Source organism: uncultured Lacinutrix sp. (assembly GCF_947500605.1).
Lineage (GTDB): Bacteria > Bacteroidota > Bacteroidia > Flavobacteriales > Flavobacteriaceae > Lacinutrix.
The window spans coordinates 57,672-173,014 of sequence record NZ_CANMSJ010000007.1 but is presented as its reverse complement, the minus strand read 5'-3'; the positions used below and the strand labels follow the sequence as shown (position 1 = coordinate 173,014).

General features: G+C 31.7%; 89 protein-coding genes (2 of these 89 cut by a window edge). 36 read left to right on the top strand and 53 right to left on the bottom strand.

What is annotated here, in order from left to right; all coding sequences use genetic code 11:
* From Q0935_RS11520 to Q0935_RS11485, 8 genes are all read right to left on the bottom strand, one after another.
* Nucleotides 1–572, bottom strand: partial view of a hypothetical protein gene (locus Q0935_RS11520; protein ID WP_299386044.1) — the 5' portion only. 193 nt of this gene lie to the left of the window's left edge; the window shows 572 of its 765 coding nt (coding positions 1–572); it begins with the start codon at nucleotides 570–572; its stop codon lies beyond the left edge, outside the window.
* 173 nt (nucleotides 573–745) lie between these two features.
* Nucleotides 746–2,167 (bottom strand): alpha-amylase family glycosyl hydrolase, encoded by a 1,422-nt coding sequence (locus tag Q0935_RS11515; protein WP_299386043.1) that lies wholly within the window; start codon nucleotides 2,165–2,167, stop codon nucleotides 746–748.
* A gap of 8 nt (nucleotides 2,168–2,175) precedes the next feature.
* Nucleotides 2,176–3,855 carry an alpha-amylase family glycosyl hydrolase gene (locus tag Q0935_RS11510; RefSeq protein WP_299386042.1) on the bottom strand — a complete coding sequence of 560 codons (1,680 nt, stop codon included), beginning with the start codon at nucleotides 3,853–3,855 and terminating at the stop codon, nucleotides 2,176–2,178.
* Nucleotides 3,856–3,861: 6 nt separating this feature from the next.
* The gene (locus tag Q0935_RS11505; RefSeq protein ID WP_299386040.1) at nucleotides 3,862–7,356 is read right to left on the bottom strand and encodes a TIM-barrel domain-containing protein; all 3,495 of its coding nucleotides are present in this window, start codon (nucleotides 7,354–7,356) and stop codon (nucleotides 3,862–3,864) included.
* 265 nt (nucleotides 7,357–7,621) lie between these two features.
* Nucleotides 7,622–9,928 (bottom strand): glycoside hydrolase family 65 protein, encoded by a 2,307-nt coding sequence (locus tag Q0935_RS11500; protein ID WP_299386038.1) that lies wholly within the window; start codon nucleotides 9,926–9,928, stop codon nucleotides 7,622–7,624.
* A 60-nt stretch (nucleotides 9,929–9,988) separates the two neighbouring features.
* Complete coding sequence (gene pgmB, locus Q0935_RS11495) at nucleotides 9,989–10,645, bottom strand: beta-phosphoglucomutase (RefSeq protein WP_299253842.1); 657 nt, start codon at nucleotides 10,643–10,645, stop codon at nucleotides 9,989–9,991.
* Between the two features lie 3 nt (nucleotides 10,646–10,648).
* The gene (locus tag Q0935_RS11490; protein WP_299386036.1) at nucleotides 10,649–12,022 is read right to left on the bottom strand and encodes an MFS transporter; all 1,374 of its coding nucleotides are present in this window, start codon (nucleotides 12,020–12,022) and stop codon (nucleotides 10,649–10,651) included.
* Between the two features lie 132 nt (nucleotides 12,023–12,154).
* A complete protein-coding gene (locus tag Q0935_RS11485) occupies nucleotides 12,155–13,195 on the bottom strand; it encodes a LacI family DNA-binding transcriptional regulator (protein WP_299386034.1) in 1,041 nt (346 codons plus the stop codon).
* A 270-nt stretch (nucleotides 13,196–13,465) separates the two neighbouring features.
* On the opposite strand from Q0935_RS11485, the gene Q0935_RS11480 reads away from it, so the two are divergent.
* The 4 genes from Q0935_RS11480 (at nucleotide 13,466) to Q0935_RS11465 (ending at nucleotide 22,299) form a co-directional block, all read left to right on the top strand.
* The gene (locus Q0935_RS11480) at nucleotides 13,466–16,375 is read left to right on the top strand and encodes a TonB-dependent receptor (protein ID WP_299386032.1); all 2,910 of its coding nucleotides are present in this window, start codon (nucleotides 13,466–13,468) and stop codon (nucleotides 16,373–16,375) included.
* Nucleotides 16,376–16,389: 14 nt separating this feature from the next.
* Nucleotides 16,390–18,288 carry a RagB/SusD family nutrient uptake outer membrane protein gene (locus tag Q0935_RS11475; protein ID WP_299386029.1) on the top strand — a complete coding sequence of 633 codons (1,899 nt, stop codon included), beginning with the start codon at nucleotides 16,390–16,392 and terminating at the stop codon, nucleotides 18,286–18,288.
* Nucleotides 18,289–18,299: 11 nt separating this feature from the next.
* The gene (locus Q0935_RS11470; protein WP_299386028.1) at nucleotides 18,300–19,331 is read left to right on the top strand and encodes a SusE domain-containing protein; all 1,032 of its coding nucleotides are present in this window, start codon (nucleotides 18,300–18,302) and stop codon (nucleotides 19,329–19,331) included.
* A gap of 109 nt (nucleotides 19,332–19,440) precedes the next feature.
* The gene (locus tag Q0935_RS11465; protein WP_299386025.1) at nucleotides 19,441–22,299 is read left to right on the top strand and encodes an alpha-amylase family glycosyl hydrolase; all 2,859 of its coding nucleotides are present in this window, start codon (nucleotides 19,441–19,443) and stop codon (nucleotides 22,297–22,299) included.
* Between the two features lie 300 nt (nucleotides 22,300–22,599).
* Here Q0935_RS11465 and Q0935_RS11460 read toward each other — a convergent pair whose 3' ends face one another.
* The 6 genes from Q0935_RS11460 to Q0935_RS11435 form a co-directional block, all read right to left on the bottom strand.
* The gene (locus Q0935_RS11460) at nucleotides 22,600–22,869 is read right to left on the bottom strand and encodes a hypothetical protein (protein WP_299253819.1); all 270 of its coding nucleotides are present in this window, start codon (nucleotides 22,867–22,869) and stop codon (nucleotides 22,600–22,602) included.
* A gap of 54 nt (nucleotides 22,870–22,923) precedes the next feature.
* Complete coding sequence (locus Q0935_RS11455) at nucleotides 22,924–23,283, bottom strand: hypothetical protein (protein ID WP_299386023.1); 360 nt, start codon at nucleotides 23,281–23,283, stop codon at nucleotides 22,924–22,926.
* 90 nt (nucleotides 23,284–23,373) lie between these two features.
* Nucleotides 23,374–23,784 (bottom strand): hypothetical protein, encoded by a 411-nt coding sequence (locus tag Q0935_RS11450; RefSeq protein WP_299386020.1) that lies wholly within the window; start codon nucleotides 23,782–23,784, stop codon nucleotides 23,374–23,376.
* A 4-nt stretch (nucleotides 23,785–23,788) separates the two neighbouring features.
* Nucleotides 23,789–24,082 carry a hypothetical protein gene (locus Q0935_RS11445; protein WP_299386017.1) on the bottom strand — a complete coding sequence of 98 codons (294 nt, stop codon included), beginning with the start codon at nucleotides 24,080–24,082 and terminating at the stop codon, nucleotides 23,789–23,791.
* On the bottom strand, nucleotides 24,079–25,503 hold the full coding sequence (locus Q0935_RS11440; protein ID WP_299386014.1) for a viperin family antiviral radical SAM protein: 1,425 nt from the start codon (nucleotides 25,501–25,503) through the stop codon (nucleotides 24,079–24,081). The genes Q0935_RS11445 and Q0935_RS11440 overlap by 4 nt, the downstream gene beginning before the upstream one ends.
* 63 nt (nucleotides 25,504–25,566) lie before the next feature.
* Nucleotides 25,567–25,707, bottom strand: coding sequence for a hypothetical protein (locus Q0935_RS11435; RefSeq protein ID WP_299386012.1), 141 nt, complete (start codon nucleotides 25,705–25,707; stop codon nucleotides 25,567–25,569).
* Nucleotides 25,708–25,922: 215 nt separating this feature from the next.
* Between Q0935_RS11435 and Q0935_RS11430 the strand changes: the two genes are divergently transcribed.
* Both Q0935_RS11430 and Q0935_RS11425 read left to right on the top strand, forming a co-directional pair.
* Nucleotides 25,923–26,942, top strand: a complete 1,020-nt coding sequence (locus Q0935_RS11430) for a hypothetical protein (RefSeq protein WP_299386009.1) — start codon at nucleotides 25,923–25,925, stop codon at nucleotides 26,940–26,942.
* Nucleotides 26,943–27,722 (top strand): LytTR family DNA-binding domain-containing protein, encoded by a 780-nt coding sequence (locus Q0935_RS11425; RefSeq protein WP_299386006.1) that lies wholly within the window; start codon nucleotides 26,943–26,945, stop codon nucleotides 27,720–27,722.
* Between the two features lie 16 nt (nucleotides 27,723–27,738).
* Here Q0935_RS11425 and Q0935_RS11420 read toward each other — a convergent pair whose 3' ends face one another.
* The 14 genes from Q0935_RS11420 to Q0935_RS11355 all read right to left on the bottom strand — a co-directional run bounded on the left by Q0935_RS11420 (nucleotide 27,739) and on the right by Q0935_RS11355 (nucleotide 43,226).
* Nucleotides 27,739–28,578 (bottom strand): GIY-YIG nuclease family protein, encoded by an 840-nt coding sequence (locus tag Q0935_RS11420; protein ID WP_299386003.1) that lies wholly within the window; start codon nucleotides 28,576–28,578, stop codon nucleotides 27,739–27,741.
* 15 nt (nucleotides 28,579–28,593) lie between these two features.
* Complete coding sequence (locus tag Q0935_RS11415) at nucleotides 28,594–29,436, bottom strand: hypothetical protein (protein WP_299386001.1); 843 nt, start codon at nucleotides 29,434–29,436, stop codon at nucleotides 28,594–28,596.
* Nucleotides 29,437–29,439: 3 nt separating this feature from the next.
* On the bottom strand, nucleotides 29,440–30,951 hold the full coding sequence (locus Q0935_RS11410; protein WP_299385998.1) for an AAA family ATPase: 1,512 nt from the start codon (nucleotides 30,949–30,951) through the stop codon (nucleotides 29,440–29,442).
* Between the two features lie 131 nt (nucleotides 30,952–31,082).
* Nucleotides 31,083–32,177, bottom strand: coding sequence for a PD-(D/E)XK nuclease family protein (locus Q0935_RS11405; RefSeq protein WP_299385996.1), 1,095 nt, complete (start codon nucleotides 32,175–32,177; stop codon nucleotides 31,083–31,085).
* Entirely contained in the window at nucleotides 32,174–32,422 is a 249-nt protein-coding gene (locus Q0935_RS11400) for a hypothetical protein (RefSeq protein ID WP_299385994.1), read from the bottom strand. The genes Q0935_RS11405 and Q0935_RS11400 overlap by 4 nt, the downstream gene beginning before the upstream one ends.
* 5 nt (nucleotides 32,423–32,427) lie before the next feature.
* The gene (locus tag Q0935_RS11395; RefSeq protein WP_299385991.1) at nucleotides 32,428–32,919 is read right to left on the bottom strand and encodes an N-carbamoyl-L-amino acid amidohydrolase; all 492 of its coding nucleotides are present in this window, start codon (nucleotides 32,917–32,919) and stop codon (nucleotides 32,428–32,430) included.
* A 58-nt stretch (nucleotides 32,920–32,977) separates the two neighbouring features.
* Complete coding sequence (locus Q0935_RS11390; RefSeq protein WP_299385988.1) at nucleotides 32,978–33,763, bottom strand: hypothetical protein; 786 nt, start codon at nucleotides 33,761–33,763, stop codon at nucleotides 32,978–32,980.
* Between the two features lie 20 nt (nucleotides 33,764–33,783).
* Nucleotides 33,784–34,200, bottom strand: a complete 417-nt coding sequence (locus Q0935_RS11385; RefSeq protein WP_299385986.1) for a hypothetical protein — start codon at nucleotides 34,198–34,200, stop codon at nucleotides 33,784–33,786.
* Nucleotides 34,197–35,915 carry a restriction endonuclease subunit S gene (locus Q0935_RS11380; RefSeq protein ID WP_299385983.1) on the bottom strand — a complete coding sequence of 573 codons (1,719 nt, stop codon included), beginning with the start codon at nucleotides 35,913–35,915 and terminating at the stop codon, nucleotides 34,197–34,199. The genes Q0935_RS11385 and Q0935_RS11380 overlap by 4 nt, the downstream gene beginning before the upstream one ends.
* A gap of 82 nt (nucleotides 35,916–35,997) precedes the next feature.
* Nucleotides 35,998–37,428: a class I SAM-dependent DNA methyltransferase gene (locus Q0935_RS11375; protein WP_299385980.1), complete on the bottom strand. Its 1,431-nt coding sequence runs from the start codon at nucleotides 37,426–37,428 to the stop codon at nucleotides 35,998–36,000.
* Entirely contained in the window at nucleotides 37,428–39,797 is a 2,370-nt protein-coding gene (gene hsdR / locus Q0935_RS11370) for an EcoAI/FtnUII family type I restriction enzme subunit R (RefSeq protein ID WP_299385977.1), read from the bottom strand. The genes Q0935_RS11375 and hsdR overlap by 1 nt, the downstream gene beginning before the upstream one ends.
* A gap of 587 nt (nucleotides 39,798–40,384) precedes the next feature.
* Nucleotides 40,385–40,768: an HU family DNA-binding protein gene (locus tag Q0935_RS11365; protein WP_299253784.1), complete on the bottom strand. Its 384-nt coding sequence runs from the start codon at nucleotides 40,766–40,768 to the stop codon at nucleotides 40,385–40,387.
* Nucleotides 40,769–41,191: 423 nt separating this feature from the next.
* Nucleotides 41,192–42,586: a tRNA uridine-5-carboxymethylaminomethyl(34) synthesis GTPase MnmE gene (mnmE, locus tag Q0935_RS11360; RefSeq protein ID WP_299385974.1), complete on the bottom strand. Its 1,395-nt coding sequence runs from the start codon at nucleotides 42,584–42,586 to the stop codon at nucleotides 41,192–41,194.
* Between the two features lie 4 nt (nucleotides 42,587–42,590).
* Nucleotides 42,591–43,226, bottom strand: a complete 636-nt coding sequence (locus Q0935_RS11355; RefSeq protein WP_299386046.1) for a rhomboid family intramembrane serine protease — start codon at nucleotides 43,224–43,226, stop codon at nucleotides 42,591–42,593.
* A 61-nt stretch (nucleotides 43,227–43,287) separates the two neighbouring features.
* On the opposite strand from Q0935_RS11355, the gene Q0935_RS11350 reads away from it, so the two are divergent.
* The gene (locus Q0935_RS11350; RefSeq protein ID WP_299385972.1) at nucleotides 43,288–44,178 is read left to right on the top strand and encodes a lysophospholipid acyltransferase family protein; all 891 of its coding nucleotides are present in this window, start codon (nucleotides 43,288–43,290) and stop codon (nucleotides 44,176–44,178) included.
* A gap of 696 nt (nucleotides 44,179–44,874) precedes the next feature.
* On the opposite strand, the gene Q0935_RS11345 is transcribed toward Q0935_RS11350, so the two are convergent.
* Nucleotides 44,875–46,374 (bottom strand): aminotransferase class V-fold PLP-dependent enzyme, encoded by a 1,500-nt coding sequence (locus Q0935_RS11345; RefSeq protein WP_299385969.1) that lies wholly within the window; start codon nucleotides 46,372–46,374, stop codon nucleotides 44,875–44,877.
* Nucleotides 46,375–46,398: 24 nt separating this feature from the next.
* Nucleotides 46,399–47,787, bottom strand: a complete 1,389-nt coding sequence (glmM, locus tag Q0935_RS11340) for a phosphoglucosamine mutase (protein ID WP_299385967.1) — start codon at nucleotides 47,785–47,787, stop codon at nucleotides 46,399–46,401.
* 80 nt (nucleotides 47,788–47,867) lie between these two features.
* Here glmM and Q0935_RS11335 point away from each other — a divergent pair, with 80 nt between their 5' ends.
* The 4 genes from Q0935_RS11335 to Q0935_RS11320 all read left to right on the top strand — a co-directional run bounded on the left by Q0935_RS11335 (nucleotide 47,868) and on the right by Q0935_RS11320 (nucleotide 51,667).
* Complete coding sequence (locus tag Q0935_RS11335) at nucleotides 47,868–48,461, top strand: acyl carrier protein phosphodiesterase (RefSeq protein ID WP_299385964.1); 594 nt, start codon at nucleotides 47,868–47,870, stop codon at nucleotides 48,459–48,461.
* A 58-nt stretch (nucleotides 48,462–48,519) separates the two neighbouring features.
* Complete coding sequence (ggt, locus tag Q0935_RS11330; RefSeq protein ID WP_299385962.1) at nucleotides 48,520–50,208, top strand: gamma-glutamyltransferase; 1,689 nt, start codon at nucleotides 48,520–48,522, stop codon at nucleotides 50,206–50,208.
* 330 nt (nucleotides 50,209–50,538) lie between these two features.
* Entirely contained in the window at nucleotides 50,539–51,276 is a 738-nt protein-coding gene (locus Q0935_RS11325; RefSeq protein ID WP_299385959.1) for a hypothetical protein, read from the top strand.
* 4 nt (nucleotides 51,277–51,280) lie between these two features.
* Nucleotides 51,281–51,667 carry a hypothetical protein gene (locus Q0935_RS11320; protein ID WP_299253757.1) on the top strand — a complete coding sequence of 129 codons (387 nt, stop codon included), beginning with the start codon at nucleotides 51,281–51,283 and terminating at the stop codon, nucleotides 51,665–51,667.
* A gap of 3 nt (nucleotides 51,668–51,670) precedes the next feature.
* Here the strand turns inward: Q0935_RS11320 and Q0935_RS11315 are convergent, their stop codons facing one another.
* Complete coding sequence (locus Q0935_RS11315; RefSeq protein ID WP_299385957.1) at nucleotides 51,671–52,195, bottom strand: hypothetical protein; 525 nt, start codon at nucleotides 52,193–52,195, stop codon at nucleotides 51,671–51,673.
* Nucleotides 52,196–52,559: 364 nt separating this feature from the next.
* On the opposite strand from Q0935_RS11315, the gene uvrA reads away from it, so the two are divergent.
* The 8 genes from uvrA (at nucleotide 52,560) to Q0935_RS11275 (ending at nucleotide 66,769) form a co-directional block, all read left to right on the top strand.
* Nucleotides 52,560–55,391, top strand: coding sequence for an excinuclease ABC subunit UvrA (gene uvrA / locus Q0935_RS11310; protein ID WP_299385955.1), 2,832 nt, complete (start codon nucleotides 52,560–52,562; stop codon nucleotides 55,389–55,391).
* A 102-nt stretch (nucleotides 55,392–55,493) separates the two neighbouring features.
* On the top strand, nucleotides 55,494–56,183 hold the full coding sequence (locus Q0935_RS11305; RefSeq protein WP_299253747.1) for a TIGR00730 family Rossman fold protein: 690 nt from the start codon (nucleotides 55,494–55,496) through the stop codon (nucleotides 56,181–56,183).
* Nucleotides 56,184–56,622: 439 nt separating this feature from the next.
* Nucleotides 56,623–59,460 carry a metalloprotease gene (locus Q0935_RS11300; RefSeq protein ID WP_299385953.1) on the top strand — a complete coding sequence of 946 codons (2,838 nt, stop codon included), beginning with the start codon at nucleotides 56,623–56,625 and terminating at the stop codon, nucleotides 59,458–59,460.
* A gap of 162 nt (nucleotides 59,461–59,622) precedes the next feature.
* Entirely contained in the window at nucleotides 59,623–62,034 is a 2,412-nt protein-coding gene (locus tag Q0935_RS11295; RefSeq protein WP_299385950.1) for a thiamine pyrophosphate-dependent enzyme, read from the top strand.
* 226 nt (nucleotides 62,035–62,260) lie between these two features.
* A complete protein-coding gene (locus tag Q0935_RS11290; RefSeq protein WP_299385948.1) occupies nucleotides 62,261–64,159 on the top strand; it encodes a DUF4365 domain-containing protein in 1,899 nt (632 codons plus the stop codon).
* A 168-nt stretch (nucleotides 64,160–64,327) separates the two neighbouring features.
* Nucleotides 64,328–65,926: a class I SAM-dependent methyltransferase gene (locus Q0935_RS11285; protein ID WP_299385946.1), complete on the top strand. Its 1,599-nt coding sequence runs from the start codon at nucleotides 64,328–64,330 to the stop codon at nucleotides 65,924–65,926.
* A gap of 3 nt (nucleotides 65,927–65,929) precedes the next feature.
* The gene (locus Q0935_RS11280) at nucleotides 65,930–66,193 is read left to right on the top strand and encodes a DUF202 domain-containing protein (protein ID WP_299253730.1); all 264 of its coding nucleotides are present in this window, start codon (nucleotides 65,930–65,932) and stop codon (nucleotides 66,191–66,193) included.
* Between the two features lie 105 nt (nucleotides 66,194–66,298).
* Complete coding sequence (locus Q0935_RS11275) at nucleotides 66,299–66,769, top strand: hypothetical protein (RefSeq protein WP_299385944.1); 471 nt, start codon at nucleotides 66,299–66,301, stop codon at nucleotides 66,767–66,769.
* 8 nt (nucleotides 66,770–66,777) lie between these two features.
* On the opposite strand, the gene Q0935_RS11270 is transcribed toward Q0935_RS11275, so the two are convergent.
* Nucleotides 66,778–67,140, bottom strand: a complete 363-nt coding sequence (locus Q0935_RS11270) for a cupin domain-containing protein (protein ID WP_299385942.1) — start codon at nucleotides 67,138–67,140, stop codon at nucleotides 66,778–66,780.
* A gap of 90 nt (nucleotides 67,141–67,230) precedes the next feature.
* Complete coding sequence (gene holA, locus Q0935_RS11265) at nucleotides 67,231–68,235, bottom strand: DNA polymerase III subunit delta (RefSeq protein WP_299385940.1); 1,005 nt, start codon at nucleotides 68,233–68,235, stop codon at nucleotides 67,231–67,233.
* Between the two features lie 118 nt (nucleotides 68,236–68,353).
* Between holA and Q0935_RS11260 the strand changes: the two genes are divergently transcribed.
* The 3 genes from Q0935_RS11260 (at nucleotide 68,354) to Q0935_RS11250 (ending at nucleotide 70,803) form a co-directional block, all read left to right on the top strand.
* Nucleotides 68,354–68,797 (top strand): type I restriction enzyme HsdR N-terminal domain-containing protein, encoded by a 444-nt coding sequence (locus tag Q0935_RS11260; RefSeq protein ID WP_299385937.1) that lies wholly within the window; start codon nucleotides 68,354–68,356, stop codon nucleotides 68,795–68,797.
* A gap of 62 nt (nucleotides 68,798–68,859) precedes the next feature.
* Nucleotides 68,860–69,849 (top strand): glycosyltransferase family 2 protein, encoded by a 990-nt coding sequence (locus Q0935_RS11255; RefSeq protein ID WP_299385935.1) that lies wholly within the window; start codon nucleotides 68,860–68,862, stop codon nucleotides 69,847–69,849.
* Nucleotides 69,850–69,942: 93 nt separating this feature from the next.
* Nucleotides 69,943–70,803, top strand: a complete 861-nt coding sequence (locus Q0935_RS11250) for an OmpA family protein (RefSeq protein ID WP_299253712.1) — start codon at nucleotides 69,943–69,945, stop codon at nucleotides 70,801–70,803.
* 67 nt (nucleotides 70,804–70,870) lie between these two features.
* On the opposite strand, the gene Q0935_RS11245 is transcribed toward Q0935_RS11250, so the two are convergent.
* The 5 genes from Q0935_RS11245 to Q0935_RS11225 all read right to left on the bottom strand — a co-directional run bounded on the left by Q0935_RS11245 (nucleotide 70,871) and on the right by Q0935_RS11225 (nucleotide 77,406).
* Nucleotides 70,871–71,227 carry a VOC family protein gene (locus Q0935_RS11245; RefSeq protein ID WP_299253709.1) on the bottom strand — a complete coding sequence of 119 codons (357 nt, stop codon included), beginning with the start codon at nucleotides 71,225–71,227 and terminating at the stop codon, nucleotides 70,871–70,873.
* Between the two features lies 1 nt (nucleotide 71,228).
* Nucleotides 71,229–71,849, bottom strand: coding sequence for an L-threonylcarbamoyladenylate synthase (locus tag Q0935_RS11240; protein WP_055436728.1), 621 nt, complete (start codon nucleotides 71,847–71,849; stop codon nucleotides 71,229–71,231).
* A 309-nt stretch (nucleotides 71,850–72,158) separates the two neighbouring features.
* On the bottom strand, nucleotides 72,159–73,211 hold the full coding sequence (locus Q0935_RS11235) for a WG repeat-containing protein (RefSeq protein ID WP_299385932.1): 1,053 nt from the start codon (nucleotides 73,209–73,211) through the stop codon (nucleotides 72,159–72,161).
* A gap of 158 nt (nucleotides 73,212–73,369) precedes the next feature.
* On the bottom strand, nucleotides 73,370–75,757 hold the full coding sequence (locus tag Q0935_RS11230) for an ATP-dependent helicase (RefSeq protein ID WP_299385930.1): 2,388 nt from the start codon (nucleotides 75,755–75,757) through the stop codon (nucleotides 73,370–73,372).
* Nucleotides 75,758–75,837: 80 nt separating this feature from the next.
* Nucleotides 75,838–77,406: a hypothetical protein gene (locus Q0935_RS11225; protein ID WP_299385927.1), complete on the bottom strand. Its 1,569-nt coding sequence runs from the start codon at nucleotides 77,404–77,406 to the stop codon at nucleotides 75,838–75,840.
* A 155-nt stretch (nucleotides 77,407–77,561) separates the two neighbouring features.
* Here Q0935_RS11225 and Q0935_RS11220 point away from each other — a divergent pair, with 155 nt between their 5' ends.
* Nucleotides 77,562–79,139: an FMN-binding glutamate synthase family protein gene (locus Q0935_RS11220; protein WP_299253694.1), complete on the top strand. Its 1,578-nt coding sequence runs from the start codon at nucleotides 77,562–77,564 to the stop codon at nucleotides 79,137–79,139.
* Nucleotides 79,140–79,219: 80 nt separating this feature from the next.
* Here Q0935_RS11220 and Q0935_RS11215 read toward each other — a convergent pair whose 3' ends face one another.
* From Q0935_RS11215 to Q0935_RS11175, 9 genes are all read right to left on the bottom strand, one after another.
* Complete coding sequence (locus tag Q0935_RS11215) at nucleotides 79,220–80,968, bottom strand: hypothetical protein (RefSeq protein ID WP_299385925.1); 1,749 nt, start codon at nucleotides 80,966–80,968, stop codon at nucleotides 79,220–79,222.
* Between the two features lie 97 nt (nucleotides 80,969–81,065).
* Nucleotides 81,066–81,803, bottom strand: a complete 738-nt coding sequence (locus tag Q0935_RS11210) for a LytTR family DNA-binding domain-containing protein (protein ID WP_299385922.1) — start codon at nucleotides 81,801–81,803, stop codon at nucleotides 81,066–81,068.
* A gap of 3 nt (nucleotides 81,804–81,806) precedes the next feature.
* Nucleotides 81,807–84,656: a sensor histidine kinase gene (locus Q0935_RS11205; RefSeq protein WP_299385919.1), complete on the bottom strand. Its 2,850-nt coding sequence runs from the start codon at nucleotides 84,654–84,656 to the stop codon at nucleotides 81,807–81,809.
* A 135-nt stretch (nucleotides 84,657–84,791) separates the two neighbouring features.
* Entirely contained in the window at nucleotides 84,792–85,103 is a 312-nt protein-coding gene (locus Q0935_RS11200; RefSeq protein ID WP_299385917.1) for a hypothetical protein, read from the bottom strand.
* 34 nt (nucleotides 85,104–85,137) lie between these two features.
* A complete protein-coding gene (locus Q0935_RS11195) occupies nucleotides 85,138–86,562 on the bottom strand; it encodes a hypothetical protein (protein WP_299385916.1) in 1,425 nt (474 codons plus the stop codon).
* 230 nt (nucleotides 86,563–86,792) lie between these two features.
* Entirely contained in the window at nucleotides 86,793–87,482 is a 690-nt protein-coding gene (locus tag Q0935_RS11190) for a hypothetical protein (RefSeq protein ID WP_299385915.1), read from the bottom strand.
* A 34-nt stretch (nucleotides 87,483–87,516) separates the two neighbouring features.
* Nucleotides 87,517–88,197 (bottom strand): hypothetical protein, encoded by a 681-nt coding sequence (locus Q0935_RS11185; protein WP_299385914.1) that lies wholly within the window; start codon nucleotides 88,195–88,197, stop codon nucleotides 87,517–87,519.
* Nucleotides 88,198–88,269: 72 nt separating this feature from the next.
* Nucleotides 88,270–90,027 (bottom strand): carboxypeptidase-like regulatory domain-containing protein, encoded by a 1,758-nt coding sequence (locus tag Q0935_RS11180; RefSeq protein ID WP_299385913.1) that lies wholly within the window; start codon nucleotides 90,025–90,027, stop codon nucleotides 88,270–88,272.
* Nucleotides 90,028–90,059: 32 nt separating this feature from the next.
* Nucleotides 90,060–90,656 carry a hypothetical protein gene (locus tag Q0935_RS11175; protein WP_299385912.1) on the bottom strand — a complete coding sequence of 199 codons (597 nt, stop codon included), beginning with the start codon at nucleotides 90,654–90,656 and terminating at the stop codon, nucleotides 90,060–90,062.
* Nucleotides 90,657–90,942: 286 nt separating this feature from the next.
* Here Q0935_RS11175 and Q0935_RS11170 point away from each other — a divergent pair, with 286 nt between their 5' ends.
* A complete protein-coding gene (locus Q0935_RS11170; RefSeq protein ID WP_299253664.1) occupies nucleotides 90,943–91,461 on the top strand; it encodes a hypothetical protein in 519 nt (172 codons plus the stop codon).
* A gap of 60 nt (nucleotides 91,462–91,521) precedes the next feature.
* Here the strand turns inward: Q0935_RS11170 and Q0935_RS11165 are convergent, their stop codons facing one another.
* Together Q0935_RS11165 and Q0935_RS11160 are read right to left on the bottom strand one after the other, a co-directional pair.
* Nucleotides 91,522–92,457: a patatin-like phospholipase family protein gene (locus Q0935_RS11165; protein WP_299253661.1), complete on the bottom strand. Its 936-nt coding sequence runs from the start codon at nucleotides 92,455–92,457 to the stop codon at nucleotides 91,522–91,524.
* Between the two features lie 55 nt (nucleotides 92,458–92,512).
* Nucleotides 92,513–94,573, bottom strand: a complete 2,061-nt coding sequence (locus Q0935_RS11160) for a M1 family metallopeptidase (RefSeq protein ID WP_299385910.1) — start codon at nucleotides 94,571–94,573, stop codon at nucleotides 92,513–92,515.
* A 224-nt stretch (nucleotides 94,574–94,797) separates the two neighbouring features.
* Here Q0935_RS11160 and recG point away from each other — a divergent pair, with 224 nt between their 5' ends.
* From recG to Q0935_RS11145, 3 genes are all read left to right on the top strand, one after another.
* A complete protein-coding gene (recG, locus tag Q0935_RS11155; RefSeq protein ID WP_299385908.1) occupies nucleotides 94,798–96,900 on the top strand; it encodes an ATP-dependent DNA helicase RecG in 2,103 nt (700 codons plus the stop codon).
* A gap of 451 nt (nucleotides 96,901–97,351) precedes the next feature.
* Entirely contained in the window at nucleotides 97,352–98,422 is a 1,071-nt protein-coding gene (locus Q0935_RS11150; RefSeq protein ID WP_299385905.1) for an FAD-dependent oxidoreductase, read from the top strand.
* Nucleotides 98,423–98,619: 197 nt separating this feature from the next.
* On the top strand, nucleotides 98,620–99,201 hold the full coding sequence (locus tag Q0935_RS11145; RefSeq protein ID WP_055446451.1) for a tRNA-(ms[2]io[6]A)-hydroxylase: 582 nt from the start codon (nucleotides 98,620–98,622) through the stop codon (nucleotides 99,199–99,201).
* A gap of 26 nt (nucleotides 99,202–99,227) precedes the next feature.
* On the opposite strand, the gene Q0935_RS11140 is transcribed toward Q0935_RS11145, so the two are convergent.
* A complete protein-coding gene (locus tag Q0935_RS11140; RefSeq protein WP_299385903.1) occupies nucleotides 99,228–100,271 on the bottom strand; it encodes an NAD(P)/FAD-dependent oxidoreductase in 1,044 nt (347 codons plus the stop codon).
* Nucleotides 100,272–100,492: 221 nt separating this feature from the next.
* On the opposite strand from Q0935_RS11140, the gene Q0935_RS11135 reads away from it, so the two are divergent.
* Nucleotides 100,493–101,608 carry an MBL fold metallo-hydrolase gene (locus tag Q0935_RS11135; protein WP_299385900.1) on the top strand — a complete coding sequence of 372 codons (1,116 nt, stop codon included), beginning with the start codon at nucleotides 100,493–100,495 and terminating at the stop codon, nucleotides 101,606–101,608.
* Here the strand turns inward: Q0935_RS11135 and Q0935_RS11130 are convergent, their stop codons facing one another.
* A complete protein-coding gene (locus Q0935_RS11130; protein WP_299385898.1) occupies nucleotides 101,609–102,820 on the bottom strand; it encodes a TlpA disulfide reductase family protein in 1,212 nt (403 codons plus the stop codon).
* 133 nt (nucleotides 102,821–102,953) lie between these two features.
* Complete coding sequence (locus Q0935_RS11125; protein WP_299385895.1) at nucleotides 102,954–103,241, bottom strand: hypothetical protein; 288 nt, start codon at nucleotides 103,239–103,241, stop codon at nucleotides 102,954–102,956.
* 187 nt (nucleotides 103,242–103,428) lie between these two features.
* Between Q0935_RS11125 and pheT the strand changes: the two genes are divergently transcribed.
* The 6 genes from pheT (at nucleotide 103,429) to Q0935_RS11095 (ending at nucleotide 111,806) form a co-directional block, all read left to right on the top strand.
* The gene (gene pheT / locus Q0935_RS11120; RefSeq protein WP_299385893.1) at nucleotides 103,429–105,855 is read left to right on the top strand and encodes a phenylalanine--tRNA ligase subunit beta; all 2,427 of its coding nucleotides are present in this window, start codon (nucleotides 103,429–103,431) and stop codon (nucleotides 105,853–105,855) included.
* Between the two features lie 3 nt (nucleotides 105,856–105,858).
* A complete protein-coding gene (locus Q0935_RS11115; RefSeq protein WP_299385890.1) occupies nucleotides 105,859–106,704 on the top strand; it encodes a phosphatase PAP2 family protein in 846 nt (281 codons plus the stop codon).
* A 211-nt stretch (nucleotides 106,705–106,915) separates the two neighbouring features.
* Entirely contained in the window at nucleotides 106,916–108,442 is a 1,527-nt protein-coding gene (locus Q0935_RS11110) for a trypsin-like peptidase domain-containing protein (RefSeq protein WP_299385888.1), read from the top strand.
* A gap of 130 nt (nucleotides 108,443–108,572) precedes the next feature.
* Nucleotides 108,573–109,613 carry a hypothetical protein gene (locus Q0935_RS11105; RefSeq protein WP_299385885.1) on the top strand — a complete coding sequence of 347 codons (1,041 nt, stop codon included), beginning with the start codon at nucleotides 108,573–108,575 and terminating at the stop codon, nucleotides 109,611–109,613.
* A gap of 49 nt (nucleotides 109,614–109,662) precedes the next feature.
* A complete protein-coding gene (locus tag Q0935_RS11100; protein WP_299385883.1) occupies nucleotides 109,663–110,427 on the top strand; it encodes a TIGR02757 family protein in 765 nt (254 codons plus the stop codon).
* Between the two features lie 176 nt (nucleotides 110,428–110,603).
* Nucleotides 110,604–111,806: a GAF domain-containing sensor histidine kinase gene (locus Q0935_RS11095; protein WP_299253618.1), complete on the top strand. Its 1,203-nt coding sequence runs from the start codon at nucleotides 110,604–110,606 to the stop codon at nucleotides 111,804–111,806.
* A gap of 95 nt (nucleotides 111,807–111,901) precedes the next feature.
* On the opposite strand, the gene Q0935_RS11090 is transcribed toward Q0935_RS11095, so the two are convergent.
* On the bottom strand, nucleotides 111,902–113,809 hold the full coding sequence (locus tag Q0935_RS11090) for a peptidase M61 (protein WP_299385880.1): 1,908 nt from the start codon (nucleotides 113,807–113,809) through the stop codon (nucleotides 111,902–111,904).
* Between the two features lie 128 nt (nucleotides 113,810–113,937).
* On the opposite strand from Q0935_RS11090, the gene Q0935_RS11085 reads away from it, so the two are divergent.
* Together Q0935_RS11085 and Q0935_RS11080 are read left to right on the top strand one after the other, a co-directional pair.
* Entirely contained in the window at nucleotides 113,938–114,945 is a 1,008-nt protein-coding gene (locus Q0935_RS11085) for a glycosyltransferase family 2 protein (protein ID WP_299385878.1), read from the top strand.
* Between the two features lie 51 nt (nucleotides 114,946–114,996).
* Nucleotides 114,997–115,343, top strand: the 5' end (the start) of a protein-coding gene (locus tag Q0935_RS11080) for a BatA domain-containing protein (protein ID WP_299253609.1). 1,582 nt of this gene lie beyond the right edge of the window; the window shows 347 of its 1,929 coding nt (coding positions 1–347); the start codon lies at nucleotides 114,997–114,999; its stop codon lies off the right edge, out of view.

Here is a 115,343-nt window from a genome sequence, read left to right as displayed (position 1 = left end):
ACCGTCATAACTTCTAACTTTTCTAAATACTCTTTAGTTTTGTTTTGCTTTTCGGTAAACTCTATAGCTAAATTTGCAGTTTCATAAAAAGCTGCTAAAGGTAATTTTGTTCTTGTTTTCCCTTTTTTGTGCATGTCTCCTAACAAACCTGCAAAAGTGTGCTTACGTGAGGCTTTTTCTTTAAGTAACTCGTCGCAAAGGTCTAAGATGTAGTATTCATCGCTATTTTCTCTTAGTTCTTTAGATCTTTCTTTTTTAGAGACCGTAACTATAGCTTCATTTTCGGTAAACTCAGCACCTTCTCTTACTAAATACCAGTACACAGCAGTTTCTGTTCTTTGTGCATGAACAGATGGTATTGTATCTAGTTTGTTTTCTTTATCTAAAGCTCTTAGTACTTTTCTAAGTGGTAAGCCTTTTTTATTATCTTTTGCAAAAATACCTGCCTCAATTAAAGCTGGCATAATGTCTTTTACTGGAATCCAATCCTTTTTTGTATTTGTATTAAAGTAATTTTCTACTACTTTATTTATTTGGGTGACTTTGTCTTCTTTACTTTCCCTTTTCTCCATAATTGTTACTTTTATATTAATTGTATTAACTACAACTAAAACGGCTGCAAGATAAGCCAATATTATTTTGGAATAATTATACTAATGTTTAATTATGATTAAAAATCATAAAAAAAGCCTCTATCAAATGACGAGGCTTTAAATTTTATGTGTTTTTTTATAGTATACAATAACTACTCTATTAATATCTTATACTCCCAAGGTCCTAATGCTATAGCGTCTCCATTAAGCTCTAATGTTGAATTTGACATATAATCTATATATTTTCCTTTTTGTGGTAATTTAGTTTTCAATTTTTCATTAGATAGGTTTGCAACATAAATTATCGTGCTTCCATTTTTACTACGTTTAAATGCCAAAACATTTTCATTACCTACTTCTATTTCTTCAAAAGATGCAGGATTTTTTCCTCCATTTAAAGCAGAACTAGTATTTTTAAGTTTAGCTAATTTTTCTAATAGTTTCCAGGTCTTTCCTTTAGTATGAGGAAAGCTATCTTTTTCAAAAAACAGTAATCTATGGTCTAAATCATACTCTTGACCAGAATAAATTAATGGCATGCCTGGTGTTAAATAACTTAAAGCAGTCATGGTTTCACTAGCATTATCCATACGTTCCTTTATTGTTCCATTCCAAGAGTTCTCATCATGGTTGGTTACAAAGTTCATAAGAATATTATTAGATTCATAAGTTTCATTTCGATCTTTCATATACGTTATAAAAGCTGTAGCTTTTTCTTCTCCTTGAGCTATTTTATTCATTGCATGATGTCCATCCCATGCATAACCCATATCAAATAAACCATCTTTTAATAATTCTGGTTCCCAAGCTTCCGCTAACATAAAAATGTCTTTTTTAGCTCGTAATTCTGGTATAGCTTGTTCCCAAAAATTGGCTGGTACAGAACCTGCAACATCACATCTAAAACCATCCACACCTTCGTTTGTTAACCAATAGGTCATATCTGCAATCATTTCTTTACGCATCTCTTGGTTGTCGTAATTTAAATCGGCAACATCTGTCCAATCGGTATCTTCAGGATGTACTACTTCTCCTTTATCGTTTTGTGTGTAATATTCTGGATTGGTTTTTAACCAAGTATGATCCCAACCTGTGTGATTAGGTACCCAATCTAAAATCACATAAATTCCGTTATCGTGTGCTGTATTTACCAAGCTTCTAAAATCTTCAATGCTTCCAAATTCTGGATTGATTTTAGTAAAATCGGACACTGCATAATAACTACCTAAATATTTACCTTGTTCTTCTTCTGGGAAATCGGTAGCGAACTTACTATCTTCTCCTCCTGTTGCTTTTCTTTTTGTTTCAGAAATGGGAAAAACTGGCATTAACCAAATCACTTTTACACCTAATTGTTTTAACTGTGGAATGTCTTTTGTGAATGCTTCAAAAGTTCCTTCAGGTGAATATTGACGAATATTTGCTTCATAAATTACAGCAGTTTCTAAATCGGAAGCCGAAATAGGTTTTAGTATTTCTTTTTCGTCTGAAACTGTATTAACTTCTTCTTGTTTTTTTTCTTCTTTACAAGCCAAAATGGTTATAAAAAAAACTAATGCGATTACTTTTTTCATGGTTGTATTTATTGTTGTTTTTCTATTAAAATAATGTTAGAATCTACGTTAATGGTAATGGTTCCGTTAGTAACTTTAAACGTTTCTCCGGAATAAAAATCTTTTACTTGTTGTCCGTCTTTAAAAACAGTCGACACATTAATGCTATGTTCTCCTTTTGGAATTTCTAAACCTATAATAACTTCATCTTTAAAATCATTATTAGTATAACTTCTGCTAAAAACATAAGGCGACTCACTTATCATTTTATGTTTTCCCGCTCCAACTGCTGGATGCTTACTTCTAAACTGACCAAGCTTTTGCCAATGGATTAGTAAATCTTGTTTTTGAGGCAGTTCTTCCCAATTCATGAAACTTCTTAATGTTGCGTCTCCAACAGTTCCTTCAATGGTTAAATCTCTAGCAGATTCGTCGCCATAATAGATTTGAGCTGCTCCAGGAGACAACAATAATCGTGTAGCAGTTTCGAATGTTTTTTCTCTATTTTTATCAAATGGTTGACCATCGTCATGCGATGTTAAATAGTTTAAAACGCCATAATCTTTTAAGTTGCTATTTAAAATACTATCGTAATTTTTAAATTGCTCCTCGTACGATTGTTGTGCAGCATTCCATTTAAATTCAAAATTGATTAAGCTATTAAAAGCATCATCAAAATAGTTGACTTTTTTATCGCCAAAATCGAATGCTTTTCCTGCTGAAATTCCGTAATTATAGACTTCTCCAACCATGTAAAAATTAGTATCGTCTAAAACTTTGTTTGGGTTTTGTTGCTTAAATTCCGTGAAAGCGTTATCACAAATATCTTTAAACTCTTGCCAAACAAAAGCTTCGGTATGTTTTACGGTATCTACTCTGTAACCATCAATCCCAAAATCTCTAACATAATCGCTCAACCATTTCATGATATAAAAACGTGGTGCACGAGGATAATCATTTGCTTCAAAAAAAGCATCTAGCTCTGCCATTTCCTCTTCATAACGGCCTTCTGCTTTCCATTTTTCTACCAATTGTGGTGGTAAATCGACTGCTTCGTTACTTTCAGTTTTAATGTCTGGTAAGTTTTTAACCAAAGTACAAGTGACTGTGTTTTCAAAGTTTTTGTAATCGCATTGCGGACCAATTCTTACCCAATCGTTTGGCCAAACAGGATCTTGATTTGTAACAGGTCCTGTGTGATTAATTACTGCATCTAACAACACACGAATGCCTTTTTTATGTGCAGCATCTACTAGATTTTGCAAATCTTCTTTGGTACCTAGATTGGCATCAATATTAGTCCAATCTTTAGTCCAATAGCCATGAAATCCATAAGTAATTCCAGTACCTTCGTCTGTTCCTCCATGAATTTGCTCTACAATTGGTGACATCCAAATAGCGTTTATACCTAAATTAGAGAAGTAACCTTCTTCAATTTTTTGCGTGATTCCTTTTAAATCGCCACCTTCAAAACCACGTAAAACAGCAGCTTCTTTGTTTCTATTGTAATTAACATCGTTGGTTTTGTCTCCATTATTAAAACGATCGGTTAATAGAAAATAGACGTTTGCAGCTTCCCAAACAAAAGGTGTTTTGGCTTCTTCTTTATGTTGGCTTTCGGCTAAATCTAAATTTGCTTTTTTATCTGTTTTACATCCTAAAAAGCAAAAAAGTAATACCGCTGATGTAAATTGATTTATGTATTTCATTTCAGATTATTTTTTTAATTTAATTCGGATTTCTTTTTCTTCAAAAATTTGCCATTTAACTAAAAGCTCAAGAATATGAGTCTTTTCATTCCAAGTGAAATTAACTTTACGATTGTTAATTTTCACATATTTAGGAGCTCTTGAAATATTATGGATTTTTAAATTTGGGCTAACAGTAGACCTTAAAAAGTTTTCTCCAATGTCTTCTTTTAGATTTATTTTAATTAACTGTTTATCTACTTCTGATTTAAATTTTAAGATTCTAAATCTTCCTTTATCAAAGTCGTCTACTCCTCCATTATCTGTATAATACGAATTCTCACTTTTACTAACAGATACATCATAGTAATAGTTCACATCTAGTTTTAAGGCATTATAGTCTTTTGAAGAATGACCAAAACCAGTAGCAATTGATATTGGAATAAAGCTTCCACCTCTTACAAATGTTGGTATTGAGTTTTCCCTAGTCTCAACAGATACTGTTTCTCCGCCAATAAACTTTTCATTGGTGTAGAAATCAAACCAATTTGATGTTTTTGGAAAATAAACTTCTTTAAATTTCTGTCCAGATTTTAATATAGGAGCGACCAATATATCTTTACCCCAAAGATATGCTGCTGAGTATGCCTTTAATTTGTTATTGTCTTCTTCTTCAAAAAATAATGGTCGCATTAAAGGTGCTCCTGTTTGATTGTTTTCGAATACTAAATTGTAATTGTATGGTAATAATTGGTAACGCAACTCGATAGCTTTTTTAGCTAAAGCTTTTGCTTTATCGCTTCTATACACTGGCTCTGGAGGCACATCTTCTTGCGCATGTGGTCTATAAATAGGTTGAAAAACGCCATATTGTAACCAACGCGCATACAACTCATCATCCAAATTATTACCAGCAAATCCACCTAAATCGCTATGCATATATGCCAAACCTTGCATTCCCATTTGCAGCGCAATTTCTGGTTGAGATTGTAATCCGCCCCAAGTTCTATTAACATCTCCAGACCAAGGCACCATACCATATCGTTGTGATCCAGAATAACCAGCTCTCATTAAAATAAACGGTCGCTTATTAGGGTTACTTTCCAAACTAGCTTCTTGAACTAATTTTGCCCAATCGTGACCATAAATATTATGAACTTCGTCTGCTGTACCTGTAGCATGTAATAAGTTTGAAGGATGTACTTCTGGCTCTCCTAAATCGCCCCAAAAACCATTTACACCTAGCTTAGATAGGTCCTTATAAATATTTTTAAACCACTTACTACCTTTATTACTATAAATATCTATTAAACCTGTATTACCAAAATAAAAATCATATTTAAAAGGATTTCCTATAGAATCCTTTGCTAAAACGTCTTCTTTTACGGCTTCTTCCCAACGCTTAGACGTTGTTAAAACAAAGGGCTCAGTAATCAAAATAGTTTCAACATTTTTTTCCTTTAAATCCTTAATCATCTGTTTTGGATTAGGAAATGAATCTCTATCAAAAGACAAATTTCCCATAGTACCTTGAACCGTTTTACCAAACCAAAACAAGTCTAAAATAATTGCATCAACAGGAATACCGTCTTCTCTAAACTTATCAATAGTCTCCATAACTTCTTTTTGCGAATGGTAACCAAATCGACTAGAAAAATTACCTAAAGCCCAACGCGGCAGCATAGGTTGCCTTCCTGTTAATTGCGTGTAGTTTTTAGTTACATCTAACCAAGAATCACCAACTACAACTTGATAGGTTTTTCTGCCTGAAATGGTTTCGTAAGTCAGTGTATTATCTGTTTTAGAATCTAAATCTAAAAAACCAATGGGCGCATTATCAAAATGAATTAAATACTTATTAGAAGACACCACAATTGGCATCGTGTAATTCATTAATTCACTTCTCTCTTCGTAACCATAATGTGCTTTGTTGTATAACTCTAAACGGTTTCCTCTTCGGTTCATGCCTAACGCTCTTGCGCCTCCACCATATAAAACTTCGTCTGGTTTTAAGTTGAAACTAATAGTTTCAAAGTCATCTGTTTTTTGATAGCCATTTTTTATTGAAGTGATTTCTTTTCCGTCTTTAAAATAGGAAATATGAAAAGGAGCTTTTGTGATTTTTACAGCTAATTGATTTGATTTAAAATTGATTTCGTTTTCTGACTCATTGAAATTCACCTCTGAAAAAGTATCCTTTAAAACCACAGCGTGGGATTTTTTAGTATCTACTGTTTCTCCTGTTGGAATAAAAGTAGTTTCTATAATTTCTGAAGAAAAAAATTGAATGTTAAACGTACCGTCAGAAACGTTTATTTGCAGTTGATTGTTGTTAAACTTCGCATCTACAAATTCTCTTTTTTGAAAAGCATCTTTAAATAACCACGTAATAGCTTCTTCAAAATTATTTCGCCATAATTCTTCATTGTGTTTTCCTTCTGGAACTACTTTAGATTGTATGTTTTTATCGGGAAAACCATTATTTTTTAAAACAGTTAACATGCTATTCATGTCTTTAACTGTTTGACTAATTTCGGTTCGTGACGTTTTTGTTCCTTCTTTTCCGCCAGCTAAAAAGTACATTTTAGTATCTTGGATATTGGCATGCGCTTTAGAAAAGTCAGTTACCGCTTTTGGAGCAAACCAATACGATGGTGAATACACACCAACTTTACCAAAAACCGTTGGATATTTTAAAGCAGCATAATGAGAAATTAATCCTCCCATAGAACTACCAAAAATGGCTGTATTAGTCTTGTCTTTTTTTGTATTGTAATTAGAGTCTATGTAAGGCTTTAATGTATTTACTATAAAATCTGTATAAGCATCGCCTTCACCTCCTCCATATTCTACGTGTTTCCATGGAGAATATTCATCTAAGCGTTTAGAATCACCGTGGTCTATACTAACCACAATAAGTTTAAGGTTGTCTTTAAATAACTTGTTTAAAGTTTCATCTACATTCCACTCGCCATAACCAGAAGTTTTAGCATCAAAAACATTTTGTCCATCGTGCATATAAACCACAGGATAATCTTGCTTTGATATGTTATAATCAGGTGGTAAATAAATAGAAACTCGACGTTTTCTGTTAAGTTGTGGTATATAAAACTCTTCAGAAATAATGGAGACATTTTTTGAAGCTGTAGAAACTTCTTCAACATCAAACAAATGTTTCCAACCTGCTATTTTTACTTGTATTGTATCGTTTGTTTTATTAAATTTATAAATACGATTATCTATTTTCTCACCTGAATTGCTGCTCTCTGAAGCATCCCAATTACCTAGAGTAAACTTATATAAAATACGTTGTTCTGTTTTAGGAAGCGTAATTTGATACTGTCCATTTATTTTTTCTAATTGGTAATCATTATGTCCTCCAGACCAACCTTCAAAATCGCCAGAAATAAATATAGAAGCGTCTTTTGGTGTATCTTCTGGAAGTGCTTCAACAATTAGTGTGACTTGTGCAAATGCTACTTGAAAAAGTAAAAATGATAGTATGTATATAAATTGTTTCATTCTTTAATTTTAAAAGATTCTTCACTTCGTTCTGAATGACAAATCGTTACAATTTTGTGGTTATTAGTATGCTTTCTTTCCAAAGTAAAAGAATCTCATCTTACACATCGGGTTTCACCAATTATGCTATTTTTTGATGTTTTTCCATTTAGAGCTGTTTATGAAACCACATCTTAAAATCTTGTTCAGACAAGAAAAACTAACACTAATTAAAACGACAAATGCAATAGGTGCTAATTTTAGCGTCTTAATTAGTGTGTTTAGTTTAAGCTTTCACCAAGTTATTTGGAGAAATAATTAAGGGTTTATTATTTATAATTATGTTTAAATCTGTATTCCCTTCTAACTCGAAAGTCGTTTCAGACTGTGACACATTTACTTTTAATATTTGATCTCTAAAGTTTACTTTAAACGAATACGCATCCCATTCTTTTGGTATACGAGGTTCAAAATTTAGCATATCATTTTTAATACGCATACCTCCAAAACCTTCTACAATACTCATCCAAGTTCCAGCCATAGAAGTAATGTGTAAACCTTCTTCTACCTCTTTATTATAATCGTCTAAATCTAAACGAGACGTACGTAAATAGAACGTATATGCTTGATCCATTTGGTCTAACTTGGCAGCTTGAATACTGTGCACACAAGGAGAAAGCGAACTTTCATGTACTGTAAATGGTTCGTAAAAATCGAAATGACGTTTTAATTCTTCAGTAGAAAATTGATCTTCAAAGAAGTAAAAACCTTGTAAAGTATCTGCTTGTTTGATGTAAGGCGAACGTAAGATTCTGTCCCAACTCCACTTTTGATTTATTGGTCTATCTACTTTAGGTAAATCTGCAACTGTAATTAATTCTTTATCTAAAAAGCCATCCTGTTGTAAGTACACTTGGTGTTTTTCAGAATATGGAAAATACATATTATCTGCTACTTTTTTCCAAGTATGTAACTCTTCGTGAGTGATTTTTGTTTTTCCTGTAATACGCAAATAATCGTCGTGATGTCCTTCTTTTACTTTGTCAATATTTTCTAACGCATAGTCAATACACCATTTTGCTAAATAGTTAGTGTACCAGTTGTTATTTATATTGTTTTCATATTCATTTGGTCCTGTAACACCTAAAATTACGTACTGGTTTTTATCTGTTGAAAACGTAGCACGTTGTTGCCAAAATCTAGCAATACCAATAAGGACTTCTAATCCCATCTCTGGAATATAACTGTAATCTCCTGTATAACGATAATAGTTAAAAATAGCGAAAGCGATAGCTCCATTTCTATGAATTTCTTCAAAAGTAATTTCCCATTCGTTATGGCATTCTTCACCATTCATGGTTACCATTGGATATAATGCAGCTCCATTTTTGAAGCCTAATTTCTCGGCATTTTCAATTGCTTTTTCTAGGTGATTGTATCTATATTGCAGTAAGCTTCTTGCTACTTTTTGGTCTTTAGTAGCCATGTAAAAAGGAATACAATACGCTTCAGTATCCCAATAGGTACTGCCACCATACTTTTCGCCTGTAAATCCTTTTGGGCCAATATTTAAAGTAGAATCTTTTCCTAAATAGGTTTGATTAAGTTGAAAGATATTAAAACGAATACCTTGTTGTGCTTTTACGTCACCATCGATAGTGATATCTGACATTTCCCAGATTTTAGACCAAGCCTCTTTTTGCTTATTTAAAAGCGCATTGAATCCTAAATCTGAAGCAGTATCTAACGCTTTTTTAGCTGCTGCTACTAATTGGTTTTTATCGTGATTTCTATCTACTGTATAACCTCCAAACTTGTGGATACTTGCAGTTTCTCCTGATTTTAAAGATACTTTGTAAGTAAAAGAAATAAAATTAGGTTGTTTATCTACTTCTGGTGTTTGCTCTTGTTTTATGCTATTTACAAAAACCGAAGACTGCATAAATGTACAGGTATTAAAACCCGTTTTCATGGTTTTTGCTTCAATAAATGCTTGTTCCTTTTCTGTAGTTACATTTAAAGTATCCCAAAACTGGTCGTCCCAATTGGTATCCTCATTAGTAATACCAGAATCTAAATACGGTTGAAATTGAATTGTAGCATCATTATTTAATGGTTTAACCTCATAATTAATAGCTCCAACTTCATCTAAATCTAAACTTAAAAAACGAAGCACCTTCACTTCTACCTCTAAATTATTTTGAAGCGTAGCTGTAAACGATCTAGACAACCAACCTTCTTTCATGTTAAGTTCTCTTCTAAAATTAGAAACCGAAACACAGGTGTTTAAATCTAATTGTTCGCCATTAATTTCTACATTAATACCTATCCAATTTGGTGCATTTAATACTTTTGCAAAATATTCTGGATATCCATTTTTCCACCAACCCACTCTAGTTTTATCTGGATAATAAACACCAGCAATGTAGCTTCCTTGAAAGGTTGGACCTGTGTATTGTTCTTCAAAATTAGCACGTTGTCCCATGGCGCCATTTCCGATACTAAATAAACTTTCTGACGACTTTACTCTTTCTTTATCAAAGCCTTCTTCAATTATAGACCAATTGTCTGGTTGTATATAATCTTGATTCATTTTTTATATTTTTTTGATAAAAATCACTTTGAATAAACTATGCGTGACTTTCAACATTTTTTATCTATTTATTAATTCTTCTATGAAGCTATTTTCAATTTCTGTGAAATCTGAAAAGATGTAATCTGCTTCATGTAATACGTGTTTTTCACCAATACCAATTGAAATCATATTTGCAGTATTAGCAGCTTGTACTCCTGCTACAGAATCTTCAAACACAATACAATCTTCTGGTTTCATGTTTAAATGCTGTGCTGCTATTAAAAACACCTCTGGATCTGGTTTAGCTTTGCTAACATCGTTACCATCTACAATAGCATCAAACTTTGAAAGCAAGTTGACTTTTTCTAAAATTGGTCGTGCGTTTTTACTTGCAGAACCTAAAGAAATTGGCTGTTTTTGAGCGATTAAATACTCTAAAATCTTTGGGACATCTGGTAAGATTTCTTCATCAGTCATTTTTGCAATGAAGCTTAAATACTCTTCATTTTTTTTACCCATTAATGAGGCGAATAATTCTTCTGAAATAGTTTTATTTCCCCATTCTAATATTTTTTCTAATGATTTTACGCGGCTAACACCTTTAAGTTGTTCGTTTTGCTCGTGTGTAAAATCTATATCTATACTTTTTGCAAGGTTTTGCCAAGCTAAAAAGTGATATTTTGCAGTGTCTACAATGACACCATCTAAATCGAATATGAATCCTTTTTTATTCATCTTTTAAATTTCTTCTGCTTGGTACGTAATTGCGTTTTTATTTGTAATTAATAAGTTGCAAAGTCCTGCAATTATTAAACTTATTCCTGCAACAGTCATTGCATTTATGGCGTCTTCGCCTAATAGTCCTGAGATAAAATTAATACCTCCAAGTGCTGCTATAATTTGTGGAATTACAATAAACATATTGAAGATTCCCATAATCACACCCATTTTTTTTGGATCTACAGAACTGGATAACATAGCATAAGGCATAGATAAAATACTTCCCCAAGCAAAACCAATAAGTATAAAACAATACTTTAAGTGCTCTGGTGAAGCATAATTCATTAACAAAAATCCTATACCACCTAACATTAGTGATACCATATGCACTAGTTTTCTGTTAATGCGTCTTTTTGCTGTATACAATACTAATAGTAAAGCAAAAGCCATAGACGATAATCCATAAATACCCATTGCTGAACCTACTAAATTTGATGATTTTTGAAAGGCTGTATTTTGCATATCAAATGCAGCTTTTTGTACTGTATCTGCCATATTAAAAGCACTTTCTATTGGAGCTGGTGTATTAAATACATGCTCTGTAAGTGCTGGATTAGCTAAACTCCACATAGTAAAAAAGGCAAACCAAGAAAAGAATTGGATCACTCCTAATTTTTTCATGGTTAATGGCATATTGCCAATGTTATTTAAAATGTCTGGAATGAAGTTATTTTTTTTGGCTTTCTCGCGCTCAAACTCTTCCATATCTTCTGGAGGATATTCTGTTGTAGTAAAAACAGTGTAAAGGATACTCGCTAAAAACACAAATGCACCAATGGCAAATGCTATTTTAACTGAATCTGGAATAACACCTAATCCTGCAGAATCACTGACACCTAACTCTGATACTAACCAAGGTAAATTACTAGCAACCCAAGTACCAATACCTATAATTAAAGTCTGAACGACAAAACCATAAGACCGTTGTGAATCTGGTAATTTATCTGCAACCAAAGCTCTAAAGGGTTCCATAGACACGTTTATAGATGCATCTAGAATCCATAAAAATCCTGCTGCTACCCATAGTGCTGGAGAAAATGGTACAAAAAATAATGCTAGCGAACTTAAGACTGCTCCAATAAGAAAAAACGGTCTACGTCTTCCCCATTTAATACTCCAAGTACGATCACTCATGTAACCAATTATTGGCTGAACCAATAAACCAGTTAAAGGTGCTGCGATCCATAATAATGGAATCTCATCTTTACTTGCTCCTAATGTTTGAAATATTCGAGACATAAAGCCTCCTTGTAATGCAAAACCAAATTGGATTCCTAAGAAACCGAAACTCATGTTCCAAATTTCCCAAAAACCAAGCGTGCGTTTTTTCATAATAGTATTTTATTAGTTGATACTATTTGATAAGCGAAAAAACCTATCAAAACTATATTACCTGAGAAGTAAAAATATAAGTTTTGAATGCTGTAAAGATATAAAAGTTTTTAAATGGTCAAGGTTATTTTTTTATTTTGTTGAATTTCGTTCTATTAATTCGGTTTCAATAATTACAGTTTCGTAAACATCTTCTTCGTCTTCGCGCTCCAAATTATTAATCAATAATTCGGCTGCTTTCTCTCCTATTTTTTGTCCATGCTGACTTACCGTAGTTAGCGAAGGCACAGCGTGCTTAGACAAAACGCCATCTGTAAAACCAATGATTTGAATATCTTCTGGAATTTTTAAATCTAACTTTCTAGCAACCTTCATTGCTGTTAAAGCATAGAGTTCATTAACAGCAAAAATGCCATCTAATTTTTTACTATTTTTAAATAAAACTTCTATTTCTTTTTCTAAAGAATCTAGGTGATCTTCTGATAATAACTGGTCATCAACCTTTAAAATTAGGTTAGATTTTGGATTTATTTTATGGTCTTCTAGTGCTTCTAAATAACCTTGCGTTCTTAACCTACCTACACTAACATAGTCTTTAGTTGTAATAATTGCAATATTTTTACAACCATTATCAATTAGTTTTCTTACTGCCTTTTTAGCACCTAAAAAATCGTCTACAATTACTTTATCGCAATTAATTTCGTTAACTACCCTATCGAACATAACAATAGGCATTCCTTGATTAATGGTTTCTGTAAAATGATGATAATCTTGCTGTTGTAGTGTTTCTTTAGCAATAGATAAAATAAAACCATCAATACTACCATTAGCTAACATTTCCATGTTAATGACTTCTTTTGAAAAAGACTCATTAGATAACCCAACAATAACATTGTAACCTCTTTTATTTGCCACTGCTTCAATACCACTAATAACCTTGGAGAAAAAATGATGTACAATTTCTGGAATAATTATTCCTATAGTTTTAGTCTTTCTATTTTTTAAACTTAGCGCTATATTATTTGGCCTATAATTATAAAACTTAGCAAAAGCTTGCACTTTTTGGCGTGTATCTTCACTAATTTCTATACTATTTCTTAATGCTTTAGAAACTGTTGATATAGAGACATCTAATTCTCTAGCAATTTGTTTTAATGTTATCTTTTTTTTCATAAATACAACTATGTCTGAAATTAATGTTTTAGGATTTAATAAAAATAGTAGGTTAAAAATATCTAATTAATCTAATTCCTACTAATTTAATATCGATATGTGGCAATTTATATAGTGTTTTTATAAAATTCGCAAAAAGTTGTCAACACGAAAACGTTTGCGTTGCTTTATATACGTGGCCTGACAAATATTTAACATAAAATTTACATAGATTTATCATCGAGAAGTAAAAATATACATTTAAAATTTAAACTAATTTAATATTATTGTATGAAAACAATTTTTAAAAGGCTTCTATTAGCTTTACTGTTTATACCTACGGTTTTACTTGCACAAAGTACAATTACTGGAACAGTTACAGAACAAGCTTCAGCCATTCCCATACCAAATGTAAATGTTGTTATAAAAAATACAACAAAAGGTACAACGACTGATTTTGATGGTAAATATTCCATTGAAATAAACAAAGGAGATATACTCGTTTTTTCTTACATAGGCTATTCTAGTACAGAAGTAACATACAATAACCAATCTCAAATTAATGCAGCTTTATTAGAAGATAGCTCATTATTAGAAGAAATAGTGATTATTGGTTATGGAGGAGTTAAAAAAGAAGATTTAACGGGTACAACAGACTTATTAACAAGCGAAGACTTTAATAAAGGACCAATTGTATCTGCACAATCACTTATTAGTGGTAAAGTTGCAGGTGTAAATGTAACCTCTGGTAGTGGAGCTCCAGGAGATGGGCAAAGTATAAACATACGTGGCGCAGGATCTTTATCTTTAACAACACAACCTTTATTTGTAGTGGATGGAATTCCATTAGACAATGGTGGTGTTGGAGGATCAAGAAACCCATTAAACTTTATTAACCCAAATGATATAGAAACATTTGTAGTTTTAAAAGATGCATCTTCTACTGCTATTTATGGTTCTAGAGGAGCAAATGGTGTGATTTTAATTACTACAAAAAAAGGAAAAAACAAGGACTTTAAATTTAGTATAAGTTCACAAACTACTGTTTACAGTCCTGCTGATGAAATTGAAGTTTTATCTTCAAACCAATTTAGATCCTTAATAAACGAAGTAGGTTCACCTGCGGAAATAGCTTTATTAGGTAATGCTAATACTAATTGGCAAGAAGAAATATACAGAACGGCATTTGGGCAAGACCATAACTTTAGTGCTTTAGGTAGTGCATATGGCATTCCAATGAGAGCTTCAATTGGTTATTCGGAACATGAAGGTGTATTAAAGACCGATAATTTAAAACGTACTACAGGTTCTTTAAGTTTAACACCTAGTTTATTAGACGACCATTTAAATGTTGAATTAAATGCAAGAGCAATGTATACTGAAAACACTTTTGCAGATAGAGGTGCAATTGGTAGTGCTGTAAGTTTTGACCCAACTCAATCAATATACGATCCTAGTTCTCAATACGCAGGCTATTTTGCTTGGTTAGACTCAGGAACAGGAAACCAAAACAACCTAGCTCCAAGTAATCCTTTAGCTTTATTAGATTTAAAAGACGATACTGCTGAAGTTAGAAGATTTGTAGGAAATGCTAAATTAGACTATAAAATACATGGTTTTGAAAACTTAACAGCTACCGTTAACGTAGGTTTTGACACTTCAAACAGTCATGGAAGAACAATTACTTCAGAATTTATTCCAACTTCAGATCCAACATTTAATGGAGCAAGAACAAATTATATTCAGAATTCTGACAATAAAATTTTTGACGCTTACCTTACCTATAAAAAATCTTTTAAAGATGTCCATAATTTAACTGTTGCAGCAGGTCATGCTTATCAATCTTTTGAATACGACAACTATAGTTATGATAGTGAAGCTGAAGAAGATGGTAATCAATTTGAATTTATTGATAAATCTAAAAGCGTTTTATTATCTTATTTTAGTAGAGCAAATTACGATTACGATGGTAAATACTATTTAACTGCTTCTGTAAGAGCAGATGCATCTTCAAAATTAAATCCAGACGACCGTTGGGGAATCTTTCCTTCTGTAGCTGCTGCATGGAGTATACATAAAGAAGATTTTATGCAAGAATCATTCTTTAACGAATTAAAATTACGTGTAGGTTATGGTGAAGTAGGAAACATTAATGGTTTAGGAGACTACCAATTTTTAACAAGATACCAAGGAAGTACAGATACAGCAAACTATCAATTTGGTAATAGCTTTTATCAAACTTATAGACCAGAACCTATTAATAAAGACTTACGTTGGGAAATTGGAAGAACCTTTAATATTGGTTTAGATTATGCATTTCTTAATAGACGCGTTTCAGGTTCTATAAATGCTTACAAAAAAGAAACAAACGATCTTATTGCTAGTTCGTTAGTAGATCCTTTTACAAACTTTGGTAATAGAATTAATGCAAACATTGGTAACATGGAAAACAAAGGTTTAGAATTTAACTTAAACCTAATACCTTTTAAAACTGATGATTTTGAATGGTCTGTTAATTACAATATTGCTTTAAATGATAATGAAATTACTAAATTATCTGTAGACCAGCCACAAGGTGGCATTTCAACAGGTGTTGGTAACAACGTTCAAGTACACAGAGAAGGAGAATCTGCAAACAGTTTTTATGTTTATGAGCAAGTTTATAGCGCATCAGGAGCACCATTAGAAGGCGTATTTGTAGATAGAAATGGAGATGATATTATAAATGAAGATGATAAGTATATTAAAGAAGATCCGTTTGGAGATATACTAATGGGTTTTAATACCAATGTAAGTTATAAAGATTGGGATTTCTCTTTACAATCTAGAGCTAGCTTAGGTAACTATATGTATAACGACGTTGAAGCTAGTGGAGGTATTTTAGCAAATGCAACTAACAATAGTATTCTGTCTAATATTCATTCAGATTATTATAATAGTGGTTTTACTGTAATTAACGATAGAACAGCATTAAGTGATCACTTTGTGCAAGAAGCATCTTTCTTTAAAATAGATAATATCACTATTGGTTATACTTTAAATAAAGTAAAAAACACAACATTTAGATTCTACGGATCTTTACAAAACGTGTTAACGATAACAGATTACGAAGGCTTAGATCCAGAAATAAATTTAGGAATAGATAATAATTTTTATCCAAGACCTAGATCATTTGTCATGGGAGTAAACATTGATTTTTAATTAATAAAAGAAAAATGAAAAAAGAACTTAAACATTTAATGGTAATCATGGCATTGTCTATAGGACTAGTATCTTGTCATGAAGACCTAGATCAATTACCAATTGATCCAGACAGTTTTACTGAGCAAGACGTTTTTGCAAACGCAACAGAAGCACAAGGCGCTTTAGCCAAATTATATGCCAGTTTAGCATTAACAGGGCAACAAGGACCATCTGGGCAGGCAGATATTGCAGATATAGACGAAGGTTTTTCGCAATATTCTAGAATGTTATTTAATTTAAATGAATTAACAACAGACCACGCAGTTGTTGGTTGGGGAGACGCAGGTTTGCCAGATTTACACGGTCAATATTGGTCTGGAAGTAACGATTTTACCGAAGCGATGTATTTTAGGTTAGCACAAGAGGTCTCTTTCTGTAATTCATTTATAGAAAACGCTAGTGCATTAGCAGATCCTGAAGTGCAATATTTTATTGCCGAAGCTCGTTTTTTAAGAGCATTTGCATACTATAACCTTATAGATTTATATGGTAATGTTCCTTTAGTAACATCTGTTTCTACAGACTTACCACAGCAAGCTTCAAGAATAGAGTTATTTAACTTTGTTGAGACAGAGCTATTAGAAATCCAAAACAGCTTAAAACCTAGTGGAGCTAATGCATATGGAAGAGTAGACGAAGTTGCAGCTTGGGCTTTATTATCTAAATTATATTTAAATGCTCAAGTTTGGACAGGAACAGCACGTTATACAGATTGTGTTACCTACTCAAACAATGTTATAAACTCTACATATTCTATTAATACAAATGATGCTAATGGAAACGGAACTGCATATGACGAATTATTCCTTGCAGATAATGATACCAATGGCGCTCAAAACGAGTTTATTTTTGCCTTAAATTTCGATGGTCTTAGATCTCAAACCTATGGTGGTTCTACATTTTTAGTACATGCTGCTATTGGTGGTTCTATGGATGCTACAGAGTTTGGTGTAAATGGTGGCTGGGCAGGCATAAGAACGACTAAAAGTTTAGTAGAGAAATTTCCAGAATTAAGCCTTAACGACTTAAATGTTGCTTCAGGTACACAATCAGATTGGGGAATTGTAGGAGATGGAACACCAAATGGATGGGGAGGACCAGATACAGAAATGTACGAAACAAGTACAAACCAATTTACATTATATACAACACTTACAGATGGCTTTTTAAAATTCAGATTTAATGAAGATTGGGGAAACAACTATGGTGATGATTTAGCAGATGGCTCATTAGAAGCTGGTGGAGAAAATATTGCTGTTACCGCTGGTACGTATCAAATTACTTTAAATTTAGATGCACTTACCTACTCTATCACTCCTTTTACTCCTACTAGCGATCAACGTGCAATGTTTTATGCAGATGGTCAGAATTTAGAAATTGAAGATATTTCAGAATTTACCGAAGGATATGCAGTTACAAAATTTAAAAACATAGATAGTAATGGTAACCAAGGTGTTGATGCTGCAGGTGATTTTGTAGACACAGATCTTCCATTAATTCGTTTAGCTGAAATTTACTTAAACTATGCTGAAGCTACTGTAAGAGGTGGTGCCGGTGGTGATTTAAGTTTCGCAACTACAAAAATTAATGAATTAATAGAAAGAGGAACTGGTGGAACTAGTGCTAACGTTTCTAGTGGAGATGTTACCCTAGATTTTATCCTTGACGAAAGATCAAAAGAATTGTATTGGGAAGGACAAAGACGTACAGATTTAATACGTTATAATTACTTTACTACAAATTCTTACTTATGGCCTTATAAAGGAAATGATCCTCTTGGAACTTCGGTAGCAGATTATAGAAACTTATTTCCTTTACCTACAAGTATTATAACAGTTAACCCTAACCTTTCTCAAAATGAAGGGTATTAATAACTATTAAAATGAAAAATATAATATATAAATCAATCCTTTCATTGTTTATTACAACACTTTTTGTGAGTTGTGATGATACTGAAATAACAGAAATAAACAGCAACGGAGTTCCAGAAATAACGCTTTCAGAAAACACAGTAGTTTTAACCGAAGCCAATTCTGAACTTGATGCACTTACAGTAACCTGGACAGATCCAGATTATGGTTTTGATGCAGCACCAATGTCTTATAAGATATTAATAGATACTATAGATGGTGATTTTTCGTCTCCAGAAAGTGCTACAGCAAATACACCTTTTCAAAAGGTTTTTACCGCTCAACAATTAAATGCACTTTTAATTGCATTAGAGCTAGCGCCTAACGAAGAAGCGCAAGTAAAAGTTAAAATTGAAGTTGTGTTAAGTACCGTTAATAGTATTTATTCTGAAGCAGTAAATTTAACAGTAACACCTTATCCTGCCCTGTCTGATATAAGTACTACTTGGGGCATTGTAGGTAGCGCAACACCTAATGCTTGGGATGGACTAGATGTTCCTTTTTACAAAACAGATATAGAAGATGTTTTTGCTACTTATGTACATTTAATCGATGGTGAAATTAAGTTTAGAGAAAATAACGATTGGACTGTTAATTATGGAGACACAGGAGTCGATGGTACTTTAGAAGGTGGCGGAGATAATATAGTTGTAACAGCAGGTACTTACTACATTACAATGGATTTAAACAATCTTACCTATACTCTTCAACCTTCAACCGAAGATATTTGGGGACTAGTTGGTGATGCCACTCCTAATGCTTGGGATGGACCAGATTGGCCATTCTATCCAGCAGGTAATGATGTTTATGTAACCTATGTAAACTTAATCAATGGTCAAATAAAATTTAGACTTAATAATGATTGGGGAGTAAATTACGGAGATACTGGAGTCGATGGTACTTTAGAATCAGGTGGTGATAACATAGATATTACTGTAGAAGGTATATATAAAATTACTATGGATTTGTTTAATCAAACCTACACATTAGAGTTAATTCCTTAAACAAATATTCTTATTGAAATAAAAAAAAAGCCTATTTATAATTAACAACTAGATAGGCTTTTTTGTTTCATAATTTATAAAACTTATTTCACGCTAAAAAAATATAAAAATGAAGAAAATACTATCTTTAGTCTTATTTCTAAGTGTCTTAAACACCTATGCTCAAATATCTTGGCAAGGAGGAACAGCACCAGAAGAAACAGACGCTGCTACTCTACTATTCGATAAAACAGGAACTGGTCTAGACTCCTATACCGGAACTATTTATGCACATACAGGAGTTACCATAGATGACGGTGCAGACTGGCAAAACGTTATTGGTAGTTGGGGAAACAATACTACACAACCAGCTTTAACTCTAGTCTCTGGAAACATATATAAACTAGATTTAACATCTACAATTAGAGATTTTTACAACTATAGTAATGCTGGCTCAATAACCGCTATTAATATTGTATTACGTAGTGCCGATGGCAGCCAACAAAGTACAGATTTACAAATAGCTGTAGGTTCGTTTCAAGTCACCATTATAAATCCAAGTCCTACAAATAGTACCGTAGTAATAGACTCTGGAAGTGGAACACAAATACTAGCTCAAAACACAAGCGGAAATGCTACTTACCAATTAAACGCAAACGGAATACCTATTAATACGGCAACAACTAATTTCTATAGTTATTTCTTTTCTAATATTACTGAAAATCAAAATTGCGAATTAATAGTAACGCAAGGAAGCACATCGGTTACAAAATATTTTAACATATTAGTAAACAATACACAAAGTCAAGCTTTACCTAGTGGTTTAGAAAACGGAATTAACTATACCAGTAATACAACGGCAACTCTTGTATTAGAAGCCCCAAATAAAGATTTTGTTTATGTAGCAGGTAGTTTTAACAACTGGAATCCAGACGCTACTTACGCCATGAAAAAAGATACCTCATCAGATAAATTTTGGTTAGAACTTACAGGTTTAACGCCTAACCAAATTGAAACGTATCAATATTGGGTTGTAGACCAATCGCCTATTGCAAATTCGCCTACAATGGTTAAAACCGCCGATCCATTTTCAACATTAGTACTTTCTCCTTACGACGATCCTTATATTCCTGCCACTACATATCCAAACCTACCTACCTATCCTGTAGGACAAGAACGTGAAGTAACCGTTTTACAAACAGGGCAAACAGATTATCCATGGGTAGTTACAAACTTCGATAAGCCTAAAAAAGAAGATTTAGTAATTTACGAGGTTTTAATTAGAGATTTTGATGCCGATAGAAACTTTCAAGACCTAATAGACAAAATAGATTATTTTAAAAATCTTAATGTTAACGCTATTCAGTTAATGCCAATAATGGAATTTGAAGGCAATGAGAGTTGGGGATATAACACCTCTTTTCACATGGCTTTAGATAAGTTTTACGGTACAGAAGCTAAATTAAAAGAGTTAATAGATTTATGTCATCAAAATAACATCGCCGTTATTTTAGACGTGGCACTAAACCATGCTTTTGGAAGAAATCCAATGAACAGAATGTGGATGAGTGATGCCGATGGTGATGGTTGGGGAGAACCAAGTACAGAGAACCCATATTTTAATACAACTGCAATGCACAGTTATAATGTTGGTTCAGATTTTAATCACCAATCTACACTCACACAGTATTATGTTGAACGCGTTGTTAAACATTGGGTAGAAGAATTTAAAATAGACGGATTACGTTGGGATTTAACAAAAGGTTTTACTCAAAATGCAGAAGGCAGCGATGCAAATACAAATGCTTATCAAGCAGATCGTGTTGCAATTCTTAAACAATATGCAGACTACTCATGGAACTTAGATCCAACGCATTATGTAATTTTCGAACATTTAGGCTTTGGTGGTAGTGCTACCGAAGAAATCGAATGGGCAAATTACAGACTTAATGAAAGTGTTTCAAAAGGAATTATGCTTTGGGGAAAATTAACAGATCCTTATAACCAATTAACAATGGGCTATAATTCAGATAACAATATTGAAGCAATGGGACATGTAAATAGAGGTTATAATGCGCCTAGATTAGTTGGCTATGCCGAAAGTCATGACGAAGAACGTTTAATGTACAAAAACCTTCAGTTTGGTAATGCTACTAATTCTTCTCATGATGTAACAAATTTAAATACAGCTTTATCAAGAATGTCTGCATTAGGTGCAGTAAGCTTAACTATTCCTGGTCCAAAAATGATTTGGCATTTGGGAGAGCTAGGTATGGAAAACTCAATATTTACATGTAATAACGGCACTGTAAACGATACTAGCGGTACAGATGGCGATTGTAAATTAGATACAAAACCTCAACCACAATGGACAGATAATTGGGAAGCAGATGCTAACAGAAATCAAATTTATAACGATTGGTCAAGGATAAATGACTTAAAAATAAACGAAGCTGTTTTTGAAGGTAATTATACTATAAACCAATCGGATAATAGTATCACTCCTAAAATATACATTTGGGATGATGCCTTACCTTCTACTCAACTTAAAAATGTAGTTATATTGGCAAATTTTGATGTTAATGCTCAAGACGTCGTTCCTAACTTTCCTTACACTGGTGCATGGCACGATTTAATGGATGTTACAGGAAACACCATTATTAACGTTACAAATACTTCTAGTACTATTACTATTCCTGCTGGAGGATTTAAAATCTTTGGAAATAAAGAGTCGACACTTTCTGTTAGTAATTTTGAAGCTTTTTTAAACGCTACGGTGTATCCAAATCCAGCTTCAAACTCTTTTCAGGTAAACACACCATTAGATAAAGTATTAGTTTACGATATTACAGGAAAACTGGTTAAAACATTCGAAGGCAGTTTTGATTCGAAATATAAATTTGACATCTCTAGTTTCTCTCAAGGTTTATATCTATTAAGATTAAGCAACCTCAACCAAACAGTTTCTAAACGCTTAATTATTAACTAAAACCTTTAAATGTTATTCATTAAAAAGGGTCTCTACATAATAAATGCAGAGCAAAATAATGGAACAACTTTTTTCCACTAAACTTTTAAAGTTGTAAAAAATAAGCTCTGAAACATTATTATGAGAATTTAAAAGCACTTCATTTTTTTGAAGTGCTTTTTTTGTTTTAGACCGTTATAAAATTGATAAAAGAAATACAAAAAACTTACTGTACTGGGAAGTGAAGAGTCGTTTACTATTGGAAACACTAAAAAAAAGCCCTTATAAATAAGAGCTTTAGTTTTAAAATTATAAAATAGTTTAAGATACTTTAATGGGTTCTTTTTGCTTCAATGTATTCAAAATAAAATAAGCTACAATAGCTGCTGTCACTAATGCTGGAATTATAACTACTAAAATAGAATCACTATCGATATCTAAGAATAAAAAAGCCATAACAACAATTAATATTTCTGTTGCAAACCAAGACACAACTGTTGCTATTATCCATTTCTTAGGTTCTATTCCTTTCTCTTCTGCAACTTTTCTAATTTGTTTTATAAAGTAACCTAAAGCTAATATTTCTAACATTGTTTCATTTTTTTTATAAATATAATAATACTTATTACAATTGAAAATTTCATTTTAATTAACTACTTCTTGTTGTAAACCTACTCTAAAACAACGCTCCTCACCTAAATATAATGGATTCCCGTGTTTCTCAGACCAAAAACCATCTAGAATATCTTTAGTAATACATTTATACACTACAACGCCTTTGTAAATAGTATCATCATCGCCTTTGTAATTAAAATTAATAACCAAAATGTTATCCTTAAAGAAACCTGTTCCTAATTGCTCTTGGTTATTGTTAATGGTCCACTTAGCGTTAATCCTATTGTTTTCGTCTAGCGTTAACTCTAGTGTGCCTTTGTAGGCTACTCCTGCTTCGTCTTGGTTGCTTCCTGTTATGTTGTAGATTCCTGGTAGTTGGGTTATTTGCATTTTGGATGTTAATTACAATGTATGTTTTTATATTAAGAATTAACAAAGCTATTTATACGTTATTACAATAACTAAATTTATAGTGATAATTTAATCCAATAGAAAATCTAAAACATTATTCCATTTTAAAAATGTATCAGTACCAAAATGAATATGTTGTCCTTCAAATTTATCTACGCCATGATTTTTAGTATCATCAATAATATAATCTCCTTTTACTAAGTTTTTATGATGTGTTAATATCAATCTTTTATTAGCTTCCAAACCCAAGTGCTTTTCAACCCATAAGCGTTTTTCCATCCAACAATGCGGATTACTCCAAACTGGTGTTGATACAATGTAGCAATCATACTTAGCGCTCAAAGCTTTAAAAGTATTTACAGCGCCTTCCATTGGTTTATTATTCAAGAAAAAACCTTCTTTATTTTTATTTTCGCTAAAAGGTCCGTCTCCTAATTCTACTAAAACACCATTCATGTCTATTAATACTATCTTTTTCATACTATTATATTTTACTAATTATTAAATAATTTTGTTCTCTGTTTCTTGTATAATACTCTTGTAGTTCACAATAAAAACAAGTAATTAAAGTGTTGTTATCTATTTTAATGAATAGCTCTTTGTTTACTTTAATATTTACCTTTTTTAATACTTTTCTACTCACTATAAGAAGTGTATTAGTTTTATTTGTGTCTACATTTTTTAAGATAGATCTCAATAGACTATCATTAACTGTTCTATCCCATTGACGATAAGTAAAATGTTCTGTTTTACAAAAACCTGCTATATAATTACTCATGATTTTAAGTCCTCCTTTCTTACATTTTGATTGCTATTACTCCACTCATAAATACCATCTCTTTCTAAAAACTTACCCAAATCATAATCCATTGTTTTAATAGCTTCTTCTACACCTACTTCTAAAATGGGTTTACTGTAATTATGTATGCCTTGTGCATTATCAAAAAAACGTCCTGCTGGATCTACCATTACATAACTTCCTTTAATTTCATCATTAGACTCTGGTACTATTGTTTTTACATCACTATGTGTAGTTAAAAAATAATTATACTCTGCTGCTGTTATTTTAAACTCGTCAATTTTAGCATCATTTTGCCCAACGATTGGCAATACTTGTAACACTTTCCAACGTTGTGGTTTAGCGTATTCAATAAACGCTGTTAAGTTGTCTATATAGTTTACTTTATTAACTACAGTATTAATCTTTAAGCCATAGCCATACTTTTTAATGTTATCCACTAAACCATAATAAAATGCTTTACTTAATGGTGTTTTTCCTGTAATTGCTCTTCCTATTTTAACATTGTTTTCGTCCTCTAAACTATCTACACTTACTGCAATCCAATCTAAGTAGGCGGTGTTCTCTTTTAAAAAAGCGTCTGTTAATTTACTCCCATTGGTTACAATCATAGTAGTCATACCTAATTGCTTTGCCTTTTTAATTAAACTTGGTAACCACTTACATAATAAAGGCTCTCCTCCTGCAAACGTTATTTTTTTAAAACCTGCTGCTGCAATATTTCCTACTACTTGTAAAGCCTCCGCTTCGGGCAAATGTCCTTTAGGTAAAATAGTCTGTTTAACATCTTGAAAAGTTGCAAAGCAAAACTTACAACGCATATTACACGGTTCCCATAAGTGAAAATTGATACTTGGTATTGCAATTACAGCACCGCGCTCTTGGTAATGTTTAATTATTTGTTGCGATACTTCTTTTGGTGTTAAATCATCAGTATTAATAACTAAATCATAATTAGTCTCGTTTGTAAAATCAACATTGTAGCGCTCTATAAAACGTGTTCTCATGGTTTCATTTCTCAACTTTATTCCTTCTGGACTCGTTACCTCATCTACTCTACTTCCTAAACTTATTCTTTTCGATGCCTTTTTATCAGATGTTTTTAATAACACATTAAAAGCGTTGTCTATAAAATGAAACCCAAGTCTATAATCAATAACTATATTGTCTTTACTATTGCATTCTGTTTTAAATTTATCGTCAATTAAATGGTCTAATTCTGGATGACTATTACAATGTTTTTGAAATTGATTAATAGTCATTCCATACGTTTCCATTGCAAATGTTCTAGTATAATTTCCAACAGATATAAATTCAAATTTTAATTGTCTTTCTATAAGTTTTCCTACTGTAGATTTTCCTGTTCCTGCAAATCCGCTTAATGTAATTTTGGTTTTCATTGGTTTAAGTTTAATGGTTAGTTAATCCTCGCCTTTCTAAAAAAGACGAGGTATTATTAATATTTACTTTTTAGAATTCTGGTTTGGATTTAATTGCTTACCTCTGTTACCATGCGCTTTACTATTTGCAGCATTAGTTCCAGATGTTCCTTTGTTTGAATTTGCTTGATTTGATTTGTGATTGTTTTGTTTTAAATTGCTCATAATATTATATCTTTAATTAGATTTTTAAGAGTTTAGCACTCTACTAAACTTCTTGTTATTACTGTAAAGATGCAGATGATTGGAATTAAATTTTCTAGTTTGTGACAGACCGACTATATTTGGGATATAGACCTCTTTTTTGGGGATATAAAAAAAATGAGCTTTAAAAAATTACGCTTTTAATCAACCAACCAACAAATACCTACACTAGTTCTATGGATTCATTTTCAGACTATCTCCAACAACTGGAACCCATCGAAATACTCCTTTTTATATTAATTCTAATAATTATTAGAAACTGGTATAACCTTTACAGAAAGCGTTCTTTTAGAAAAAAGAACCGACTATTAAAAGAACAATTAAAAGCCAGCCAATTAGCTGTTTCTAATTTTAATGAACAACTTAGAAAAACAGAATCTTTAGAAAGAAAACTAATTAAAAAGAATAATGAAACCTTTCATCTAGAACAGCAAATAGAAGATTATAAACAAAAATTCTTTTCTACTTTAAGCGAAAAAGAAAGGGAGATAGCACTACATAAAGAAGAAATTAATCATCAACAAAAAGCTTACGAACGTTATGTAAACTTTAAAAATGTTGAAGCAAACAATACCAGACTTGGTGCTCATTTTATTAAAAATGTAATCAGCCAAATTTATGACGACATGGAGCAAACCGATAATAGCTACAAGTCTTTTTTAGGGATTAATTATAAAATGGGACATAACAAAAGTAAAGTCCCACCAATAAAAGCCTTAAAAAACATCTTTAAATTACTAGACTATAACGTATCTGCTTTAAATAAAGAAAATACCTCTTTAGAAGAAGAGTTAGAACATATTACTATGTTTTTAGACCTTATAAAATATCTTAAACCAAATACCAACATACAGTTTGATAATAGTTTAAAACAAGAACAAAAAGAAAACATAAAAATTAAACCTACTTTGTTTTTCCCATTTGTTGAAAATGCTTTAAAACACGGTAGTTTAAATAGTACAGACTCGTTTATAAGTATTGTTTTAAAAGAAAACAAAAACAAGCAGCTAAGCTACTGTTTAGTTAATAGTGCAGAACAACGATTAGATTACGAAACCAAAGTTGTTGAATCCTCTAATTTTGGATTAAACGCTTTACAACAATTACTAACTGCATACTACCCAAACAGCAAATTAGAACACAAAACATTGCCCAATAATCAATATTTGTCTGAACTAACCTTAAGCTTAAATTAAATGATACGTTATATACTTGTGGATGACGATCCTAATACTTTGAGAAGTGTTAAAAACCAAATTGATAAACTCCCAAAAGAATACGAATTACAACATAAAAAGAGTTTTGATAGCTCTAAAAAAGCATATCAAGAAATAAACGAAGAAGATTTTGATTTGCTTATTGTGGATTTTGAAATGCCTGTTTACAATGGCATTGAGTTAGCACAAAAAGTTGCAACGAATAAAAAAATTATTTTTTTAACCTCAACTACCAATAATGAAAAAAAAGTAATCAATAGTCTGGATATCTCAGGTTATTTAAGCAAGCCTTTTGACATTGAAGAGTTTGAAGCTATTTTAAAAAATAAGGTAATTGGAAAAATAAATAATAAAAAAACGTATCAAAAAGGAGATTTGGTTATACTACCTATTTCTAAAAACAAAAATATGGGTATCTATCCAGAAGACATCTATTTTATTAGCTCTGCTTTAGTAAGTACTGGACATAAACTATTAAATGGAAAACAAGTAAAAATGGAAAAACCTGAAGGTAACCTTGTTCATTTTTATGGAAAAAATAGTGAAGCTATATTTGAGGATATAAGAATAACTATTAGTGATTTAGAATCTAAACTGAGTTATTTAGGGTTTAGAAAAATAAATCAAAGCTATTTAATCAATACCAATTATATTAGAGATATAGATAATCGTAATTTAAAATTATATCATTGTAAAGAACCTTTTGAAATTAGCGCAAAAGAAAAAACATCGTTTTTAAATAATCTTAATGATGCTTAGTTAACTTGTATTAAAATCAATTCCTTTTTAACTCATCTAAAGTTTTACCATCTTTATCTTTCCAAGATGTCCATCCATTTGACGACCTTCCTTTAATAGAAGCTGCAGCTGCACTTGGCGAATTAAAAATATAATCTTCTTGTAAAACAAGCATGCCATTTATTTCCTTTAAGACCGATTGATTTTTTAGATTATTTCTAAGTTGCATAATCCAAGGAGTAACCGATTTAGTTTCATTTAATACAAACTGACCACCTTTAAATACTAAAAAACCATCATCTACTAATTGGCCTTCAGCAATTGAGATTTTCCCTTTACATATAAATATATCTTTATTAACCTCCTTCTTTCTCTTTTCTTCAAATATTGGATAACCCAAAGTTGCTAATAATATTTTTGCTGTATCAAAATTGTCTAACAAATCATACTCTCTACTTTCGCTTATAGATGGCTTTTTAGAACCTGTATCGTTATCTGTAGCATATCTACCAATTTCTTTGGCTTTAGCCAAACAGTAATGCTCTAAATACTTCCCATCTGTTTTGGTGTACTCGTCTGTTTTGGTGGTGATGATTACACAATGTGTCCAAAAGTCTTTTTTACGGTTATGCGATTGTATACGTGTAAAACAATCTTCACCTTCTCCAATATAAACTATTGGTTTTGCACCATCTTCTGTACTACCAAATAAAAAGTAAACTCCTGTAAAATGTACCATGTCGCGTTTTGCCACTTCTTGTATTTTATTTCTAGGAAACAAAATCGCTTTTACCAATCTATTGGTAAGCTCTGCTTCACGAATACTAGTTGGTGAACCGTCTGGTAAAAATATTTGTATGGTTTGTGGTTTGGACATATTTTATCTTAATTATTATGGTTTAAAACCACCTTCTTGATACCAATTAGAATTATATAATGCTTCATAAGTAGCAGTTTGCCATGAATTTAAATTAGCATTGCTCATACTCAACCAACCATCTTTAAGAAAATTTCTAACAGATAATGCTCCACCAGACTCAAACATATTATTTATTCTAAAGTAATTCATAGCCAATTCCTCACCACTATGCGATGCATACAACTTTTCTAACTCAAACAATCTAAAATGATTTTGAATCCTTGCATACTTGATGTCGTCCCAATGATCTGGTTTAATAGTATAAAACCTTAAGGAAGCAGGTTTTAATTCAATAACTTCTGCTTTTAACCATAATTCATCTTCCACATCATCAAAATAGGGATGAATATGATCTGTTTCTGGAGTATCAGATACTGCATCTAATTTAATTTTATTACAAGAACTACAGGCAGGAAATATGTTAATTGGAACAACAGAGTAAATTGGGTAATGACCTTTTGGTAAATGGTGGTCTAAAGTGTCTGTTGTTCTTTGAGCACATAAAGGACAAATATTATTAGGAGCAGAAGCTCTCCATTTGTCATAAATATAACGACCAGGAGATTTAGCTCCTACCATTCTATCTGAATAGACTTTTTTCATTTCTTCTTTAGTAACATTCCCATTAATTGAATCGTGAGTTGCAATGGTGTGAAGCTCAATTCTTGGCGCTTTAGTTGTATAATCAGCTGCAGCAGTCACGATTGATGGCTTACAATTTTCTAGCCTCTCTTTTAAATCAGCATTTTGCACCTTACTTATACATAAATCAAATACATCTATCGCGTCCTCAATTGGCATATTAAGTTTTCTCATAGATTAATAAATTCTTGTATTTAATAAAGCACGAATAATGGATTGCGCTTCTAATCCTAACTCTCCATTAAATTTTTCGTACACTTCGTTATAACTATAACTATCATTTACAATATCAGATACTAACTTATGAAAACCTGAATCAGTTACTTCAAATCCAAAAACCTCTCTTGTTAACGTCCCTAAATTTTCTCCATAAGATTCAATGGATAATCTTTCTGCTTTAGAGTAGCTTCCTACTCGACTAAATTTCCAAACACAACTTTTAGGCACTTCTTGTAAAACTACTGGAGAATGCGTAGCTATTATAGCTACAGCATTTCTTTGCCTAAGTAAATTTGAAAGTGCTTTCATAAAAGCAGATAATAAAGGTGGATGTAAATGTGTTTCTGGTTCATCTAATAATACTAAACTTCTCTCTTCTACGGTATCAATAAGCCTAACCATTGTCAATAGTACTATTTTATGTCCAGAACTTAAAGTTCTAAATAAATCTCCTATTTCTTTGTTTATATTAACTTCAATTTTGGAGAAATTATAATTTTCTATTACTTCAATAAAATTAAATTGGCTAAAAACTGGATCTGATGATAAGATTAAAAGTGCCGATTTTAATCGTCTCCATTTTGCGCTTTTTAAGATAGACTCTAAACTCTTAATAAATTCATTTTTTAAGATTGTTGTGCTTTTAGGCGCTGAATTTTTATCAGAATTTACTCGTTTCAATCCTATATATGAATAATTAATACTTTTTGATTTATCTTTTCTTTCTTCAGGTGGATCTCTGTCATCAAAAGCACTAAAAGAAACAGAAACTAAATTAGCAAATATTTCATCCGACTCTGTTTCAGAAGTAAAATATCCATATTTAGAATTAGATTTAGAATTATTAAGTAAAGCATCTATCATATTATTTAAATGATAGGTTTTACCTACGCCATTACTTCCTATTAAAACATGTATGTTAGTTATCGGTAAATTATGAGGTACAACATTAAAAGTAATAGGAGGTCTTGGAGCAATACTCGATTTAGTATTTGGGAAATTATATTTAAACTTATATTCAGAAAGAATAGCATCTCCATTTGCTAAGTCTCTAAAATCACTAATAACATCTTCTACAGAAATACCTCTTAAAAGAGAAGTTGTTGTTACATTCCAATCAATAACTTCATCAAAAAGCTCTTCATTTAAAGCAATATCATTTAAAGCTGTTAGTAGAAAGTTTCTAGCTGTTTCGTTTAAATTACTTAAATTTTCATAATAAACCTTATCAACTCCTAGTGAGAAAAAATCTTCATTTAACTGCTCGAAACTATCAGGAACAATAGTTGAACCTCTAGATAATTTTTTATTAGCAATTTTAACTGAACCAATATTTTCAAACTCATTATTTTCATTATAATAATGTAAATCAAATAATGTTTTGTAATTCCAATCATCCCAACCATCCTTATCTAAGTAAAATTCATTAACATTATAAGAATCTTGCCCTTTATATAAATTGACTTTCATTAAATCTAAAAGTTTAAAAAATAATATTTAACTAACTTCTTTATCTCCTGTAAAAACCTCCCGCAAACAACTCTGCACTAACTGCTCGCTTTGCTCTTGGCTTTGTTGTACTTTTTGCTCTGAACCATCTTCTATTCATTAGAAATCATCTCCAAAATTCGTTCTACTTGGGATACAATTTCATCTACAATCTTCCCTTTATCAACACGTGAGAAATCTTTTTCATGTTCAAGATTTAGTAAATTGATTTTTTCATCAAATGCAGCATCTACTCCTTCTTCACAATAATTAAAAGGATGCAGGTTTATACCATCTTGAACAAGTTGTACAAATACTTTATTTCTTCCAATTACAATTGCATATTTACTGACGCGCTTTCGCTCATGATCAAAAGGTAACATAAACCTTAAAGCAACATTTTCAGGTGTGTTGAATTCTAGTTTATTCAATATTTCCGAGCACTGTTCGTGCTTATGAGATACATCTTGGAAAATACTTTCATAGGCAGATACCAAAGAAACTACTTCTGGTTTATTTTGGTAAATTAAATCTTTTAGTTCGCTTTTCATAGCGTTTGATTTTGTTCCTAAAAAACTATTTTTAAAATGCATTTTTAATTCATTAATAAAAAAAACAACTCTTGGTGCTTCGCATTCGATAGCCCAAGCATCTAATATTGGAATGATGTTTTTAGTATAACTAAGTATTTTTAATCGTTTTTCTTTTTTTAATTTATCAGTATGTGCTGTTTGCATACTTCCAATGGATGGACTATTCCCATATGGATTTAAATAAATTAAATGATAAGCACCTGGAAAATTAGTGTTTAAATAATGATTATAGTCCCGAAGCTGATTATATTGATCTGCAGCCCAAACTTTATTCTCTATGGCCAATGCATAATTTTTAAAGCGAATATAAATATCAAGGCGACGATTGTTTTCAATTGTTTTCTCACAACAGATTTCCAACACATCGGTTTCTGGATAATCAATTTTTAATCTCGCAAAAAAACTTCTAAGAAATAAATCTCCTTGTCCGTGGGATTCTTTTGGATTCAATAAAAAAGCTAATAATTGTGATATCTTATTTTCTCCTATTCTGAAAAAATCGAAAAGGTTGAAATCAAATGCTTCTACTTTATTTTGCTCTATATAAAGACTGCGATATGCCTCTTTTTTCGCTTTCACTTCAGCTAAAATGCTGGAAAAGTTTTCAATATTCATTTTTTTTCCTTTTTTATATTAACAGTGTCCTCCGCAGCCATCAAACACTCACTATCCTCGATTTTATAAACTTTACTCTCTTTGCTCGCAAAAACCTCCAGCAAACAACTCTTCATTAACATCTCACTATGTTCTTGACTTTGTTGTACTTCTTGCTCTAAGTTATCACACAAACCCATTAAAGCATTTACTTTCTTTACAATGGCTTTTTTTTCTGATTTATTTATACCAATCTCAATTTTCATTATGCTTAAATATTCCCCATAACTTTATTAGCTATAAAGGAAACTACTCCTGCAATCACACCAATTACTATTGGAATCCACCATCTGCTGTCTTGTTTTAGCTGTAATGCTCTTGAATGTAAACTAATAGCTGATTCTATAAGCATCGATATATCATTATTACTTAATGGGCTTCTTGAAATACGAGTTTTTTTTTCATCCGAAAGTGCCAGAAAATCTGCTTTAGTAATTTCATTTCTAGTATCAACATTGTAATTTTTTGGATGATTACGCCTCCACACTAAAGATGCTTTCTTTTTAGTTTGATCTATTCTAAAAAATTCTGGATGCTCAATAAATACTTTTCCCCATTTGTCTGCCTCATTCAAATCTCCACTTATTCTGTCTGCCCAATCAGAAAAATTAAGTTTGTAAAACTTATAACTTCCCATTACTTGAATGGCAGCAATTACGTCTGCCAAACGATTTTGATTACTTAGATATGGTGATGTTTTCATTTGACTATATTTAATTAACCTCAGTAGTTTTACTTTCTCCTCAAAACACGCTGCATCATCATTTCGTTTTGTTCTTGATTTTGTTATATTTTTTACAAGTTTCATAAAAGCCATTAATCTCATCTTTATATTTATAACCTTCTAATTCTTTAATTATATCCTCATAAAAAAGCGTCTCTATTACTATTTTTTTATGAACGGATTTAAATTTTGTTTCCAGCCATTCTTTTCTTTTTTCATAATCAGCTTCATTTTGATATTGACCAACTCTTTTTTCAACAGTATCCAAAACGTGTTCCTTTTCCAAAAAATTTGCAAAAGTCTTCTTCCTTTTATATTGATTTTTTGGAACCACTAAATAAAAACCTACAGATAAATCATTTAAAACTTCTAGTTTATTAGCTTTATCAATGGTTTCTGCTATACAGGCAACATACCTCGCTGCTTGGTTATAAAATGATGCATTCGTAACTTTTTTAGAAAATTCAGAATTAATTTTTGCCTCAAAAACATTTAATTTATCACCAACTAAATGTAGAGAACCTTTACTGTTGTCGCTTCCAACTTCAAAATTTCCAATTACACCATCAGCGTGGGTATGAGTTTCAGCAAGTGAATCTCCTTTAAATCTTTGTAAAAATGGAGAATACAGTAAGCCCTCACTAAAAAACTTCTCTTTTTCATTTACATATAGCGGATTTTCTTTTAAACCAAAATCTGTAATTGCATACACTAACACTTTTAACAACCATCCTTCATTATAAAATTCTGTTGGGTGTGTGTATGCGTTCCAATATTCAAAAAAATCAAATAATTTATTTAAGTCGTAACTTTTATCATCCATCGGTTTTAATTTTTACTCAATTAGGCTTTTTTATTCCAAATAGGAAGCTGTTTATTATCGTCATAATAAGCTTGTAGTAACTTTGCTTCTATGTATGCAGGTAAGTGTTTGATATTTTCATTAAATGTAACATACCATTCAACTTTTATTGCATCTATATTATCTTGTTTGATTTTCATTTCAAAAAAAACCTGTCTTCTGACACCTTCTTGTTTATTTTGTAATCGCTTTTTTAGTAATTGATCTTTAAAAATTCCATTTTGTTGCATTGTACCTGAAGAACCTATATAAACTAATTCTTCTATTTGGTTTTTAATTGTGTAGAACAAATAAACACCAGGTTCATTCTTTACACCCTTTGTAGCAACAGACAATTTATCACCTAACTCAAAAGTATAAGTCCCATTAATAACATATTCTTTTAATATATTTTTCATACCTCAACAGTTTTACGTTCTCCCTCAAAAACCTCACGCAAACAACTCTGCATTAGCTGCTCACTATATTGTTGGCTTTGTTGTACTTCTTGTTCTAAAGCATCACATAAACCCATTAAAGCATTTACTTTTTGCACAATAGTTTTTTGTTCATTAATTGATGGTAAAGGGACAAGAAATGACCTCATTGTTCTTAGGGATACATTTTTAATAGTCATTTGTGTAGCAGAAGAAAATGCATAGTCAAGAAAATATTTTGACTTAATTAATTGTCGTATATATTCCTTATCAATTTCAGATAGTAAATTGAAGTAACAAGCACTTTTACCTAACATTACTTTTTCATTATTATAAAATGCTGTATTACCAATAGTACCATTAATTGATACTAAAACTGTTCTATCATTTAAAATTCTTTTATGTTTTAAAAATTCTTCTTTTGAAACTGCTTTAGTGTTGGGTTTTATTTCGATAATACCATCGGATAAATTATTTCCATTTATAAAATGATATTCTCCATTTATCGTATATTCTGGTGTTCCGTGAATACCATCTCCCAATAAATATTCTAAATCTTGTAACCTACACCAACTCCAACCTTCAGGTAACTCATAAGGAATCTCCTCTTTAGTAATTTTTGGCAACGCTTTTTCCTTTTTTATCTTTTTATCTTTTATAAGTTGTGCTTTCTCTTCTTGAATACGTCTTAGTAAAACAGAAGCATCTTCTGTATCTGGATTATTAACTCTCCAATCTGCTGTTAACTTTCCTTGTACAGCTAATTGTAAAACTGTTTCTCTTAACTTTTTAATGTTGGTGGTTTCATTAAAGAAGCTTTTAAAATGGGCTTGTAAAAAAGTCCATTCTTGGTTAGCATTATTTGTGGTGAGTTGGTTTAATGCAGAAGCTACAAAATCTTCTTTTAAACTAATTCGTTCAACGGTTAATTGCTCTAATTGCTCTACTTCTTTAAAAAGGGTTTCTACTACTTTTACGATTACTTTTTGTTCTTCTAGTGGTGGGACAGAAAACAATAAAGGAGCAATATCTTTATTGTTTATCTGAGGAACGCTAGTTCCATTATTTAAAGACCATAAATCAATTGAATCAAACCAATATTTTAAATACATAAAACTAAATGTTTCTGGGCTGATAATAGCCATAGTATTTAAGTCAACAAGAATAGGCTCTTTTACAATTCTTTTCTTATTTGTAGCAATTGCTCCACCTCTTTTGGGAAATATTATACTCCGTATTGGTATTAACGATTTATCTATTTTATCATTAGAGTTAACAAATAGGTTAGAAGTTGTAATAATATTTTCATTCCCAGGTAAATTCATTGCTCCAACTTTAACATACATATAATCTCCAGAAGTTTCTTCCAAGGATTTATTAAAAGTTGTACCACTTTTTAATGTTACTATTTCGCCTAAACGTTTCCAAACCCAACTTTCAGGCAACAGACAAGGAATATCATCTTTAGTGATTGGCGATAATGGTTTTTCTTTTTTTATTTTTCTCTCCTTAATTAATTGAATTCTTTCCTTTTTTATTTTCTTTAATAATTCTGAAGCAGGTTCAATATCTAAATTTTCTGTTCTCCAAGTAGCAGTTAATTTTCCTTGTATTGCCAATTGTAGAATCAAGCCTTTTAATTCTTTGGCATTTTTAGGGCTAACCGTAAGTTCTTTAAAATGTTGTAGTAGTTTCATATATAATTATGAGATTGCTTCTATTGATGAGATTGCTTCGGTCATGCTTCCCTCGCAATGACGGATTCGAGGCAATGACAGTCTATTTTAAAGCTTCAGTTAATACATTTATAATTTCGTCTTGTATACTAGAAATTTTAGCTTCGGTAGTTCTAAACTTCTTTAATAAAATTTCTGGACTTGCTAATGTATCTACTTCTTGGTGTGGGTTTTTAATATCTAAATTGTAACCTCGCTTTTTTATTTCGTCAATAGAAACTTTCCAAGCTTGCGTGTTTTCCTCTCTGTTACTCCACCATGTTTTTTCTGTATCAAACTCTTTAATGTTGATAGGCTTGGTTTTGTTATAACTTTTTACACCCTCTGGATATGGATGTTCGTAATACCAAATCTCTTTAGTAGGCGTTCCTTTTTCAAAAAACAACAGGTTGGTTTTAATACTTGTATATGGATTAAAAACACCATTTGGTAAACGGACTATGGTATGTAGGTTACATCTCTCTAACAACTCTTCTTTTAGGCGTGTTTTCATACCTTCCCCAAACAAAGTTCCATCTGGTAATACAATAGCACAACGTCCTTTATCTTTTAATAGTTTAATGATTAAGGCTAGGAATAAATCGGCTGTTTCTTTGGTTCTAAACTTTTTAGGGAAGTTGGTTTCTGTACCATCTTCTTCTACACCTCCAAAAGGTGGATTAGAGAGTATAATATCTAACTTGTCCTTTGCTCCCCAATCTGCATAAGGTTTGCTTAGTAAATTGTCTCTGCGTACTGCTGGCAAATCGAAACCATGTAACATTAAATTGGTGGTACAAAGTAAATGTGGCAATGGTTTTTTCTCAATACCACGTATCGATTTTTGTAATACTTTACGCTCTTTATAATCTTTTACTTGATTTCTTACATGGTCTATTGTACAGGTTAAAAAACCTCCTGTACCACAAGCAGGATCTAAAACACTTTCTCCTAATTGTGGATTAATCATATCTACCATAAACTGCGTTACGGCTCTTGGTGTGTAATACTCACCGGAAGAACCTGCAGATTGTAGGTCTTTTAAAATAGTTTCGTAAATATCGTTAAACACATGACTGTCTTCCGAGCTATTAAAATTGATATCGTTAATCACATTTATGACTTGACGGAAGAGTGTTCCGTTTTTCATAAAGTTATACGTATCATCAAATACAGAACGGATAATTTTTGCTTGTGGACTTATCGTAATATCCAACTCTTTTAAAGCAGGAAACAACTCGTTTTCTATAAACTCCATTAAGGCATCACCTGTTAAGCCTTCATCGTCTGCTGCCCAGTTTTGCCATTTTAAGTTTTCAGGAATTGGGCTTTCGTAATTGTCTATCGTAATTTCCCATTCTTCTTCTTTATCGGCAAATATTTTCATAAAAAGCATCCAGACCATTTGCGAGATACGCTGTGCGTCTCCATCTACTCCTGTGTCTTTACGCATGATATCGCGTATACTTTTTATATTTCCTGTTATGTTACTCATTAGGCTATATTATATATTTCGTTTTCTAATTCTTTAATGGCTTGTTCAAAGTCTTTTTTCTTACCAAAAGCTCTCACTAATTCAACAGGAGAACCCATTTGGCTTAAAGGCTGTACTTTTAATACAGAACCTTGCTCTATGGACACAATGCCTTCTTTTTCGTATTTATCTAATAGACTATTTAAAACCTTTTGTGCGGTTTCGCTATACTTAGTAAAGTAATTACGCTTGCGTACATTGTTTGCACGATCTTTTCTTGTTAATGCAGGTTGGTCAAACGCAATATGACAAATTAAATCGAAAGCGTCTAAATCTTGACCGACATCTTCACGTAATGCTTCTAATAATACACCATGTTCTGCCAATTCTTTAATTAGTTCTTCTTTCTTTTCAGATGCATTCCATTTTTGAATAAAATCGTCTAATGATGCAAATTCTTTTTCTATATTTTTCTTAGAATAATCTTTTAAAGATTCTGTAATAAGCTTTCCATCTTTTCCATAATACTGCACACGTTCATGCACAATAGACACAGGTATTTGATTTACGTAATATTTTTTCACCTCTTCCTCTCCTCCATCAATAGAAATATCGGGATTGGTTGGTTTAAATATTTCTGGAGTGTTTGGATCTCCTGCTTCTGGTTCTGTAGGCTCTATAACATCTGGCGGCACAACAGGTTCTCCAGGTTCAGGTTCGTAAATTTGTACTGGATCTCCATCAAAATCTGGTCTCGCAAATATATTAGTAGCTTTTCTAAAATCCATAATCGTGAAATAGACTTTACCTTCTGCTTCACGTATTCGTGTTCCTCGACCAATAATTTGTTTAAACTCTGTAACCGATTGTATATTGGATTCTAAAACAATAAACTTTACCATTTTAGTATCTATTCCAGTTGTCAACATTTTTGAGGTTGTTGCTATTACAGGAAAACGCTCTTCGACGTCTGTAAAATTGTCTAACTCTTGCTTACCAACTTCGTCATCTCCTGTTATTTTTACACAATAGTTCCAATGTTTGGCTACTAAGTCTGCATTTTCATTTATTAATGCTTGACGCATTCTGTTAGCATGGTCAATGTCAGTACAAAACACGATTGTTTTAGCGTAACGGTCTGTGGCTTTTAAATATTCTGTGATTTTTTTTGCTACAATTTCTGTACGTTCATCAATTGCTAATGTTCTGTCATAATCTTTTAAATTATAGATACGGTCTTTTACTTCATTGCCATATTTATCTATTAAACCTGCGGTTGGTCTCCAACCTTCATCTACACTAGTTGTAATTCTAACAACTTTATAAGGTGCTAAAAAACCATCATCAATACCTTGTTTTAAAGAATACGTATAAACAGGTTCTCCAAAATATTCCATATTAGAAACATCTTTAGTTTCTTTTGGTGTTGCTGTTAACCCTATTTGTGTTGCTGAATTAAAATACGTTAAAACATCACGCCATGCAGAAGCTTCAGAAGCACTTCCTCGATGACACTCGTCAATAACTATTAAGTCGAAAAAATCTGGACTAAACTCTTTGTAAGCATTTTTATATTCGTCATTACTAGTTAATCCTTGGTATAATGCAAAATAAATTTGATAAGATTTATCAATTTTTCTGTTTTTAATAATGTGCATGATATCATTACCGAAAGGCGAAAAATCACCATTTTTGGTTTGCGTTAATAATGCGTTTCTATCTGCAAGAAATAAAATACGTTTCTTAACACCTGTTTTCCATAAACGCCAAATAATATTAAAAGCTGTATACGTTTTACCTGTTCCTGTTGCCATAACAAGGATAATTTTATCTTGTCCTTTAGCAACAGCTTCCAATGTTCTGTTAACCGCATTTTGTTGGTAATATCTTGGCGTCATTCCACTATCATCTGCATAATAATCTTTCTCGACTATTTCTTGAGCTTGTGGCGTTTCAATATTATTGTGCTTTAAATACTTTTTCCATAATGTTTCTGGTGATGGAAAATTATCTAAAGTAAGTTCTTGTTCTAAATTTCCAGACGTATTTGTTTTATCATGAAACACAAAAGAATCTCCATTAGAAGTAAATACAAAAGGTATTTGCAAAATTTCAGAATACTCTAATGCTTGTTGCATGCCATATCCTACTGCTTTTTTATTGTCTTTAGCTTCAATAATCGCAATTGGAATATTAGATTTATAATATAGTATATAATCGGCACGCTTATTTTTTCCTCGAGTATATAGATTTCCTTGAACAATGATTCTACCATCTGTAAAAGATACTTCTTCTCTTACTTGGGTTCTCAAGTTCCATCCTGCTTTTTGTATGGCTGGATTTATAAACTTGGAACAAATATCTCTTTCTGATAGGTCTTTTTTATTCATATAATAATACAATAGATGGTTCTAATTAAATAAATCTATTATTTCAATCAGCGTTTTAAAGGGAGACTTTAAATATAGAACCTTTTTAAAAATTGACCTTACGGGAATCCTCAAAAGGTGATTATTTTTTTAAACAACATTGCTTTTTTTATTTCACAATAGAAACAAACAAATGATTTACAATTATTTAACTACAAAAAACTAAGTGTAAAATAAATAACAAAAACTAAAACAAAAGATTAAAACAGAACACGCTTAGTATAAAAAGTGTATTTTTGTATTGTACAATCATGTACGCGAGTGGGTAAGAAACACTCAAGACCTTATTACAATTGCCTAAACACTGAGATTCTAGCTGGTATTTAGGCTTTTTTTTGCTCTAAACTGAAGGTTTTTACCTCGATTATTGCTTTAGTGCATTAGGTCGGCAGCTTTAATTGGGTTGTTAAGCAACTTTGTAATGGACGTTGAGCAACTTTAAAGTGTTTGTTGCGCAACTTATAAGCCTAAAATTAGGCATAAAAAAAAGGTCCTGAGTGGTAAGAAACACTCAAGACCTTATTACGACCTAAATGGTCACCGAGATTCTAGCTGGCTTTTTTGTAAGATAAAACTAATAATAACTGTTTTAAACGTTTTCCAGGTCTAAACAGTACTCGCGATTTGGTAATTAATGTGGCATTAACTTCCTCTGGCGTATCTACACCAGAAGAGCTGATTCCAATTTGAAAATTACCCAATCGCCCTAACTTAACAATACGTCCTTGATTAAGCGAATTAATAATGTTTCGCTCTAAGGATAAGAGTACTGCATAGCAATCGGACTCGGTTACGGTACACTCGTAAGCAATTTGCTCTGCAAGTATATCTAAATCTACTTCTCCATCTGCAACACTTGCTGCATAATATCGCTCAGGCAAAGTAATGTCCTGAGGATTTCTTTTGGCTTGCGCCTTAAACTTAACACTCATAATGATAATGTGTTTTAATTAAATAATAAAATTGTGTCTTAGTACACTTAATCGACTAGTATCTAAGCGTCTAACTGAACACTACAAGTTTACAACAAATTTATTTAACTATAAGTGAAAACTATCAAAAAATAATTAACAATCAATTTATAGTATTGTATTGTACAATTCTAAAAACAAAAAAAAGTGCGTAATCAGCTATAAATCACTAATTTAATTTAATAAACAGAAAAGTAAAATACTGTTTATCAGCACATTAACTATTAGTGAATTTATTTAATACGACATGTAAAATAGAGCGCAAACATGTCGATATGGGCTTAGAAAACTTAAAAAAAGATGCTAAAATTCTTATTCACAAGACTTTATTGCATAAAAAAAGCCACCCAAAAGGGATGGCTTATTGTTATTATGTGCTGTATTTTATTTACCAATACAGAAATTAGCGAAGATATTGCCCAACAAATCGTCGCTCGTTATCGTCCCAGTGATCTCACCAAAATGATATAACGCTTGCCTAACATCTATGGCTAATAAATCGCCCGAAATACCAGTTTCTAATCCCGATTTTACGCTATTAATTTCTTGAAATGCTTTTAAAAGCGAATCGTAATGGCGTGTATTGGTTACTATCGTTTCGTTATTTCTAAGCGCTCCAGTATTTACAAAACCTATTAGTTTTTCTTTAAGTTCTTCTACTCCAACACCAGTTTTTGCAGATAATAAATGAAGTTCTTCAAACTGCGATTTTAAGGTGCTTAATTCCGCTTCATTTAAAGTATCTACTTTGTTAGAGATAATTATTAATGGCTTTAATGGGAAACGGTTTTTTATCTTCTCTATTTCGACCTTTAATCGTTTACTTTCGGTTTTAAATTCTTCCGCAGAAAACAATAAAACAACCACTTGCGCTTGCTCCATTTTTTCGAAAGTTTTTTTAATCCCTATACTTTCTACAACATCTTCGGTCTCTCTAATTCCTGCAGTATCTATAAACCTAAAACCGATGCCTTCTATTACCAGCTCGTCTTCAATAGTATCTCTAGTAGTGCCTGCAATATCACTTACAATGGCGCGTTCTTCGTTTAAAAGCGCATTTAAAAGTGTCGATTTACCCACATTAGGCTCACCAACAATAGCCACAGGAATTCCGTTTTTAATAACGTTTCCTACAGCAAAACTGTCTATTAAACGCTTTAACACAAACTCTATGCGTACTATTAATTCTTTAAATTGGGTTCTGTCGGCAAATTCCACATCTTCCTCGGCAAAGTCCAATTCTAGTTCTATAAGTGAAGCAAAATTCATTAATTCTTCGCGTAATTTTGCGATTTCGCTAGAAAAACCACCACGCATTTGCTGCATGGCTATTTGGTGTGAAGCTTCGTTATCACTAGCAATTAAATCTGCCACAGCTTCTGCCTGACTTAAATCTAACTTGGCATTTAAAAAGGCACGTAAGGTAAACTCTCCTGCATTTGCCATTCGGCAACCGTTTCTAAGAAACAACTGAATAATTTCTTGCTGAATGTATATAGACCCATGACATGAAATTTCGACTACATTTTCTCCTGTGTAAGAGTTTGGGTTTTTAAAAACCGAAACCAAAACCTCGTCAATAGTACGTTTTCCATCCATTATATGTCCTAAATGGATGGTATGTGTTTTTTGTGTTGTTAGCGATTTATTCTTTTTAACAGACTGAAAATTGGCGTCTGCAATAGTAATAGCATCTTCACCAGATAATCTTATTATTGCGACTGCTCCAGCACCAGAGGCTGTTGCTAGTGCAACTATGGTATCGTTATTATAATTCATAAGACTATATTTTACCTAATTTTTTCATGACAAATAATACTACTATTGGTAAACCCATGAGTAACATCATCATTAAATCTTGTTGAAGTAAACTTGGTGCTAAAATTAGAGTCATTGCATAACCACCAACTGCACCTCCAAAATGAGCATCGTGACCAATGTTGTCTGTTTTGTTTTTCATACCGTAAATCGAGTATAACAAGTAACCTATCCCGAAAACGAAACCTGGTATAAAAAAGTTAATTTCCATCCAAGGATCAAATAATATAGAGGAGTATATTATACCCATTACTGCTCCACTTGCACCAACTGCCGAATATTGATATTCATTTTTATGAAAAAGGTAAGACAATAAGCTACCAGTAATTAAACTTGCAAAGTATATTATTACAAAACTTAATTCTCCAATACGGTAAATAACACCATTTGCGAAGAAAAAAAGTGTAAGCATATTAAACAATAAATGCTGCGGATTTACATGTAGGAATCCTGAACTCAACATTCTTATTTTCTCTCCTCGTTTTATAGCGCCAATATTGAATTTATATTTTTCGAAAAAACTAAAGTCATTAAATCCTTTAATAGAGAATAATACATTCGCTATTATTAATACAATTGTTACAACATTTAAATTACCCATTAAGTATTCTCTTTTTTTTAAATATAGCATATATTTGCTGTTACAAATTTAAAACTAATTCATGCAATTAATAGCGTACATTCTAATTTATCCGTTTTTTTGGTTGGTTTCTATTCTTCCCTTTAGATTATTGTATGCTTTTTCAGATTTTATCTACCTTTTTATCTACGGTATCTTTGGCTATAGAAAGACCGTTGTGCAAGAGAACCTAAGGTTGGTTTTTCCTGAGAAGTCTTCGGAAGAAATAAATACCATCACAAAAAAATTCTATCATCATTTATGTGATATGGTTGTAGAATCTATGAAATCTATGACGATTTCTGAAGCTGAAATGAAAAAACGCTATGCTTTTACTAACGTTGAAGTGTTACAAGAACTAGAAAAGCAAAACCGAAGCATTATTATTATGTGCGGGCATTATGCCAGTTGGGAGTGGATATTTATTTTACAAACTTACATTAGCCATAAAGGTTTTGGCGTCTATAAAAGGTTAAGCAATAAGTATTTCGACAGACTTATAAAACGCATTAGAGCAAGATATAACAGTCATTTAATCACCACAAAAGAGACTATTGTAACTTTAAAAGCGTCTCACGCAAAAAACGAATTAACCATTACTGGATTTGTTGCAGACCAGTCTCCAAAATTAGACAAAGCCCACCATTGGAATAATTTTATGGGTATTACAGTACCTATTCACACAGGTGCCGAAATGCTTGCCAAACAATTAGATATGGCGGTTGTATTTTTTGATGTTAGAAAAGTAAAACGTGGGTATTACGAAACGACTTTTAAAACCATTGCCGAACATCCAAACGATTTTAAAAATTACGAGATTACAGACATTTTTAAAGACTTTGTAGAGCAACAGATAAAAGAGCAGCCAGAATATTACTTATGGACTCACAAGCGCTGGAAACACCGTAACAATGTACCTGCCAAATTCCTTTGAAAAAAGGAATCTCTTACTATAAATTACTAATTGACTTGTTTACTACAAAACAAAGAATCGTTAGTAATAGAAAGTAATTTCCAAAACAAAGCCGCACTGCTACTCAGCTCCTGCCTTAATTTAAAGGAAGGTGGATTTTGTATGCGAAATTCGGAAGGTTTAAAGCGCAAAAGAGCAAAGCGAATTTTGAATACTTTGTTTTAAAAATCAACAAAAATACTTTCTAACATGAGATTCCTGCCTTCGCAGGAATGACAAATTAGAGATTCCTGCTTTCGCAGGAATTTAAAACTAAGCCAAAAAGAGAATCAGCTCCTTCCTTAATTCAAAGGAAGGTGGATTTCGTGTGAGAAATTCGGAAGGTTTAAAGCGCAAAAGAGCAAAGCGAATTTTGAATACTTTGTTTTAAAAATTAACAAAAGAACAAACTAACAGGAGATTCCTGCCTTCGCAGGAATGACAAATTAGAGATTCCTGCTTTCGTAGGAATTTAAAACAAAACAATAAAGAGAATCAGCTCCTTCCTTAATTCAAAGGATAGTGGATTTGGTGTGCGAAATTCGGAAGGTTTAAAGTACAAAAGAGCATAGCGAATTTTGAATACTTTGTTTTAAAAATTAACAAAAGAACAAACTAACAAGGGATTCCTGCCTTCGCAGGAATGACAAATTAGAGATTCCTGCCTTCGCAGGAATTTTACATATCAAACCAACCATCAACCCTCAATTCCTGAGTAGGCACATACGTTTTATGAATAAACTCGTTATTAGCTTTATTATACTCATAATCATTAGCCCATTCTTTATGATTCTCGGCTAAAGCGATTAAGCTTTCGCAAACGTAATCGATCTCATCGCAAGTAGTTGTTGGATGAATAGACATACGTATCCAACCTGGCTTACGTATTAAATCACCTAAAGAAATTTCATTTACTAAACTATGCGATTGCTCTTGATCTACGTGTAATAAATAATGTCCGTAAGTACCTGCACAACTGCAACCACCACGTGTTTGTATTCCGAATTTATCGTTTAATATTTTAACACCTAAATTAAAATGTAGCTCTTCTACATAAAAAGAAACCACACCCAAACGGTCTGTATGATCACCGGCTAGAATTTTAATATTATCAACACCATCTAAATTAGAAAACACTTGGTGTAATAATTCATGCTCACGATCAAGCATGTTTTTAACGCCCATTTTGTCTTTTAACTTAATACACAATGCCGTTTTTATAGTTTGCAGAAAACCTGGTGTACCACCATCTTCTCTATCTTCAATACTCTCAATATATTTGTGTTCTCCCCAAGGATTGGTCCATGATACCGTACCGCCACCTGGACAATCTGGAACCATGTTTTTATACAGCTTTTTATTAAAAACCAACACGCCAGAAGTTCCCGGTCCTCCTAAAAATTTATGAGGCGAAAAGAAAACAGCATCTAGTGCTTCGTCTTCATTTTCTGGATGCATATCGATATCTACATACGGTGCAGAACATGCAAAATCTACAAAACAAACACCACCATGTTTGTGCATCATTTTTGCAATTTTATGATGTGGCGTTTGGATACCTGTGACATTACTACCTGCTATTACCGAAGCGATTTTAAGTGTACAGTCTTTATATTTTTCTAATAGTGTTTCTAAGTTTTCTAAACTAAATAAACCATCGTCGCCAGCAGGAATAACTTCCACTTTAGCCATCGTCTCTAACCAAGAGGTATGGTTAGAATGGTGTTCCATATGCGTTACAAATACTACAGGACGAATTTCGTCTGGTATTTTAGCATATTTAGCAATATTCTCTGGTACTTTTAAACCTAAAATACGCTGAAACTTATTAACAACACTCGTCATTCCATTTCCAGAAACAATTAAAACATCGTCTGCATTTGTGTTTACATGACCTTTAATAATATTTCTTGCTTTATGGTAAGCATTCGTCATTGCAGTACCTGAAACAGTTGTTTCGGTATGCGTGTTTGCTACAAAAGGACCAAATTGATTGACTATTTTATCTTCTATTGGTCTGTATAAACGCCCAGAAGCTGTCCAATCTGTATAGATAATTTTTTGCTTTCCGTAAGGCGATTCAAATTCTTGATCTATACCAACAATATGTTTTCTAAATTGAGAAAAATAAGCTTCTAATTCAGACTGTCTTTCTCTTGGTGCTTTTGTAGTAATCATAATAATTGTATTATTCTATTAGTACTATATTTTAGCAATAGCTTTAATTTCAGCAATAATCTTATCGGCTAAATCATCTGCTATTTGCTGCGACTTTGCTTCAGTATAAATTCTAATAATTGGCTCTGTATTACTTTTTCTTAAGTGTACCCAGTTTTCAGCAAAATCAATTTTCACACCATCTACAATGTTTAAATTTTCATCTTTATACTTTGCTGCCATTTCCATTAAAATAGCATCAACATTAATTTGTGGTGTTAAGGCTATTTTCTTTTTACTCATAAAGTAACTCGTGTATGTTTTTTTAAGGTCACTTACACTCATTTTCTTTTCCGCTAAAAGCGTTAAAAATAAGGCCACACCAACTAAAGCATCACGTCCGTAATGAGACGCTGGATAAATAATACCTCCATTACCTTCGCCACCAATTACAGCGTTATTTTTTTTCATTAATGTTACTACATTCACTTCTCCAACAGCACTTGCTTCGTAAGTTCCACCATGTTTTTCGGTAATATCGCGCAACGCTCTTGTTGAGCTCATATTACTTACTGTGTTTCCTGGATTTCTACTTAATACATGATCGGCACAGGCTACTAATGTGTATTCTTCGCCAAACATTTCTCCGTTTTCATCCATAAAAGCTAATCTGTCTACATCTGGATCTACAACAATACCAAAATCGGCATGATGCTTTTGTACTTCCGCAGATAAATCTGTTAAATGTTCTTTTAACGGTTCTGGATTGTGAGGAAATTCTCCTGTTGGATCACAATATAACTTTACTGCCTCTACTCCTAAACGTTCTAATAATAAAGGAATAGCAATACCTCCTGTAGAATTTACACCATCGACTACAACTTTAAAATTTGCTGCTGCAATTGCTTTTTTATCTACATATTCTAATTCTAAAACTTCGTCGATATGAATATCGATATAAGCATCATTTCTGGTAATTTCTCCTAAACTATCTACATCTGCAAACTGCATAGCATCGCTTTCTGCAATCTCTAAAATCTTTGCACCTTCAGCGGCATCTAAAAACTCTCCTTTAGCATTTAATAATTTTAAAGCATTCCATTGTTTTGGGTTATGACTTGCAGTTAAAATAATACCTCCATCGGCATGTTCCATTGGCACAGCAATTTCAACCGTTGGTGTTGTAGACAAATCTAAATCTATAACATCAATACCTAAACCTACTAAGGTATTCATTACTAAATTCTGAATCATTGCTCCAGAAATTCTAGCATCTCTACCCACAACAACACGATAATTATCTTTTGTACGTTGCGTTTTTAACCAAGTACCGTAAGCCGATGCGAATTTTACAGCATCAATTGGTGTTAGGTTTTCTCCAACCTTTCCGCCAATAGTTCCTCGAATTCCTGAAATAGATTTTATAAGTGTCATTAATATAATTTTTAAAATTGAACTACAAATATACTATTTCAAAAGCGGATTTATCTATTCTGAATTCGTAAATTCGACCTATGAATTTTCTCGCACATATATATTTATCAGGAAATAACGAAGACATAACTATTGGTAATTTTATTGCCGATGGTATTCGTGGTAAAAAATACCAGAAATATCCAAAAGACATTCAAACTGGTATTTTACTGCATCGCCAAATCGATACGTTTACAGATGCACATAAAACAGTAAGAGTAAGTACCAAAAGGCTGCATAAAAATTACGGACATTATTCTGGTGTGATAGTCGATATTCTATACGATCATTTTTTGGCTAAAAACTGGAGTAATTATTCTGATGTGCCTTTAGCTGAATACATCGATAATTTCTATACTAGTTTACAAGATAACTTTGAAGTATTACCAGCAAGAATTCAAAAAATGATGCCTTATATGATTGCCGATAATTGGCTATTAAGCTATGCTACCATTGAAGGTATTGGGAAAGTGTTGGTTGGTATGAATAAAAGAACACAAAACCGTTCGCAAATGAATTTAGCCGTAAACGAACTGCAAGAATTCTATGATGAATTTGAAGATGAATTTACCCGCTTTTTTGATGAACTGATTCAGTTTTCAGCGAAGAAATTAAAAGAAATAGAAAACAGATAAACGTTACGTTTTGTCATTCAGAACGAAGTGAGGAATCTTTAAATAACAGATACTAAAAATGAAGCTAAAAAACACACTACTCGTAATTGCGACAATTACAATCTGTTTTTCTTGTAAAAAGAAAGCGCCCGTTCGTGGTTTAGTTACACAAAAAGCAATGGTTGTTTCGGCAAGAGTTGAAGCTTCTAACATTGCAAAACAAATTATGGAACAAGGCGGAAACGCTTTCGATGCTATGATGGCTACAGACCTTGCTTTAGCAGTCGCTTATCCCAACGCTGGAAATATTGGAGGTGGTGGTTTTATGGTTTACAGATTAAACGACGGTAAAATTGGCGCTTTAGACTATAGAGAAAAAGCACCATTAGCAGCGACAAAAGACATGTATTTGGATTCTATAGGCAATGTTATTCCCGATTTAAGTACACGTGGTGCAATGGCTGTTGGAATTCCTGGTACTATTGCAGGTGTTTTTGAAGTCCATAAAAAGTTTGGTTCGTTACCTATTGAAACCATTTTAAAACCTGTTATCGCTTTAGCAAAAAGAGGTGTTATTGTTACTAAAAAACAAGAAATTAGAATTGCAGAAAAGCAAACCGATTTTAAGCTTACCAATAAAGATTCTATTCAGTTTATTAAAAACTGGAAAGCAAATGACACTATTAAATATCCAGAATTAGCAGAAACACTAACACGAATAATGAAAAACGGTCGTGATGAGTTTTATAAAGGAAAAACGGCTAAAATATTAGCACAGTTTATTCAAGATAATGGTGGTATTATTACTGAAGAAGATTTAGCAAATTACCAAGCGAAATGGAGAACGCCTATTACTTTTAATTACGACGATTTACGTATTATTTCAATGTCTCCGCCTTCAAGTGGAGGTATTACCATGGCACAAGTATTAAAGTCGGTTGAAAGTTACGACTTAGATACATTTGGACACAACTCTACAAAAACAATTCAGGTTTTAGCTGAAGCTGAACGTCGCGCTTATGCAGATAGAAGCCATTATTTAGGTGATCCTGATTTTGTAGAAGTCCCACAAGACAAATTAGTAAGTGATGGGTATTTAAAAGACAGAATGTCAAGTTTTTCTTTTGAAAAAGCAACACCTTCTACCGAAATTTCTCATGGTACTGTTGATATTGTAGAAAGTGATGAAACAACGCACTACTCTATTGTCGATTCTTTTGGTAATGCTATTGCTGTAACAACCACTTTAAATTCTTATTATGGTTCTAAATTATATTGTCAAGAATTAGGCTTCTTTTTAAACAATGAAATGGACGATTTTTCTAGCAAACCTGGCATACCAAACGTATACGGACTTATTGGCGCTGAAGCCAATGCTATTTTACCAGAAAAACGCATGCTAAGTTCTATGACGCCAACTATTGTAGAAAAAGATGGAAAATTATTAATGAGCGTTGGAACACCTGGAGGTTCAACAATTATCACCTCGGTTTTACAGACTATTTTAAATGTACACGAGTTTAAAATGGGTATGCAAGAAGCTGTTAATGCACCGCGTTTTCATCACCAATGGTTACCAGATGAAATTAGAATGGAACCTAATCGCTTTAATACAAAAACTATTACCGCTTTAGAACAAAAAGGTTATACAATAAACGAAGAACGCTCGCCAGTTATTGGTGTTGTAGATGGTATTTTAGTATTACCAGATGGTTCTCTTGAAGGTGGTGCAGATTCTCGTGGTGATGATGCTGCTGCTGGGTTTTAACCAAATTCCTGTGAAAGCAGGAATCTCTAATTTGTCATTCCTGCAAAGGCAGGAATCTTAGTTTAGTTTAAGAAAACACCTTTACATAGAGGTTTACTAAGCATAAAAACACACTCATTGTCAGCTCCTCCCTTCAGACGAAGGAAGGTGGATTCTACTTTATTAGAATTCGGATGGTTTTACCTAAAAGAGCGAAGCTAATTTTTAAAATAATTCATCATTTAAAAGACAAAGAACGTGGCAATCTTTTAAATTTGTATTAAAATTAAAGAGATTGCCACGTCGTTCCTTCGTCTCTTCTCGCAATGACATAACTTATAAAATCTCCCAATGAGAAAAAGAAAAAAACTGACACCAAAAAGAATACTAAAAATAGTAGCTGGAGCAATTGTTTTTATAACACTACCTACACTTCTACTCTTTGGTTTTTTATATTTTAAATATAACGAAGAACTACCTGTTGGTAAAGAAACAGCTCAAGCAGATGTGTTCGCTAACAAAATGTTAGATGCACTAAACTACGATGCATACAAAGCTACAGATTACATAGAATTCACTTTTAAAAAGCGTCATCATTTTAAATGGAACAAGACCGAAAACACTTGCGAAGTCTATTGGAAAAACTATAAAGTAAATTTAGATTTCAATGATAATTCTAAAAATGAAGTGTTTCAAAATGAAACAAAAATTGAAGGCGAAAATAGTGCAGCATTAATAGAAAAAGCAATAAGCTATTTTAATAACGATACCTTTTGGGTTGTTGCGCCTTATAAGGTTTTCGATCCTGGAACAACAAGAAGCATCGTTACTTTAGAGAATAATGAAAAAGCTTTATTAGTGACTTATAGTTCTGGTGGCTCTACTCCTGGAGATTCGTATTTATGGCATTTAGACGACACTGGCAAGCCTAAAAGTTTTCAAATGTGGGTAGATATTTTACCAATTAACGGACTCGAAGCCACTTGGAGCGATTGGACAACTACAGCTACTGGCGCACAATTACCAACGTTTCATAAAATGATGGTTTTAGGTTTGGAGATTGAAGGGATTAAGACAAACAGAGAGTAATTAAATGAAAAAACTCTTCGAAATAACTTACGAAATTTTAATGTTCCTTTCCAGAACTACAGGTTTTAGTTATAAAGAGATTAATATTATCGTTTGGTTTATTTTAATACCGTTTTCTTGGGCGTTTTTAATAGATAAAATCTATAAATTCAATTACATTAAAATTATAAGTATTATTGTTATCTCCTTAACACTGCTTTTTATCAATGACTTTACAGTCTTTTCAAATTGGTTATTCGATATATCAGCAGATTTTTTAAGAAGCTTCGATAGTGTTGGTAGTAATTACACAGCATCATCCGTTATAATTTGTGTTTTTATTCCAATTGTTATCTACTTTCTTTTAATAAAAAAAGCATATTTTTTTAAACACCATAAAACAGAGCAGTAAATACTACTTACTCCTCTGCCCTACAAACTGCTGTTCCTTAGACTTAAACAACACATTAAAAGTCGTCAAGCTGCCATAAATACGTGTAATATATTGTTGTATATCTATTTTTTCTTGCTCTTCAAGAGTACTAGAATTCACCTTTTGTTCCATAACGCGAATACGATCACGAACCATTGTGATTTTATGAAAGAAATCATCAATCTTAATTTCCCTACTTTTTAAATTGGTATCTCCAGGTTCTAAAATTAGTTTTCCTCCTTTCCATTTATCACCAATGTGTACCACTTCGCTAACATCGCTATACTTTTTAAGTAAGCGCATAAAGCTTTGCTCGACATCAAAAAAACTAACAGTATCGACTTCGCTATCTGCAACTTCTATTATTTCTATCTCTTCATCAAACGCAATGGTTTCCAATCCGTTTTCTATAAACGTCACCCAATATTGCTGGTTATCGACGTTTGTAACAACTCCTTTTCCAAATTCGTTGTGGCTAATTCTTGAGCCTATTCCTAGTATTTTCATATTTTCTTGTCATTCCTGCGAAGGCAGGAATCTTGTTAATGTTAAACTTAATTTTAAAGTGGATTCCGTATCAAGTGCGGAATGACAAAACAATGTCACTTCGAGTGATTTTGAAGTATGAAAAATTATATCAAGAAGCTCATATTATATGTTCTCGATACAATTCTGATAAAAAAAATCAGAATCACTCGAACTGACAAAATTTCGAAAATCGAAGTTATAAATTAAATTTTAAAATCGTAAAATTCCTTTCATCAAAAGAAAGGCACTTTTAATAAAATCCTAACTATAGCTATTTTAAAAAGAAAGCGAAAAACCGTAACTTCGCAAATCTGCTTAAAAAGAGCAGAGTTATGCTTTTGCTATGACAAATTTTGAAGAAAATATTGAGGTACAAGGTGCCAGAGTTCATAATCTAAAAAATATAGATGTTACAATACCGCGAGAAAAACTAGTTGTTATTACTGGTTTATCTGGTAGTGGTAAGTCGTCTCTTGCTTTCGATACTATTTATGCCGAAGGACAACGCCGTTATATAGAAACGTTTTCGGCTTATGCCAGACAATTTTTAGGCGGTTTAGAAAGACCAGATGTCGATAAAATTGATGGCCTATCTCCTGTTATCGCGATAGAACAAAAAACGACTAGTAAATCGCCACGTTCTACCGTTGGAACCATTACAGAAATTTACGATTTCTTGCGTCTGTTTTACGCTCGTGCAAGTGATGCGTACAGTTACAATACTGGCGAAAAAATGGTAAGTTATAGCGATGAGCAAATAAAAACGCTAATTATTGAAAGCTACAAAGGCAAAAAAATAAACATTCTATCTCCTGTTATACGTTCTAGAAAAGGACATTACCGCGAACTTTTTGAGCAAATTGGTAAGCAAGGCTTTGTAAAAGTGAGAACCGATGGCGAGATTAAGGACATTGTTAAAGGCATGAAGTTGGATCGTTACAAGATGCACGACATCGAAATTGTAATCGATAGACTTAAAATTGACGATAGCATTGCAGACGATAAACGTTTAGACGAAAGTATAAACACAGCCATGTATCATGGTGAGGATGTTTTAATGGTTATTGATCACGATACGCAAGAAGCACGTTATTTTAGTAGAAATTTAATGTGTCCTAGTTCGGGAATATCTTATCCAAATCCAGAACCAAACAATTTCTCATTTAACTCACCAAAAGGTGCTTGCGATAATTGTAATGGTATTGGTGATTTATACCAAGTTAACGAAAATAAAATAGTACCAGACGCTAATTTATCTATTAAAGCAGGAGCTTTAGCGCCACACGGTCCTGAAAAGAAAAGTTGGATTTTTAAACAATTAGAATTAATTGCCGAACGCTTTAACTTTAAAATGACTGATGCTTACAAGGACATCCCAAAAGAAGCTAAGCAAATTATTTTATATGGTGGTAACGAAAAGTTTTCTGTCGATAGTAAAACGTTAGGTGTTAAAAGAGATTATAAAATAGATTTTGAAGGTGTTGCTAATTTTATAGACAGCCAGTATAAAAATGCTGAATCTACTTCTTTAAAACGTTGGGCAAAAGAATATATGGACAAAGTAAAATGTCCTGTTTGCGAAGGTTCTCGTTTAAGAAAAGAATCTTTATACTTTAAAGTTGCTGGAAAAAACATAGCCGAATTAGCAAATAAAGATATTGTAGATTTAGCTGAATGGTTTAAAACTTTAGAAGAAAATTTATCTGAAAAACAATTAATAATTGCCGAAGAAATAATTAAAGAAATTAAAGCGAGACTTCAGTTTTTACTAGATGTTGGTTTAACCTATTTATCCTTAAACCGAAGCTCTAAATCCCTTTCTGGTGGTGAGGCACAACGTATTCGTTTGGCAACACAAATAGGCTCGCAACTGGTTGGTGTACTTTATATTTTAGATGAACCAAGTATTGGTTTACACCAACGTGATAACGAAAAATTAATTAATTCTCTTGTTGCACTTCGCGACATTGGAAACTCTGTTATTGTTGTAGAACACGACAAAGACATGATAGAACGTGCAGATCACGTTATAGATATTGGACCAAGAGCAGGGAAATTTGGTGGTGAAATTATTAGTCAAGGCACACCAAAACAATTGCTAAAAGAAAAGACGTTAACTGCGGAATACCTAAACGGTAAAAAGCAAATTGAAATTCCTGCAAAACGAAGAGAAGGTAATGGCAAGTATATAGAGCTTAAAGGTTGTACAGGTAACAATCTTAAAAATGTATCTATAAAACTACCTTTAGGGAAGATGATTGGTATTACTGGTGTTTCAGGAAGTGGTAAATCTACTTTAATTAACGAAACGCTCTACCCTATTCTTAATGCTTACTATTTTAATGGTGTAAAAAAACCAATGCCTTATAAAAGTATTAAAGGTTTAGAACATTGTGATAAGGTTATAGACATTAACCAATCTCCAATTGGTAGAACACCAAGAAGTAATCCTGCTACTTATACAGGAACTTTTGGAGAGATTAGAAGCTTATTTGCTAAAATTCCAGAAGCGATGATTAGAGGTTACAAACCTGGTCGTTTCAGTTTTAATGTGGCTGGTGGACGTTGTGAAACGTGCAAAGGTGGTGGATTACGAGTTATAGAAATGAATTTCCTTCCAGATGTTTACGTAGAATGTGAAACCTGCCAAGGCAAACGTTTTAACCGTGAAACTTTAGAAATTAGATACAAAGGAAAAAGTATTAGTGATGTCTTGAACATGACTATTAATGAAAGTGTAGATTTCTTTGAAAACATACCTAAAATTCATAAAAAACTGAAAACCATTAAAGATGTTGGTTTGGGTTATATTACTTTAGGGCAACAAAGCACAACGCTTTCTGGTGGTGAAGCACAGCGTATTAAATTAGCAACAGAATTAAGTAAACGCGATACAGGAAATACCTTCTATATTTTAGACGAACCTACAACTGGATTGCATTTTGAAGACATTCGTGTATTAATGATTGTACTTAATAAACTTGCAGATAAAGGGAATACGGTACTAATTATAGAACATAATCTAGACGTTATTAAAACTGTAGATTATATTATAGATGTTGGTTACGAAGGTGGTAAAGGTGGCGGAGAAATAGTTGTTAAAGGTACTCCAGAAGAAGTTGCGAAACATAAAAAAAGTTATACCGCTAAATTTTTAAAAAAAGAACTAAATTAGCAAGCTTGATTTTTCAGAAAGAAAGCAATTAAAAATAATAACTGTTCTGTTACTGAAAATACATTCAGCTCAAATAATAGAAACAAAAACAAATAATATAAGATGAGAAAAGAACAACATCACAAAGGTTGGAATGAGAAAAAAACAAACGATTCGTGGGCAATCTTCAAAATTATGGGAGAATTTGTTAACGGATTCGAAAAAATGAGTCAAATTGGTCCTTGTGTATCTATTTTTGGATCTGCAAGAACAAAACCAGATCATAAATATTATAAATTAGCCGAAAGCGTAGCAAAAAGTATTTGCGAAGCCGGATACGGTGTTATTACAGGTGGTGGACCAGGTATTATGGAAGCTGGTAATAAAGGTGCACATTTAGCTGGAGGAACTTCGGTTGGATTAAACATAGAATTACCTTTTGAGCAGCACGATAATCCATATATCGACAGCGATAAAAGTTTAGATTTCGATTACTTTTTTGTACGTAAAGTAATGTTTGTTAAATACTCTCAAGGTTTTGTTGTAATGCCTGGAGGTTTTGGAACTTTAGATGAGTTATTTGAAGCCATCACTTTAATACAAACTAATAAAATAGGTAAATTCCCAATCATTTTAGTTGGTACAGATTTCTGGTCTGGATTAATGGATTGGATTAAAAGCACAATGTTAGACAAGTTTTCTAATGTGAGTCCTGGCGATTTAGATTTAATTCATTTAGTAGATACAGAAGATGAAGTTGTTACTATTCTTGATGCTTTCTATAAAGAATCTGGTTTAAGCCCTAACTTCTAAAAAAAAAAAAACAAAAAAATAGAGTCTATTAAGACTCTATTTTTTTTTGTTTTAAATTGTTTAAAACTAAGTTTATTCTCTAGTGTCTTTTTTCTTTACGAAGCCTTACATTACTTCTCTACTTCCATATATTAGAAATTATAAACACAATTTTAGTAACACTATTTCGTTACTAATATTACAACTACAATAAAACTTAATTAAGCATTAAGACTTTTAATAATATTTGGCACGAATATTATTTTAATTCGCTTATAATTATGGTAAATAAAAAACCGTTTTTTACTATTTACGTAAGTATATTTAATACATTAAGTCCTCAAATACAAACCGTTTATTATTAAATAAAATTTATAATTATTTATTTATATTTAACTAGAATGTATTAAGTTGCACTAATAGAATCTAATGTTAAACCTTTAAAGTTTTTTAAAATAAATTGAATCTAAATTTTACTTCCTTTTTATCTTGCCTATTTATATGTTTGTTTGCTTCAAGCCAAAACAAAATTGATATTTATGCTACTTTCGATATTGAAAACAAAAGCATAAATATTGAACAGACAATAGAATATTTTAACACATCTAATGTTACTTTAGACACTATATATTTAACAGACTGGAGTAATAGTTATTCGGAAAAAGACACACCTTTAGCTGAACGATTTGCAGAAGAATTTAAAAACACTTTTCATTTTGCTAAGGATGAAGATCGTGGTTTTACACTTATAAATTCAATTAAACAAAACAATACAAATACTAGCTTTTCATATTTAGATAAACATCCAGATATTTTAAAGGTTGTTTTAAACAGTCCATTAGCACCCAACAAAAGCTACACACTTAAACTTAGTTATACAGTACAAATTGCGAACGATAAATTTACACGCTATGGTATAACCGAAGAAGGCGATTATAATTTAAGATATTGGTACATTACTCCTGCCGTTTTTAATGGTGAATGGAAATACTTTAGTAACAAAAATTTAGACGATGCCTTTGTACCAAAAGCAGACATTAGCCTAGAGGTTAACTATCCTAATAATTACACTTTAATAAGTGAGTTGGACGAAGAATTTACTAAAGAGATAAATGAAAACAACACAAAATCTACACTACTAAAAGGTAAGGATAGAATTAATTCTAAATTATTTCTAAATAAAAAAGACACTTACAAAACTGTTGAAACCGATTTTTTTACGGTAGAATCTAATATAGACGAAGAAAACTTAGAACCTGAAGAAGTTGCGATTGTTACAGATAAAGTAGCAGGTTTTATAACTAAAAACTTAGGAAGCTATCCGCATAAAAAAGTACTATTAACAAAAATTGATTACAAGAAAAGTCCTATTTATGGCTTAAACTTGTTGCCAGATTTTGTACGTCCTTTTTCAGATACGTTTCAATACGAGTTAAAAATATTAAAGTCGACTTTACACAACTATCTAGAAAACACTTTACTAATTAACCCAAGAGAAGACCAGTGGTTAATAGATGGTATACAAACGTATTACTTAATGAAATACGTTGAAGAGTTTTATCCAGACATGAAAATTCTTGGAAAGTTAGCCAATGTTTGGGGTGTTAGAGCGTTTCATGCATCGGACTTAAAATTTAACGACCAATACAACTTTTTATACATGCATATGGCACGTTCTAACCTAGATCAGCCATTAGACATGCCTAAAGATTCGCTATTAAAATTTAATAAAAACATTGCTAACAAATACAAAGCAGGTGTAGGTTTAAAATACCTTGATGAGTATATGGATTTAAACTCCATGAATAAAATGCTTACACAATATTTAATAGAAAACAAGCTAGAAACAACAACGTCTGAAGCTTTTAAAGACTATTTAAAAACACATACAGATAAAAACATCAATTGGTTTTTTGATGACTATTTAGGTACTAGTAAAAAAATAGATTTTAAAATTAAATCTGTTGAAAAAACCGATGATTCTCTAACCATTACTATTAAAAATAAAAAAGACCATTTAATGCCTGTCTCTTTATTTACTATTAAAAACGACAGTGTAATATCTAAACAATGGATTGAAGGTTTTAAAGGTTATAAAACTATAACTATTGCAAATAATGATGCCGATAAGCTCGCATTAAATTACGATACCACCATTCCAGAGATGAATTTAAGAAATAACTGGAAATCCTTAGGTGGCTTTTTATCTAACAATAAGCCATTACAGTTTAGATTGTTTAAGGATATTGAAGACCCTAATTACAGTCAAGTATTCTTTATGCCAGAATTTGCTTATAATTTTTACGATGGCTTTTCTCCTGGATTAAAACTCTATAACAAAACACTTTTATCTAAGAACTTCTTGTACAAGTTAAGTCCTAAATACGCTATAAAAAGTAAACAAATTGTTGGTAGTGCTTCTGTAAGCTATGCCGATAGAAGAGAAAACAAAAGAAATTATTACACTAAATATGGTATTGGAGGCGAATACTACAACTACGCTCCTAACCTATCTTATACCTCTTACACTCCATATGTAGATTTTAGATTTAGAGATCCAGACAATTTAAGAGACAATAGAAAGAGTTCTTTAAGCTTTAGATATGTAAATATAGACAGAGAAGTAGATCCAACTGGAGAATTTGAAACCGATGGAGAACCTAAATACAGTGTTTTTAATGCAAGATACGGAGAGAGTGATCCAAATTTAAAAAACTTTAGTGCTTGGAATACAGATTTACAATTGGCTAAAAACTTTGGTAAAATTTCTGCCACTGCAGAGTTTAGAAAACTTACCGAAGGTAACAGACAGTATAATTTACGTCTCTATGCAGGTTCGTTTATATATAATAAGACGTATCAAGATACCGATTTCTTTAGTTTTGCTTTAGACAGACCAACAGATTACCTTTTCGATTACGACTATTTAGGGCGCTCTGAAGAAGCAGGATTATTAAGTCAGCAATTAGTAGTCTCAGAAGGTGGTTTTAAATCGCAATTAGAACCAGCCTTTGCAAACCAATGGATAACAACTGCAAATACAAGTACAACCATTTGGCGTTATATTATGGCTTACGGTGATCTTGGATTGGTTAAAAACCATGGTAAAAACCCTAAATTTGTTTACGATGCGGGAATTCGTTTAAACTTAGTCGAAGACTATTTTGAGCTCTATCTCCCAGTATATTCTAATTTAGGATGGGAAATAGCACAACCTAACTATGACCAAAGTATTCGTTTTATCGTTACTTTATCTCCACAAACATTGCTTAAATTATTCACCAGAAGATGGTACTAAAACATTAGGTAATTCTCAACGTCCTTTTCAATTATTGAATATTTTTTAACTATTCTTAGAGAAATCGTGTTTTTGTTAAAAATTTAGCAATTTTTTAAGACGTTTTCGTATTGCAAAAATCAGTTTTATTAACTAAATTTGTGTTTCAAAAAAACCATAACTATGAGCACAAATTCCGACTTAAAAAAAGAGCTATCCTTTAACGATTTTAAAGCACAGGTTTTAGAAGATTATAAGATTGCTGTTACAAGTCGAGAATGTAGTCTACTTGGTCGCCGTGAAGTTTTAACAGGAAAAGCCAAGTTTGGAATTTTTGGAGACGGAAAAGAAGTACCACAATTAGCATGGGCTAAAGCTTTTGCAAATGGTGATTTTAGATCTGGTTACTACAGAGACCAAACTTTTATGATGGCTATTGGAGCATTAGATATCCAAACCTTCTTCTCTGGTTTATATGCCAACACAGACATCTCTTTAGAGCCAATGTCTGGTGGTCGCCAAATGGGTGGACACTTCTCTACTTTTAGTTTAGACGAAAACGGCCAATGGAATAACCTTACAAAACAAAAAAATTCAAGCTCAGATATATCACCTACTGCAGGCCAAATGCCAAGACTTTTAGGTTTGGCGCAAGCCTCTAAAATTTATAGAAATGTAGAAGGGATTGACGATACTAAGTTTTCTAAAAAAGGAAATGAGATTGCTTGGGGAACTATAGGTAATGCAAGTACAAGTGAAGGTTTATTTTTCGAAACTATTAATGCTGCTGGTGTTTTACAAGTACCAATGGTAATTAGTGTTTGGGACGATGAATACGGTATCTCTGTGCATGCAAGACACCAAACTACAAAAGAAAATATTTCTGAAATTTTAAGCGGATTCCAACGCGATAACGAAGCGAAAGGCTACGAAATACTTCGTGTTAAAGGATGGGATTACGTTGCACTTATTGAAACGTACCAAGAAGCAGCTAAAATTGCAAGGACAGAACATGTACCTGTTTTAATACATGTAAACGAATTAACGCAACCACAAGGACACTCTACTTCTGGTTCTCACGAACGTTATAAAGATAAAGAGCGTTTAGCTTGGGAAGCAAAAACGGATTGTAATGTACAATTACGTAAGTGGATGATAGAAACTGGGATTTCTACAGATGAAGAGTTAATTACAATAGAAAAAGGAATTAAAAAAGCAGTTCGTGAAGGTAAAAAAGCTGCATGGAATGCTTACTTAAATCCTATTTTAAATGAAAGAACTACTATTTCTGAAATATTAACACAAGTAGCCGCTTCAAGTGCAAATAGAGTGTTTATTGAAAAAATAAATAACGAATTACTTGCAATTGCAGAGCCTGCTCGTAAAGATTTAGCTGTAGCAGCAAGACGTGTTTTAAGATATTTAGTATCTGAAGACTCTTCAGCTAAAACTCAATTAACACAATGGATAGATTCTTATTTCGAAGCTATTCAGCCAAAATACAGTTCTCATTTACATAATGAAACTGCATCGGCAGCAGAAAACATAAAAGAAATTAAACCTATTTACGATGGCAGCAACGAAGAAGTTGATGGTCGTGTGGTTTTAAGAGATAATTTTGACGCCATTTTTACTAAATATCCACAATCTCTAATTTTTGGTGAAGATGCTGGAGCTATTGGAGATGTAAATCAAGGTTTAGAAGGTTTACAAGAAAAATACGGAGAGCTACGTGTCGCAGATGCTGGTATTCGCGAAGCAACTATTATAGGTCAAGGTATTGGAATGGCAATGCGTGGTTTAAGACCAATTGCAGAGATTCAATATTTAGATTACATTATGTATGCGCTACAAATAATGAGCGACGATCTTGCAACAGTACACTACAGAACTAAAGGACGCCAAAAAGCACCTTTAATTGTGCGTACTCGTGGACACCGTTTAGAAGGTATATGGCACTCTGGTTCACAAATGGGAGGTGTTTTAAACCTAATTCGTGGTATTCATGTTTTAGTACCAAGAAACATGACTAAAGCTGCTGGTTTTTATAACACGTTGTTAGAAAGTGACGAACCTGCTTTAGTTGTAGAATGTTTAAACGGTTACAGACTTAAAGAGAAAAAACCAACCAATTTTGGAGAATTTAAAACACCAATAGGTGTAGTAGAAACTGTAAAAGAAGGAAACGATATTACAGTACTTTCTTATGGTTCTACACTAAGAATTGTACAAGAAGTTGCAAAAGAATTATTGCAAGTAGGTATAGATGTTGAAGTTATTGATGCACAGTCATTATTACCTTTCGATATAAACCATGATGTTGTTAAGAGTTTAGCAAAAACAAATCGTTTAATGATTATTGATGAAGATGTTCCTGGAGGCGCTTCAGCTTATTTATTAGATAAAATTTTAAACGAACAAAATGGTTACCAACATTTAGATAGTCAGCCAAAAACACTTGCAGCAAAAGCACATAGACCTGCTTATGGTACAGATGGAGATTATTTCTCTAAGCCATCAGCTGAAGATATTTACGAAGCTATTTATGCTGTAATGCATGAAAACAATCCTAATGACTATCCTAAATTGAGATAATATTTCAACATAAAAATAATAAAACAGAGCGTTTACTTTTAGTAAGCGCTTTTTTTATGCTTTAAATTATGATGTATTTTGAAGCCTTTGTTTTAGTTGACTTTGTAAAGAAAATAAGTTAACTTCGTTTACGAACGTTATAGTGCGTTGGAAGGGAACAGTATCTTGAGCATTGTATGCAATTTAAACTCAGCTATAATAATTAACATCTATCAGATAAAGAATATTGAGAAGTCGAACACATATACTAGAAGAAGAAAGTTTATTTGAACTTAAAAGAGCAATTCCGAATGAATGGGTTATTCGAGAAAAACCAAAAGATTATGGAATTGATGTGGAAATTGAAATTTTTACTTCAAAAGGAGAATATACAGGTATAGTATTTTGGGTTCAGTTAAAAGCAACTGATAGTGAGAAAATAAAAGACTATAAATCTATAAGAATGCCAATTGCTAAAATAAGACAATTAGCAACATATGATTTACCAGTAGCTCTTTTTAGATATAATTCAAATAATAGAACTTTTTATTTTGATTGGATTAAACGTTATGCTTATCTTTCTTCTAGTTCAGAAAAGAAAAGTTTTAACATTGAATTTCAAGATTATCATTTATGGTCTAAAGACTCAGCTAATCAAATAATTTTATTTCTGAAAAGTAAAATTAGATTTAGTAATAATTCATTTTCTTTTCCAATTAAAGGTTTTTTAAATAACCTCAATGCACCTGATAAAACCGCTAGAAAACTATCATCAAAGATTTCAAAAAACATTGCATTAATTGAAATCACAAGGGATAGAAACTCGGCTAATCTTGAAATAAATTTATTAGAAAACCGAATTGTTTTAAATCTTTTGGGTTCTTTTGGTGGTTCAATTGGTTATGAAAAAGGAAACCTCAGTAATGAAGATTTAATATTTAAAGCCTTTAAAGATTGCCTAATACTTATACTATTTCAAACAGACAAAGACATTGACTTATTTAAGTTCATAAATGACCATAAGCTTCTTGATGAAGTAATAAATCATCCTGGAATGCTACATTATTTAATGCCAAAATTAATAGCAAGTCAAAGTGGTAATCATTTTACAAAAGAAATAGTTGAACACGTTTTTAAATCTGGAAATCCAATTTCAGCTACAATCATCCAAACTATAATATTTCTGTCAAGCAAAAATATCATTTCTCAAGAAAGAGTTGAATCATACTTTGAACAAGTAATAAAACTTAGTTTAGAATCAGAAAATGAGACATCATTAGCTACTTCTTATTATAATTTTGGAGGATATTACAGAGGCATAAATGTATTTGATAAAGCCATCCATTTTTACAATAAAGCTTATAAAACAGAAAATAATTATTTAAAAAGAGGATATTTCTGTCGTGAATTAGCAGGGATTTTATTTGAACTAGATTTTTTCAGATTAAGTGTTAAATTCTATACAAAAGCAAGTGCATTAGAACCAGACAATATTTTTCTTTTAGCAACTCTTGGAGATGCGGAATTCTATTCTGGAAACTATGAAAAAGCTTTAAATCATTTTGACGATTTTCTAATTAAAAATGCAAATCAAAATCACGATAAATATGAGTTCTCATTAAAATATACAATTTGTAAAGCATTGATTGAAATTTTGGAATTAAAACAACAAAAACGAAATATAAATAAACCTTATGAAATTTTAAAATTACTTACAGAAAAGGAACTAAAAGAATCAAGTAAACTTGATGAACTAATTAAAATTGATGTGCTTAATCCAATTATCTGGAGTTATTTCTCAACTGTATTTCTAAAAGATGAAGATTTGACGATGTTATTTATCTCTTCTTTAATTCAGGCTATACTAATAAAAGGAGATTCTAAAATTTGGGCATATGTAGCAATATTGACTACTTATGAAGGTTCACCTTCAGGATTGTTAAATGATATCGTTAACACAGCATATTTCTACTGTAGAGAAGACTTTATTTCAGAATTACAAGATATGATAGAGTTGGAAGAATATGACAATTTTAAAGGAGATAAATTTTTGAATTATGTAGAGGAATTAATAAAAACACCTAAAGAACACCCAATGGAATTAAGATTTTGGGATGAAGATAAAGTAAAAATAATTGAACTATAAAAAAACCACATACAACACTGTATACAATTTATTGCTGGCTTCTTGCCTGTTTACGAAAGCCCTCGCGAACTTTCTTTGTCGGTAATTATTTATTAAATTAGGTGCTTAAACACTCAAAAACACAATCCTAAAACTAACATTTCATTTTAAGTTCTAAAACATCAAAAAATGCTAACAAAAAAAGATAAAGTTCAACTAAGAGGAAGTATTTTCAGACATCTTGATGGCATTGCAACCGCAACCACAATGTTTTCGTTACACAAAAAAGGTGTTTTAGCTTTTCTGTTGAAAAACAAAACAATAGAACTCTCTAAACTAGTGTCTCATTTTGAAGCTAACGAAGGTTATTTAAATGTTGCACTTCGTGTACTCTGTTCGCAAGGTTGGCTAGCACAAGAATTAGATAATAAAAACAATACAGTTACCTATTCTACTAATAAAAACAGCGAAACTGCTTTTGCACTTGCACACCTTTACGAAGATGCTGTAACTATTTTAAACTATGCTGTACACTTTCCTGTAGAACATATAAGAAGTGATGCCTTTATTGTTTTAGAACGTGTTTTTAAAAAATACAGTGATAACTACGGATTAAACACTCCGGAAGAAAATACAATAGAACATCAAGTTTTAAAACATATTGAAGGTTGTATTGTTGCGCCAATTACTGTAATGCTAGGCGTTAACGGCTTGTTTCATAAATATTTTATGGAAGCTTCTTTTGCTGCCGAAGAATACCATAAAGATCCAGAAAGTTTCAAAAAAATATTAGATTTCTTAAGTCATTTAGGATGGTTTAAAAAGAAAAACGGAAACTACCAGTTTACAGATCAAGGTTTGTTTTTTGCCAAACGTGCTTCCGCCTACGGTGTAACTGTTTCTTATTTACCAACATTTTTACAATTAGACGAGTTGCTTTTTGGTAATCCATTGGTATTAAAATCTGAAGATGGCGAAACCGAAAAACACGTACACAGAGAAATGAATGTTTGGGGATCTGGAGGTGCACATTCTACTTATTTTAAGGTGATAGATCAAGTTATTATAAAGCTTTTTAATAAACCAATAGACGAGCAGCCAAAAGGTATTTTAGATATGGGTTGTGGTAATGGTGCTTTTATTCAGCATATATTCGATGTTATCGAACACCAAACGCTACGTGGTAAAATGCTTGAAGAATATCCGTTACTACTTGTTGGAGCCGATTTTAATAAGGCAGCATTAAAAGTAACACGCGCCAATTTAATTAAAGCCGATATTTGGGCTAAAGTAATTTGGGGAGACATTGGCAGGCCCGATTTATTAGCAAACGATTTACGAGAAGATTATAATATTGAACTTAAAGATTTACTAAACGTACGTACCTTTTTAGATCATAATCGTATTTGGGAAGTACCTAAAAACCCAACGGATCGCGTAAGTAATTCGTCTGGAGCATTTGCTTATAAAGGCAAGCGTATTAGTAATAATCTAGTTGAAGATTCTTTATTAGAGCATTTACAAAAATGGAAACCTTATGTAGAGCAATTTGGTTTGCTAATAATAGAGTTACATACAATAAACCCAAAATTAACAGCTAAAAACATAAGTAAAACTGCAGCAACGGCATACGATGCTACACATGGTTATAGCGATCAATATATTTTGGAAGTCGCTGTTTTTAAGAAAATTGCAGAAGAAGCAGGATTAAAACCAGATGCAAATCATTTTTCTAGATTTTCAGATAGCGATTTAGCAACAGTAAGTGTAAATTTGCTTAAAGGATAATTTATGCTAAAAGAAAACGATTTAACCACAAGAGATTGGCTTGCTATAGAACGTACCAAGTTAGCCAACGAACGTACTTTTCTAGCCTATTTTAGAACATTTATTGTATTTCTGGGCTCTGGTTTTACCATATTGAAGCTAGAATTTTTAACCGAGCTTAAAAGCCTTGGAATAGCCTTATTAATAATAGCTCCAATAATTTTAATTATTGGTTTAGCACGCTTGTTTAGAGTAAAAAGCACCATTAAAAAACATTATAAAGTATAATTTCTCATTCCTGCGAAGTCAGGAATCTATTATATTTGAAATCGTGAATCGAGGATTTTAAAGGAAAAACGAATTTAAAGATCCCTTTTTTCAAAGAGAATACATATGAAAGCAGTTTCAGTAGTTACTATAAGAAAAGAATTAAAACATAAGTCTAGCGAAGAACTTGCCGAACTGTGCTTACGTCTCTCTCGTTTTAAAAAGGAAAACAAAGAACTCCTTACCTATTTGCTTTTTGAAGCAGATAGCGAAGCTGGTTATATAGAAACTGTAAAACAAGAAATCGACGAGCAGTTCGAAATTATAAACACAGACAGCTTTTTCTACATTAAAAAGAGTGTTCGTAAAATTCTACGAAACACAAAAAAATACATTCGCTATTCGCTTAACAAGGAAACAGAAGTAGAACTCCTACTCTACTTTTGTAAAAAGTTAAAAGCTATGAAACCTTCAATTTCTAGAAATACAACCTTAACAAATATCTACGATCGTAATATTGAAGCAATTGCTAAAAAAGTCTTGGCTTTACATGAAGATTTACAGTACGATTACACATCGGCTCTAGAGGATATGTAATATCTTAACTATTTAGATTCTATAATTAAGTAAACAGATGTACTATCGCCAACATTAAGCACTTCGTGTTCGCTTAACTCACTTTTAGACCAAGTAACACCGGTTGCAACCGGAATAGTACGTGTTCCTTTTGCATCTGTTATTTGAAAAGTACCTCCTGCTAAGGTGTAACCAAAATGTGGTCTATGGTAATGTTTTTGGTGTCCTACATTTGGAGGAAATGTACATTTTAAAATACGTTGCTTTTTAGTTTCGTTTAAAACTTCACATACCTTTTTACCTTCCCAACCTGCCTCTAAAGGATCTGGAAGTGTTTGTACAGATTTGCAAGAAACCATTAGTATTATTAATAAAAATATAGATTTTTTCATAGGACAAAACACGTCGCAAAGCTAAGTGCGCTATTAAGTTTTACAAGTAAATTAGTCTTAGTTTTATTAAAGACTGTTTTTCTTTTGTAATTAATTTAAAATTCTAACTAGTAGTTCTTTCAATAAATCTTTTTGTGGTACAGCATTAGAGTTAACACCTTTACTTTTTAAATCGAATTCACGAATAGTAGCAATAATACCACTTACTTTTCGCATTGGAAACTTACGTGCAGCATCTAAAAATTCGTTAACAAAATATGGGTTTACTCGCAATGCAGAAGCTACACTTCTTGGCGATTTATCTGTCATACCATGCAACTGTAACAATTGTGAAAAGAAATTAAATAGTAACGCAACAGTAACTACCATTGGGTTATCTTTTGGGTTATCTCCAAAGTAGTTAATAATTTTAAATGCTTTCGCATCGTTACGAGCGCCAATGGCTTTTCGTAATTCGAAATTATTATAGTCTTTACTAATCCCAATATTTTCTTCAATATGCAAAGGCGTAATTTCTGTGCCTTGTGGTAAAATAATCTGAAGTTTTTCTAATTCATTATTAATTTTACCTAAATCTGTACCCAAAAACTCAACTAACATTTGTGACGCTTTTGGATCTATTTTATAGCCTTTTGTAGACAATGTACGTCTTATCCAATCCGGCACTTGGTTGTCGTAAAACTTTTTACTCTCGAATACAACACCAACTTTTTTTATTGTTTTATAAACAGCCTTACGTTTATCTACACTCTTATATTTATAACAAATAACCAAAACTGTAGACGGTTGCGGGTTTTTAGCATAATCTGCTAATTTATCGATAGTACGTGATAAATCTTGAGCTTCTTTTACAATAACAACTTGCTTATCTGCCATCATTGGAAAACGCTTAGCATTACCAACAATATCTTCTATGGTAACATCTCTACCATACAAAACCATTTGGTTAAAGCCTTTCTCCTCTTCTGCCAACACATTGTCTTGAATAAAATCTGAAATTTTATCAATGTAATATGCCTCTTCTCCCATTAGTAAATAAATAGGTGCAAGATTCTTATTCTTTATGTCTGTAACTAGTTTTTTAACCTCGTCCAAAGTAGTATAAATTCCAAATTAAATAATTCCAAATTCCAAAATTGAACGAATAAATAGTCCTTGTTATTTGGTTTTTGATTGTTGAAGCTTAACTTTGAAAAAACTATAAATTGCTTTGATGCAAGTACTCAATTTTCCGAAGTTTACGTTTCGTTTCAAAAATAGCGAAAATAAAGTATCTATATTCGATGCTATTCGTAAAAAGTTTGTGATTCTACAACCCGAAGAATGGGTAAGACAGCACTGTGTTCAATATTTAATGGATGTAAAGGGTTACCCTAAATCACTTATAAACGTAGAAAAAGAGCTTAAAGTCAACGATTTAAAAAAGCGTTACGACATTGTAATTTTTAATCCTGATGGTAGTATTCACTTAATTGTAGAGTGCAAAGCACCAAAAATAAAAATTAAACAAGATACTTTTGACCAGGTGGCTCGCTATAACCTAGCGCTAAACGCAACATACCTTATGGTAACAAATGGATTAAACCATTATTATTGTGTTATGGATTTTGAAGCTGAAAAATATGGTTTTCTAGAGGATATTCCGGATTACAGTTAGAAGTTGGAAGTTGGAAGTTGGAAGTAAAAAAAACAAATTAACAGATTAAACAAATATTTTTTTTGAAAATAGCAGTAGTCATATTAAATTGGAACGGAAAAGCGCTTTTACAAAAGTTCCTTCCTTCTATTATCGAACATTCTCAAGAAGCAACTATTTATGTCGCTGATAATGCATCTACAGATGATTCTATCGCTTTTGTAACTTCTAATTTTCCTGAAATAAAAATTATTAGAAACAAAGAAAACGGAGGTTATGCTAAAGGTTATAATGATACTTTAAAGCATTTAGAAGAAGACGTTTTTTGTTTAGTTAATAGCGATATAGAAGTTAGCAAAAACTGGTTAAGCCCAATATTAAACGCTTTTAAAACTGAAACTAATACTGCCATTATTCAGCCTAAAATATTAGACTTTAAAAACAAAACACATTTTGAATATGCTGGTGCTGCTGGTGGTTTTATAGACAAATTTGGCTATCCTTATTGTCGCGGACGCATTTTTGATACTATTGAAGAAGACAAAGGACAATACAATACTAATTCTGAAATATTCTGGGCTTCTGGAGCTTGTTTTTTTATTAGAAAAGACGTTTTTAATACTTTAAATGGTTTCGACGAATCGTTTTTTGCACACATGGAAGAAATTGATTTGTGCTGGAGAGCATTTAATTTAGGTTACACTACTAAATATATATCAGAATCTACAGTCTATCATGTTGGAGGTGCCACTTTAAGTACAACCAATCCTAAAAAAACATATCTAAATTTTAGAAACAGCCTTGCTACACTTACTAAAAATGCTTCAGGTAATATTTTTATACTACTTTTTACTAGATTGACCTTAGATGGTTTAGCAGCCTTTAAATTTTTAATAGAATTTAAATTCGTTCACATACTAGCAATTTTAAAAGCACATTTTAGCTTCTATAGTCGTTTACCTAAATTATTAAAACAAAGAAAACAATTGCAAAAGAAAACTAATTATTACAACGTAAAATCTGTGGTATGGTCATATTTTGCAACTAAACACAAACGCTTTACCAATTTGTAGTTCATTTAGCAAAAATTTTGTTAATACTTCTTTTAACATTTTAAAATTATCTACTTTTGACCTGTTTAAATTTAATTTTATTCTATAATGATTATGAAAAAACTAATGATATTTAGTGCAGTAGCACTATTAACTTTAAGTTCTTGTGTCTCTAAAAAAGACTTTATGGCACTTGAAACAAAGCAAAAAGAAACTCAAGACCTTTTAAATACAGCAACTGTTAAACTAAATAGCTGTTTAGCAGACGAGGCAGCCTCGGCTGCACGTATTAAAGAGCTTCGTGAGCGCTTAGCAGACATGAAATCTAATAATTTAGCTTTAATTGAAAGTACTAAAGACATGACGGTTTTAACAACGCAAGGTGCTAAAAACGTTGAGAAGTCTTTAGAAAGCTTAAAAGAAAAAGATTTACGTATTACAAGATTACAAGATGCGTTAACTAAAAAAGATAGTGTAACACTAGCTTTAGTAACTAGCTTAAAGAAAGAAGTTGGTTTAAATGACGAAGACATTGAAATTAATGTTGAAAAGAGCGTTGTTTTTATCTCTTTATCTGACAAGTTATTATTTAAAACAGGAAGCTATAACATTAGCGATAGAGCAAACACTATTCTTGGAAAAGTAGCTACTGTAATTAACGGTAAGCCAAATTTTGAAGCAATGGTAGAAGGCCATACAGATAATGTACCTTATAACAGAGGTGGTGTTTTATTAGACAACTGGGATTTAAGTGTTAAACGTAGTACTTCTATTGTAAGAGCTTTACAAGAGTTAGGTGTTAAACCAGAACAATTAATTGCTGCAGGTCGTGGAGATCATTTACCTTTAGTAGCTAACGACTCTCCTACAAATAGAGCAATAAACAGAAGAACTAAAATTTACATTTTACCAAAAATTGATCAGTTCTATGAAATGATTGAAACGGAAATGAAAAGCTTATCTGAAGGGAACTAAACTCTTTAATAGTTATAATAAAAAAGCCCAATCTTGCGATTGGGCTTTTTCTTTTTTACTAATATATTTAATTATATGTCCATACCGCAAGTTCGTTACCTGATGGATCTAAAAATTGAAATCGACTACCGCCAGGAAACATAAAAATATCGACTTTAATTTTTCCTCCAGCATCTATAACATTTTGCTTTGCTTCTATTAAATTCTCATGATAAAGTACGACTAATGCTCCATTAACAATTGCATCTTCCGTTTTTTCGAAACCTCCATCTATTCCAGATTCATTTTTAGAAAATGAAGTATAGTGCTCTCCATAATCTGTAAATTTCCAACCAAAGACTTTAATATAAAATGCTTTAGTAGCTTCAAGATTGCTTGCTTTTAATTCTATGTAGTTTACTGTATTGTTTGCGGGTGTCTTCATCTTAAAAAATTTCTAAACTGCCTTTACCTTCCCTTACAACTACTGGTTCTTCATTAGATAAATCTACAATTGTAGAACCTTCGTTTCCTCCATAACCACCATCTATAACAAGGTCTACTAGCTTATCCCATTTTTCAAGAATTAGCTCTGGATCTGTAGTATATTCTAAAATTTCATCGTCATCTCTAATAGATGTAGACACTAACGGATTACCTAAAGCTTTTACAATCTCTAAGGTTATATTATTATTAGGAATACGTATACCAACCTCTTTTTTCTTTTTAAAAACAGATGGTAAAGACTTAGAACCTGGCAATATAAAGGTATAAGGACCTGGTAATGCTCGTTTTAAAATTTTAAAAGTAGAAGTGTCAATCTGCTTTACATGATCGCTTAAATTGCTTAAATCGTGACAAATAAAAGATAGTTTTGCTTTTTCTAGCTTAACACCTTTAATTCGTGCAATACGCTCTAAGGCTTTATTGTTATTAATATCGCAACCTAAAGCATAAACAGTATCTGTAGGAAAAATTATTAATCCTCCTCTTTTTAAAACGTTTATTACTTTTTTAATCTCCTTAGGATTAGGGTTTTCTTCGTAAATTCTTATAAAATCGGCCATAATATGTAACTTACATTAATGTTTACTAAAGTAAATACTTATTTGTTTATGAAAAAAATATCTGTTCATTATTTATTTGTTTTATTACTAGTTAGTTGTGTTGTTTCATGTTACTAAACAACAGTCACAAAGTGAATAACGATAATACTAAAATGATTTAGAGTATTGTTGGCTTAATAAGTTTGATAGACACCAATAGATCAATTAATACTTTACTTTCTATCTCAACGAAGAATACCGTTGGGTTGGACCACACTTATTTAATACATGAACCAAACTGAAGTCTTTTTTTTAAGTTCAATAAAAAAACTAAAAATCTTTTAATTCTTCTTTCGAAAATTCAAGTGCTTTTAAAATTTTATTTTGCCCATTTACAATACCATAATTTTGCTTTTTTCTAACCATAAATATTTCATCATTATTATGGTTTAAGCCTTTATAATTGATACTTAAATACTGAAAAGGAACAAGGATTTTATTTTGTGCATTAATAACACCATATTTCCCGTTTTTACTAACTATAAATTTTCCTTTTTTAATATCGTCTTCATCTAAATTAGACTCGCAATACAGTATAGAATCGTACACGTTTGGGACTACCATCTCTTGAGTATAATTCATAACACCATATTTACCATCTAATTTAAAGCCAAAGAAATCTTTATTATAGAGTAATTTATGTTCTCCAAAATGGTCGCTATAAGTAGGATATTTTAAACCAATATCTTCAAATTTTGGCTCTATGGTTAGCGTATTAGTAATCATGCCAACCTTATTATTATCGTAAATTAAATATGAGATTGTATCATTTCTGTATTTTGATAATGAATCGAATAAATCTAAAACATAATCATACTTAATTGGTACAATAGTTTCGTAGTTTTTATTCATAACACCACGCTTACCATTATATACAATTGGAAAACGTCTCCATCCATAATTGTACATCTCAATATAATCTTTATCTAATTCTTTTTTAATTAGACCTGATGAAGGCTCGCTTTCTGTTATTTTATGTTTCTTATCGAAAGCTATAGGTTGCCATTTATTATCTCTTTTAATAATATAGCTTACTATACCTGAAGATTTGTAGGAAGTTAATACAGAATCTATTTCGTATGGAATAATTAGCTTGTTTTTATTAGTATTGACTAAAGCCCATTTGTTTCCTTTTTTCTGAAATTCGATACCTACATTTTTAAGTCCAAAAAATTTACTCGAATATGCTGGTATCTTAGAAGAATCACCAAAAGCTACACTATGTTCTTTATGCGCTTGTAAAGCTTCTTTAGTAAAAACTTGAGCTTTGATAGTTATAAATGAAAATAAAAAAAATGAGAATATTAATAGTGTCTTATCCATTTTCATAACCTACATAACAGTTTTTAAGCCAATAAGTTTATTATTATAAACATATTGGCTTAAATATTTTAAACATTAATACCGTTTATTAATTCAATTTAAACTTTTAATCTGAGAAAAATAAGCCTTAACAAGTGGCTTAATAATTAAAAATCTAATTAACGCGTACGTGTACGTATGCGTTCTAACTTAGCAAAACGAAGTAATAATTTCTTTTTACCGCCAAACTCAAAGTCAATTTCAGCTTTAACATCTGCACCTTTTCCTTCAATGCTTAATACTTCTCCTCTACCAAACTTTAAATGCTTTACATTCATTCCTACAACAAGGTCTTCCGTTTTTATGCTTAAACGCGAATTCTCGCTAGCACTTGCAACTACTTCAGCTTTTGTTGGTGCTTCAATTTCTGAAGCTTTTTTCATTTTCTTTGGTACGCTTATCTCGAAATTTACAGGTTCTTTCTTCTTTGCCACTTTCTTTTGAAATTTTGGTTGTACTGCTTTTTTAAATCTTATTTTATTTGGTGGTGCATCTCCAAATATATCTGCTGATAACATTGGGTTAATGCGACGCTCTTCTATAGGTGTTGTAATATCTAGAAACTTATCGTCGATTTCTTCTATAAAACGACTTGGTTCTGAGTCTACTAACTTTCCCCAACGGTATCTAGACAAAGCATAAGTTAAATATGCTTTCTTTTCTGCTCTGGTCAAAGCTACGTAAAATAATCGTCTTTCTTCCTCTAGTTCGCTTCTGTTGTTCATACTCATGGCACTTGGAAACAAATCTTCTTCCAATCCTACTACAAAAACATGATTAAACTCTAGTCCTTTTGAAGAGTGAATAGTCATTAATGCCACATGGTTTGGATCGCCTTTATCGCCATCTAAATCTGTTGCCAATGCTACATCCTCTAAAAACTCTGCTAAATTATCTTTAGAATCGACAATTTCCATTTGTCCTTCAACAAAATCCTTAATACCGTTTAATAATTCTTCTACATTCTCTAAACGTAAAACGCCTTCTGGAGTACCGTCTTTATTAAACTCTCTTATTAAGCCAGTAGTTTTTGTAACATACTCTGCTAAATCAAAAGCATTTGCTGTTTGATTCATGACTTGGAAACTTTTAATAAGCGTTACAAAATCTCTAAGCTTATTTTTAGTACCTCCATTTATATTTATATCTACGGTATCTATATTCTCCAGCAAACCAAAAATGGTTTTACCAGATTCGTTAGCAGCAACCATTAATCTATCTATAGTTGTTTGGCCAATACCACGTCCAGGATAATTGATTACACGTTTTAAAGCCTCCTCATCTGAAGTATTTAAAATTAAACGTAAATAAGCTATAACGTCTTTTATTTCTTTTCTTTGATAGAAAGATAAACCTCCATAAATACGGTAAGGAATACTCCTTTTTCTCAAAGCTTCTTCCATAGCACGTGATTGCGAATTGGTACGGTATAAAATAGCGAAATCACTGTTTTGCAAGTGGTTTGTCATTTTTTCTTCCCATATAGTACTTGCTACAAAACGTCCCTCATCACCATCGGTTAAAGAGCGGTTAACTTGTACTTTATCTCCATCGTCGTTAGCCGTCCAAACTACTTTATCTAATTTTGTTTGGTTATGCTCGATAACAGAGTTTGCTGCACCTACTATATTTTTTGTAGAACGGTAGTTTTGTTCTAAGCGATACATTTTAACATCGGCATAATCCTTTTGGAAATTTAAGATGTTATTAATGTTTGCACCACGGAAAGCATAAATACTTTGTGCATCATCACCTACCACACAAATATTTTGAAATCTATCTGCTAGTGCTCTAACAATTAAGTATTGAGAATGGTTTGTATCTTGATACTCATCAACCAATATGTATCTAAATTTGTCTTGATATTTTCTTAAAACCTCTGGAAAACGTGTTAATAACTCGTTGGTTCTTAACAACAAATCATCAAAATCCATTGCTCCAGCTTTAAAACAACGATCAACATAATTTTTGTAAATCTCACCCATTCTTGGTCTGCGAGCCATAGCATCTGCCTCCATTAAGTCTGGATTTTTAAAATATGCTTTTACCGTTATTAAACTATTTTTATATGAAGAAATCCTGCTATAAACCTGCTTAGTTTTATAAATATCTTTCTCTAAGCCCATCTCTCTAATAATAGAGCCCATAAGTTTTTGAGAATCTTGTGTGTCGTAAATTGTAAAGTTACTTGGGTATCCTAAATGGTGTCCTTCGAAACGAAGAATTTTAGCAAAAACAGAGTGAAAAGTTCCCATCCACAGGTTTTTTGCTTCTCCATCTCCTACTATCTCTGCAATTCTGCCTTTCATTTCCTTAGCAGCCTTGTTTGTAAAAGTAAGTGCAAGGATGTTAAATGAATCTACACCTTGGTTCATTAGGTAAGCAATACGGTATGTTAACACTCGTGTTTTACCAGAACCGGCGCCTGCAATAATAATCATTGGTCCATCCTTTTGAACTGTAGGCTCGTATTGTGCTTCGTTTAACTGACTTAAGTACTTTTCCAAAATTGCTTGTTTTTTTAAGGTTACAAAAATAACCAATGTAACTGTTTTAATCCCTTGTATTTGTTAATAATTATAAACAATTAGTTATCTTTTTTACCATCACCTGCCATTGCCGATAGTAAACCTGCTTGAGTATTTTTCCAAACAAAATTAAAAACCGACTTTGTTTTATCTCTTGTTACCTTTTTAGTATTACTCTTTCTAAAATGATCTGGTTTGTTATTACTATTCTTAGAAACTAATAAATTAACTAATCCTGAGAGCAGTTTGTTTTTTTCTTGACCATTCTCTTTCAATATTATAACATCGAATTTATTGTACTTTGTTTCTAAATCTATTTTTGATGTTGTTGAATTTCCATCTATAGTAAAATAGGTTTTAATTAAATCTCCTTCTAATTTTAAGTTTAAGTTTGGTTTCATAAACTCGTTTAGACTATCTGCATTAAGGTTTCCTAAATCGGCTTTAAAAACAAAATCATCATTAACATTGTTAACATTAAAAGACCACTCTACTTTTAGCGGAGTATTATCCATAAAATTACAATTAATATCAATTTTAGTTTTATCTGTATCAAGATAAGTATTGCTAATTTTAGTCAGTTTTGCATTAAAAGCAGTAAAATCTAGCTTACCAGCAACATGCTGTGCTTTTACTTTTTCTTGATAGCCTATTGTTCCGTTTAAAACAGTTATTAAATCTATATTTAATTTAAAATTTAAGTCTCTTAGCATTTTACTATACAAATCTTTTTCTACTAAATCATCTGCAACAAGTTTATCTCTATAAATGTTAAACGTTGGATTATTAATGGTAATACTATTACACTCCACGCCTATTAGCTTGGTGTTAGAAAAGTCTAATTTTTGATTTTTAATTTCAATTTTAGGAATTTCTAAATCAAAATAATCGCGCTCTACTTCTATTATTTTAGAAAGCTCTTTTTTAGAGTATTTTGTTTTAAGCTTTAAGTTTGATAAAACCACTTCATTATTATCAATACTTAAATTATCTACATATAAATTTTCATATTCACCTACTTGGTGTTTAATATCTTTTATAATTAAAGAGGACGTTTCGAAATTGAATAAAGCACTTGACTTTGTAGATGTGTCTTTACTAAAATTAGTCATTAAAAAATCGATCTTATTAACTTCACTAATTATAGAATCATTTTCAACATTATAAACTTTTAGTTGCCCTTTATTAACAGCTATATTTTTAATGTTTATGGTCTGATTTAATTTAGACAAAATAGATTGACTCCCTTTGTCTGTATCTGTCAATTTATTATAATAATGAGTAACCTTTGGTGCATTAAATTCTACATTATCAATACTTAAAGTGCTATTAAAAAAGTAGTCCCAATAGCTAAATCCTTTTACAGCTAGAGATTGCATATCCACTTGCGCATTAATTTCTTTTGTTGTTTGTCCTTTAATGGTTAATAAAGGTTTTTTAAGGTTAATGTCTCCGCTTAAAAGGTTAATATCTACATTTTCATACATTAAAGAAATATGCTCTGGCAAACTAGTTAGATTCTTTTCTAGTTTATTTTTAACTACAGATTTAGTTATAATTAAGCCTGCTATTAGCAGACTTATAAAAAGTGTTAATCCTATAAATATTTTTCTATTTTTATCTGGCATTCTATAAAGATAAAGCTAAGTCTCTTAATTACAATAACATTTAAAATACCTTTAACAATGGCTATTATCCTTAGCTATTCTTTTTAGTTTTATTCAATTATTTATAATCTAAATTAAAGATTATCCTTACTTTTGATTTAAAATTTATATAAAATATGGATACATTTCTAACTTTTATTTCTAGTATCTCTTGGTGGTTGTGGATTATCATAGTAATAGCTATTGTAGCGCTTCGAGACGTTTTTCAGCGTAGTCACACTATTAGCCATAACTTCCCAATTGTTGGACATATTAGGTATTGGTTTGAAAGTATTGGACCAGAAATTCGCCAATATTTTGTAGCCAATAACAGAGAAGAATTGCCTTTTAATCGTATAGAACGCGGTTGGATTTATGCTTCTGCAAAAGGAGAAAATAATTATGAAGGCTTTGGTACAGATCGCGATATTTATGCACATCAGCATATTTTTATTAATAATGCAATGATCCCTTATAAGTTAGCAGAAGACCACGTTAACAACAAAGACAAGTACTTTTTACCTTGTGCAAAAGTTATAGGCGCACATAATAAACGTAGAAGACCTTATCGTCCGGCCTCTATTATTAATGTCTCTGCAATGAGTTTCGGGTCGTTATCTGCCAGAGCAATAGACTCACTTAATAAGGGTGCTAAAATGGCTGGAGCATACCACAATACAGGAGAAGGCGGCTTATCTCCTTACCATAGTAATGGTGGAGATGTAGTTTTTCATTTTGGAACAGGCTATTTTGGTGTTCGTGCCGAAGATGGTGGTTTTTCTATGGAAAAGATGAAAAAACTTGTTGAGGATAATCCGTTTATTCGCGCTATAGAATTAAAACTTTCTCAAGGTGCAAAACCTGGAAAAGGAGGTGTTTTACCTGGAGCAAAAATAACTCAAGAAATTGCAGATATCCGTGGTGTTGAAGTTGGTAAAACCGTTTTATCGCCTCCAAATCACAAAGCATTTAATACTATTCCAGAAATGGTTGATTTTATTGAAGCTATAGCTGAAGAAACCGGATTACCAGTTGGTATTAAAGCAGCCATTGGAAAATTAGAACAATGGGAAGAGCTTACAGATATTATGAAAAACACAGGAAAAGGTCCAGATTTTATTACTGTTGATGGTGGTGAAGGTGGAACTGGTGCAGCACCTCCAAGTTTTGCAGATCATGTTAGTTTACCTTGGGTTTATGGTTTTGGAGATTTATATAAATTATTTCAAAGAAAAGAATTAGAAAAACAAGTGGTTTTTATTGGTAGTGGTAAATTAGGATTCCCTGGTAAAGCAGCGATGGCTTTTTCTATGGGAGTTGATGTTATTAATGTTGCTCGTGAAGCCATGATGAGCATTGGTTGCATACAAGCTCAAGTTTGCCATACTAACAAATGCCCTAGTGGTGTTGCTACGCAAAGTCAATGGTTACAGCGTGGTATTGATGTACCTTTAAAATCTGAACGTGCTGCACAATACTTTAAATCGTTTAGAAAAGAATTTATAGAAATTACACATGCTGCAGGTTATGAGCATCCTTGTGAATTTAAAATGAGTGATATTGAAATAAATGTAGATGATCACAACTTATCTTCTGAACTTAGTGTTACTTATCAATACAAAAAAACACCTGTACCTTTTAATGGTATGCAATCCTTAAAAGATTGTGAGTATTTAGGTGGATATTATAAGCAAAAAATAAAAATCTCAGATTAAATTTATCTGATTTTCTCAAAAAAACAAAAGCCATTTCCGTAAACAGAAATGGCTTTTTACTTATATATTTAAACAACACTTTAATTATCTCTTATAACGTGTATGGTTATAGAAAGTGACCTTACTACTCCTTGATTGTCTGTATAAGTTCCATTAATAGTGGCATCAATATAATCTCCTACGTTTCCATAATTAGATAAATTTAACTGCAAATTAGTTGGTATTGAATAATCTAAATCTATACTCGATGCTTCGAAACCAAATTGATCTAGCGCATAATTACCAGGCGTTATAGTGTCTGATCCAATATAAAAATAACCATTACTAGCCTGTGCACTTATTGAAAACCCAACGCCTTGCTGATATTCACCTGCACTTAAGTTCGTTAAATAATATTCTGTAGCATTATTATCTACCTGCAAGGTTATAAATTCTGAAACCGTTGAGCATGCTATTATATTCCCAACATTTATATTACTAAAGTTAAATGGTAATACTGTAGTGGTTTGGAAAGTATCAAAATCTACACCTTCTAAATCAAAACTAGGTAACGAAGGACATTGTATAACACTTAAAGAAAAACTTCCATTTGTAACATCTACAGCTGCATATTGACTACCATAAATTAAAGCTGTGTAACCATTTACAACATTATTATTAGAGCAATTAACTAGATTACCAGTAACGACTACCGCACTAACAGTTGACATAACAACATCTCCATAATTAGTATTTGTAGAAAACGGACCAACTGTAGTACTAAACACCTCTAAGCCACATAAATCGAATGCTTTTAAAGTTAACGTTTCGTTTGCCGGAATTAATCCACATACTTCTCCATCTCCATTAGAAAATCCTACTCTACCATAAGTTGCTCCACTTCTCCATAATTCGGTTTTTACATTAGATAAAGGTATATTAGAACTGTCTACAATATTTAAACATAATGTTACTGTAGGAAACTGTGCATCGCAATTCCACCATGAAAAATGTGAAACTTCACCAATATACTTACCTCCTATTAAATTAGCTTCACCATCTTCTACCCAATATCCATTTACCTCATCGAAATGCCATAATGGTATTGTTGAAGGTGCCACACTAGTTTGTGCAGGATCTACAGGCACTTCGATTTCTGCTACATGACCATCGGCAATATTTAATTTCTGTCCAGAATCTCCTTTTAATTCTACATTTAGCATACCGTAAGTTTCTAATAAACGCTCATCATCATTAGCATTTACAGCTTGTAAGTTACCAGGCATAACAGCTTCTACATTAGGATTTGCAGGATCTAAATGATACATATAAACATCTACATTACCCGAATAGGCACTACCGCTTTCATCTTTAAAAGCACCATCAAAACTTACTTTAGTTCCGTTACTTAAAGCAACTTCACTTGCTACTCCAGATGCAACGGTACCTGCTAAATTCTCAGCGACAAGCATAATACTAATATTGTTGGTACCCTGTGTTGGTACAACAGATCGCATGCCTTTTAAATAGCCTGATTTCTCTGCTGTTATAAATGCTTGTCTTTCTTTAACGGTAGCATTATCAATCATAAAAACACCATTAGCATCTGTAATAGTTGTTTTATTTCCTATTGAAATATTTACATTGTCTAGTGGCACAGAAGATGCATTGACTATTCTACCCATAAAATCACGTTGAATAGTAGAGCCTTGGTCTATTACACCTGCATTAGATTCGTTATTAGTTGATGGAATATCTACGCCTTCATTTTTTTCGCATGAATTAAAAAAAGCGAAACAGACTAGCACTAATGCTAACATTACTTTCGAAGTTGTTCTTTTAGTTTTCATAATTTTTCTATTTAAAAGATTAATATTTAATTATTCAACCTTATATAAAAACAAGCTCCTTTTTGTTACCCTTAATAAAAATTATTTTTAATTTTTATTAATTAAAAAGTTCTAAAAATGTCTTTTTATTAGATCTCGAGATAGGTATACGTTGAGAATCTTCTAACACAAGATAGCCTTCGTTTTCAAAGTGCCTTACCTTTTCTAGGTTGATAATATGCGATTTATGGCATTTAAAAAATGTTCTACTTAGTAATTTTTCAAACTTTCCTAAGTTATAAGAACTCATTATTGTTTTGCCATCGATTAAGTGAATTTTTGTATAACCATCATACCCTTCTAAATGCATTACTTCTTCCTCCGGTATAAAAGACATGCCTTTTTGAGTTGGTACAATAATTTTATTGCTTGAAATAGTGCTACTTAATAGATTTACGAGTTTATGGTTATTTTCTATATCACTTTTTGTTTTTACTATATGTAATGCTTTGTTAACGGCAGTTACTAACTCTTCATCATCTATCGGTTTTAAAACATAATCTACTGCATTTTGCTTAAACGCATCTATTGCATATGCGCTATAAGCTGTAACAAAAATTACCTGAAAATCTACTGTTTCTAATTGCGATAATAAATCGAAACCATTAATTCTAGGCATTTCAATATCTAAAAACACTACATCTGGTTGCTGTTTTTGTAATACTTTAATAGCTTCTTCTGGTTTTTGAAACGTGTTTTCTATTACAATATCTGGAAATAACTTTCCTAATTTTTGCTCTAATCCTTTTAGGTTAGAGATTTCATCGTCTATTAATATTGCCGTTACTGTACTCATGAATTAAAGTTGCTTAATAATAAATGTCGACCTATTTCCTTTATCGTTTAAATTAGGATGTAATTCTTTTTCCGAATAAGATATTTCCCAATACCCTGATTGATTTAAATATTTAAGTCTATCTACCAAAACGTTAGAAGATTTTACTTTCCTTTTTCCTCTTTTCTTAGTATTTATAAAACCTACGCCATCATCTATAACCTCAACTTTAAATTGTTTGCTATTTAAAGCTTTAAAATTAATGGTGACATTTCCATTTTCCATTTTATTAAAGATACCATGATTTATTGCATTTTCTACAATGGGTTGTAAAAGCATCGTTGGCAGCATAATTGTTTTGTTTTTTAAATTTTCATCCAAATTAATAGTATATTCAAACTTATCTTTAAAACGTAATTTCTCAATATCAAGATAATTAGTTAGTAACTCTATCTCACTTTCTATGCTAATCTCTTTTTCTTTAGACCATTCAAAAAACTGCCTAATTAGTTTAGAAAACTTAACCAAATAAGCTTCTGATGCTTCCATTTGGTTGTTGTTAATGTAATATTGAATAGCCGCTAAAGAGTTAAACACAAAATGTGGATTCATTTGTGAGCGTAATGCACTAAGTTGCAATTCGCTAAAACGTTTCTCTTCAATTATTTTTTTATTTTTCTTAACCTGTACACGTCTAATTAGCAACCAAGACATATAAACAATTATAATTACGACTAATAAAACAGATGCTATTTTAAACCACACTGTTTGCCACCATAAAGGTTTAATGGTGAAGTTTAAGCTTTTGATAATAGCATTAGATTGGATTTCTAGTTCGTATTCTCCTGGCTGAAGATCGTTAAAATTAATAGTTTTCACGTTAGAGTAAATCCATTCCTTTTGAATAGGTTCTAATCTATAATTATATAAAAGATTAGAGTTGCCTTCTGAAAAATCCAAACTTGAAATTGAAACATTCATACTATTATTTTTTACATAATCTAAAACAGCATCACAAGATGCTACAATTGCTTGATTATTATACCTAACATTTTCAAAATAGATATCTAATAATTGAGAGTTATTTTCTTTGTTTTTAGGTAAAATAGCGATGCCGTTATTGGTGCTCACTATAAGCTCTTCTCCTTTAACAATAATACCACTTACACTATTTGAAGGCAAGCCATCACTTTTTGTAATTACTTCTTTTAAATTATAATTGTTATTTATCTTCTCGTATTTTAAAACTCCAGATTCTGTAGCCAACCAAATGGTTTCATTTTCTAAATAAGAATTATTTACAATTAAAAACTCTGAGTCTGGTAACTGTTTAATTGTTTTTAAGTCTGAAATAAAGGCTCCAAATCCATCGGTATTTATTAAAACCTCTTTCTTTGAAGCTTTAGTTATTTTTAAAATAGATTTATTAAATTCTTGATTAGAGAAATTAATGGGCTTAAATTCACCATCCTTAAAAAACTTTAAACCATTAGATGTCGCTACTAACAACTTATTGTTAAAAACAAACAAATGGTTTATTCCGCTTTGCGCATAGCTTGCTTCAACATTAAAACTGTTTGGATTAATTTTATTTATACCAACGGAATACACACCGTACAAGTAATCGTTAAAAAATACTAACTGTCTCGCTTTATCATTAACGTTATATAATCCTGAATCGACTTTAACCTCTTTAATTATATTGTTTTTAACTGCTTTTAAATGTCTTTTAGAAATATAATACTCCGTCCCCAATTCATTAATAAAAGTTGCATTATAGTTATAACTGTCCTCATTTATATATGGAATAAATTCACCTTTTAAAGTATCGTATTTATAAAAGCCTTTACTAAAAACATTAGCTATAATCTTATTATTTACATAGCTTACATTTGTAATACTATTATTTACTAAACAATAATTCACATTTTGTTTCTCTATTGGTAATTGGTAAATACCATCTGTAAAAGTAGCTAGCCAAATAGATCCTATTTTATCGAAAAAACCAAAGTGAGCCTTTAAGTTATTGGGTATAAAATATTTCTTTTTAATATGTAAGTTTTCATCTAAAACACCAATAAAACCTTCTCCCGAAACTTGTATTTGATTATTAATTAAATTTAATCTTACATGTTTAGATTTTTCAATTCCAATTTCATCTTTAAACGTTCTTTTATATAGCTCTAAAGTGTTTAGGTTAATAATATTATACTGCTTATCGTTTACCCAATAAAAAAGACTGTCTGTAATTTGACCTCTAATATGAATTTTCTTTAAAACATTATTAAAATCATACTTTTTAACTGTTCTATTGTTTTTATCTTGAATTATAAGCGAATCTAATAATGTGGTTGTTTTAAAATATGAAACCTTAGGATGCTTTAAATATCTTACAGCATCTAAGCTACCAAGTTTGTTTTCTTGTATTAACCTCCATTTTTCGTCTTTTAAAACGTGGGTTTTATTGGTACTTGTTAGAAAAATATCATTTCCAATTTGACTTGATAAAATAGGATTAAATATTTCTCCTTTTTCTTCACTTTCGAAAGCATGTACACTATCGTTTTCTATATATCCAAGTTTAGAAGTTTTAGAAAGGTACCAAACTTTACCATCTGGTGTTGGGTAAATTCCCCAAACATCGTTATTAGCCAAACCATCTTTTGTAGTAAACTTTTTAAAATCGCTTCCATTATACTTTACTAAACCTTTGTCTGTAGCAATCCAAATAAAACCTTTTACGTCTTGCACCATCTTATACACATGGTTACTTGGCAAACCGTCTTTTGCTGTATAATTTGTAAACTGTTGCGTAAACGAAAAATGCCATATCAGGATGAATAGTAAAGTGATATGGCGTTTTATAGTGTTCAATTATAATGGTTTAGTTTAATAACAAAAGTAATGGTTTTATTGTTGTAGTTAGTCTGCTCTCATCATCACTAAAACCATAGATTTATAACACGACAACGATTTAAAGCAATAGGTTTTCAATTTCTTATTATCATTTTAGTTCTTATTATCGTTATAAAATTTTAAAGCTTCATGAAAAGGAAATCCAAAAAAAGCATCTCTACCTTCATAATGAATAACCTTTACTCCATCTGAGATATCATTAAGGAAAATAATTTTATAGAAATTTTTACCATCTAATTTTCTTCCGTTTATTAAATAATATTTTACAATTTCTGTTTTTTCAACTTCAGTTAATTCACTTGCTTTTTCAATTTCTGTTTTATTTTCTAATGCCGTAGACTTGCTTTCATTTTTACAACTAAAAATAAGCAAGCCCAAAAGCAGAAAAATATATTTTATTTTCATATTTGTTTACCTTATAATACTTCAATTATTAGCATTAATTGTTAATAGATATGTAATTACCAAATCCTGGAGAATACGTATTTATAAGGTTTAAACTTCCTTGGCTTACATCGTAAATATGCAATCCATTTTCATCTGTTACATACGCTATATTAGACTTAACAGTAACACCACTTGCATTACTTAATGTTTGAGAATCTACCACTACCATATTACTTAAATCTACCATTGTAATACCATCAAAACTACTTTGCAAAGGAGCAGAACTACTAGCTTTTGTAGTTATAAAACCATAATTACTATCCACTTTAAAAGCGGTCGCATATCCAGAAATATCCACTTCAGATACCGCTGAATAACCTAGAGTCCCTTCTTCTACTTTTTTAAGTTTAGCATCTTCAATGTTTGCTACAAAATGTTGAGTACCGTTATTTCTTATCCAACTATGAAAACTTGCGTTTGCGTTTGGGTATGATGCTATATCAATATCTGTAGGAAAATCTAACATAAGATAATTAGAATTTACTGGAGAACTTGGGTCTGTAACATCAAAACCGTATAATCCGGCCCAAATACCCAAAGCAGTCATTCTATTATTAATCAACGATAAACTCATAACATCATGGCTTTCAAAAGAAGTTACTGCTTGAGTAGATACATTTATATGATGAATACCTCTATATTCATCTGAAACATATAAATAATCTCCAATTTTATCGATATCTGAAAGCCTTCCAAACTGCGCACTTTTTGCGATAGATTGATTGAGACTAACACTGCTTGTGTTTGCTACATCATAGCTGTTTAAAAATGGTTCAATGGCATCAAAATAGCCTAAATATGCATTGTTATCTATTACCTCAACAAAGTACGCCGTGTTTGCAGTTACCGAATACTCCACATAAGGTAAGTAAGGATCAAATACATTAACAATTTTAAAATCTGAACCATCTGTAATGTAAACATAATCTGACGTTGTTATTACCTCGTCTATATCTACACAGTATTGTCCTTCTATAATACCTTCTCCTGTAGCAGAAAACTCTATTAATATTCTATCACCTACTTGGGATCCTCCTTGTACAGTTGTTAAGCTCATTGGATATTGTGAAGTCCCATAAATAGGATCATTATCTCTTGACAAAAAGCTACCTCCTGTTGTGTTCCAATTTTGTTCCAATGTAGAAGTGTCTCCACTATTTACAGCAAAGGTGTAAAAATTGGTAACTGTTGGACCATTATTATTAAAAATATGGAAATAATCACCTTGAGGATGACCTGTGACGTAATGTACTGTTAACGCTTGATCATCTATTGTAAAATCATTATCATAAGTAAATATGCTATAGCCCTGAGCACTTGTGTCGCAAGGATTATATTGCACCTCTTCCACATCGTCCGAATTACAACCAATAAAAGTTAAACTTATTATTAATAGTAGTAGTATTTTATTTTTCATTTTAAAAATTTTTAAGTTGTTTATTTCAATTAATTCATCAATTGTTCCATCATAATCATCATTACTATTATTACGATCTTCTTTAATTAAAGCATTTATAAAAATCGTTATAACTGTTTATGTCTAGATCTGTAGTTATCAAGTTGTATGCAATACAATAACTGCTATCACTTTTAATAAAGTCAGAAATTCGAAAAAACGAATAATTACGGAAACATATAGACTAGTTTTTAGTCCTCAAAAACACCTAATGTTCCTTCATAATGTCCAGAAATTAATTCTCCAGAAGTATTTACAAACGTATAATCTACATCTATTGTGCTATTGGTTGGGTTTACAGTATCTATGTTTATAGCATTAATTGTAACAGAATGACCAAGTGTTGCAGGACTATAAATAGTACTATTAGTTTCATTACCCTCTCCAAACTCTACATTTGTACCATCTATATTTATAAACGTTTGCGGACTTGAGGAACCTACCTGTAAATCTGTAACAACATTAGAATCGTTACTTGACGCGACATACGTATTACCGGCTGTTGGCGGAATGCCTGTTTGCAAACTTGGGTTTACCGCAACATCTATGCTAAGTACAACAAATTGTGTTGTATTTACAGATAACAAAACCTCATCACTTGTTCCGTTTACATCTGCATCGTTATCTAATAATCTACCATTTAAGAAGAAGAATCCGTAATAATCTGGCGCTAATGGATAAGCATCGTCATTATCTTCATCAATTTCTATGTAAGCATTAGACGTTTCATAAAACGTTGGATTCACGTTGTTTTCATGATACGTAAAACCATCTAAAGTTGTAGATGGGTCTACTGGATCTGGCGTTACTTCATCATCATTACTATCGCAACTAAACATTGTTACTGTGAGTAGTATTAAAAGTGTTTTTATAATTTTCATGATTTATTATTTTAAGTTGAAAAATGATTTGATGTTAGTCTAATATTAGTCCTAAAGTTCCTCCATAATGACCTGTGATAGTTGTACCATTTGTATCTAAAAAAGTATAATCGATATCAATAGTACTATTTGAAGGTGTTGAATAATCTATATTAATAGCATTAACATGCACAATTGGACCAGATGTTCCAACATAATACCAAAATCCATTAGTTTCTTGAATATGACAAAAATCTAGTCCGTTTTCGGTTCCAAAAGTAGGATCTGGCTGCACGTTATAGCCTAATAATGAATCGACAGAAAAACCTGCATTAAATCCGTTTGTTAATACACTAGAAGCGATATAAGTATTTCCTGAGCTAATTAATCCTGTAGTTAAACTTGGATTAGAAGCACCTGCTATAATTTTTAGCTTAACTAAATTTGTTGTGTTATCTGAATAACCATACGCATAACCAACACCTACATCTCCAAAAGAATCTGTCATTCTTCCATCTGTAAAGAAAAAATTATAATAATCTGGAAAACCACCGCCATCAACATCTGCTTGATCAATAGTAATGTATGCGTTCTCTGTTCCTTTAAAACTATTACTAACTGTAAAACCGTCTGTTGGCGTTGCAGGAGTTGTTTGTTGGTCATCATTATTATCACAACTAACAATTGTAATTGTTGCTAAGATTAATAGTGCTTTAAGTGTTTGTAATGTTTTCATAATTATATTATTTTTAAGTGTTCATCTTTATATCAACAAGACTTTAAAAATGTTACCCTAAGTTTATAGTTATTATGTATCTCTTCTTACATGAATTGTACCTGTAATAGATCTTGTTACTCCATTAATATCTGTAAACTCTCCAGAAAAAGTAACATCAATATATTCCGTAGGATTTCCAAAATTTGATATTATAAATTCAAAATTCTGTGTAGTTGTAGTATTTGTATTTAAATCAATTTCTGAGATAACTAAAAGTGGTGCACTTACATCTGTTAAACTATAAGAACCAATTGCCGTGGTATCTATTTCAAAATTAACCTCTTCTAATGGTGTTTCACTATCAGCAAGCACCTGAAATCCGGTTGTACCACTATTATAAGCACTAATCATAATCTGCTGCGTTGTAACAGCCGGGCCATTATCTACTTGATAGGTAATATATTCGTCTATAGTATTACAAGAAATAATAGTACCTATATTAGATACTGGTTGAGAAAAGATAAAAGGAATCACGCCTGTAGATTGTGAATTATTATAATCTAAACCTTCTACAAAACCGCTTGTGCTTCCATTACATATTAATGTACTTATCTCGAAAACACCATTTTCTATGTATTGAATAGTTTGATATCCACCATAACTTAGCTCTACATATCCATCGATTACAGGACTACCATTACAGTCTAAAAAATTTCCAGTAATAGTTTGTAATGCTGGACTATTAGGTATAGTAATCGTTTCGTTTATCCAAGTTGTAGCATTAGTAAAAGGACCAATAGTATTTGTTGACAAGGTGTTTCCGCAATCATCGTAAGCAGTATATGTTATAGTTTGATTAGTTGGTACGACACCACATATTTCTCCTAACGCATTAGATACACCTGTTCCAGGAAAAGGATTACCAGGAAAAGATAAGTCTATATTTACATTAGCTAATGGATTTCCGTTAGCGTCCTCAACAGTTAAACAAAGTACTTCAGTAGGAAAGTTTATATCGCAATTCCACCAAGAGAAATGAGATACAGTACCAACATATTCACTACCTGTTTTGGTAGCAAATCCATCTTCTACCCAATAACCAACAGCTTCATCAAAACTCCATAAAGGAATAGTAGCAGGTGCAGCGCCAGACAATACACTTGGAATTGGCATTCTAATTTCAGCAGTACTTCCAGCTGCTATTTGAAGAGCGTTACCACTTGCATCTGTTAAACTAACATGCAGCATACCGTAGGTTTGTAACATTTCAAAATCATCTGCTGCTGTTTTAGCCAAAAGCATTCCAGGCATTTCGTTGGCAATAGTTGGACTTGCCGGATCTATATGGTTTAAAGAGTAATTTACTACTCCGCTGTAAGCATTACCCGAAGCATCTTCAAAATCGCCGTTAAAAGTTACTTTCGCTCCATTAATTAACTGTATTTGATTGTTTGATGGAAGTGGCTGTATATTTTCTGTTAATAATACCAAATTTACTTGACTAACATCTTGTGTAGGCGTTACTGTTTTTAATCCTTTTAAATAGCCTATTTTACTTACTTCTATATAAGCAAAGCGTTCTTGCACTGTAGCATCTTTAATAATAAAAACACCATTTGCATCTGTTTGCGTAGTCTTAGTACCAATATTAATTGTTGCATTACTAATAGCAACATTAGATTGGTCTTTAACCACACCCATAAAATCACGATTTACTTGAGCACCAAACTCGAACTCTTGATTTGTTTCTCCGGAAGTACCTCCGCCGTCTATCGATTCATTTTTATTACAACTATAAATAGTAAATACTAATAAAAATAGTAATACTGGTTTTAAAAAATTTTTCATTATTTATAAATTTAGATGGTTATTGGTATTTACTAATTAGCTTCAAATCCTAAGGCGATATAAGGGATAGCCGTGTCATACTCCGCGGTTCCTCCACCTTCAAAACTTGAGGCTTCAAATGTTACATTAACACCTGTTATTGGATATAAAAAAGAAGTGTTATCTGTTCTCTCTATAATTTTACCTTCTGCTTGATTTATATTAGTATAACCAGGAGCAATTGTTCTCCATACACTTATATAATCTCCAGCTTGCACACTTAATGTTTGAGAGACATTATGAAATTCTAACTGAGATTGAGAAAATGAAAAATCATCTTCGTAAATAAATCCGTTATTATTATTCGTCATTTTAATAGTATAATTACCCGAGTAGCCTGCCGGATTTTGATAACCTACACTGCATATATTACCATCGGCAAGTATTCTTATGGCATAATGGTGTACTTCTAATGGTTTACCATTAATAATACCTGTGTAACCGTTTGTATTAGAAAAAGTATCTGTTACTTCTGTAATTACATAACCTTCGTTACAAGAATTTGCAGGTGTATTTAAATTATCGTCGCTACTACAGCTAGATATTATAAAAACCAATAGTATTGAAAGCGTTTTAAGTGAAATTTTCATGATTTAAGTTTTAGTATTTATACACTTACATAAAGACAGTAAGCATTTTGTTACCCTTATTAAAAAAAAAAAAAAGAATCGGTAATAGTCACTCACGTAAATAAAACCGATTCAATATTCAGATTAATAGCATTTCAAAAATAACGATGAAACCCACATTAAAACATTGCTATTTTACAACACGTTGTTTTCATTCTATAAAAAAGAGCTTTCATTCCATTAACGGTTTTCTTGTACAATACTTAAAAACATATTAAGTTTGTTTAATATCTAAAACCGAATATAAATGGGAGATCAATTATTAAACTTATTAATGTATGCTATACCTTCTTTAATTGTTGGAGCAATAGCTTTTTTGTTTTTTAGAGAACATATAGAAAATGAAGATAATAGGCGTAAGTTTATAATGCACAAACAGCTTCAAAAAGAAGCTTTACCGCAACGTTTACAAGCTTACGAAAGGTTATCTATATTCTTAGAACGTATTGCTCCTAACAAATTATTAATTAGGGTAACACCACTTTCTACTAACAAAGATGATTACGAAGCGCTTCTTATTAAAAATATAGAACAAGAATTAGAACACAACTTGTCTCAACAAATTTATGTTACAGACAATTGCTGGAGTATTATTAACGCTTCTAAAAGTGCAACGGTACAACTAATAAGAAAAGCTGCTTTAAGCGATAAAGTAGATTCTGCAAATAAACTAAGAGAAGTTATTTTAACAGATATGATAGATAAAACACCACCAAGTAGTGCTGGATTATCTTATATAAAACAAGAAGTAAGTGAACTTTGGTAAAACAAAAGCGTACACTGCTTAAAAAGAAAAAGCCATATCTAATCGATATGGCTTTTTCTTTTAAACATCTTCTAAATCCCTATTTATTGGTACTGTAGAATCTATAGGATTACTATCTCCATGCTTTTCTTGTGCATACAAATAACCTTCCATCCACCATTTTTCCATTAATCCTTTATTAAAAATAAGAGAATTCTCTGTTAGTTTTGTTGGCGTGTAATACAAGTTAAGTTTCACGTTTTTATGTCTAGCAGCTAGCTTACCAATGGTTATATCTCCTCTTTCAACCTGATCTAGTAAATGACCAAAAAGATTTATCATTAACGAAAACGGATTTTTACCAAGTACTTTATTGTATTCTAAATTTTCACTTTCAAGAATAATAGCATCAATTTCTGTGGCGCCTCTGTTTATCGCTTCTCGAATAGGCACTACACAACCCAAACCACCATCGGCATACTCAAACCCATTCTTTTTAACTAAAGACATAAAAGGTATGTAGTTGCAAGAAATCCAAATCCAATCACAAAACTCTTCATAATCAAAATCGTTAATAGATTTATATTCTGTTCTGTTTTTAGAAAGATTAGCAACTGTTACTACAACATCTTCTTTAGTGTCTCGAATTTTGTTAAACTCTTCTATTGTAAAATTCTTTTTTATAAGTTTTCTTAACGATTTACTTTCACCAAACGTGCGTTTTTTCTTTATAAACTGAAGCATGGTATTAAAGTAGTTTATAGACACATACTCTCTACCTTTTTTCTTTTTTACTACAAATGGATTGATACTAAAAATAGAATGCTGGTTAACATGCGTAAACACATCGTATAGTTTACCAATATCGTTTGAAGCCAAATGCGGCACAAGCAAACTCCCTGTAGATGTTCCTAAATACATATCGTACTCACGGCCTTCTTGCTCAATTAAATATTGTGCTACACCTCCTGCAAATGCACCTTTACTTCCTCCTCCTGAAATTACTAATGCTCTCAATTAATACTTTTTTTTTATTGGTTAGTAGGCTTGGTTAACAATAATACTAGATAAATTATTGCTTTTTAAGTTCTTCCTGCAAATTAGCGATTATCTCTTTATATTTTTCGTCTTCGGTTAATGTTTTTAATAAATCTTTTGCAAAACTTTTAAATCTCCAATTATGGTGCTTTGTCGCATCTATTAAGTTAACTAATGTTTCAATATTAAAAATCTTTAAATTATTAATATAAGAAAATGCGTTTTGTCGTGTTTCAAAACTATATTTTGAACTCGTATAATTTCCTAATTCATTTATATAACTTTTATTAAATGCTGCATTATACTCTGGTGTTAATAATGCTAAAGTTAACCATAAACATCTTACATTTTTATCATTAAAACCAATAACACCTTCTGTAGCTTCCAAATACTTTGCTCTATCGTTAGGAAATTTAGACCATAAATTTGATAATGCGAGCTCTTTTGTAATATAAGATGCATCTTGCAATAACGATTCGTTTTCTTCCTTAAAACCATCAGGAATGTATCTGGCTAACAACTGACGAGATTTTATCTCATTAGAACTAAAAGCTTCCTCTATTAAATCTCTATACGTTGGATATAATGGCTTTTTAATCGCTTCTTTTAAAACAGCAAGCCTTTGTGTATAAAAGCCTTTAGGAAGCTCCCTAACCAAACTTGAAGCAACATAGCCATTCTCGTCTATTCTGTAGGTTAAATAATCGGCATCGTCTATAGTTTCTAAAAAAGCAATACTTTCATTCTTTTTTAATAAAGTTCGCATTTTTGCTATTGGTAATGTTTTAGACACTAACCATTCGTTTTCAAAACTACTTAGGTTTTGTCCAGATACTTTTTCTACTATATCAATAAAATTTTTAGTCTCTACATTTTTAAAAGCATACGCATTTAAATAACGCTTCACAGCTTCTTTAAACGCATCCTCTCCCACTTTCTCCTTTAATACATGTAAAGCCCAGGCTCCTTTTTTATAAAAGGTTATGCTACTCGCTTTTGCATCTAACAAAGCTGTAGCTTTATCTTCTTGCTCTTGTATTATTAACTCTTTAGCATATTCGTAAAGCGTATTGTAATAATAATCGTCTCCAAAAATATCGCGCTCTGCTAATAAAGCGTAGTAGGTTGCAAAACCTTCTTGTAACCAATGGTGTTTACTTTCTGTTGCTGTAACATAATCTCCAAACCATTGGTGAGCAAGTTCGTGTGCATTTACGTTTACGTAGTTTTTATCTATAAACGAAGTTTCATCAATCATAAAATCGTCACTAAAAATAGTAAGACTTGTATTTTCCATTCCAGAATACAAAAAGTCTTTAACTGGAACTTGCTTGTAGTTCTGCCAAGGATATGCTATACCTATTTCTGTTTCTAAAAAATCGAACATTTGCTTTGTATAACGGTACGTTGGCTCTACTCTAGCTGAATCTTCAGGGTAGTAATACAATTCAATAGGTATTCCGCTTTTAGAAACAATTTCCTTTTTATTATATTTACCAATCGCTAAAGCTACTAGATAACTTGTCATTGGTTTTTGCATATCGTAATGCCATGTGGTGGTTGATTCGTTAATTTGTTTATCTGTTAGTTTTCCGTTAGCAATAACTTCGTAACCATTGGCATAAGTAATAGACAAATCGAATTCTATTTTATCATTAGTATCATCTATACTTGGTAGCCAATTACTTGTATACTTCCCTTGACCTTGTGTCCATATTTGATTTGAGTTCTCTTTCTCAACGAAGTAGATTGCTTTTTTAGGATTAAGTATAAGCCAATTTAATTGCAAGGTATAACTGTTATTAGCCTTAAATTTCTTTTTTATAACAATATGCTTTCCATCATAAATAGGTTCAACAACTCCCGTATTTTCAAAACCAGCAGCTACGTGCTCAAAATTCTTACCGTCAATGTATATTGAATCTACATCTTTAAGAATATCAAAAGCAATATCAACTTGACCTCCAATCTCTTCTAAACCTGATGTCATCCCGAACAAATCACCTTTTATAGATTTAAAATCAACATAATCAGTTTGTTGCGCTTCCGCGGAAAAGCCCATTAGAGAGATTAAAACAAAAAGTAAGTATTTCATAAGCTAATTTTAACAAGTTTAGAGCAAAATACAATTTTTTAAGATTCTTACGGAAATAGCAAAACACAATAAAAACCTAAAATTTAAATAGATTCTTATTTTCTATGCAATGTTAACACTAAAGTTTCTCGATACATTTTATAGGTACTTCACAAAATACTCGAAGTGATAACAAAACGAATATACTTTTACTTTAAAAAGAAATACATTAAATTCGTTTTCTAATGATAACAAATCTTCAAACTTCTATAGATTACCTAAAAGGTGTTGGACCAAATCGAGCCGATTTGCTTCGCAAAGAACTTGGCATACATACCTACCAAGATCTTATAAATCTATTTCCAAACCGTTATTTAGATCGTACAAAATACTATAAAATAAACACGCTATATCAAAATACTGCCGAGGTTCAAGTTATAGGAAAAATTACAAGTTTTAAGGAAATTGCACAAAAAAGAGGCAAGCGTTTAGTGGCTACTTTTCAAGACGAAACTGGCACCATGGAACTGGTTTGGTTTCGTGGTCAAAAATGGATTCGCGAAGCACTAAAAACAAATACTCCTTATGTAATATTTGGTAAGGCAAATAATTTTGGAGGGAAGTATAATATGGCGCATCCCGACATCGAATTATTGAAAGAACATGAGCAAAATTTACGCTCTGCTCTGCAACCCATTTATCCGTCTACAGAAAAATTATCTACCCGAGGAATCACGAACAGAATGATGACAAAAATCATGCAAAATCTGTTTATAGAAACCGGTGGGAAATTTGTAGAAACGCTGTCTAAAAACTTGCTCGAAAATTTAAAATTAGTTCCTAAATCTGAAGCACTTTTAAACATACATTTCCCTAAAGATTCCGAGGCTCTTTTTAAGGCTGAATTTAGGCTAAAATTTGAAGAATTATTTTACATACAATTGCAGTTAATTCTTAAAAATTTAATTCATAAATCGAAGATAAAAGGCTTTCCTTTCGAAACCGTTGGCGAACAATTTAACACGTTTTTTAAAAACCATTTACCGTTCGAATTAACAGGCGCACAAAAAAGAGTGCTTAAAGAAATTAGAGCAGATATGGGTAGTAATGCCCAAATGAACCGTCTTTTACAAGGCGATGTTGGCTCTGGGAAGACTATAGTAGCACTAATGTCAATGTTAATAGCGATTGGCAATGGTTTTCAAGCTTGTTTAATGGCGCCTACTGCTATTTTGTCAGTACAACACTATAATGGATTACTTGAACTATGTAAAGATTTGAACATCAGCTTAAAACTACTTCAAGGTTCAAGCAAAGCTTCAGAGCGTCGTGAGATCCATGAAATGCTAGAAAGTGGTGAATTAGACATCCTAATTGGCACACATGCTGTACTCGAAGATAAAGTGAAATTTAAAAATTTAGGCTTAGCAGTAATAGACGAGCAACACCGATTTGGTGTAAAGCAACGTTCTAAATTATGGAAAAAAAACACCTTCCCTCCTCACGTTTTGGTAATGACGGCAACACCAATTCCGCGAACGTTAGCCATGTCGGTTTATGGTGATTTAGACATCTCTATAATTGACGAATTACCACCTGGTAGAAAGGCCATAAAAACGGTCCATAGATACGACTCAAATAGGCTAAAAGTTTTTCAATTTATACGTGCCGAAATCAAGAAGAAAAGACAGGTCTATATTGTCTATCCTTTGATACAAGAAAACGCACAAATGGACTACAAAGATTTAATGGATGGATACGAAAGTATTGCTCGAGATTTTCCAGCTCCAGAGTTTCAAATTTCTATAGTTCATGGCAAAATGAAACCCGCAGATAAGGACTTCGAAATGCAACGTTTTATTAAAGGACAAACACAAATTATGGTAGCAACAACTGTAATTGAAGTTGGCGTAAATGTGCCAAATGCATCGGTCATGATTATTGAAAGTGCAGAGCGTTTTGGACTCTCTCAACTACACCAATTAAGAGGTCGAGTTGGACGTGGTGCAGAACAAAGTTATTGCATTTTAATGACGAGCCATAAGCAGTCCGAAAACAGTAAAAAACGAATTGAAACCATGGTAAGAACAAACGATGGTTTTGAAATTGCAGAAGTAGATTTAAAGCTTCGTGGTCCAGGAGATATTATGGGAACACAACAAAGCGGAATACTAAACCTTAGGATAGCAGATATTATAAAAGATAGCGAGATTTTAAAACACGCAAGACTCCATGCTAAAAAACTTTTAGAAAAAGATCCATCGCTTGGCCACGAAGAAAATGCCGTAATTTTAGAAACTTATAGACAGATGAGTAAGTATAAAAACATCTGGAATTATATTTCATAAACACTCTATATTTCCCAAACACTAATCGCACAGCGCTCCTTCCTTTAGTTAAAGGAAGGTGATTTTGTATAACAAAAGCGGATGGTTTGAAAAAAAAAAAATAGAGAAGCGTCTTTAAAAAAGAAAACTTAACAATAATAGTACAAAAACTCCTCTTTCTTCAAATTCTCTATCGGAATTTAAATTCATTCTCCTCTTTTAAATAAAGAGGAGAGCCACCACATATAAAACCTTATAGAAACATCAAAATCGAACACCAAACACCAATCGCACAGCGCTCCTTCCTTTAGTTGAAGGAAGGTGGTTTTGCATAGCAAAAGCGGATGGTTTGAAGAAAAAGAGCGAAGCGTCTTTTTTATTAGTATTACCTTAGTCAATCACAAGTAAAACTCCCAAAAGAACAATAAAAAACACGTAAGTTTTTACAAAAACTAAAGACAGACACTTAACTATGGAAACAATAAAAACAGATGTACTTATAATTGGTGCTGGATTAACAGGCCTAACATTAGCCTACTATCTTAAAAACCTAAACATAGTCGTTAAAATTGTAGAAGCGAATAACTCTATTGGCGGTAGAATTAACACCGCTTACACCACCAACCAAACACCAATAGAATTAGGCGCTACATGGATAATAGATCAACAAACCAATGCTTTAGCATTATTAAAAGCACTCAGTATCCCTGTTTTTAAGCAACATCATGGCAATACAGCTATTTATCATCCCAATCAAAATCAAGCAGCTCAATTAGTACAATTACCAGCAAACAACTCTGTAAGTTACCGTGTTGCAAATGGCACTTATAACATTATTAAAACTTTAGAGCAAAAACTAGACACAAATACCATTACACGCAACCAAAGCATTCAAGATATTAAACTGACTAACAATGGCTTGGAAGCAAATACAAAAGACACCACATACCATTGTAAACACATTGTATCTACACTTCCACCGTTATTGTTTTCTAAAAAAATTACGACATCACCTCAACTTCCAATAGACTTTCAAACGCTTTTATCTAAAACACATACTTGGATGCACAATTCTATTAGAATTGGTTTTACCTACAAAACACCATTTTGGAAAGCCGAACGCACCAGCGGCACAACCTACAGTAGTGTTGGTATTATTCAAGAGTTTTACGACCATTCTAATGCCGAAGATAATTTACACGCACTAAGTGGTTTTATAAACACTTCTTTTACAAAACACACAAAAGAAGAACGTAAAACACTAGCTTTAAAACAGCTACAAAGTTATTATGGAGATCAAGCATTAAACTTTGAAACTTATGAAGAATGCGATTGGGCTAACCAGAAACACACCACCATTGCAAGCGACAGCTTTTTAATGCCACAGACTAATAATGGACATCCACTGTATAAAAACAGCTATTTAGACAACAAACTGTTTATAGCAGGAGCCGAAACTAGTAATGTATTTCCTGGTAAAATGGAAGGCGCAATTACAAGCGCTCAGTTTATTTTTAAGAAACTGAAGGACATCTACAAGTAAGTCTTTGATCTTATCGGTTCGAGTGATACGGCGTTAGGAGTATTGTATCGAGAACCTTCCTAAACGTTGATAAACCTTGAAAAACCTTAATTACTTCTCGATACAAAATTCTAAAAAAAAAGAATTTCACTCGAAGTGACATCACAATTTAATCTCTATTATAATTATCTTTACAAAAAAAATAGTAAACTATGAGCATGCTGCACCTAAAACTAGAAACCGATCCACGTTGGGTAACCATTGTAGAAAGTAATATTGAAGAAATACTTACAGATCACGCTTGGTGCGAACAAAAAGCAGCTACAAATGCAATTACTATTATCACCAACAATAGTGAACACGAAGAATTGGTTACAGAGCTAATAAAATTGGCTCAGGAAGAACTAGAACACTTCCAAATGGTGCACGATATTATTAAAAAACGCGGATACACCTTAGGTCGTGAGCGCAAAGATCATTACGTAAATCAGCTATATAAGTTTATGAATAAAGGCGGAAGCAGACAGCAAAGTTTTGTAGATCGTTTACTATTCTCTGCTATGATAGAAGCAAGAAGTTGCGAACGTTTTAAATTACTATCTCAACGTATTAATGACGAAGAACTCTCTAAGTTTTATCACGATTTAATGATAAGCGAAGCAGGACATTACACTACTTTTATAACCTTTGCTAGACAATACGGGAAAGGTATCGATGTCGACAAACGTTGGCAAGAACTTGTAGAGTTCGAAGGCATATTAATAAAGAGTTATGGAAAAAGTGAGACTATACATGGTTAAACCATAATAAGCCACAGTCTAATGCACTAGTTTTTATTAGCTATAACATTAGCTAAATAACTAGCATCTTTTGATACACCTCCTAATGTTGCAGATCCACGAGTAAACATCCATGGCAATCCAATAAAATACAAGCCATCAATATTACTAACTCCTCTGTAATTTTTAGGATAACTGTTTTCATCTAACTCCAATCCTTCGATCCATTTAAAGTTTGGACGGTAACCTGTTGCCCAAACAATATTTTTAATGGTATCCTTTTTTTCGGTTTCAAAAAAGATTTCTTCATTTAAAGCATCTTTTGTTCTTCCTACAGATATTACATTCTCTCTTGACAGAATCTCCTTAACATCTGTACCAATAACTGGTTGAGTAGAAGAATTAATTCGCTTTCCAATCCAACTATACTTACTATAACTTAAAAACCCAACTATTGTAAACCACCACCATAACGTTTTTCCTAAAAAATGTTGAGGTAATGATCTTACTGTTGTATCTCCAGAGAAATAAACGGTTCTCGTTTTATCTTTAGAAATTTCGTTTAGTATTTGATATCCTGAATCTCCTCCACCTACAACTAACGCATCTCCTTCCTGTAGTTGATGCACACCTTTGTAGTAGTTACTATGCATTTGAAGAGTCTTTTCTGATATTTTAGTATGACAAGGCGGTGTGTAAGGAATATGAAAAGGACCTGTTGCTACAACTACATTTCTAGCTTCAATTTCGCCATCTTTATGTGTTATAAAAAAGCCTTCTTTTGTTTTACGCACCGATGTTACTAATGTATTTAATTGTACAGGAATATTAAATTTCTCTACGTACAGTTTAAAATAGTTAGCAACTTCAACTTTAGTAGGATAATGCCCTTTAGCAGCATTAAACTTTAAGCCAGGTAAGTGATTATATTCTGTTGGAGTAAACAATTTTAAAGAATCCCATCTGTTTAACCATGATGCACCAATTTCTTTTTCGCCATCAATAACAACAAACTCCTTTTTCAATTGTTTTAAATGATAAGCCATAGCTAATCCAGCTTGAGCTCCTCCAATCACTACATAATCCAACATCTTAATTATTTATTTTAATTCTATGCAAAAGTAGAAACAAATGCAAGAACTACAGGACATAATCTTAATTATAAAAACCTTATGACTCGAATATTAAAAAAAATTACAAACTCTAACTATCAATCAAATTAAATACAACAAGCACTCATCATTATCCATTTTAGAAACCTTCTCCATTAAACCAATACAGAAAATACAAGTCTTATTACAAAACACGTAGCATGAAAAAATACAGTTTCCTCCTTTTTCTTTTTATCAGTTTTAATTTAATAGCACAACAAAGCAAATCCGTTTTAAACGCTACTATTATTGGCTCAGGCTCTCCTAAATATAATCCAGAACGCTCTGGACCATCTATATTAATTAACTACCAAGACACCTATCTTTTAGTAGATATGGGTAATGGTACGCAAGCCAACTTAGACAAGCTACAAATAAAAACAAAGCAATTAGATGGTTTATTGTTTACACACCATCACTTAGACCACAACGAAGAGTTTGTGCCTATTTTTATAAAAGCACTTATTGGCAACAGCAGATTTACAGTTGCTGGACCAACTGCAACAGCAGATTACGTTTCCAACAATTTAGCCTTGTATGATGAAGATATTAACTACCGCTTAAGTAAAAGTGGCAGAACAGTTAGTGATGTGAAATCTAATTTCATTACCAAAGAATTTACTGGCGGCGAAACCTTTTCTATTGGAGACATAACAATTACAACAGCCAAAGTAAAACATACTATTAATACTATCGCTTATCGTTTTGATGCTGGAGGAACATCTATAGTTGTTTCGGGTGATTTAACCTACTCTAAAAACCTTTCGGTATTGGCATTAAATGCAGATTATCTTATTATAGATTCTGGTGGTACTATTGCAAAAGGCAGCAAACCTAAAAACACTAATACAGGTAAGGCCAAAAACAACAAAACAAGAGCGCATGTAAACTTAGCAGAAAGCTCGCTAATGGCTAAAGAAGCCAATACTAAGAACTTAGTACTAACTCATTTTAGTGTTACAGATATTGACGAAGAAGCCACCACAAAAGAGATTAACAAGAATTATAATGGTGTAATTCTTTTTGCTGAAGATCTAATGGTACTATCATCAACAGGAATAACAAATACTAAAACAACAGAAGTAAATAATATAAACGTTAATAAAAAAGGTAATAAACAACCTGATTTCGATAAACTCCTAGAAAGAATGGATACCAACAATAATGGAACCATTGAAAAAAGCGAAGCCAAAGGTAAACTTAAAGAAAACTTTGATAATCGTGATAAGAATAACGATGGCTACATTACAAAACAAGAATTTTTAGTAAAACGCTAACTATTCAGCTAACAATTCACCAACAAATGCTTTAAATTCTGTTTTAAACTCTGTAAACTTCTCGCCCGTTGCAGGACCATTAAAACCAGTATGTATTTTACGTACTTTACCCTTTTTATCTACAAATACTGTAGTTGGGTAACTTAATACATGATTTAGCATTGGTAATTTTTCTTGTGCTTTTTGCTTGCTTGTTGTACCCGTTTGCGCTAATAAAATAGGATACGTAATACCTACTCTATCTTGTAAGCGTTTAATGCTTGCAAAGGCTTTTTCGTCAGTTTTAGCATATTCAAAAGCTAAGGCTACAACCTCTAAACCTTTATCTTTATTTTCTTTGTAGAATTCTGCGTAGTATTTACTCTCATCTAAACAATTAGGACACCAAGTTCCCATAATTTGTACTAAGACTACTTTGTTTTTAAAACGTTGATCAGCTAAAGAAATCATGTTTCCATTAGCATCTGGAAAAGTAAAAGCTAAACTATCGTAACCTTCGTTTAAAAAAGTTAATGCATCTGCACTTGGCAATTGATAACTTTCGTTTCTTTTTGCTGTAAAAGGCTCTTTCCAATGGCTTCCGGAGTAAAAAGTACCATTAATTGTCGAGTCGGTTACTTTTCCTGTAAATAAAAAGGCATGTGCGCCATCAAACGTAGAAAGTTTTAAATCTGCTCCATTAATTACTCCTTCAAGAAAACGATAATCGCCAGTTTCTGTTAAAAACGTTCCTGTTACTTGGTTTCCGTTTTGTTTAAAAACACCTTTTGCAATGTATTTATCTGCTTCAGTTTCTGGACTAAATATAGTTTCCCAATTTCCGGTAATATTTGCTTCGGCTTTAGCCTCTACATTAAAACGGGTGTTATTTTTTTTAGCTTTAAAAGGCACTACTCTATCTTTCCCTTCTATTATAAAGTTTCCTGTTAATGTTTCATTTTTAACTTTAGCAGATAATAAAGCCTCGAAAACAGGCATTTTTATAAACACAGAATCGTTGCGGTATTCTATTTCATTAACCTCAATTTGCTCTTCGGCATTAAAAACAGTAAGGTTATTTGCGTCTTTTACTTTAAAGGTAAATGGCAATACTTCTGTATCGTTTATTTGAAGCTCTGCTCTATAATCTCCATAACTTAGAAACTCTTGTGTAGATTGTTCCTGACAAGAAAAAATTAATGTAATGGCTAAAAGTGCTAGTATTTTATGCATTTTGGAGTGTTTTAAATATTATTCGAAATAACAACAAAAACCTAACAAATAAAAACGCAAAAAAAAGACACCGCTTTCGCAGTGCCATTTTCATAAAATAAGGCTTGAGGGAAACCTCATTTTAAATTATAATTTAGGCTTTATCATCTTCATCGTCATTATCCTCAATATCAAGATCATCTTCCTTAGTCCCTTCACCTTCCATACGCTTTAGCTCTGTCTTTTCATCTTTTAATTCAGGTGATTTTACAGCTTCTGCATCTTTTCTTAGAATTGTTTTAACCTCAACCTCTTCATTTTCAACTTCAACTTTCTTCTCTACTTTAACCTCTGCTTCTACTTTCTCTTGTGCCGTAACAAGTTGTGTACTTGCAAAAACTAATGCTACTGCTAAAAATAATACTTTTTTGAAATTTTTCATTTTTGAAATAATTTTAAGTTGATTAATAATTTATATATAACAGTAGATACGACGATAAAAGAAAATTAGACTTTTCAATTATAACATTTAACACTTTTTCAAGAACAAATTTATTACAATAAAAAGCGATTCTTTGGTTTTAAAAAGCCGGAACTATTGTTATATTTGCGCTCTTAAAGCACACCACATGAAGATTTCTTACAACTGGATAAAACAATTTATAAAGACAGATTGGACACCAGAACAAACTAGCGAATTACTTACAGATTTAGGCCTTGAAGTAGAAGGTTTAGACACTTACCAAAGCATAAAAGGTGGATTGGAAGGTATTGTAGTTGGAGAAGTTTTAACCTGCGAACAACACAGTAATGCAGACAAACTTAAGGTTACTACTGTAAATATTGGTACCGATGCTCCCGTACAAATTGTTTGTGGAGCACCTAATGTTGCTGCTGGACAAAAAGTACCTGTTGCTACAATTGGTACTACTTTATATACTGAGGAAGGTGAAGCATGGACCATTAAAAAAGGTAAGATTCGTGGAGAAGAAAGCTTTGGAATGATTTGCGCTGAAGACGAACTTGGCCTTGGAAAATCTCACGATGGTATTATGGTTTTAGATCCAGATACTATTGTTGGTACTGCTTGTGCCGATTTATTTGATATTGAAAACGATCAGGTTTTTGAAATAGGTTTAACACCTAACAGAGCAGATGCAATGAGCCACTTTGGTACTGCTCGTGATTTAAAAGCTGGTTTACAACATAAAGATATAAATCTAGAATTAATAACGCCTTCTGTGAGTTCTTTTCACGTAGATAGTCGTTCTTTAAAAATAGATGTCGATGTACAAAATAAAGAATTAGCACCGCGTTATTGTGGTGTTACAATATCTGGAGTAAAAGTTGCGGAATCTCCGGCTTGGATACAACACCGCTTAAAAGCTATTGGTTTATCGCCAATAAATAATATTGTAGATGCTACAAATTATGTTTTACATGAATTAGGGCAACCGCTTCATGCTTTTGATGCAGATAAGATTTCTGATAATAAAATTGAAGTTAAAACCGTTGCTAAAGGTACAAAGTTTACAACCTTAGATGGTGTAGAGCGCGAATTACATGAAGATGATTTAATGATTTGTGATACTAAAAAACCATTATGTATTGCTGGTGTTTTTGGTGGTTTAGACTCTGGAGTATCTACCGATACTACTAAAATTTTCTTAGAAAGTGCTTACTTTAATCCTGTAATCGTTAGAAAAACAGCTAAACGTCATGCTTTAAATACTGATGCTTCTTTTAGATTTGAGCGTGGTATCGATCCAAACATTACAGAATACGCTTTAAAACGTGCTGCATTATTAATTCAAGAGTTAGCAGGTGGTGAAATTACTAGTGATGTTTCAGATTCGTATTCTAATAAAATTGAAGACTTTCAAGTACATATAACTTTCGATAAAGTAACAAAACTTATTGGTCAAGAAATTGATAAGGAAACTATAAAAAGTATTTTATCATCTTTAGAAATTAAAGTTAATAATGTCACAGAAACTGGATTAGGTTTAACTATCCCTGCTTATAGAAACGATGTACAACGTGAAGCCGATGTTATAGAAGAAATTCTACGTGTGTATGGTTACAATAATATTAAAACCACAACAAAACTTAACGCTTCTATCTCTAATTCTTCAAAATTTGAAGACCATAAATTACAAAACGTTGTTGGTAACCAATTAGCTTCTCAAGGTTTCTTTGAGATTATGGCCAATTCGTTAACCACTCCTACTTATATTACACTTAGCGATCAGTTAAAAGAAGAACATAATATAACAATGCTAAACCCATTAAGTAACGATTTATCTGTAATGAGACAGTCGTTATTATTTTCTGGATTAGAAGCAGTGTCTTATAATATTAACCGTAGACGAAGTGATTTAAAGTTTTTCGAATTTGGAAAAACATACCACGATTACAACGGTACACGTGAAGAATACAAGCATTTAACTTTATTTGTAACAGGAAATAAATCTCAAGAAAGTTGGGCATCTCAGCAACAAAAAGGAGATTTCTTTTACTTAAAAGGAACTATTGAAACAGCTTTAGAACGTTTAGGGATCTCTCGTTATAGAGCAATGCCTACAAAAAACGATGCTTTTACAGAAGGTATACAGTATAGTCAAGGTAAAACAGTTTTAGTAGATTTTGGAATTGTAAAAAACAAGATTAACAAGCATTTTGATATTAGTCAAGAAGTATTGTTTGCAGATTTTAACTGGGACAATATAATTGAAATAGCAAAACGTAATAAAATTAAATTTACAGCAATAGCTAAATATCCTGAAGTTAGACGTGATTTCGCTCTATTATTAGACAATAAAGTAACGTTTGAAGAGATACATACTATTGCAAAACAAACTGAAAAACAACTGCTTAAAAACGTAAACCTTTTTGATGTTTACCAAGGTAAAAACTTACCTAATGGCAAAAAAAGTTATGCTGTAAGTTTTATGTTTCAAGACGAACATAAAACACTTACAGATAAAGTAGTAGACAAAATAATGAATAAGCTTCAAAAGAACTTTGAGAGCAAATTAGGTGCCGAATTAAGATAAAGTATGTTATTATCTATTAGAAATATCGCGCTTATTTTTATAATACTATTTACTTTTAAAGTAAGTGCTCAAAGTATTGTAAATGATAAGCAAAAAGACACTTCTTCTACTGGGAGCTTGTTTATACATGATACTAAACAAGCTTTATTAGGAGTTAAGCATTCGTTTACAAGACCGCTTCATTGGAAGAAAAAAGACTTCACAACCTTAGGAACTGTAATTCTTGGAGCCGCAGCGCTTTCTACTGTAGACGATGAAACTAGTGCTTTTTTTGTGCGACAAAAACCACCACAATTTTTTCAAGAATTTGGTACGCGATTTGGAAGTCCGCAGGTTTATTTTATGACTAATGCTGGTCTTTATGGTTATGGTTTGTTTACAAAAAATGAGAAATTAAGAAAACTGAGTGTTTTAATTATTGCATCGTCTTTTACTACAGGAGTAATACAAAGTGTAAGCAAAACAGCTTTTGGTAGAGCACGACCACTAAATGGTAATAAAAGTAATGAGTTTAGGTTTTGGTCTAACAAACCAGAGTTTCATTCGTTTCCATCCGGACATACCGTACTTTCTATGACAATGTCTCATGCCATAGCAAAACAGTTTAACAATACATGGTCTAAGGTTGCTGTTTACTCTATAGGTGCTGTTGTACCTGTCTCAAGATTATTTGCTGGTGCACATTGGTTAACAGATGTTGGAATTGGAGCTGTATTAAGTATTGCTGTTGTAGATACTATTGACAAATTCCTATTTAAAACGAATGCTTACAGTTATAAAAAAGAAAAAACAGTTTCTTGGAACATGTCTTTTTCGGGTAACCAAATTGGATTAATTGGTACCTTTTAATTAATATTTATACCCAATTTATTCTAAAGACAAAATATTGATAACTAATCAAGTCTGCATAAAAAACATCACAAACACTTAATAAACAAACCATTGCATAATTTGCAATGGTTTTTCTTTTTAACAGAGATTTAACTTATGCTTAAATATCGGCTTTTTGGTTATATTTTTATTAATATTGTTACCTAACCAAACAAACCCTAACTAACCAATGAAAAAAATTCTACTATTACTTTCTATTACAATTATGATGAACAGTTGTGCATCAATACTTAATGGTAAAGTTCAAAAAAATGTTAATGTAAGAACCAAAAATGCAAAATCTGTAGTTTATGTAGATGATGTAAAACAAGGCTCTGGTAGAAGTGTAAAATCTAAATTACCAAGAGATCGCCAGGTTAAACAACTTAAAATTGAAACTGAAGGCTTCAAAGACCAATACGTTATACATTACCAAAATCAAAAATCGGCTTTACACATTTTATCATGGGTTCCTTTTGGTGTTTTATTCTATCCTCCATTTATGGACTACGGACCTAAAAGTTTTAACTATAAGAAGGACGTTTCAGTTAAAGAAAAATTAATTCCTATTGCCGTTAAAACAGAAGATCAAAAATACCTTTTTGTAAAAAATACAGAATTCGATCTTGATGAGAAAGCTTTAAAAATTAGAAAAATCAAGCACCGTTCTTTAAAAAAGAATAAAAAAAATAAGTTTAAAGATGTTGATTCTAATGTTGATAAAATTGAATTTGATAATTCTATTTTCACATCGTCTTTAAACAATCTTTTGTTAAAGTATAAGTACACAGATTCTACTAATACTATTTTTAAAAACAAAACAAACTCTGCATACTTAAGTGCAAAAATTAGCAAATTAGATATACAGTATGTATACCAATCTGCTGCTAAACGTTCAATGAGTTTTTTACAAGCCGAAGTTAATGTTGCTTGGGATTTTCAAGATGTTTACGGACAAACAATCTATACTAAAAGTTACAAAGCTAAATCTGGACAGTTTTCTATAGATTATAATAAAGAAGCAACTGCTCTTTTAGCTGTTGAAGATGCTATAGCATCATCTTTTTTAAACTTTATTGATAACAAAAAAGTTAAAGAGCATTTAAGTAAAGATAATATTGCTGTACAAAAAACGCTGCCATACATTACACTATCTAAAGGAACAAGTATTAACGATGTAGATTCTGCATTAAATGGAACGGTTACTATTAAGGTTGCTGAAGGACATGGTAGTGGGTTTAAAGTAAGTACAGATGGTTACATTTTAACTAACTTTCATGTAGTAGCTAATTCTAAAGAAGACATTACTGTTGTAACAAAAGATAATAAAGAATATAAAGCTACATTAGTAAGACAGAGTGAAAACTTAGACTTAGCGTTATTAAAAGTAGATGCTACTTTTAACAGCCATTTTACTTTACCAGCAACTAAAAACTACAAAACTGGTGACGACATCTTTATTATTGGAACTCCAACTACTGTAGAATTGGGTCAAACTTTAAACAAAGGTATTATTTCTGGAGACAGAGAAAATGATGGTGTTAAATTAATTCAAACAGATGCTGGTGTTAACGGAGGAAACAGTGGTGGACCAATGATTAGTAGAGAAGGAATTTTAATTGGAGTTATTAATGCTAAATTATCTGGTGTTGGTATCGAAGGATTAGGATTTGCAATTCCTGCAGAATTAATAAGCAAAGCATTATTTATTAAATAATAATTAAACATATTATTATAATAAGCAATTTATTAAATGCCTCCAAAAAGTTTCACACTATTTGGAGGCATTTTTATGTAAAGAAAAGACGCAACCTTTTACTAGATTACGCATCTATAAATAAACAAACATGAGGCAATTACTTTATTTTCTATCCATAGTTTTACTATTAAACTCTTGCGCTACATTAACAAATAGAAAAACAACTAAAATTTCTATTTCTTCAGACACAGAAAGTAATATTGTTTATAATACAGATACTATCGCTATTGGCAAACAACCAATTAAAATAAAACCTTTACGATCTAGAGACTCTTTAAGCTTGATAGTCTTAAAAGATGGTTATAAAAATGAATTCGATATAAAAGCAAAAAACAGCATTGCTTTTTTTGCAAACATCCCATTTAATTACGGCTTAGGTATGCTGGTAGATTTAACTAACCAGAAACGTTTTACCTACAAAAAAAACCTTCATTTTTCATGGGACAGTATAAATAACAACTTCAACCTATCTCACAAAAAGATAAATGAAATAAAAAAAGGGACCACTTTTATATATACTTCTCCACTTAATGCAATAGATGTTTTCTCCACTCCTATGCTTACTTTAGGTACAGAATACTTTGTTTCAAACAACATTAGTATAAGTGCAGAATTTGGAACAAAATATTCTGAACGTTTAAGAGATCAATCGAATATTACCATTATAAAGGATAAAGGTTATTCTTTTAGAATTGAACCAAAACTGTATAACAAAATTAATTTAACAGGAGCTTCAACTTTAAACGAATACTTAGGTTTAGAACTTCGGGTTATTAAAAACAATTATAATGATAGCGTAGATTATTTTGAAAAGCAACTTGACTCAAATCAAGAAATAGTATTAATTACAGACGATTTTGCCAGAAAAAAGACCATTACTTTAATTAACTTAAAATATGGAATTAATGTACCGGTCGGAAAATTGTTTTATTTCGATTTCTATTCCGGTTTTGGTATCAGATTAAGAAAAGTAGAAAACTTAGCTTTAGAGTTTGATAATGAAATACACAACTTAAGAGATGATGATAACAACCATTATGATTTTTTTCGTGACGAAGATTTAAAGACTATTAATAAAAATAAAGAATTCAATTTTTCTTTAGGTTTTAAATTTGGCGTAAAATTGTAACTCGTAATCAAAATAACAAACCTGTACTATTACAAAACGGCATAAAGAGATGACTAAAAAAGAGCTTAAAGAATTTCTAGACGCAAAAGTAGAACAATATAACAGACCCGATTTTATTACTAGCGACCCAATACAAATTCCACATTTATTTAGTAAAAAAGAAGACATTGAAATAGCAGGCTTTTTAAGCGCAACTATCGCTTGGGGAAACAGAAAAAGCATTATTAACAATGCTAATAAAATGATGGATTTACTTAATCATTCTCCTTACGATTTTATAATGAATCATCAAGAAGAAGATTTAGAAAAACTAGAACCTTTTGTACATAGAACCTTTAATGGACTAGATTTTATAACCTTTATAAAAAGCTTAAATCATATTTACACTAAGCACAACGGTTTAGAAGCAGTTTTTGCTAAACATGCCGAAAAGGATTCGTTGCAAAAAGCAATACATTATTTTAAACAATCCTTTTTCGAAATTGAACACTTACAACGCACCCAAAAACATGTAAGCGATCCTCTTAAAAACTCAGCAGCAAAACGTATAAACATGTTTTTACGTTGGATGGTGAGAGACGATAATACTGGTGTTGATTTTGGTATTTGGAAATCCTTATCACCTTCACAATTATCTTGCCCGTTAGATGTACATTCAGGAAATGTTGCAAGAAAGCTTGGACTTTTAAAACGAAAGCAAAATGACGGTAAGGCTTTAGCCGAATTAGATGCAGCATTACAAAAACTAGACAAAACCGATCCTGTAAAATATGATTTTGCTCTATTTGGCTTAGGCGTTTTTGAAGGTTTTTAGATAAAAAAAGAAACACTATTTATTTCTTTAAATTAATTTCTTTTCACTCCTTCTCTATCAAATCATTTAAAAATCAAATCTTCAATTTTTATTTTGCTTAACTTTGACCAAAAGGATAAACATATTACACACTAGTTTAATCCATTAATTTTAAACAACTTAACTCTAGTCTCAATTTGATAGCTCCTAAAATCCCTAAAAACGAATCTGCTCGGCTTAAAGCCGTAAATTCCTACCTACTTTTAGACACTTTACCCGAAGAAGATTTCGATAATATTACAGGTTTAATCTCTAATGTTATAGACGTTCCTATTGCATTAGTAACACTTATAGATATTGATAGAAATTTTTTAAAATCGCATCATGGTGTTCCTTTTAACGAGTCGCCAAGATCTACTTCTTTTTGCGGACATGCAGTTTTATGCGAAGACGATTTGTTTATTGTTGAAGACGCTAGAGAAGATGAAAGGTTTAAAGACAACCCACTAGTTAAAGAACATAACGCAATATTTTATGCAGGAGCACCTTTAATAAATGCAGATGGCTTTGCTTTAGGAACTCTTTGCATTTTTGATACAAAACCACGAGTTTTAAATAAGAAACAAAAAGAAATGCTAATTGTGCTAGCAAAACAAGTGGTGCAGCTTTTCGAACTAAGAAAAAACAATTTAGAACTTAGAGAAGTTCGAAAAGAATTAGTACAACAAAACGAAAAATTAAAAAATTTCGCAGGTCATGTATCTCACGATATGAAAATGCCTTTAGCTAATATGATAGTAACGTCTGATATTTTAAAAAAGAAATACGAAGGACAACTTGATGAAAAAGGATTAGAGTATTTAGGCTATTTAAAAAGAGCATCGTTTACTCTAAGTGAATATATTTCTAACTTATTAGAACATTACGAAAGTGACAAAGTAGAAGGTGATTTTGAATCTTTTTATATAAATCATCTCTTAGAAGATTTGGTAGATTTACTTCAAATAAACACTAATTGTCATATTAACTTTCCAGAACAAGATGTTGAAATAGAATGTAATCATGTTGCTTTAGAGCAAATTTTACTTAATCTTATTGGCAACAGTTTAAAATATAGTGACAAAGAAAATACAGTAATTGATATCTCTTGTTTTGTAACAGATGATTTTTATAATTTCGAGATAACAGATAATGGTATTGGTATTCCTGAAGACAAACTAGAGTCTATTTTCGATTTATTTTCTACTGTAGGCAACTTGGACCGTAATGGAAATAAAGGTCATGGCATAGGTTTATCCACCGTTCAAAACTTAGTAAAATCTTTAGGAGGAACAATAGCTGTCAATTCTAAATTAGGAGAAAAAACTAGCTTTAGTTTTACCGTAGCTAAATCACATTAGCATTAAATAAAACATATAGAAAACAAAAAAGCCTGTTGAATATAAATATTCAACAGGCTTTTTTATATAAAAGTCTTTGCTTTAAAAGGGATATATTATCCTTTTAACCAAGCTTCACGTAAAGTGTTTTGCTTAGCTGTTGCATTAGGATCTACTGCTAAACTAGAACCAGTAGTGTAAGATTGTGTTAATGTAGTTTTTACAATAACCTCTTCTCCTTTTCTGTCAATTCTAACATCGATATCTCTTCCTGGTTTCCACATAAAAACCTCAGTTAACATTTGTTGAGCGTTAGCCATTGTTAACTCTTTACCATCGATAGTTTTAATAACATCTCCTGGTAAAACACCATTTTCTGCCCAGAAACTATTGTTCTTTACTGCTTCAGAGAAAGGTAAAGACATTGTTGCCATATCTGGTGCAAAAATTAAAGTACCATCATTCTGGATATAGTTTGTCTTTACTTTAGCTTCTGCTAATGTTAAACCTGCTTTAGCAAAAAAGTCATTATAGTTAATTGGCGTTCCACCAACTACGTGTGTATTTAAAAACTCACCAACAGAAGGATACGTCATTTCTGTAATTTCAGCAATTAAATTATCATCTACAAAAGGTTTGTTTTTTCCGTATTTAAGAGATAATTCTTTCATTAAAGATAAAATACCTCTATTTCCGTTACTTTCTTCACGTAATAAAATATCAATACACATACCTATTAAAGCGCCTTTAGAATATACGTTTCCGTATTGTGGCGCGTAAGGTTGGTCTAAAATATTTTCACTCATTTCAGTAAAACTCATAGCATCATTCATGTTAGCAGCAGACTTAATTTTACCCATTACTTTAGTAAAAAATTCATCTTCAGTAACTAAACCTTGATCTACTTGAAATAATGTAGCAAAATATTCTGTTACACCTTCGTACATCCATAAATGCTTAGAGAATGTTGGTTGGTTATAATCGAAATAATGAACATCTTCAGAATGCACACTTAAAGGTGTTACAATATGAAAAAACTCGTGAGAAACAACATCAATCATACTTTCAGATAATGCTTCAAAAGGCATAGCTTCTGGTAAAACTACTACTGTAGAAGTATGGTGCTCTAATGCTCCAAATCCTTTTGGAGATTCTTCTTTTCCTTCAGAAAGATATAAATAGATATCGTAACGAGGCGTTGTATTAATATCTCCTAAATATGCTTTTTGAGCTAACATCATTTTTTCCATCACTGCTTTAATTTTTTCAGCAGTATGCACTTTGTTTGGAGAATATACACTTAATACAATTTTAATATCTCCAACTTGAAATTCTTCAACATCTAATGCTCCGTAAAACATTGGGTTATCTGTAATATCAAAATATCTCGGTGCAAAATAACTAGAAGTCATAGACACTCCATCGTCATTCATTTTTGTTCCTGTTTCCTGTAAAGCAGATGTTTTTAACATTGTTTTAGGTGCAGTAACATCTAATTTATATTGTGCTGTTTTTAAAGAATCAAAATATCCAATAAAACCATGTAAGTTTAATACGTAGTTTGTTGTCTCAATATTTGTTCCTGCTGGAGAAAATGGCACTTCTAAACCAATGCCACCACCTTGAGTTTCCATATCGAAAGTATCGTTAACATTGTAAGTTACCATGTCTAAATTAGCAGCATTTGCAATAGTCCAAGTATTGGTATCTGTTTTTACAACTGGTAATTCGTTTCCTTTATAATCAATAGCTTTAAAATCGTCTACATATTTTCCAAAATCACTAACAGAATACGTTCCTTGTACTACTCTTGGTAATCTATACGTTACAGATTCTACTGCAAAACGTCCAGGATTAATTACAACTGGTGCTTTATCGTTTGTTACTTTAGTTAAATCTAAAGTTGCTTCAATAGGATTTAAAGAAGCTAAATCGTTTGTAGCTTTTCCGCTAGCAGTTTTTGTAGAGTTACAGCCTACTAGAAGAACTCCAGCAAATGCAACACTTAATAGGTGTTTTTTCATTATTATTGGTTTTTTGTTAATGGTGTAAAAATGTATGACGACCAAAAGTACAATCTGTTACATTTACAAATTATAAAATTTTGTTAATATCTGTTAAATTCAAAGCTTCAGAATATTATATTGCAACTATGCAGCAGCCACTAATTAGCGTATTAATTCCTTTTAAAAACACTCAAGAATTTCTTAGCGAGTGTTTAAATTCCGTAATAAACCAAACATATACTAATTGGGAGTTACTAATTATAGACGATAACTCTACAGATAGTAGTTATAATTTGGTTAACGATTATGCTAAAAAAGATAATAGAATTAAGTTATATAAAAATGAAGGCTCCGGTATTATTAACGCCTTAAAATTGGCTTTTTCAAAATCTAAAGGCGATTACATTACTAGAATGGATAGTGATGATATTATGCCAGATATTAAACTTGGAACACTCTTTAATAATTTACAACTACACGGAAAAAACCATATAGCAACTGGCTTGGTAAGTTATTTTTCTGCGGAAGGCATAAGCGATGGCTATAGAAAATACGAACAATGGCTAAACAGTTTAACTACAGAAGGCACTAATTATTCTGAAATTTATAAAGAATGTGTAATCCCTTCTCCATGTTGGATGATTGCTAGAGAAGATTTTTTAAGTATCGATGCTTTTAATCCTACACGCTACCCAGAAGATTACGATTTAACCTTTCGGTTTTACGAAGCTAATTACAAAGTAATACCGTGTAATAAAGTGCTTCATTTATGGAGAGATTATGGTACACGTGCCTCTAGAACAGATGCTAATTATGCCGAAAACAGTTTTATAGACATTAAACTACATTATTTTCTAAAATTAGATTTCGATAAATCTAAACCATTAGTCATTTGGGGAGCAGGAAATAAAGGCAAAACAATTGCTAAAAAATTAATTGCCTTAAATATTCCGTTTCAATGGATTTGCGATAACCCTAAAAAAATAGGAAAACATATTTACGATGTAGAAATGAAACCGTTTCAACATTTAGAAACATTAGCCCATTTTCAAAGTATTGTAAGCGTTGCCAATAAAGAAGAACAGACCATTATTAGAACGTATTTTTCTAAATTGAAAAAAGAATCGATGCGTGATTATTTTTTCTTTTGCTAAAGGGTCTCATATTTCAGTATTAGTTTTATATTTGCTTAATCAAAATTAGCAATGCAGTTTAAACATCCAGAACTTCTTTACGCCTTATTACTACTGCTAATCCCAATTATTGTTCACTTATTTCAGTTACGTAAATTTAAAACAGAAGCGTTTACTAACGTTGCCTTTTTAAAGAAAGTGTCTTTACAAACACGTAAAAGTGCTCAAATAAAAAAGTGGTTAACTTTATTTACAAGAATGTGCATTTTGGCTGCAATAGTAATTGCCTTTGCGCAACCTTACACCTCAAAAAACAAGACCTTTAATACTAAATCTGAGACTGTAATTTATCTTGATAACTCTTTTAGCATGCAAGTAAAAGGAGATAAGGGCGAATTACTAAAACGTGCTGTAAGCGA

Bases quoted from the DNA above. Each gene is read 5' to 3' on its own strand.
- Q0935_RS11485 (WP_299386034.1), bottom strand. From the start codon at position 13,195: ATGAAAAAAAAGATAACATTAAAACAAATTGCTAGAGAATTAGATGTC.
- Q0935_RS11390 (WP_299385988.1), bottom strand. From the start codon at position 33,763: ATGGATGATAAAAGTTACGACTTAAATAAATTATTTGATTTTTTTGAA.
- Q0935_RS11315 (WP_299385957.1), bottom strand. From the start codon at position 52,195: ATGAAAATACTAGGAATAGGCTCAAGAATTAGCCACAACGAATTTGGA.
- Q0935_RS11475 (WP_299386029.1), top strand. From the start codon at position 16,390: ATGAAAAAAGAACTTAAACATTTAATGGTAATCATGGCATTGTCTATA.
- Q0935_RS11135 (WP_299385900.1), top strand. From the start codon at position 100,493: ATGAAAAAATACAGTTTCCTCCTTTTTCTTTTTATCAGTTTTAATTTA.
- Q0935_RS11515 (WP_299386043.1), bottom strand. From the start codon at position 2,167: ATGAAAAAAGTAATCGCATTAGTTTTTTTTATAACCATTTTGGCTTGT.
- Q0935_RS11445 (WP_299386017.1), bottom strand. From the start codon at position 24,082: ATGAGTAATTATATAGCAGGTTTTTGTAAAACAGAACATTTTACTTAT.
- Q0935_RS11430 (WP_299386009.1), top strand. From the start codon at position 25,923: ATGGATTCATTTTCAGACTATCTCCAACAACTGGAACCCATCGAAATA.
- ggt (WP_299385962.1), top strand. From the start codon at position 48,520: ATGAAGCTAAAAAACACACTACTCGTAATTGCGACAATTACAATCTGT.
- uvrA (WP_299385955.1), top strand. From the start codon at position 52,560: ATGACAAATTTTGAAGAAAATATTGAGGTACAAGGTGCCAGAGTTCAT.
- Q0935_RS11325 (WP_299385959.1), top strand. From the start codon at position 50,539: ATGAGAAAAAGAAAAAAACTGACACCAAAAAGAATACTAAAAATAGTA.
- Q0935_RS11355 (WP_299386046.1), bottom strand. From the start codon at position 43,226: ATGGGTAATTTAAATGTTGTAACAATTGTATTAATAATAGCGAATGTA.
- Q0935_RS11505 (WP_299386040.1), bottom strand. From the start codon at position 7,356: ATGAAACAATTTATATACATACTATCATTTTTACTTTTTCAAGTAGCA.
- Q0935_RS11295 (WP_299385950.1), top strand. From the start codon at position 59,623: ATGAGCACAAATTCCGACTTAAAAAAAGAGCTATCCTTTAACGATTTT.
- Q0935_RS11465 (WP_299386025.1), top strand. From the start codon at position 19,441: ATGAAGAAAATACTATCTTTAGTCTTATTTCTAAGTGTCTTAAACACC.
- Q0935_RS11380 (WP_299385983.1), bottom strand. From the start codon at position 35,915: ATGAAACTACTACAACATTTTAAAGAACTTACGGTTAGCCCTAAAAAT.
- hsdR (WP_299385977.1), bottom strand. From the start codon at position 39,797: ATGAATAAAAAAGACCTATCAGAAAGAGATATTTGTTCCAAGTTTATA.
- Q0935_RS11400 (WP_299385994.1), bottom strand. From the start codon at position 32,422: ATGAAAATTGAGATTGGTATAAATAAATCAGAAAAAAAAGCCATTGTA.
- Q0935_RS11250 (WP_299253712.1), top strand. From the start codon at position 69,943: ATGAAAAAACTAATGATATTTAGTGCAGTAGCACTATTAACTTTAAGT.
- Q0935_RS11180 (WP_299385913.1), bottom strand. From the start codon at position 90,027: ATGAAAAATTTTTTAAAACCAGTATTACTATTTTTATTAGTATTTACT.
- Q0935_RS11405 (WP_299385996.1), bottom strand. From the start codon at position 32,177: ATGAATATTGAAAACTTTTCCAGCATTTTAGCTGAAGTGAAAGCGAAA.
- Q0935_RS11145 (WP_055446451.1), top strand. From the start codon at position 98,620: ATGCTGCACCTAAAACTAGAAACCGATCCACGTTGGGTAACCATTGTA.
- Q0935_RS11510 (WP_299386042.1), bottom strand. From the start codon at position 3,855: ATGAAATACATAAATCAATTTACATCAGCGGTATTACTTTTTTGCTTT.
- Q0935_RS11345 (WP_299385969.1), bottom strand. From the start codon at position 46,374: ATGATTACTACAAAAGCACCAAGAGAAAGACAGTCTGAATTAGAAGCT.
- Q0935_RS11240 (WP_055436728.1), bottom strand. From the start codon at position 71,849: ATGGCCGATTTTATAAGAATTTACGAAGAAAACCCTAATCCTAAGGAG.
- Q0935_RS11225 (WP_299385927.1), bottom strand. From the start codon at position 77,406: ATGCCAGATAAAAATAGAAAAATATTTATAGGATTAACACTTTTTATA.
- Q0935_RS11450 (WP_299386020.1), bottom strand. From the start codon at position 23,784: ATGAAAAAGATAGTATTAATAGACATGAATGGTGTTTTAGTAGAATTA.
- Q0935_RS11175 (WP_299385912.1), bottom strand. From the start codon at position 90,656: ATGAAAATTTCACTTAAAACGCTTTCAATACTATTGGTTTTTATAATA.
- Q0935_RS11085 (WP_299385878.1), top strand. From the start codon at position 113,938: ATGCAGCAGCCACTAATTAGCGTATTAATTCCTTTTAAAAACACTCAA.
- Q0935_RS11105 (WP_299385885.1), top strand. From the start codon at position 108,573: ATGAGGCAATTACTTTATTTTCTATCCATAGTTTTACTATTAAACTCT.
- Q0935_RS11100 (WP_299385883.1), top strand. From the start codon at position 109,663: ATGACTAAAAAAGAGCTTAAAGAATTTCTAGACGCAAAAGTAGAACAA.
- Q0935_RS11270 (WP_299385942.1), bottom strand. From the start codon at position 67,140: ATGAAAAAATCTATATTTTTATTAATAATACTAATGGTTTCTTGCAAA.
- Q0935_RS11220 (WP_299253694.1), top strand. From the start codon at position 77,562: ATGGATACATTTCTAACTTTTATTTCTAGTATCTCTTGGTGGTTGTGG.
- glmM (WP_299385967.1), bottom strand. From the start codon at position 47,787: ATGACACTTATAAAATCTATTTCAGGAATTCGAGGAACTATTGGCGGA.
- Q0935_RS11190 (WP_299385915.1), bottom strand. From the start codon at position 87,482: ATGAAAATTATAAAAACACTTTTAATACTACTCACAGTAACAATGTTT.
- Q0935_RS11415 (WP_299386001.1), bottom strand. From the start codon at position 29,436: ATGAGAAAACTTAATATGCCAATTGAGGACGCGATAGATGTATTTGAT.
- Q0935_RS11335 (WP_299385964.1), top strand. From the start codon at position 47,868: ATGAATTTTCTCGCACATATATATTTATCAGGAAATAACGAAGACATA.
- Q0935_RS11160 (WP_299385910.1), bottom strand. From the start codon at position 94,573: ATGAAATACTTACTTTTTGTTTTAATCTCTCTAATGGGCTTTTCCGCG.
- mnmE (WP_299385974.1), bottom strand. From the start codon at position 42,586: ATGAATTATAATAACGATACCATAGTTGCACTAGCAACAGCCTCTGGT.
- recG (WP_299385908.1), top strand. From the start codon at position 94,798: ATGATAACAAATCTTCAAACTTCTATAGATTACCTAAAAGGTGTTGGA.
- Q0935_RS11395 (WP_299385991.1), bottom strand. From the start codon at position 32,919: ATGAAAACATCACCATATCTAAGTAATCAAAATCGTTTGGCAGACGTA.
- Q0935_RS11350 (WP_299385972.1), top strand. From the start codon at position 43,288: ATGCAATTAATAGCGTACATTCTAATTTATCCGTTTTTTTGGTTGGTT.
- Q0935_RS11125 (WP_299385895.1), bottom strand. From the start codon at position 103,241: ATGAAAAATTTCAAAAAAGTATTATTTTTAGCAGTAGCATTAGTTTTT.
- Q0935_RS11150 (WP_299385905.1), top strand. From the start codon at position 97,352: ATGGAAACAATAAAAACAGATGTACTTATAATTGGTGCTGGATTAACA.
- Q0935_RS11170 (WP_299253664.1), top strand. From the start codon at position 90,943: ATGGGAGATCAATTATTAAACTTATTAATGTATGCTATACCTTCTTTA.
- Q0935_RS11280 (WP_299253730.1), top strand. From the start codon at position 65,930: ATGCTAAAAGAAAACGATTTAACCACAAGAGATTGGCTTGCTATAGAA.
- Q0935_RS11200 (WP_299385917.1), bottom strand. From the start codon at position 85,103: ATGAAAATAAAATATATTTTTCTGCTTTTGGGCTTGCTTATTTTTAGT.
- Q0935_RS11195 (WP_299385916.1), bottom strand. From the start codon at position 86,562: ATGAAAAATAAAATACTACTACTATTAATAATAAGTTTAACTTTTATT.
- Q0935_RS11235 (WP_299385932.1), bottom strand. From the start codon at position 73,211: ATGGATAAGACACTATTAATATTCTCATTTTTTTTATTTTCATTTATA.
- Q0935_RS11385 (WP_299385986.1), bottom strand. From the start codon at position 34,200: ATGAAAAATATATTAAAAGAATATGTTATTAATGGGACTTATACTTTT.
- Q0935_RS11425 (WP_299386006.1), top strand. From the start codon at position 26,943: ATGATACGTTATATACTTGTGGATGACGATCCTAATACTTTGAGAAGT.
- Q0935_RS11090 (WP_299385880.1), bottom strand. From the start codon at position 113,809: ATGAAAAAACACCTATTAAGTGTTGCATTTGCTGGAGTTCTTCTAGTA.
- Q0935_RS11410 (WP_299385998.1), bottom strand. From the start codon at position 30,951: ATGAAAGTCAATTTATATAAAGGGCAAGATTCTTATAATGTTAATGAA.
- Q0935_RS11435 (WP_299386012.1), bottom strand. From the start codon at position 25,707: ATGAGCAATTTAAAACAAAACAATCACAAATCAAATCAAGCAAATTCA.
- Q0935_RS11115 (WP_299385890.1), top strand. From the start codon at position 105,859: ATGTTATTATCTATTAGAAATATCGCGCTTATTTTTATAATACTATTT.
- Q0935_RS11285 (WP_299385946.1), top strand. From the start codon at position 64,328: ATGCTAACAAAAAAAGATAAAGTTCAACTAAGAGGAAGTATTTTCAGA.
- Q0935_RS11500 (WP_299386038.1), bottom strand. From the start codon at position 9,928: ATGAATCAAGATTATATACAACCAGACAATTGGTCTATAATTGAAGAA.
- Q0935_RS11130 (WP_299385898.1), bottom strand. From the start codon at position 102,820: ATGCATAAAATACTAGCACTTTTAGCCATTACATTAATTTTTTCTTGT.
- Q0935_RS11480 (WP_299386032.1), top strand. From the start codon at position 13,466: ATGAAAACAATTTTTAAAAGGCTTCTATTAGCTTTACTGTTTATACCT.
- Q0935_RS11455 (WP_299386023.1), bottom strand. From the start codon at position 23,283: ATGCAAATAACCCAACTACCAGGAATCTACAACATAACAGGAAGCAAC.
- Q0935_RS11275 (WP_299385944.1), top strand. From the start codon at position 66,299: ATGAAAGCAGTTTCAGTAGTTACTATAAGAAAAGAATTAAAACATAAG.
- Q0935_RS11375 (WP_299385980.1), bottom strand. From the start codon at position 37,428: ATGAGTAACATAACAGGAAATATAAAAAGTATACGCGATATCATGCGT.
- Q0935_RS11305 (WP_299253747.1), top strand. From the start codon at position 55,494: ATGAGAAAAGAACAACATCACAAAGGTTGGAATGAGAAAAAAACAAAC.
- Q0935_RS11490 (WP_299386036.1), bottom strand. From the start codon at position 12,022: ATGAAAAAACGCACGCTTGGTTTTTGGGAAATTTGGAACATGAGTTTC.
- Q0935_RS11215 (WP_299385925.1), bottom strand. From the start codon at position 80,968: ATGAAAACTAAAAGAACAACTTCGAAAGTAATGTTAGCATTAGTGCTA.
- pgmB (WP_299253842.1), bottom strand. From the start codon at position 10,645: ATGAATAAAAAAGGATTCATATTCGATTTAGATGGTGTCATTGTAGAC.
- Q0935_RS11245 (WP_299253709.1), bottom strand. From the start codon at position 71,227: ATGAAGACACCCGCAAACAATACAGTAAACTACATAGAATTAAAAGCA.
- Q0935_RS11365 (WP_299253784.1), bottom strand. From the start codon at position 40,768: ATGAGTGTTAAGTTTAAGGCGCAAGCCAAAAGAAATCCTCAGGACATT.
- Q0935_RS11440 (WP_299386014.1), bottom strand. From the start codon at position 25,503: ATGAAAACCAAAATTACATTAAGCGGATTTGCAGGAACAGGAAAATCT.
- pheT (WP_299385893.1), top strand. From the start codon at position 103,429: ATGAAGATTTCTTACAACTGGATAAAACAATTTATAAAGACAGATTGG.
- Q0935_RS11110 (WP_299385888.1), top strand. From the start codon at position 106,916: ATGAAAAAAATTCTACTATTACTTTCTATTACAATTATGATGAACAGT.
- Q0935_RS11260 (WP_299385937.1), top strand. From the start codon at position 68,354: ATGCAAGTACTCAATTTTCCGAAGTTTACGTTTCGTTTCAAAAATAGC.
- Q0935_RS11470 (WP_299386028.1), top strand. From the start codon at position 18,300: ATGAAAAATATAATATATAAATCAATCCTTTCATTGTTTATTACAACA.
- Q0935_RS11420 (WP_299386003.1), bottom strand. From the start codon at position 28,578: ATGTCCAAACCACAAACCATACAAATATTTTTACCAGACGGTTCACCA.
- Q0935_RS11185 (WP_299385914.1), bottom strand. From the start codon at position 88,197: ATGAAAACATTACAAACACTTAAAGCACTATTAATCTTAGCAACAATT.
- Q0935_RS11460 (WP_299253819.1), bottom strand. From the start codon at position 22,869: ATGTTAGAAATATTAGCTTTAGGTTACTTTATAAAACAAATTAGAAAA.
- Q0935_RS11320 (WP_299253757.1), top strand. From the start codon at position 51,281: ATGAAAAAACTCTTCGAAATAACTTACGAAATTTTAATGTTCCTTTCC.
- Q0935_RS11210 (WP_299385922.1), bottom strand. From the start codon at position 81,803: ATGAGTACAGTAACGGCAATATTAATAGACGATGAAATCTCTAACCTA.
- Q0935_RS11140 (WP_299385903.1), bottom strand. From the start codon at position 100,271: ATGTTGGATTATGTAGTGATTGGAGGAGCTCAAGCTGGATTAGCTATG.